The organism is Chitinophaga sp. G7 BAM 1005, from assembly GCF_057126945.1.
On sequence record NZ_CP181478.1, the window covers coordinates 3,401,810 to 3,517,152 of the forward strand.

Below are 115,343 nucleotides of genomic sequence, written 5' to 3' on the forward strand. Positions count from 1 at the left end.
ATCTCTCGTCCATTGTTGTTTGCCCGGGCGCCATTATTATGCCGTCGTCATAAGCTTCCTGTCCTCTTGCATTGATGGCTTTAATATCACTGTATCGTGGCGGGATGATCTCTTTGCCTTCGGCATTTACCACGCCGTATTTATTGCCTATGCTTACTTTCATGACATTGCCTGTCCTGGTGGCTGTGCTGTATTGAAACGGGAGCAGTGTTTTACCATGCGAATCCACGAAACCTGTTTTATCATTTTTTGTAACGGCAAACAGTTCCTGGGTTGGTCCCACGGCGCATTTATCATAGACAGCTGGAAGAACGATCCTGCCGCTTTTATCCATCACGCCGGCTTTACCATTGGCCGTAAAGCCCATATAAAGATTACTGCCACCGAGATAATCAAACGATTCATATTCCGCCGGAACAATGATGGCGCCGTCTTCCGCTACCAGTCCAACTTTACCCGCCTTTTTTATTTGTATGGTGTTATCCCTTACGTAGCTCTTATCTGCGTCTTCGTATATGGGTTCCTGTAATACCTTACCGGTTTTAATCTCTATCCATCCCCAGCGGCCATCTTTCTTCATTTTCAGTACATGGGGCGTGAGCGTGCTTACCTCACTGTATACCGGCGGGCAGATAACGTTGCCGAGTGTATCTGCGGCGCCGTATTTTCCATTGAGCCGGGTAATGACAAAGCAATAATTTTTTGAAGAATCGTGATCATCATGTTCATCAGCCAGGATTACTTCATCGTATTTGAATGGGGCAATGATCTTACCGGCATTGCTAATAGCGCCATAAGCATTATGTTTCACGGCTACGATGGTATTATAGTAGCCTATATTTTCCGTTTTATCTACCAATACTGCACCGGAAATATGCAGCCATTGTTTTTGCTGGTTAATCAATACCGGGGCAAACTGTCCATCGAACCTTCCGAGGTAGCCCGCAACCACGGGCTCTTGTGCATGCAGGGATATGCTGTTTAAAAGGAGTCCTGCCAGTAAATATCTTTTTCGCATCTGTTTTACTACATTCATGAAATGGTATTCCGCTTATGAAAAGATATGCAAATATGCGGATCTTTCAGAAAACGGGAATAATTTATATCTCGTTAAAAAGATATCAAATACTTTTCCTATGAAGCCAGCCATCCCTGTTACCAGGTGCGTTATGTTCCCGTATTGCCGTTACTGGTTTTCCCGGTGATTACTCATTTCCGCTCAACGAAAAGGTGCCGGGTTTTATTATTTTTTTATTACGTTTGCCGATTCCCATTTTGGGGCGTGAACCTAAGAAATGAAAAAAATCTGCATTATGAACGGAATGACTAAATCTGTTGCCACTGCATTCCTGGGCGCGTTCACAGCGCTACAGGGGCTCACCGCAGTAGCCCAATCGAATGAAAAGCCTAAGTTGATTGTAGGCATTGTGGTAGACCAGATGCGCTGGGATTATTTATACCGTTACTACGACCGCTACGAAGCGGGCGGCTTCAAACGTATGCTGGGGGATGGTTTTTCCTGTGAGAACACTTTTATCAGCCACCTTCCCTCCTTTACCGCCGTGGGGCACAGCACCATTTATACGGGCAGTGTTCCCGCTATTCATGGTATTACCGGCAACGACTGGCCCGATCAGCTTACCGGCAGAAAATGGTATTGCACAGAAGATACTACTGTACAAGCCGTTGGCAGCAGCAGTTCCGCAGGCAAAATGTCGCCGCGCAACCTGCTGGCATCCACTATTACAGATGAATTAAAACTGGCCACCAACTTCCGCTCTAAAGTAGTAGGCGTATCACTAAAAGACCGCGCCTCTATTCTTCCCGCGGGACATACGCCCAATGGCGCTTTCTGGCTGGACGACAGCAACGGCAGCTTTATTACCAGCACCTGGTATATGAAAGAACTGCCTGAGTGGGTAAAACGTTTCAACGACCGCAAAGAGCCGCAGCAGCTGATGTCTAAACCCTGGGAAACCCTATATCCCATCACTACTTATGTACAAAGCAGTGAAGACAACGTAAACTGGGAAGGTACTTTCCCAGGTGAAAAAGCGCCTGTTTTCCCTCATGCACTGAAAGATGCTTATAAAAAAGATCCGGGTAACCTGAGGTCTACTCCCGGTGGAAACACACTCACACTGGACTTTGCCAAAGCTGCCATTGAAGGATATGACCTCGGTAATAATACCGCGACCGACTTCCTCACCATCAACTGCGCTTCCACCGATTATGTGGGCCATAAATATGGTCCTAATTCCATAGAAGTGGAAGATACTTACCTGCGTCTGGATAAAGACCTGTCGGCTTTATTCACGTACCTGGACCAGCGCGTGGGAAAAGGTAACTACCTCGTATTCCTCACGGCCGATCACGGCGCGGCTCATGCCATTAAATTTATGGAAGAACATAAGCTGCCATCCGGCATAACAGAAAGCAGGAAACTGGTAGCAGGCCTGGACAGCACCCTGAATGTGCGTTTTGGCGTAAGCAAACTCGTATCTTCATTTATGAACTACCACGTGAGCTTCGACAAAGCAAGAATTGCTGCGTCAAAACTGGATTACGATGCCGTGAAGAAAGAAACCGTGAAATACTTTGAGGCACAACCGGGGATCCAGTTTGCCGCCGACCTGGACAATATCGGCGTGAATCCTTTGCCGGAGCCATTGAACACAATGGCGATCAATGGCTACAACCGTAAACGTACCGGTTCTGTAATTGTGATTCCTGAGCCAGGATGGTTTGAAGGTTCGCTGAAAGGCACCACCCACGGCAACTGGAATCCTTTCGACATCCATATTCCGCTGGTATTTATGGGATGGCATGTAAAACATGGCGCTTCCAATGAAACCGTGTATATGACAGATATTGCCGCTACCCTGGCTGCCATGCTGCATATACAAATGCCGAATGGCTGTGTAGGCAAACCGGTAAAAGAAATACTGCAATAATATACTCCGGGAGGATTTCCATTTAATGAAAATCCTCCCGGATTTTTAGATTTATACGCGGCCCATAAATGGATCTGTTATCCCTTCTGCTCCTGTTTCCACTCTTCCTGCATACCGCTGACTAAACGTATCAAAGCCTGCAGCCTGTACGCTGAAATCGTACCAGCCGTGGCTTTTCTGCAGCGGCAATACCAACTCCAACGTGGCCCCGGCGGCAATGCTCCGCTGGATTGCTTTTCCACCATACGCATTATCTGTAATACTGAAATCACGCGCACTACTACCGGTATTGGCTACACGTAAAACCAGGTTACCGGTTGCTTTCTTTTTCAGCTTGCCGTTTGTTTCATAGCCCAGTTCCAGGTCCAGCTGCGGATGTTTTGCGGAGCCTTCAAACGCGCGGTAAAATCCATTGGGGCCATGCAGGTGCAGCTGATAACGGTTATCCGCAAAGGCATTGGCCGGCCACTCATACGTGATGGTATCGCCTGCGGCTACCGCAAACGACCATGTTCTTCCTGTTTCTGTTTCACCGGTTTGTTCGTTTTTATAAGGAAGATTGGTGTATACCGTAAACGGAGCGCCATGTGCGCGATCACCGAACAATTGTTTATCCGCCTTCATTTTCAGAGTCAGCAATTGCCCGCCGGCTTCCCACCGGCCATCCGCCAGCAGTTCATAAGGCAATGCGCAGGAAGGGCGCGTACCTTTTTCCTGTTGTAAAATCGTAGTGCCGCTGCCGTTAGCAAAGGCTTTTACATCTTCGCTGGTGATCTTTTTAAATCCTGCGGGTACTGACTTAAAGCGGGCGTTATTAATATTTTCCACTACGTGGCGCTGATCCAGGAAAATCTGCCGGGCCGGTGTGGTGGTATTAAACGGACTGAAGGCAGCAGTGAGATCGCCGCTGATGGTGCGTCTCCACTGACTGATATTATCCAGGTGCACCTGTTTGTTTAACTTCTTACTAAAAAATGTTTCCAGGAATTGTAAGGTAGAAGTATGTTCAAATACCTGTGAGCATACTTTTCCTCCCCTGCTCCAGGGCGATGCAATCATCATAGGCACCCTGAATCCCAGTCCTACCGGGGCTTCCCGGGCCTGTTTTTCACTTATGCCCTGTTTCAGTTCATGTGCCAGCCGTACCTGTTCTATTTCCGTATCTATTCCTGCTGAGCATTTTCCTGTACCGGGTTTGCTATTATCGCAGATGGAGAAAGGTACCACATGGTCGAAGTAACCATCATTTTCATCATAGGTAACAATGAAAATAGTTTTCTTCCACACCTCCGATTTTTGCGTGAGGATATCCAGTATTTCAGATACGTACCAGGCGCCGTACCAGGGAGCGCTGGGGTGATCGGAGAAGTTCTGCGGGCCTGCCAGCCAGGATACCTGTGGCAATGCGCCTTCGTTCACATCCTTACGGAACTGGTGGAGTACGTCTCCGGCGGGTACCGTGATGGTGCGTTCCTTTGATCCGTCTTTATAGCTTACTTCCGTTACGCTCCGGAATGCAGGATCGTTTTTATTGACTACGAAAGCCCGCTGGTACAGCGATTTCTGCTGGTCCGTTAATTTCGTATAGCTTTCTTTATTCCATTTCAGCAGTTCCTGGGTGGCGTTGTCCAGCACTGCCTGTTTTTTGGAGATGTCGGTGCGGATCTTTGCAGCGGCAGCATCCGAAGAAGGGCTGGCCTCCTGGAGTTTATTGATTTCGTCCGGCAGGGTTTCCACCTGTTTCAGTAATCCGTTTACATAGCGTTCGGAGAACTTCACGTTATAGGCAGTGAAAAATTCCAGGAGGTTACAACCAAAGTTTGCGAGCCATGCCCTTTCTTCCCCTTTCCATCCGCCGCCACAGCTGATTTCATTCTGGTAAAATTTCCAGGCAATATTATTTTCTTCCAGTAATTCCGGGAATGTTTTCCAGGGCAGTTTACCATAGCTGAAGTCATCATTGCGGATATATGCTTTTGGCAATCCATCTTCCTCGTGTACAATTTTACCCGTCCAGAAAAAGGAGCGGTTGGGCGTGGTGCTGGTCATGGCTGAGCAGAAATTCTGATCGCATACCGTGAAAGCGTCTGCCATTGCGTAGTTAAAGGGAAGATCCTCGCGGGTATAATATCCCATTGTTAAAGGCATGGCGGCGTATTCTTTGTTGCCGGGTGTTTTTGCGATGAGCCATTTATCGTAGCGGCCTTTGTTGTAGGCATCAACCTGGCTGGGTCTGGAGTGCGGCAATGCGCCCATCCAGGTGGCTTTGGTATCTTTGATATTAAGCCGGAAAGGTGCGTAAGTATCGCCTGCTGCGTTGGATTGAAACCACACCGGCTTTGCGTCTGGCAGCCATACGGCGCGCGGGTCGTTGAATCCGCGGACACCCTGTAAAGATCCAAAGCAATGATCAAAGGAACGATTCTCCTGCATGAGGATCACAATATGTTCCGCATCGAGGAAGGTGCTGCCGGGAGCGGGATCTATTGCCAGTGCCCGCTGAATGGATGCGGGCATCATGGTAGATAAGCCAGCTGCACCAGATAATAATAAAGATTTTTTTAGAAATTCTCTGCGTGAGTCCATTTATATTCCGATTGAGTGGGTTTTACATTGTTCATCTAACAAAATAAAAAACATTCTCAAAGAATGCAACGGCGTCTCACATTATGTATTTGTTATCCGGTATATACGGCTATGGATGAGGACAACCGGTAAGTGTATGCCATTCGTGTTCGGTGCGGGTCATGAGGAGGGCATTGTCGAAAGATAAAAGGCACACCAAAACAGTCATTGGCAGGGCTCAAAAAATATTGAACAAATGTTTTGAAAAGCTGTTCAATTTTCTATCTTTGTAAAAATATTAAACCCAGCACCCGATATGGCGGTAAGCGAAAAGAAAGGAAATATGGATGCTTCCACGGAAGAGCGGATCAAAGCCGCAGCCAGAACTGTGTTTACAAAGAAAGGATACCAGGCTGCCAAAGTGAGGGATATTGCAGCAGAAGCAGATATTAACCTCTCGCTGGTTAATTATTATTTCCGCAGTAAGGAAAAGCTGTTCCAGTTTGTGATGGCGGAGGTAGTGGAGAAATTAATTACCGCGGTAACGCTGATCCTCAATAACGAGCAGCTAACCGTGCAGCAGAAGGTGGAGCAGGTGGCCAATCACTATATCAACTTATTGCTGAAAAACCCGGACTTCCCGTTGTTTATGGTGAATGAGATCTTTGCCGGCACCGATGAGTTGTTGAAGGATAACCGTAAAGATGCCATCTTCCAGTCGCATTTCTTTAAACAGCTGGCCGCCCTGCAGAAAGAAGGAAAGCTGAGTATCCACCCGATACAGTTAATGATGAACCTGATAGGCTTTGTGGTAATGCCTTTCCTGGCCCGGCCGTTGCTGGAAAGGAATAAGGTGGTAAAATCAGGGGAATTCACTGCCCTGATGGAAGAACGGCGAAAGCTGATACCCATCTGGATCAAAGGCATGCTGAAATAGCTGCTTTTTTTTGCCTGGAAATTGAACAACTTTTCAAAACAATAATTCAAACTGAATGTTGCACTATGAACTTATTTAAAGCTTTGTGCTGTTTCATACTACTGGGGCCTCCGGTGGACAGGGCATGGGACCAGCCGCCTGCTCTCACCATTGAAGAGTGCTATACCCTGGCCCGGCAGAATTATCCGCTGATCAAACAATACGACCTGATCAGCCGCAGCAGCAGGTATTCGGTGGAAAATGCGGGCAAGCTGTATCTGCCGCAACTCACCGTAAGCGGACAGGCAACGTACCAATCGGAGACCATCAACTTTGGCGAGGTGATCCCTCCAACGCCCGGTGTAACTTTTCCTTCGCTTAGCAAAGACCAATACAAAATACAGGCGGAGATCTCCCAGCAAATCTATGATGGCGGCGTAAGCAAGCTACAAAAAGAAAGCAGCCGCGCCAATGAAGCCATACAGCAACAACAGCTGGAGGTAAACCTCTACGCCATCCGCGACCGGGTTACGCAACTCTACTTCGGCATATTGCTGATGGACGCGCAACTGGAACAAAACAGGTTAAGGAAAGCAGATCTGCAAAGCGCCACAGATAAAGTACAGGCAGCCCTCAACAATGGAGTAGCCTACCGTAGTAATGTGGATGAACTCAAAGCGGAAATCATGAACACCGACATGGCGGCCACTGAATTCAGCGCTAACAGGAAAGCCTATATGAAAATGCTGGAAGCTTTCATACACCAGCCGCTGAGCGATAGCACCCACCTGGCATGGCCTGCACCCGTGGCGCCACAACAAGGTATACATCGACCGGAAATTACTTATTATGATATCCGGAAAAAAGCCTTCGACGTACAGGAAAAACAACTGCAATCAGGTTACCTTCCTAAACTGAGCGCTTTTTTCCAGGGCGCCTATGGCCGGCCTACACTGAATATCGTTGATAATAAATTCGGTACCTGGTGGATGGGCGGCGTAAGATTTAGCTGGTCGCTAGGCAGTCTCTATTCCCTGAAAAACAACCGGCAGCTGCTGGACATCAACCGGCAAAACCTTGATGTGAGCAGGGAAACTTTCGTGTTCAATACCGGCATGAGCCTGCAGCAACAAAACCAGGATATCGATAAGTTTGCCACCCTGATAGAACAGGATGACAATGCCATCACGCTCCGCTCATCTGTTCGGAAGTCGGCACAGGCGCAGCTGGATAACGGTGTTATCACCGTGCATGAATACATCTCCCAGCTGAATGCAGAGAACCTGGCGAAACAATCGCGGATCCTCCACAGCATACAATTGTTACAGGCTCAATACAATTATAAAAACACCTCCGGGAACTGATTAATTATTGCATATGAAATACAACATAATACCTAGTATAGCCCTTGTGATGATGATCCACGCCTGCGGAAGCGGCAAAAATGACTATGACGCATCGGGTAATTTTGAAGCAGATGAAGTAATCGTATCTGCAGAACAAACCGGTGAAATACAGTCCTTCACCATTAAAGAAGGCGACAAGCTCACTGCCGGGCAGTCCGTTGGCCAAATTGATGTAACCATCCCTACCCTGCAAAGAGAACAGGTACAGGCATCTATCAATGCGCTAAAAGAAAAAACCCACGATCCCGTACCGCAAACGGAACTGGTACGCAGGCAACTGCTGGTGCAGGAAGCACAACTGCAGCAACAATACCGGGAAAGAACACGGACCGAAAACCTAGTAAAAAGCGACGCCGCCACGCAGAAACAACTCGATGATATCAATGCCCTCATTGTACAGCTGGAGCGGCAACTCAGCGTAACCCGGCAACAACTGCAACTCAACAATTCCAATACTTCTACCCAAAACCGCACCATACTCAGTGAAAAAGCCCCGCTGGAAAAATCGCTGGCACAGTATGCAGAACAGATCCGCAAAGGACAAATCATTAACCCGGTGAGCGGTGTAGTGCTGCTGAAATATGCGCTGCAGGGAGAAATGGCCACCATTGGCAAACCGTTATACAAGATTGCCAATATCGATACCCTTTACCTGAAAGCTTATGTAACCGGCGTTACCCTTCCGCAAATCAAGCTGGGGCAACAGGTACAGGCGCGCATTGACCAGGGCGAAAAGAATTATAAATCATACCCCGGTGAAATTACCTGGATCTCTGATAAATCTGAGTTTACGCCTAAAACCATTCAAACAAAAAATGAACGGGCCAACCTCGTGTACGCCATCAAGGTAAGGGTAAAGAATGATGGCTATCTGAAAATAGGCATGTATGGTGAAATGCTGATTAATAAAGCATCCAAATGAGCGCGGTAATACTGGATCATATCACCAAAACTTACGACAAAGGTAAGGTGTTGGCAGTAGATGATGTTTCTCTGCAGGTGGAGGAAGGCGAGCTGTTTGGCCTGATAGGCCCGGATGGCGCCGGCAAAACGTCGATCTTCCGCATCCTCACCACCTTGTTGCTGCCTGATAAAGGCTGCGCCAGTGTACGTGGTTATGATTGTATAAAGGACTATAAAGAGATCCGTAACAGGATCGGTTATATGCCGGGGAAATTTTCCCTGTACCAGGATCTGACAGTAAAAGAAAACCTCGACTTCTTTGCTACCCTCTTTGGAAGCACCATTGAAGAAAACTACGAACTCATTAAGGATATCTACGAACAGATAAAGCCTTTCAGCGACCGCCGCGCGGGTAAGCTCAGCGGGGGGATGAAACAAAAGCTGGCACTGTGTTGCGCGCTGATCCACAAACCGGAAGTATTATTCCTCGACGAACCTACTACCGGTGTGGATGTGGTATCGCGTAAAGAATTCTGGGATATGCTGAAGCAACTGAAGCAACAGGGCATTACCATCGTGGTGTCTACTCCCTATATGGATGAAGCTGTGCTTTGTGAAAGGATTGCACTGATACAGAATGGTAAAATTATGTCGGTAGACACGCCGGATAATATCATGGCAGAATTCCCGGTGAAACTCTATGCCATCAAGGCGGACAATATCTATCACCTGCTGACGGAACTGCGTAGTATGCCGGAAATAGACAGCAGCTTTGCTTTCGGAGAATACATCCATGTTACACTGAAAGATGCCGGCGCGGATATCGATACGCTACAGCGTAACATAATACAACGGGGACATACACACGTAGATATAAAATTAATTCATCCCGGCATTGAGGATAGCTTCATCCGGTTAATGAACCAGGCATAAAACAGGATATCATGGAAGAAAAAGTGATTGTATGTAAGGATCTCACGAAACGGTTTGGCGACTTTTACGCCGTCAATAAAATTTCCTTTGAGGTAAACAAAGGAGAGATCTTTGGGTTCCTGGGCGCCAACGGAGCAGGTAAAACCACTGCCATGAGAATTCTCTGCGGGCTCTCCCACCCTACTTCCGGCGAGGCCTCTGTAGCGGGTTTTGATGTATATAAAGAACCAGAATCCATCAAGAAGAATATTGGTTATATGAGTCAGAAATTTTCCCTGTATGAAAACCTGACAGTAGTAGAAAACATTGAATTCTTTGGCGGCGTGTATGGGGTTTCTTCTTCCGAGATCCGCAAGAGAAGCGATAACCTGATCCAAAAATTAGGGCTCACAGCAGAAGCAAAGAAACTCGTAGGTGCGCTGCCGTTAGGCTGGAAACAAAAGCTGGCTTTTTCAGTAGCTATCTTTCATCAGCCGCGGATTGTGTTCCTTGATGAACCTACCGGTGGCGTGGATCCGGTTACCAGGCGGCAGTTCTGGGATATGATCTATGAAGCGGCAGCAGGCGGCATCACCATTTTTGTAACCACCCACTATATGGATGAAGCGGAGTATTGCAACCGCGTTACCATCATGGTAGATGGAAAAATAGAAGCATTGGATGCTCCTGCTAACCTGAAAACGCAGTTTGAGGCAGATAATATGGACGAAGTATTTTACCGGTTGGCCCGCAGGGCCAAAAGGTCGGGCGACTAAAACATTTCTATGAAACAGCTTCTTGTTTTTATCCGGAAAGAATTTTTTCATGTATTCCGCGACAGGCGGACCTTACTGATTATGTTTGGTTTACCGGTAGCGCAGATTGTGCTGTTTGGCTTTGCACTCACCAGCGAGGTAAAGAATATTACGCTTACGGTGATTGATAACTCGCGGGATGTAAATACGCAGCAGCTGATCCGTAAAATAAAATCATCTTCCTATTTTATCGTAAATGAAACTTCTATCGATTATAGCGATATAGAAGACTCCTTTAAAAAAGGAAAAGCAAAATGCGCATTGATCTTCCCTGCAGGCTTTGGCAACGATCTGCAGCATGGCGGAAAGGCGCAGCTACAGATCATTGCCGATGGCTCCGATCCCAACACCGCCAAAACCGTGGTAAACTATATCACTGCTATCACAACGGCTTACCAGCAGGAAATCAGTCCGTCGCAGCAGTTACCTTATACCATTGTTCCTGAATCAAGGATGCTGTACAATGAAGAAGGCAACGGCTCCCTGAATTTTATTCCCGGTGTAATGGCCCTGGTGCTGATGATTGTATGTACCGCACTCACCTCGGTATCTGTGGTACGCGAAAAAGAACTGGGTACAATGGAAATATTACTGGTATCTCCTTTTAAACCGCTGATGGTGCTTATTGCTAAAACGATTCCTTACCTGATCCTGTCGCTGGTAAATTTTGTCCTGATCCTGGTGCTGGCGGTATTTGTGCTGGATGTAGGCATTAAGGGCAGTATCCTGTTGTTGTTTATGGAAAGTATGCTGTTTATCATTACCTGTTTGTCATTCGGGCTGATGATCTCCAATACCACCAACTCTCAGCAAACGGCGTTGCTGCTGTCGATGATGGGGCTGATGCTCCCTACCATGATCTTTACAGGTTTTATGTTCCCAATTGAAAATATGCCGAAGGTGTTCCAGATCATCTCCTATATTATTCCTTCCCGGTGGTATTTCCTGATCATCAAATCGGTGATGCTTAAAGGACTCGGATTTGAATATGTCTGGAAAGAAACGCTGGTGCTGCTGGGCATGACCATTATACTGCTCACTGTTGCCCTCAAAAACTTTAAAACGCGGTTATCATGAAAGTGCTGGGTTATCTATTGAAAAAGGAGTTCAGGCAGATCTTCCGGGATAAAACGATCCTGGCCATGATGTTTGCCATGCCTATCATACAGCTGGTCATTCTCCCTCTTGCCATGAACTTTGACGTGAAGAGCGTCAATCTTGCCGTAGTGGACAAGGACCACAGTTCCTATTCCCGTCAGCTGATTGCGAAAATAGGCGCCTCCGGTTATTTCAAAATAGTAGCAGCCGAGCCTTCCTTTCAGCGTGCCATTACCTATATTGAAAGGGAAAAAGCCGATGTGGTGCTGGAGATCCCATCCAATTTTGAAAGCAACCTGGTAAGGGAAGGGAAACAACGTGTAGGGGTATCCGTAGATGCCATTAACGGCACCAAAGCTGCCATCGGCGGCAATTACCTCATGAGGGTGATCGCTGACTTCAATAAGGATATCCCCATTAATACCGGCAGGAACATGACGCAGCCGGCGGGTATGATTGATATAGCTTATTCCAACTGGTTTAATCCTTTGGCGGAATACCGGTTTTATATAGTGCCGGCAATACTGGTGTTGCTGCTTACACTGATCGGCGGCTTTATGTCGGCCCTCAATATTGTACGGGAGAAGGAAGTAGGCACCATAGAACAGATCAATGTAACCCCCATTCGGAAGTGGGAATTTATTCTCGGTAAACTCATTCCCTTCTGGGTAGTGGGCATGATTGTATTTACACTTGGTTTGCTGGTGGCCTGGGGGATATATGGCATCTGGCCGGTGGGGAGTTTTGTAACACTTTATGTACTTGCCGCGATATACCTGGTAGCATTGCTGGGCTTTGGTTTATTGATATCTACCTATACCAATAACCAGTTGCAGGCCATGTTTGTAGCATTCTTTTTTATGATGATCTTTATGCTGATGAGCGGGTTGTTCACCGCCGTGGACAGTATGCCGCCCTGGGCAAAGATGATCGCCAACTTAACTCCTGTCACGCATTTTATAAAAGTAATCCGGATGATTGTGCTGAAAGGGAGCGGCTTTGCAGATGTACAGATGGAGCTGTTGTATCTTGTATTGTTTGCCCTGTTGCTAAATGGATGGGCCATCTTTAATTACCGGAAAACGAGTTGAATATTTTTTGTTATTTTTTGTGACAAAGCGGTGATCTTCCTCAAAAAAGGTCTCCGCTTTTTTATGATCTTCCGTGCGTCGGCCCTAAACACATTACGTTTTTACACAGTATATATCTCCTTAACGTATTACTAACCGCGTGTGATTATCCAAAATAAGGTGGTTTCCAAGCTTCCTTTCAAAAAATTACAAATCACTGACTATCAGCAAAATACACTGTAAACCAGGCTCAAACGCCCGTTCCTTCTGCTATTTCAGGGCCTTTTAACGCGTATCGTTAGAAAAAATATTGAAATAAAATAGATTTTATGAATAAATTTGAACAATCAAGTAGCTACTTTTAAAATTTTAAAAAATGAGCAATAAACCCGCTACCTTATTTGACAAAGTATGGGATTCACATGTTGTGAGGAAAATTGAAGATGGTCCGGATGTATTTTTTATCGACCGCCACTTTATTCATGAAGTAACCAGCCCTGTGGCTTTTCTTGGAATGGAAAACAGGGGTTTAAAGGTAATGTTTCCTGGAAAGACGTTTGCCACAGCTGATCACAATACGCCAACTATTAACCAGCATTTACCGGTACAGGACCCGCTTTCCGCCAACCAGCTGAAAGCCCTGGAAACCAATTCCAACAAGTATGGTATTTCTCATTGGGGATTAGGCAATCCGAAGAATGGTATTGTGCATGTGGTAGGTCCGGAAAATGGTATCACCCTGCCGGGTATGACCATTGTATGTGGTGATTCCCACACCTCCACCCACGGCGCTTTTGGCGCTATTGCATTTGGTATCGGTACTTCTGAAGTAGAGATGGTACTTACTTCCCAGTGTATTATGCAGCCGAAGCCAAAGAAAATGCGGATCAACGTAACGGGCAAACTTGGAAAAGGTATTACGCCGAAAGATGTAACCCTTTATATTATTTCCAGGCTCACCGCAGCCGGCGCTACCGGGTACTTTGTGGAATATGCGGGCGATGTTTTTGAAAACATGAGCATGGAAGGTCGTATGACCGTTTGTAATATGAGTATTGAGATGGGTGCGCGCGGTGGCATTATTGCGCCGGACGAAACCACCTACAACTATATCAAAGGACGTGAGAAAGCGCCAAAAGGAGCAGCATGGGATACCGCGCTGGCTTACTGGAAAACGCTGCGTACAGATGAAGGCGCCACGTTTGATAAAGAGTACACTTTTGATGCGGCCGATATTGAGCCAATGATCACTTACGGTACCAATCCGGGTATGGGTATGGGCATCACCAAACATATCCCTTCTGCGCTGGCAGGCGACAGCAAATCCAGCTACGAAAAATCATTACAGTACATGGGCTTCCACGAAGAAGAAGCCATGCTGGGCAAAAAAGTAGATTATGTATTTATAGGCAGCTGCACCAACGGTCGTATTGAAGACTTCCGTGCATTTGCTTCTATTGTAAAAGGAAGAAAGAAAGCAGATCATGTAACTGCCTGGATCGTTCCCGGATCACACATCGTAGAGCAGCAGATAAAAGAAGAAGGTATCCTGGATATCCTGACAGAAGCCGGTTTCCAGCTGCGTCAGCCCGGATGTTCTGCCTGCCTGGCGATGAACGATGATAAAGTGCCCGCCGGCAAATACGCCGTGAGCACCAGTAACAGGAACTTTGAAGGCAGACAGGGACCTGGTTCCAGGACCATGCTGGCCAGTCCGCTGGTAGCCGCTGCTGCTGCAGTAACCGGCGTGGTAACTGACCCGCGAGAACTGATTGCTTAATCATCCCCTTCTTACAAATTTCATAAACGATCAACAAAAAATGGCTTACGATAAATTCACGATATTAAGGAGTACAGCAGTACCCATGCCCATTGAAAATGTGGACACCGATCAGATCATTCCTGCACGATTCCTGAAAGCTACTGAGCGCACCGGCTTTGGCGATAACCTGTTCCGCGACTGGCGCTATGAAACAGACGGCACGCCAAAAAAAGATTTCGTTTTAAACAACCCGATCTATTCCGGCAAAATACTGGTAGCAGGTAAAAACTTTGGCAGCGGCAGCAGCCGTGAGCACGCTGCATGGGCGATCTACGACTATGGGTTCCGTTGCGTAGTATCCAGCTTCTTTGCCGATATCTTCAAAAACAACTCTTTAAATATCGGTATCTTACCAGTACAGGTAAGCCCCGAATTCCTCGATAAAATATTCACAGCGATAGAGTCCGATCCCAAAGCGGAAGTGGAAATCAACCTGGAAGCGCAAACCATTACCATCCCGGCTACCGGGGAAAGCGAGTCCTTTGCCATCAACAGCTATAAAAAGCACAACATGATGAATGGCTATGATGATATTGATTACCTGCAGGCCATGAAGGACGAAATAACAACATTCGCCGGCAAGAGCCTGTACTAAAACATTCCATAAGTATTATGCCAGTGACCCAGCGCCACGTTGAAATAATGGACACCACACTCCGTGACGGTGAACAAACCAGCGGAGTATCTTTTTCGCCATCAGAGAAACTAACCATTGCACAGCTTTTACTGACAGAGGTAAAGGTTGACAGGATTGAAATTGCCTCCGCCCGGGTTTCAGAGGGTGAATTTACTGCGGTAAAGGCAATTACCAAATGGGCCAAAGCCAACGGCTTTCTGAACAAAGTGGAAGTACTCACCTTTGTGGATGGCGACGTTTCCGTAGAATGGATGCTGAAAGCCGGCGCCAAAGTAATGAACCTGCTCACCAAAGGCTCGCTCAATCATTTAACCCACCAGTTAAAGAAAAAGCCCGCGGAACATTTTGCAGAAATAGCCGCCGTGATTGCACTGGCCAATAAAAAAGGACTGGAATGCAATGTGTACCTGGAAGACTGGAGCAATGGTATGCGACACTCCAGGGAATATGTATTCCAGTACCTCGACTTCCTCCAGAAGGTACCTGTAAAAAGGATCATGCTGCCGGATACATTAGGCGTACTCACGCCCGATGAAGTAAAGGAATTTGTTTCCGACATCGTGCAACGCTATCCGAAAAGTCATTTTGATTTTCATGCGCACAACGACTACGACCTCGGCACCGCCAACGTACTGGAAGGCGTAAAAGCAGGCGCACACGGCATTCACCTGACCATTAACGGGATGGGTGAAAGAGCCGGTAACGCTTCGCTGGCCAGCGCCATCGCTGTATTAAATGACTTTTTGCCGGATGTAAAAACCTCCGTGGCAGAAACTTCATTGTATACCGTGAGCAAGCTGGTGGAAACCTTTTCAGGATTCCGCATCCCGGTGAATAAACCGATTGTGGGAGAAAATGTGTTTACCCAAACAGCCGGTATTCATGCGGATGGCGACAAAAAAAACAAACTGTACTTCAGTGACCTGATGCCAGAGCGTTTTGGCCGTACCCGCAAATATGCACTGGGTAAAACCAGCGGCAAAGCCAATATTGAAAACAACCTGCAACAGCTGGGCATTAAGCTGTCGGACCCCGATCTGAAAAAGGTAACGCAGCGGATCATTGAGCTGGGCGACCGGAAAGAAGTGCTTACGCAGGCCGATCTGCCTTATATCATTTCCGATGTACTGGACAGCAACCGGATCGAGGAAAAGGTGACCGTAGAAAACTATGTGCTCACCCACTCCAAAAACCTGAACCCTTCTGTTACCGTGAAGATCTCCATTAACGGGGAAGTATTCGAGGAACATTCACAGGGCGATGGCCAGTACGATGCATTCATGAATGCGTTGAAGAAAGTATACAAAAAGCTAAAGCTGGAACTGCCCACCCTGGCGGATTACGCGGTGCGCATTCCTCCCGGTGGTAAAAGTGATGCGTTGTGCGAAACCATCATTACCTGGAACCTGAACAACAAAGAGTTCAAAACCCGGGGACTGGACAGCGACCAGACCGTATCTGCCATTAAGGCCACACAAAAAATGCTGAACCTAATCTAAACTATCAATAACAACTGAATGGCTACCAAACATATTTTAATAGTTCCGGGTGATGGAATCGGACAGGAAGTAACTGCAGTAGGAAAAAAAGTATTGGATAAAATTGCTGCGAAATTCGGGCACACCTTTACTTATGATGAAGCGCTGATAGGCCACGTAGCCATTGAAGCTACCGGCAACCCATTGCCGGACGAATCGCTGGAAAAGATGCGTAAGTCAGATGCCGTGCTGTTTGGCGCGGTAGGTCATCCTAAATACGATAACGACCCTTCTGCCAAAGTAAGACCCGAACAGGGCCTGCTGAAAATGCGCAAAGAGCTGGGGTTGTATGCCAACCTCCGTCCGATTAAATTATTTGATGAATTACTGGGCGCATCCAGCATCAAACCCGAAATATTAAAGGGCGCCGATATCCTGTTCTTCCGGGAGCTGACCGGCGACATTTACTTTGGTGAGAAAGGCAGAAAAAATAACGGCGACACCGCCTATGACATAGCGGAATACAGTCGCTATGAAGTAGAACGCATTGCCCGTAAAGCTTTTGACGCGGCAAGAACCAGGCGGAAAAAACTGTGTTCCGTAGATAAAGCCAACGTAATTGAAACTTCGCGTCTCTGGCGTGAAGTAGTACAAAAGGTAGCGTTGGAATATCCTGACGTGGAAGTGGAACACCAGTTTGTGGATGCCACCGCAATGCTGCTGATCAAGGACCCGCGCCGCTTTGATGTGGTGGTTACAGCTAACCTGTTTGGCGACATCCTGACCGATGAAGCATCGCAGATAGCCGGATCAATGGGCATGCTGGCCTCCGCCTCTATTGGCGATGGCACCGGTGTTTATGAGCCTATTCATGGCTCCGCGCACGACATTACCGGTAAAGGCGTAGCCAACCCGCTGGCTTCCATCTTATCTGCTGCCCTGTTACTCGATATCTCCTTTGGCATGAAGGCAGAATCAGAAGCCGTGATCAGCGCTGTTGATGGTGTATTGAAAGCCGGCTTCCGGACCGGGGATATCGCCGACAAGCAAACGCCGGCCGATAAAATACTGGGTACCAACGCGATGGGAGAAGAAGTGCTAAAATTACTTTAGGCAATACTGACAATCTATAAAACAAATGCCTCCCTTTGGGGAGGCTTTGTTGTTTTATGCCTTAAGTACGCTTCATCTACGCTTTAAGTACGCTTCATCTACGCTTTTGAGGCGGACTTGATCAGCAATATCCCTGACGGAATCCCGCCCATAAATGTCAGAATTGCACCACATAGGTATTCAATTTCCGGGGTATGTTTGTGCTGTACTTAAAAACATATCATTATGAGAAGAATAGTTTCCTTCATGCATGTTTCCCTGGATGGTTTTGTAGCCGGACCTGCCGGAGAAATGGACTGGATCAGTGTGGGCGATGAAATATTTGATTTCGCCGCACAACGTGCCAACGAAGCGGATACCGCCTTATATGGCAGGGTTACCTACGAAATGATGGACGCCTACTGGCCTAATGCCGCCGACCAACCCAATGCCAGTAAACACGATATTGAGCATTCCACCTGGTATAATAAGGTAGATAAAATCGTGTTGTCTAACACGATGAATGGAGTACAGAAAGATAAAACCACGGTGATCAGTGATGACATCTCCGGAAAAATCAATGCCCTGAAACAGCTGCCCGGCAAAGAAATTATCATGTTTGGCAGTCCCGGCGCCACCCGGTCGCTCATGCAACACCACCTGGTAGATGAATTCTGGCTGTTTGTAAATCCCATACTATTAGGCGAAGGCATTCCCCTGTTTAAAGATATTAAGGAACGGGTAGCCCTGAAATTAGTGACAAGTACGGCCTTTCCTGATTCGGGCGTGGTGTGTTTGCACTATGAGAAAAAATAAATCTCCCCCAAAATGGAACGGCTGATAGCATCTATCAGCCGTTTGTATATTTGCCGCTCATCATCTTCTAAAACATCCGGTAAGTACATACCTATATTTCCTGTAATAACCTTCCCGTCATAGCGTACAAATCCCGTAAATAATCTACATTAGCAAGAAATAAACCCCTACAGATGAAAAAGAAAACGGTCTTATTTATTGCCTTTATAATTTCCGTCACCACTTACATAAATACCTGCCTTTCGCAAGTAAAAGCTCCGGTTTTTAACATCAGCGGCCAGCTCCGTGCCGATGATTCGGCTTTGCTGAAAGACGTGGTGATACAATTGCTGAACGCCACGGATAAGAAGATGGTAAAAATTGAATACGCCGACAGCACCGGCAGGTTTACCTTTGAGCAAATCCCTGCGGGCAGTTATGTGATTGCCACGCAGAGTATGATTTTCGGGAGATATGAATCTGCCCCGTTCCTGCATGAAAAAAATACAGCGGCCGGTACTATCGCGTTGCAGATGAAGTCAACCGCATTAAAAGAAACATCGGTTACAGCGGTGAAACCCTTTATCCAGCAGCAATACGACAAAACAGTACTGAACGTGGAAGGTTCCATTTCCGCCGCCGGCAGCACGGCGCTGGAAGTACTGGAAAAGGCGCCTGGTATTACCATTGACCAGAACGATAATATTGCCATGCGGGGGAGACAGGGCGTACTTATTATGATAGATGGCAAACAGGTGCCCATGTCGGGGCAGGACCTGGCCAATATGCTGCGGAATATGTCGGCCAGCCAGATTGAAACCATCGACCTGATCACCAACCCTTCTGCTAAATATGATGCCGCCGGCAACGCCGGTATTATCGATATCCGGCTGAAGAAAGGGAAGAAATCCGGCGCCAACGGGAATGCGTCTCTCAGCCTGAGCCAGGGCAGGTATCCCAAAGTAAATCCATCTTTCAACTTCAACAGCAAACAGCAACGCCTCAATATTTTCGGCTCTTATAATTATAATTACCGGGAAGAGGTAAATGATCTTACCATTTACAGGCAGTTTTATGATGAAAATAATGCCTATACCGGCGGCAACAACTACCAGAACTTTTTCAAATTCCGGAACAACAATCACAATGTGCGTTTGGGAGCTGATTACAACATCAGTAAAAATGCAGTAGTGGGCTTTGCTGCCAATGGCATGTTCAATGCCAGCAACATTACCACCCATAGTGTAGCCCAATCTGTTGATGCGCACCAGGCAAATACGGGTTCCTTTATTACACTGGGTGATAACTATCCCGGCAGGAACAACCGGAGCATCAACCTGAATTACAAACACACGCTGGATACCAGCGGGCGGGAACTCACCGCCGACCTGGACTACGCCCGTTTCTCCTCTTCCGAAAAACAAAATTATATTACCCGCTACTACGATAGCCGGCAGGTGGAAAGCAAAACGCCTTATGCGCTTTTTGGCGACTTAAACGGCGAGCTGAGTATCCGTTCTGTGAAAGTGGATTACACGCAACCCCTGAAAATGATTGGCGCCAAACTGGACGCGGGCGTTAAAAGCAGCTGGGTGAAATCAGATAACGATGTGCAGTTTTTTGACAGGAGCAATGGCGGCAATGTTTTAGACCAGGGAAAAAGCAACCGTTTTATTTATAAAGAAAATATCAATGCCGCTTATGTAAATGCCTCCGGAAAATGGAAGCGTTTAAGCATCCAGCTGGGCCTGCGGGTAGAAAATACACAGGCCGACGGATTCCAGGTAACCAACGCCGAGACATTTAACCGGAACTACACCCAGCTGTTTCCCAGCGGATATGCAGGCTATGAATTCAATGCCACGCACGACCTGGGGCTTTCGGTGAGCCGCAGAATTAACCGGCCCTCCTACCGCCAGCTGAATCCTTTTAAAGTATTCCTTGACCCGCTGACTTCCTCTGCCGGAAATCCTTTCCTGTTGCCGGAAATCACCAACTCGTTTGAAGTAACGCATACCTTCCGGCAGCAGTACACCACTAAATTAGGGTATAGCCGTACCCGTGATAATATCCTTACCGTATTATCGCCGGATGAAGCACCGGGTGCGGTGATCCAAACCGGCAGGAACCTGGCGAAGTACGATTATTATAATCTCAGCCTGGGCTTCCCTGTAAATATCCGCAAGTGGCTGAGCAGCACTAATACCGCCTTGGTGTATTACGGCCGCTACAGCGGTAACCTGGTAAATACGGATCTTAACGTGAGCAGGGTATCCTTCAATTTCAATTCGGTGAACACGATCACTTTAAATCCGGTGACGACTATTGAAGTGACGGGCAGTTATGAAAGCCGGTCGTACTACGGTTTCCTGGATATAGGCAGTTTCTGGTTTGTTAGTGCCGGTGCGCAGCGGCAGCTATGGAACCGGAAGGCATCCGTAAAACTGAATGTGGCCGATATTTTCTTTACCAATCAAACCAATGCGGTAACCCGGCTTACCGGCTATGGCGAAACATTTAAGCAGAAAAGGGATACGCGGGTAGCCACGCTCACCTTCAATTATAAATTTGGCGGGAATGGCGCCGGTAACATTAAAAAGAAGACCGGCGGCGCCGAAGAGGAAAAACGCAGGGCAGGATAAAAATTTATACTTTTATTGTATGAACTTAGTTACCGAACTGGAAGAACTGGCCCTGGCCACCCGTTTGAAACGGCTGGCGGAACGCTTGTCGCAGGATGTGAGCCAGATATACAAAGAATCGGATCTGGACTTTGAAGCAAAATGGTACCTGATCCTGGAATTGCTGAGCCGTGAAAAAGTGATGGCTATTACGGAGATCTCTTCTTCGTTGCAACTGAGTCATGCTGCGGTGGTACAGTTTGCGGAGCAGATGCAGGCGCATGGTCTTATTAAAACAGCGCCCGATACCAAAGATGCGCGGAGACGACTTATATCCCTGACGCTTGCCGGTAAGCAAATGCATAAAAAGATCGGTCCTGTTTTGCAGGTGATCAAAGAAGAAAACAGGAAATGGCTGGCCGAAGCCAGCGCAGACCTTTTGCAGCTTTTATCTGAACTGGAGAAATCGCTCGATGAAAGAAGTATGTATAAGCGTATTAAGGTGAGCCTGGTAGAGCAATCTGCCAGGTGAACCGGTTATCTCATTAAAACTATACATTTGCAAACAAGCAAATGTTATGGAGAATTACAGCATCGTCATTTTTATACTGGCCATTATGATTGTGCTGTCTGCGGTGGCAGACAAGATAAAGTTACCATACCCGGTGCTGCTGATTTCTGCGGGAATAGGCATTGGATTTATTCCTGCCCTGCCAAATATTACGCTGAACCCCGATATTGTGTTTCTGATATTTCTCCCGCCATTGCTCTATGACGCTGCATTTAACATCTCCCCACAGGAATTTAAGACCAACTTCAACACTATTGGCACGCTGGCAATTGGTTTGGTATTTTTAACAGCTGGGGCAGTAGCGGTGATTGCGCATTATCTTATTCCCGGTATGAGCTGGCCGCTGGCTTTTGTGCTGGGCGCTATCCTGTCGGCCACAGATGCCGTGGCTGCGATGAGCATTACCAAAGGACTGGGGCTTTCACATAAAACGATCACCATCCTTGAAGGGGAAAGCCTGATCAACGATGCTTCCGCGCTGGTAACCTATCGCTTTGCGATTGCGGCAGCCACTGGAACCGCCTTTGTATTCTGGAAGGCTACGCTGGAATTTATTATACTTATGGCCGGCGGCGCGCTGGCAGGCATAGTGGTGGGCAGGATACTGGCCGTGATCCTGAAAAAGGTGCATAAAAACGACCTGGTTACCATCAGCTTTATGCTGCTCATGCCTTTTGTTACCTACCTGATGGCAGAAGAACTGCATGTATCCGGCGTGATTGCCGTAGTGGTGCTGGGCCTGGTAATTGCAAGGATCAGCGGGAAGGTTTTCCCGGAGAAATTGAAGCAGCAGTCCAGGTCCATCTGGGATATTATCATCTTCCTGCTGAACGGGCTTATCTTTATTATCATCGGGCTGCAATTTCCCTATATCATTAAAAGCATACCCAGTGACCAGATCCTGCCATATATCGGCTATGGGTTTATTATTACAGTAGCCGCCCTGCTGTTACGCATGGGCAGGGTATTCCTCCAACAGATCAATTTAGACCAGGCGTTCAAAAAGGGCAAGGGCAGGATCACTGAAAACGCCCTGCTTGATTTCAAGAACAGCCTGATCATCAGCTGGTCCGGTATGCGGGGCATTGTATCGCTGGCTATTGCCATCGGCCTGCCGTTGACGCTGAAAGACGATGCGCCGTTCCCGGAGCGGAATGCGATCATATTTATTTCCGTGGTAGTGGTGTTGTTTACCCTTATCGGGCAGGGTATTTCTTTACCGTGGCTTGTAAAAGCCGTAAAACTCTCCCCGGCAGATAATAAGAAAAAGCAGCACTGATTGATTACTTCCCGGATGCTTCGGCAATGCCCCGGACATGGGTATGTTTATGTTATGGACTATCCATGCACTATCCATACTGTCCCACATTTCCCATATAGTGTATTGATTCCCGGTTTGGACCGGGCGTTGGGTCGTTGTTTGCGGCCATTGGTAGCAAATTTTATTTTATTGTGCAGGCGGTGTATGGGAAGTAGCTCCATTCCCTTACTTCTTCACCCGGTAGAAACTGATGTTCCTTCTTTGTTCAAAGCCCATATGTTCATATAAACGGACCGCCCGTTCATTAGTTCGGGTTACATGTAAAAAGGAGGTAATGCCCGCGCTGTCGTGCTGATAACATAACTGTGTAATCAGCTTTTGCGCATATCCGCGTCCCGTATGCTCCGGGTGTGTGCAAATAGCGCTTAATTCTGTAAACCCGGTTAGCTGCATCCGTTCGCCAGCCATAGCGATGAGCCGCCCGTTGTGCCGGATGCCATAGTAATTGCCCATCAGGCGGGTACCGTGATTAAAAAAGCCGGGCTGGATGCTATTGATCAGTTCATACATATCGCCGGCATCTTCCGGTCCCAGCAGGGAAATCATTGCCGCGTCTTCTTCTGATAAAGGTACGGGCATAGCTCTCCGTACCATCTGGGCGCAGGGCAATTCATTTTCTACTGTCCATCTGCCTGGTAATACGGGCAATTCGCCGATGATATAAAATGTTTCCCCCGCATCAATCAAAGCGTCAAGTGCAGCGATGCTGGCGTCATTCGTTTGCCGGGCGGCAACAAAGGGCGCAACTTCCCGCTGGTACCTTTTAGCCTGGTCTGTTCCTTGTGCAAAGCGTGCATGCTCACTGGTTAACGCACCCCAGGCGGGGTTGTCTAAAATGGTTTCCTTCATGGGACTAAATTATGTATTTACAAGAAGAAATAACCGGAGCAGCATACTTTTTTATACCTGTTAATGTTCCAGGTTCAATATTTCTATTCTTCTGAAATCAACGGGTTGTCCTTCGCTTTGCAAGGCAATAAAGCCTTTGGAGAGTAGTTTGCCATCTACTTTAATGGTAGTGTCGTAGTTCTTTACCACGCCGCCGCCAATCTGCGGTTTGGAATACTGTAATACGGTGTCGCCGTTGATGATGTGTGTGATCAGGGAATCGCCCAGTACAATGAGTTCCCCCCTTACCCATTGCTCGCCATCATATGTTTTGGAGGTAGATTCAATACAATGCGTTTCGTCCAGTTTTCCCTTGTATACCACATTGGTGCCCGGGGAGCACATGTTACCGGTGGGCCGTGGCTTTCCATCTCCCAAACCGGCCAGCAGCTGCATTTCCACTGAGATGGGCCAATCCTGCTCTTTAGGCATGGTACGCGGGTCCTGGGAGTGAAACATTACGCCGCTGTTCAGCAGGGTATATTCCGGCGCAGACGGATACCATTTTCCCACAAACCGGTATTCAAATTTGAGATGATAATGCGAGAAGGGTTGTTTGTAATAGAGATGCCCGAACTGATCGTTAAAATCACCGTACTGGTCGTAGCGTATTTTGATGATACTGTCTTCCACCCGGAAAGTATTTCCGAAGTTTTCTCCTGTTTCATGGTGATGGATTTTCACGATCCAGTCGTTGATATCTTTTCCATTAAACAGGGACACCCACTCGGGTTTCTTATCCTGCTTTTTTGCTTCATTACAGGAAATACTGCCAGCCAGCAGTGCTATCATCAGCAGTTTACGTGACATACGGGTTTTGTTCATATAAATAATTAGAAGTTTTATTTTCATTTCTCTTTTTTCCGGCTGCCCGGTTTTGGAAATACCTGGTATGTTTGCGCCCATTTGACGTGCCCGGTTGTTTTTCTATTTTTGAAAGATGGCAACAGGCTGATACCTCCCTCATATGATTCTGCTTTCCAGTATTGATCCTGGTTTTACATTCATGGGTTCACACAGTTTTATTACTACGTCTGCGGCTATACCGGATTCCCGTTAAAATAAAATAAAACGGACAGAAAAGTAAATAAACCGGATGATTGGGGGAATATTTTTGAGGGAAAGGGGGAAAAAGCCTGGCTGGGCCAGGCTATAAGGTATTATAACTGGAATGTTACCATTACGTCGGGAAGCATATATATTTTTGAGCCGGTGTCATAAACATAAGGGACAATTGAAATGCCGTTAATAACACCATTTACGGCGCTGGCAGCATTATCTTCATTAATGAAAACAGAGGCAGAATTCGCCGGCATCCCGTAATCTGTGTAATATTCCTGGTAGCCATCCACACCACTTACCGCATCCCGTATTATGGCAACATACAGATTTCTGGTACCATCTTCACTGTTGGCAGGTAATACGATTTTCTCCGACATTGTGCCCAGGGCAATATTTCTTATGGTAGTAACGGAATCGGCAGGATTTGCCGTATAGTCTTTACTGTTATTGCGATAGATAGTAACATTTATTTTCCCTGAGCCAAAGCCGGTATATTTATTTATAAGGATGAAAGCGATACTATCACTGGAGGGCCGTTCAAAATCACCTGGCTTTACAAACCGGTTAAATCCCAATGAAGGTTCATATGCATAGCCGAGTGATATCTTTTCAGAACTAACCGTCACCGTAGTATCTTTTAGTACATCAGTACTACCGGTTTTCCGGATACTGATATTTAACTGGTTCTTTTGTTTCAGCACCACGTTAAAGAAGCTTCTGCTTGTTGTTTGGGTTTGTGCGAGTTTCCCATCTACCAATAAATCCAATGTATCACCGGTATTAAACACAAAAGGGATATATACTTCCACAAATTTCTCCCCTTCCAGCAATGTTCCCTTTTTACAAGACAGCAACTGCATACCGAATAATATGCCCAACAAAAATATTACAGTAGAATACCTCATTTTATAAAACGTTGATTAAAAAGTGGCTGATCTGCAAAACAGACCAGCCACGCCATAAAGAATAATTAATAAGCAAAAACAGTCCATCCGCTGGCCCAATTGTTGGCAGTAGTACCATCAAATGCGCCTCTGTAGGTAGTACCGGTTAAACCAGCTGGTAAACCTGTAGTTAAACCACCGGTTAAAGCAGGTGAAGCAATAGCAGGAGTACCTGTTCTTGGCAGGTAGAAACCAGCAGTGCTTCTGTTGAACGGAGCAACCAGTTTGAGGGAAGCATTTGGATCAGCAGCAACATATGATGTGTTGTTGTCAACGCCATCAGGATAAGGTTTGGTGCCGGCATATGCAGGGCTGCTGGTAAATGCCAGGTTGAAAGCATGTACCATGTTGTTTTTAATGATTGAAGTACCATCGCTATATCTCTGCTGAGTAGTCTGGTCTGCTGCAGTACCACCGGTTGGAACGGTGTTGTCCAGCAAAATACCATTGTTAAAGCCGAGGAATACGGAGTTGTACACTTCAAAACGGCTGCTTCTTCTCCACTGTGCTGCTACACCATATTTACCGGTAGAAGAAGGCAGGAAAGTAGTTTTGGTAGCCAGGGCCTGGTTAGGCAGACCAATGATAGTCAGGTTGGCGATCAGTGGTTTAGTAATCGGCAAACGTGGCTGACCGATGTTGTTGTTGTCTGATTCGATACCATTAGAACCGCTCTTATCTGCGCGGGTAGAATCTTCTACTACCAGTGCATACTGAATGCGGCCACGGTAACCGTTGTCAAAATCCAGACCATCGTCCAGCGGGTTAACAACTACTACGTGTGTTACATTTACAGTACCACCAAAGAATTCGATACCATCATCAGCTGCTTTGTACACTTCTACGTAGTCGATTTCAGTTCCGCTACCAACGCCGGCCAGGGTAAGACCATTGATTTCATTGTCTGTTGCCAGTTCAAAACCTGCGTACTCGATACGAACATATTTCAGTTTACCTGAATTGTCTGTATCAACAGAACCTCCGTAGTAAGGAGTCAATGGAGGAATACCGCCAATACCTTCCACTTTGGCTGTATCGCCATTGTTGGTAGAAGCTCTTCCAAGGATGATGATACCGGAAGTTTGACCGGCAGCTGGAGATGCGCTATTGGTAGTAAACACAACCGGAGAAGTAGAAGTACCGTTGGCTTCAATTTTTCCACCGCGGGAAACTACCAGACCACCGCCTGGGGCAACACCAGGAGTACCTGGAATTCCTTTAATAACAGAACCGGCATCGATCTGGATAACATCGAGGGTATCGATGTATACCAGTCCGCTCAGCAGGTAAGTACCACCTGTGAGGTGAATGGTATCACGGATAGTTTTTCCGGTACCTAAGATACCACTGAGAGTGGCACCGTTTGCGGGCACAATCTGGGTTGCACTTACAGGACGGTTGTCCTGTTGTACATCTTTTTTGCAAGATGCTGTGAACACGCTGGCAGCCAGGATAGTTGCAGCTGCGGCGTAGAGGTTAAACCTGGTCATCAAATAAAGGATTTAAATTAGAAAATAACAATGTTCGAAACTGTATATACCGGTATGAATACATTCAGATTAAGTAAAATGCCTGCCTATTGTTAAAAGCTATATCCCAGCGTAAAGCTGTAAGTCCTGCCTGGCTTTGCCTGATAAAATAATAAGTCCTTGTTTTCCTGATACAACATGTCCTTTACAGGATGTTTCTTCCCTTCTCCCATATCTCCATCTCCCGCATTTTGATATATGATAGAATAGCTGTTGAGCAGGTTACCGACATTGGCGCGAAATAACATTTTATCCTTCAGCAGGTGAAAGGCAATTTGTCCATCAAACGCTTCTACCGGGCGTTCATACAGCGATAAATAAGAATTCTGATTAGGCATGAACAGGCGGTTACTCACATAATTATACAGGATGCTAACGGATATGAATTTCACATCGTAGTACACACCCCCATTGATCATATAGTTGCTGGCCCCCTGTTGTGGTCTTTCTTCCCAATCCCCGATATCCTGTTTCAGCACCATCTTCTTTGATCCCGCTGGTTCTTCCACATAAGTAGGGTTAGTGGCTTTCCGCACCCGTGAAAACAGCCTGGTTCCATTGCCGTACAAGGTGAGGTTGCGGATCACCGGCACATCAATAAAAGACAACGATTTCCTGACTTCCATCTCCACCCCCCGGTTCTCCGCCTGGTGATTATTACGCAGGGAGAACTCGTTAACAGCGTTAGCCTGGTAGATCTCCATCGGGTTAGCTATTTTCTTATAGAAAATAGACAGGGATAAGATTTCACCGGGACCGGGGTAATATTCATACCGGAAATCCAGGTGTTTTAATTTGCTGGATACGATAGGTGTTGAGCTGTTATATTCTCCACCCAGTTCAAAATCATATTCGCTGAAAAAGGACAGTTCACGCAGATCCGGCCGGATAATGCTCTGGGCGTATGTTGCGCGGAAGTTCATTTTAGGCGTAAGGCTGTAAGTGAGACTGGCAGAAGGAAACAGGTTCCAGTTCTTTTCCCTGTTATACAATGCGCTCAGGTCGTAAGCGTCATGGTCTGTAATTTCACCGATACTTTTTTCCAGCACCTCATTAATCCGGTTGATGTCATAATATTCTGCCCGCACCCCCCATACCAGCCGGAGCTTACCAGCCAGTTTGTGATCAAACATGCCATAAGCGGCGTGCAGAGTAGCATTGCGTTGGAAATTATCAGAGAAGTCATCAAATGCAAACATATAACCTTCATGAGCAGGATTAAAGAAATAATCTATCGGCTGGGGAGTTTTAGAATTGTATCCACCTGTGCCGGCACGGGCTACGAAAAAGGAGCGGTCCTTATACCAGCCGGCATACCCTGCTTTAAAAGTATTGGTAACGGTGGCATTCCCGATATTAAAACGGAAGGGCACTACGGTGTTCAGATCCCAGTTCAGATCCGATTCATAAGCACGTGTCCACCAGCGCATGGCGCCATCAATACCGCGGGATTGTGGAGGGCCTACCATCATGATAGGAGAAGTAGTAAGGCTGTCGGCCGGAGCAGGTGAACGCAGGTAGTGATTATCCGGCCGTTGCCGGTCGAGGTGCACATAAGTACCAGACCACTGTACTTTAATGCCTTTACCACCAACTACATGCTCTCCTTTCAATTGTGTTTGCCATAATTTTGTCCATTGCACGTTGTCATAAAAACCAATCATCGGCGGTGCATCTGCAATACCGCTGCCATCTGTTCCCTTTCCCATGAGAAGCTGCTGATCCAGTGTGTTCAGGTAAAGACTTTGCAGGCTTATTTTATGTTTGCCAGCACTATATCCCATTCCCACAAGGAATCCGGTATTGGTGGAGAAACCGTATTGTTTACCTTTGAACAAAACGGAGTCACTCCCATTTACCAGGCTGGGTGCATACATATATCCGTCTTTCCCTCCCATCCGCACGTCTTGCGTTTGTAAGGTGTTGCGATAGCTGGCACTTGCTATCAAACCCAGCTGCCGGTCTTTACCAAGATTGAGCACATGTCCCCATGACAACTGGTAGTTTTGCGAAGGACGTGCATTCCTCTGGTATACTTTCCAGTTGTTGGAGATAGAAGCCGGATCTTTTAGTACATGCCCACCACCTGTTGTACTGCTTGGATTGGTATTGGCCAGGATGTCATCCAGGTTTTTCCAGTTCAGTTTTCCAAAGAGATTACGGTGAGAAGACGGTTTGCCGAGATACTCGCTGCCTCCAATTTCCAGGCTGTTGAATGCTTTGCCGGTAGTATTATCATTAATGCTGCCACCAATGGAAATGGTAAAAAAGTTTTCAGTAGGAATGGCTTTTGTTTCCACGTTCACCAGTCCGCCGCCAAACTCCGCACTCATGTCTGGTGTGATGGTTTTATATACGGTGATGTTATCAATAATATTAGAGGGGATAATATCATAACTGAAGTTCTTCCTGTTCAGTTCTGTGCTGGGCATGATCTGGCCATTGAGCATAGCGGCATTGTAACGTTCGCTCATACCACGTACCACCACGTATTTGTTATCTACTGTTGTTACCCCGCTGATGCGTTTCAGCACCTCTCCCACATTTTTATCGGGTGTGCGGGCAATCTGTTCTGCACTGATGCCATCGGATAAGCCTGCGGCATTTTTCTGTTTATTATAAAGCGCGGAAATCGTTTCCCGTTTTGCCGCGGCGCTTACCGTTACTCCTTTGAGATTGGATGATGAGGTAGCCAGCATTACATCTTTCAATGTTACCTTACCCGCTTTTACCACCACATTGTTAAAGGTGGACTGAGAGAAGGCCAGGTGGCTGAAACGTATGTTGTACGTACCTTCCGGCAGCTGAAGACTATAAGTACCATCTACCCGGGAAGTAGTAACATGATTATTATCCCCGGCAAAAATGGTAACGCCGGGTATAGATTCATTCTGGTCATTAAAGATCTTTCCCTGCAAAGTGCCTGTCAGCGCCTTACTGGCCGCAGCAGCTTTACGGTCTTCATTACGGATAGCGATGATATTGTCTTTCAGTTCCACGTCGAGCGGAAGTTGCTGATCCAGTAATTGTAATAATCTGGATAAGGAAAGGGGGCCTTTGGGAATATTGATGCTTAAAGATTCCACCTGGGCGGGATCATACAGGTACCTGTAGTTTCCCTGCTGCTGCAATGATTTCAGGATGTCTTTCACCGGTTGTTTTCCGGCAGGGAGTTTTACCGTTTCCGATAATCCCTGGTATTGCCGGGCGTGCAAAAGTGAACTGTTGAGGAGAGAAACAAAACACATCATTAAGCATAATCTGCGTACAAATGGCATCATTGATCGTATAGCTTTTATATTGTTTTTAAAAACGCCCCATATGGGCAATGGTATAGCTGCACAGTAGTTTCGACTGCTGACAGGTTAAAAAATATGAACAGGTATGTAATTAGTTTTTAGTGATTGTGCATCCTTCCGGTGTATATTTCACCTGTAGTTTGTGTACGAAGGTGATGGCTGATATAATTGTTTTGAAATCGTCTGACGTATTAAACATCCCTGAGATACGCTGCTGACCTGCATCCCCTTTTGCAATCACCTTTTCACCATACTGCCAGGATAATCTTCTGCATACTTCTTTCAACGTGGCATTATTAAAATAGATTTTATCTTTCATCCAGCCGGTAGCATTAAAAACCGCGCTGTCGGTGATGGCTTCCTGCATATTATTTCCTTCAAAGTTCACGGCCATTCCCGGTGTGAGTACCTGTGTATCGTTGCTGTCGGCCGATGCCACGGCTACTTTTCCTTCCAGTAAACTGATACAGATAGCCGTATCCTGCCGGGTGAATGCACTGATGTTAAAGGCAGTTCCCAGGGCGGTAGTGGTTACATGCGCCGTGTGCACGCGGAAAGGCAGACTGCTGTTTTGCGCTACTTCAAAATAAGCTTCTCCAATCAGTTCCACATCACGGGACGCTTCATTATAATTATCAGGATAACGGAGCACGGCATTTTTATTAAGCCATATGCGGGTGCCGTCTCCCATTACCACAGACCTGATATCGTTGCCGTGATTATTTAACTCCTTCCACTGCTGGCGGGCGATAGGGTTCAACGGCGTTTTCTTTCCGGAGGTTAAAAACAGGAAATATGCGGCAGCGGAGAGGATCAGCATACCAGTGAATACGGCCGCCCATTTCAGACCCATGTGCCGTACTTTTGTATGCGATGGCAATTCAATAGCAGGTGGCACTACCTGTATGGTGGGTCCTGCTGCTGCTTCTGCCCATTTGCCATGTAAAAATTCATCCAGCAGGGTGTGATCTGCTCCCTGCAGGTACGCTTCAACAGTTATCCGTTCTTCTGCAGAACATTGTTGTTTAAAATAACGATCCAGTAATTGCTTCGTGATCACCTTTTTTATTTTGAATGATGTAACTAAATACCAGGACTATACATACAGTACGTATGGGCATTAAAAAGTGAGTAGGTAAAAAAGCGGACTTCACATTTTGGTAACATTGGAAAGGGTTCACGGAGCCGTTCAGGGGCGGCTGATCAATACAGGATAGGCCATAGCAGGCGATGTGGCGGCATTTTGGGTGGTTTTTAACCCGCTATTGGAAATACGACCGCCGGCAACGCCTATCAGCTCCAGCGCCCTGGCGGTGAGGGGATCGGCGGTGTTGCCCAGTGGTTGCAGTGGTAACGAGGCCAATTCATCTATCTGATAGGCCGGCACAATACCGGTACTATAACCGCCCTCTCCTGCTGCGTTCTGTAACTTATAGGTAATGGGCATCAGTACCCAGGGGATGCGCTTAGGGTTGCGGCCATCTGCAATGGTGATCATACCCTCATCTTTACCCAGGGTGGTGCGGCCTATCTGTATGATATTCGTATAGGGTTTAAGGTTATTAACGATCATTTCTGCGGCGGAAGCAGTGTGTGTACCGGTTAATATATAGATCTTACTTAATTGCAGCTGTAAAGGCTTTACCTGGTCAAAGGCAACCGGCGTACCGCTTTCCGGGAGCGCCATTGTTTGCGCAAAGGTCATGATGCGGTTTCCCAGCCGGCTGTTACCGGTATATTTGGCAAAGATACTTTCTGCATTAATATTGTTCCCGACAAGCGCGGTGAGTATGGCTGCCATAGCAGTGCTGCCGCCCGGACTATAGCGCAGGTCCAGCACCAGCTGTTTTACGTTCTGCTGTTTATAGCTGGTGAATGTTTGCAATAACGCGGCGCTCTGTGTATCATCGAAATAGTTGAAGCAAAGGTAGGCTGTTTTAGGAGTAGTGTTATCCAGGATTACTGACTGCTGTATGGCAGGTTCCTGTGTGATTCCACCGGCAGTTACTTTCAGGATCGTGGTTTCAGTGATGGCGCCGTCTGTACTTTGAGTGGCCATTGTGAGGTCGCCTTTTTTATCGGTGACCAGTTTGGCGAGCAGGGAGGCGGCATTGCCGGTATTGAGCAGTGTGCCGTTGATGCGTGTAAAGAGTTGTCCGCGTTTCAGTTCTTTTGAGGCAGCGGGCGATCCGGGTTGTACCAGCTGTACAACGCCCAGTGCTCCGCCCGGCGCTTTGGCGTAGCTGATCACGGTAGCTTCCATTCCATATATGCTGCGCAGGCCGGCCGGGTAAGTAGCAGGTACTAAAGGATCGTAAATAATGGAAAAGCGGTCGTCCGCATTTTTCAGCTGACCGAACCAGGCAGCTGCCTCCATCGACGGATCGGGGTTTGCCGGCAGGCCATCTTTCCAGTAATAGAAGTAGGTCATGCTGTCCAGGATCCAGCGGTTTATTTCCGCGGTGGTAACGGGGCCTGTGGGAGTAGCCGGATCCTTATCCTTACCGCATGCCCACAGTGTGCAGGCGATGGCAATGATAACAGTGGTATTCCCTATATTTTTACGAATGAGGAGTGTGGCGGTCCTTAAATGGGTACGTACCGTGGTGATGGAGATGTTCAGCATATCAGCAATTTCTTTATGGGAGTAACCGGAATCGCGGTATTGGTATACCTTGCGGGGTTTATCCGGCAAGGACTGCAGCACATTGCTAAGCCGGTGCCTGAGCTGTTTATAGTGCATCCTGCTTTCGGTTTCATCTACGGTTCCGGGGCTGGTATGGTAGATATCTTTATGGGCTAACGCCGACGTGGTGGCCTTCCTGCTTTCATCGATCACTACCCGTTTGGCGATCACAAACAGCAGGGGAAATATGTCTTCTGTATCACTGCTGATCGTATCTATTTTTTCCCATAGGCGGAGGAAACATTGCTGGGTAATGTCTTTAGCACGGTGGCGGTCACCGCAAAGCTTATAAGAAAAGTCATAGACTTTCTGGTAGTTAACATTATACAACCTGATAAAAAATATCTCTGCAGACATGCATCTTAGAATATGGAAACCAAAATAAGCCCCCACTATTAACCCAATGTTAAAACCGGAATTTATTTTTGAAGATGCCGCCTGTAAAGGGATTATAGTTATACGAAATTAGCTATCTGTATAGTATTGATAATTTGGAAGATACATTCCCCATAACAGGCAGTTTCCTCCAGCGCAGCGGCCAGTTCACCGGTTTCGGAAGTAATGCTATTTCCTTACCCGGTTGCTTTCTTCGGCAGTCCCGCTCCGCTGCCTGCGCTGTAGCTGGTTTCCGAACGTCTTCGCCCATGTCAGCTTTATGATTTGCGCTTTACCTGATTCTGCCTGGAAGGTCACTTTACTTTTCAGGTTAAACGCCTCTTCTGCCAGCGTACCGAAATAACTGCTGATACGCACCGTGCGTAGTATATCCGTTACCGTTAGTTGCAAACTTCCCCCGTTATTGTTTAATTCTTTTTTAAGTCCTGCATTCAGCGCACCGAATGGATCTGCTTTTTTGGAACCATCGTACGTCGCGCTGTTATACCAGCCGGAGATTTCGAGATTGAAACGGGCAGGTAATGTAAAGGTGGCGGAGAAATTGGTATTAAAGCCGAAATATGCTTTCTGTACCGGTGTGGCGGTAAAGTCCAGTTTAAACTGCCGCCAGCCACCGGTAAATCCGAAGTTCATGTTCCACCAGTCGTTCACCTTCCACGGCGCCAGTGCCTGGAGGGACAGGTTATGCTGGAACAGCAGGTTTTGCGGAGACACCCATATTACTTCGCCGGCGGGATTGGGTGTGAGCTGATAGCGGGCCACCGGCGCATCATCCTTGCTGTAGAGCAGGGAAAACGAGTAGCCATGATAGTTATATCCCAGCTTCACATTATTGGTGATGGTTGGCTTCAGCATGGGGTTGCCGGTTTCCACCGAGGTAGGCCCGGAGTAAATAACAAAGGAGGCCAGGTCATTATACGCAGGTCGGCTGATCCTTTTTGTATAAGACAGCTGCCATTCCGCTTCCTTTTTCTTCCATGTCAGGAAAATGCCCGGGAAAAATTTACCGAGTGTCCGGCCGGTGATCCGTTGTTTCTTTTGCGGATCATCCATTTGTGTTTGCGAGTATTCATATCTCAAACCAGCTACCAGCCGGAGTGCCGGATGCAGCTGCGTTTCCAGCGAACCATAGGCAGCTCCTATCGCTTCTTTCATGATGATATTATTGGTAGCGGCGGTACTGCTTACCCAGGCGCCATCGAGGAAACTTTCTATCCTGGAGTTGCTGTTGTTTTTTGTATAGGTTCCTTTTATACCTGCTTCAATTTTTATTTTGGAAGATAGTTGCCTGCTGTAATCCATTTTAAACACGCCGATGCGCATCGACGACACAGAGAAGGTTTGTTGTACCGGGGCAAAAAGCGTGTCGTTGGTACCAGGCGTATGGCCGGCGCTATCTACAAAGGAGCTGGTAGCGGAAGAGGGGCGGTTGTTTTTATAATATAGATAATCCAGGTCGATATTCAGCTGTTCCCCTTCGCGTATTTTCTTTTCTGCGTACACCGATGCGCCCAGGTTATCCCAGTTATTATTAACCCTGATATCTGCATCCATGTTATAGGCAGTAGTATTGTTCACGAGGTATTCCCCGTGATTTATCGTATGATCTGCCACCCGGCTGATGTTACCGTTGATACTGCCGCCGATGGTAAGCCGCGGGGTGAGGTTCACATCTGCTCCCAGTATAATATTATGCGTGTTTCCTACCGGCTTTATCACGCTGAGAAAATCGGAGGAGCTGGGGCCTCCCAGCAACTGCATATCATCAGTGGCGCGGGCAAACCAGTCGTAATAGGCCTGGTCGTGCGAAAAAGAATAGCTTCCATACACGCCGGCGTTTCGGATGGTGCGGCCAAAATTGAGACTGGCAGCGGCTTTCTCCCCATAGCCATAGCCACCCGTAAGGGAGAAATTCCCCTGGTTCCGGTTTTTCTTTATTACAATATTGATCATCCCGGCATTGCCGGAGGCGTCATACTTTGCAGGAGGAGTATTGAGCAGTTCTATTTTTTCTACATCGGCGGCCGTCAGGCCCTGCAGGTAGATCATGAGCTGGTCGGCAGACATGCGCAACAGTTTACCGTTCAGCATCACCATCACCCCGCTTTTGCCGTTGAGGGCGATCCCGTTGGTTCTCCGGTCGATATTTACACCCGGAGCGCGTTCCAGTACTTCGAGAACGGAACTTCCTTTTGTAAGTACGCTGCTTTGTACATTAACAACCGTTCCATACGCCTGTTGCTGAAGCAGTGGTTTATTTGCCCGCACCATCACTTCTTTCAGCTGCTTTAAAAGGGGCAGGCTATCCGGTGCGGCAGACTGGCCGGCAGCCGAAACAAATGGCAGGAAGAATAAGGTAAGGAGTAAGTAGTTCATAAAAGATAACTTCTGCTGCAAATAAATGCGTATTCTCCCCGATGGAAAAACCCGGATGACCACGGGCAGCAGGAAATTGACCACCTGCAAAAAACGGGCTGTTTCCCGGTAAAACCCCTTAAACACCGGGAATGCAGCCGTTCAGCAGCTGCGTTGCGCAGATGGTCATTTATTTGCTGCCGTTGATATAGTACGGGAGAAGAATCCCCAAAATGTGGCTATCTTTAGTAACAGGTAATTTTTTATATGCTGAATACCACCACAAGCCGGAACTGGCTGCTGAAATATAAACTTTACCACATCCCCTTCTGGTGTCTTTACCATTATCTCTGGTGGGTAGTGGCAATAGGGAATCCTGTGAAAGCTGCGAACTCTATTATTCTATTCCCTTTCTATATCAAGTTTGCGTTTTATGTGATATTCCAGGCAGCCGCGGTATATTTCAACCTGTATTACCTGATTCCGAAATACCTGGAGAAGGGCCGGTATACTGCCTACATTACACTGCTGGTAATGACCATAGCCGCAACCGCCTGCGCTATTGTTGGCGGGTATTATCTTTGCTCAGCGGTATCGGAGAAAACATTTGCGGAGCTTTTCGGGCCGGGAGATTATTGCTTCCTGCATTTCTTTGGCAATGCCCTGCCCTCCACCCTCGCCAGCATGACACTGGCCATGAGCATAAAGCTGACCCGGAGCTGGCTGCAAACAAAAAGACGACAGCAACTGCTGGAAAAAGAAAAGCTGGAAACAGAACTTAACTTCCTGAAGAACCAGTTTAATCCGCATTTTCTTTTTAATACTATTAACTCCATCTTCTTCCTGATCCATAAAAATCCCGATGTGGCTTCCGCTTCACTGGCGAAGTTTTCGGAATTGCTGCGGTACCAGCTGTATGAGTGCAACGATAAACAAATTTCCCTCGGCAAAGAGATCGGCTACCTGGAAAATTCCATTGAGCTGGAAAAGCTGCGGCTCAATAACAACGTGGAAGTTACTTTTGAATATTACCGGCAGCCGGTGTCACACCTGAGCATCGCTCCTTTTATCCTGATGACCTTTGTGGAAAATGCTTTCAAGCATGTATCCAAACATGCCGATGGCCCTAACTGGATCAGGATACAACTGCATCTCGAAGGACCGCTGCTGGCATTCACTGTTTCCAACAGCAGCGCAGCAGACGAATACAGCGCACCCATTATTGATTATGGCGGTATCGGTTTAAAAAATGTGCAGCGGCGCCTGGACCTGGTATACCCCGGTCAATATGAACTGAAGATCCTCCGGGAAACCGGCAGCTTTGAAATAAAGCTGCGGCTCCAGCTGGCCGAACTGAGGGTGCCACAATTGTTATCTACTTAAATGCCTTTATTATGATCAACTGCGTGATTACAGACGACGAACCATTGGCCAGGGAAGGCATCGCCAATTATGTAAAGGAAGTAGATTTCCTCACACTGACAGGCATCTGTGAAAACCCCGTAGAGTTGGTAAACCTGTTAAAGCGGCAACCGGCAGACCTGATCTTCCTGGACATACAAATGCCAAAACTCAGCGGACTGGATTTCCTGAAAATGGTACAAAATCCGCCTATGATAATTATCACCACGGCGTTCCCTGAATATGCGCTGGAAGGCTTCCAGCTAAATGTACTGGACTACTTATTAAAACCCATTACATTCGACCGGTTCTTTAAATCAGCCACCAAAGCAAGAGACTACTACCAACTGGTAAACCCCGGCATTAAAAACGATGCTGTGCCCTTAGAAACCAGCGCGGATCACTTCTTTATCAAATGTGGCAGCCGGTATGAAAAGATCCAGGTGGAAGATATCCTTTTTGTGGAAGGCATGCAGAACTACGTAAGCATCTACACCCGTAAGGGTAAATATATGACCCTGCTATACCTCAAAAACCTGGAACAGCAATTACCCGCACAGGCATTTATCCGGGTGCATAAGTCTTACATTGTGGCGGTGAATAAAATAGACAGTATCCAGGGAAATGAAATTTGTATTCAGTCGCACCAGATCCCCATTAGCCGGAATTACCGGGAGGCAGTGATCCAGCAGGTGGTCATGAATAGATTGTGGGATAAAGTTTCACGGCCGCCATTGCCGTAGAGTTGAAATTTGTATTTTTAGCGCCCGATATGCCAAAGAAAGTCCGTTACCTTCGCTTTTCCTGATATAACAGAAAAAAGCCCTTGAATCCTTACGATCCAAAGGCTATCAACTCAAAGTAAATCTGATTATGTAATTGTAGTCCTGCCAGGCGGTAGATACCAACCGGCATCATTTCCTTTTCAGTTAGGTTCCTTTAACAGGTACCTCGCAAAAACGGGTAGCCCTGACAAAAAAGAATGGCGGCTTTTAAGAAACAAAACTGCTGGCATTCCTTTTCCCATATGATCAGAAATTAAAAATTGTAAGAAGCAAGCCCGGATAGAACGGTGCCGGAAGAAGTTCCTTCTGCCTTCACTTCCCCATCTACCAATACCTGTACTTTCAGTGTTGCAGATGCATTTGGTCCTATACCATTGATCACTGCTTTCACGTTCCTTGCAGAAGCCGGTGCTGTAATTTCATTGCTGGTCCAGGTATTACCACTCAGGTTGGAGAGTGTAGTTGCCTGATCATCATATCCAAACACAGCAATATCCAATTCTACACCAGTGGAGCCGATGGCTTTAAAAACTACTTTGTGGGAGGTAGCGGCTGGTTTGTCGTCGTCTTTGCTACAGGAAGTAAACAATGCGGCTACCATTAAAGCCGGGAACAAAATCTTTTTAAGTATTTTCATAAATGACAATTGTAAAATGCCTACTCTTTTTAATGCACAGTTTTCGGCAGCCCTGTTATAAATTCCTCAGAATACAGATGGTTAAAAACTTTATCATCGTCCCCGCAAATGTACCCTGGGCGGGCTGTTTGCACAATACCGGCATACAATGATTTATTTATACCTGTTTTCAGGTATTTTTGCCGGCAACGATCATGTATAAGCAATTGTTTTATATTTTGGCTTTATGAGAAGACGATCTTTCCTGATATTCCTGCTTGCAGTAAGTTCCTGGTGTAGTGGGCAGATGCCTCCGCTGAATGAAAAGGCGCATACAGACAGCCTTGAAAGTGTATTGCAACAGACTACATCAGACAGCATCCGCGCCCGGGCGCACTATTCCCTGTCGGAATACTGGGCCGCAAAAGACACTGTGAAGTCATCACAATACCTGGAAAAGGGTAAACAATACGGTGGAAAGAATCCCTTCCTGCAGGCGCTTTATTATTATTACGAAGCAAATACGCAGAATAAGTCGAACCTTGATAAAGCCCAGGCCAACTTCCTGAAAGCAGATACATTACTCAGCAGGTTTAAAACAGCGGAGGCTTATTCTTTCCGGGCGAAGGCATGGTACGACTATGGCGTTATTGCCCAGCGGAAAGACGACTACAAAGCATTTGCAGACATCTTACTGAATAAGGCGATTCCATTGGCGCAGCAGGCCGGCGATCAGACAGTGGTGGGAAAAAACTACCTGGCAGTGGGCATCGTATTTAAAAATGCAGGGCAGTTTGATAAAGCAGAGACATACTGCCTGAAGGCCATAGAAATATTCCGGGATGCACACTCTCCCACCCATGAGCTGGTAACCGCCTATCATACTATCGCGGAAAACTATTCCCTGTCAGCTCAGAATGCCAAAGCCAGGCCGGCACTGGACAGCGCCTGGAAGTTGCTGGCGCCTTTCCCGGAATCCGAATACCTGCTGGATCATTACGCCGCGGAAGGTATGTATTATACCCTTGAAGGGAAGTTCAAAGATGCATTGGCCAGTCTTGATAAAGGAATACAACTGGCCAGGAAAAAAGGCTTACGGTATGAAGAACAACGGTTACAAATGCAACAGTTTTATGCCTACTTCAATGATAATAATTTTGTAAAAGCAAAGGAAATGGCCACCCTGCTCATGCAGCAGGAAGAAATGATGAAGCTCGCTGCTAACCGGCTCCAGTTGTTTTACGGCATGGCGCTTACCTGTGAAAACCTTCACGAGATGGCGCCCGCCTACACATGGATGAAGCGTTACAGTGAGCTAAGTGATAGTCTCTCCAAAGCCCGGCTGACAAACGATGTTCATGCCCTGGAAATTAAATACCGGAACGCAGAGAAGCAGAAAGAAATTGATGCGCTGAAAGCCAAAAGTATCGAGGATGCGTTGTACACCAAAAATGCCCGGCTGGTAAACTGGCTGCTGGGCGCTGCCAGCGTAATTTTACTGGTAATACTGCTGTTTGCGATCTTCGTTTACCGCAGCAAACAAAAGCTGGCGGCGCAAAAAGAGCTGACCTACCGGCAACACCTGCACGAAATTGAACAACAGCAACAGCTACAGTTCAGCCAGGCCGTGTTACAGGGTGAAGAACAGGAACGCCGCCGCCTTGCCAGGGATCTGCATGATGGCCTGGGAGGTATGCTTGCAGGCGCCAAAATAAACCTCTCCGCACAAATTGAAGATACCTACTCACAGGGCCAACGCGCAGAGCTGGAAAAAATTACCCTCCAGCTGGATCATTCCGTTACGGAACTACGGCGCATCGCTCATAATATGATGCCCGTTAACCTGCTGAAGTTTGGCTTGAAAACAGCGCTCAAAGACCTCTGCGAATCGCTCATGAGCGAGGCTACCCACATCGACTTCCAGGACCTGGGATTTGAAGATACCCTCCGGGAAGAAGTGCAGATCCACATTTACCGCATTGTACAGGAACTGCTGTCCAATGCGATCCGCCATGCACAGGCTTCCAACATCATATTGCAATGCAGCCAGAATGATCATATCTTTTTTATTACCCAGGAAGATAATGGCAAGGGTTTTGACATGCAGGCCGCAGGTACTGAGAAAGGGATCGGGTTAAGCAACATCCGCAACAGGGTGGGATTCCTGAAAGGAAAAATTGATATCGACTCCATCGTGAACGAAGGCACCACTATAAATATTGAATTACATGTTGATTAATCCCGCCACACTGGCTATTGTAGACGATCATCCGATTGTGCTTGAGGGACTGCAAAAGTTACTCACTAATGTGAAGAGCATACAAATTACCGGGTGCTTTACTTCCGGACTGGCTTTTATGTCTTTCCTGAAAGAAAATAAAGTAGATGTACTGCTGCTGGATATTACGCTGCCGGATGCCAACGGGATAGAGCTATGCCGGGAAATTAAGGCACTGTCGCCCGATACACATGTACTGGCGCTGAGTAATCATTCGGAACGCAGTATGATCCTCCAGATGATCCAGAACGGCGCTACCGGTTACCTCTTAAAAAATATTTCTTCCGAAGAACTGGTGGCCTGTATCCAGGAAGCCCTCAGCGGCATGATCACTTTCAGCAAAGGCGCCAAAGAAATTATGGCGCGCCCGTCTATCAGTGAACTGAAAGGAATTCCGCAGCTGACCAAACGGGAAAAGGAAATACTGCACCTCATAGCAGATGGTAAAACCACCCCTGACATTGCGCAGCAGCTTAACCTGAGTCCTTTAACCGTAGAAACGCACCGGAAAAACCTGATCCAGAAATTCCAGGTAAGAAATGTGGCGGCGCTGATTAAAATTGCTGCCCAGCAGGGGTTGTTATAAGCATTGTTTTTACTTATGCAAACCCTTTCTGCGCAGGTAAGCCAATAACTTCTCCGGGTAATCCGTCTGGATCACATTGGCAAAGGCGGCCTCTTTACGCAGCTGATCAAAACCGGCATCGTCCTTTTCCGATTCCAGTTTATCATACTTTCCCAAAGCGTTCATCCATACCCGTGTGCCGGCGGTGGTGATGCTTTTCATCAGGGAATCGGAGTAAAAAGAAGGATCTCCGTGAATCACAGGGAACTTGCCCTGCTTTGCAGCCATCTGCTGTATTGCTGCTATTTCCGCGACGCTGTGCGCGCGGGGCATTATAGGGATCTTCGGGTTCCAGCTGTGCAGCACAGGCGCCGTATGATGATCATAAATAAAGAACAACACCTGGTTTTCCATGCCGTGCGCCGCAATCTGTGAATAGGCTTGCTTCGCGGCGGATTCACTATCTTCTTTAAAATCCACATCTACGATGATCCTTCCTTTGGCGAGCTTTAGTACCTGTTCAAAGGAAGGGATGGTTTCGGTGGTAGGTTGTCCTTTAAAAAGCAAAGGAAACTGTTGCAGTTCCTGGTAGGTATAGTCTTTTATTTTTCCGGGTTTACCGGTGGTACGGGTAATGGTTTCATCGTGCATGACCACGAGGATATGATCCTTTGTTTCATGCAGATCTATTTCCACGATATCGATTCCCTGTTCAATAGTTTCCTTTACAGCAGCGAGTGAGTTTTCCGGGTATTTATTATGGGAAGCGCGATGTGCCGCCACCATGATGTGTTCCGGGCGATGCTGAAATTCATTGAGGATAGCGGCTACAGGCATTTTTTGCTGTGCAGATACCGGCAGGCTGATTGCAAATAAGGCTGCTAATAATAAACGGTTCATCAGGTATTTTTTTTAAGAGACGGACAGGATGATCCTGTGAAAGTATATCAATTCACAGAAGATTTCTACCGGCTTAATAAAAAGTTAATCTACAATTGCTGCCGTTTTAGTTCCTTCACGGCGTAATCCGCGGCCCTTGCAGTGAGCGCCATGTATGTCAGTGATGGATTCTGACAGGCGGAAGATGTCATGCAGGCCACGTCTGTTACAAAAATATTTTTGGCAGCATGTACCTGGTTCCATTCATTCAGTACGGAAGTGCGTGGATCTTTGCCCATGCGTGCCGTGCCCATTTCGTGAATGGCCATTCCCGGGTAGGAGTCCCGGTTAAAAGGCGTTACATTTTTTAACCCGGCGGCTTCCAGCATGGCGGCGGCGTCCTGGTCCATGTCTTTGCGCATCTGCCGTTCATTGTCTTTGAATTCGCAGTTGAATTGCAGCACCGGCTGGCCCCAGGCGTCTTTAATGCTATGATCCAGGCTTACTTTATTTTCTTCATAGGGCAGGCATTCGCCAAAGCCCATCAATCCCATTTGCCACGGCCCCGGTTCAGTGAGATAGTTTTTAATAGCCATGAATATTACCACGCAGCGGTTAACTACGCATCACCTCGCCGAATTTGTAGAATTGCTCCAGGTATATGAAGCAGTATTTGACACGCAGCATTTCCATATGCCCGATAAGAGCTATCTCAAAAACCTGTTGAACGGAGACGATCTGATTATGTATACCGCCATGCATGAAAATGCCGTTATAGGCGGGCTTACTGCCTATGTACTGCCCTCCTGTTACGCACGCGCTGCAGAGATATATGTGTATGACTTTGCGGTGCATACCGACTTTCAGAGAAAGGGTGTTGGCAAACATTTACTTTCCGCCTTCGCGGACTACTGCAGGAAGAATAACTACGCCACTTTTTTTGTACAGGCAGTAGCCACCGATGTACATGCTGTAGAGTTTTACCGTGCTACCGGCGGTACGCCGGAAAATGTAGTGCAGTTCACTTACACGGATATCAGATAATAAACGATCTTCCTTCTTTGTTCATTTCTTTCCGGATGCCGTTTACCACATCATCCAGGGAAACCAGTGCTGACTTACGTTCCAGCGCTTTCAGGCAGGCATATTGTACTACATTGATAATATTTCCGCCGGTGATTTCATACTTTTTCACTTTACCCGGAATATCTTCTTCATCCAGGAACTTTACGTTTGGCGGGAAGGTTTTCTGCCAGATAGCTGCCCTCTCCCGTTCTCCGGGCACCTGGAATTGTATGATGGCATTGAAGCGACGGATAAAGGCGTCGTCAATATTATTTTTCATGTTGGTAGCCAGTATTACCAGGCCATTAAAATCTTCTATCCGCTGCAGCAGGTAAGATACTTCCTGGTTGGCGTATTTATCGTGTGCATCCCTTACGCTGGTGCGTTTACCAAACAACGCGTCTGCTTCATCAAAGAAAATGATCCAGCCTTTGTCGGCAGCTTTTGCAAAAAGTGTTTCGAGGTTCTTTTCTGTTTCCCCGATGTATTTGGATACCACCATCGACAGGTCAATTTTATATACATCCCTGCCGGTATATTTACCCAGTAAGCTGGCCGTGAAAGTTTTGCCTGTACCGGGAGGGCCATAGAACAATGCACGGTAGCCTTTCTTCAGCTTATGCTTCATGCCCCATTCGTTCATCAGCTGATCGTTGTGATGCAGCCATGTTTCCAGTTCCCGGATCTGTACCATAATGGATTCATCCAGCACCAGGTCGTTCCAGGTAAGTGCTGTAGCAATGAGCCGCGCGGGAAAGCTCATACTGAAATGCGGCCTCCCGGGTTTTCCTTTTATAAAGAGATTTACATAGTCGATGTCCATCATGATGCGGGCGCTCATCAGGGGCTCCGCTGCCTGCACATCTTCCAGCCATAATATTCTTTTGAGCGCAAATTCATGATCCGGTTCAAACAGTTCCTGTACTTCCAGGCGTTTTTTCCAGTTGGTACCGGCCAGCAGGAAGAGGGCTGTTTCCCCGGTGGGCAGGAAGCCGCGGAATTGTTTTCCGCGCACACCACCCAGTTGCGGAAATTCACCGGCCTGTGGCAGGAATTGCTGGATAGCGGTATCATAAAACTCCGGCAGGATATGCGGTACCAGTGCAATCAGTAATAAGGTAAGTTCTTCATCGCTCCACTTATTTTGCTGCATGGCTTCCGGCCGTACAATTTGCCAGGTGGTCCTGGCGGGTACGGCAGGCGGTTTGGAAGGTGTGCCTTCTTTTTTAAAGTAGGTACCCAGCTGATAATTGATCAATGCCTGCAAATAGGCAAGTTCCGGCGCCATCGCGGTAGTTTCTGCAATGGGCGCTGCCGTTATCTTTTGTTTCGCGGTTGTTTTCTTTGGAGATACCGTGTTGTTGATCTTACTCATATGTTTGTCCCTCCCGGTTGTGTGACTGGTTTTTCTTTGGCAGCGCCCTGTTGTACCACATGCGTTAATTCATGTGCCAGCAGGTGCTTCCCGTTACTGGTATCAGGATTATATTTTCCTGCATTGAAATAAACATCATTTTTGTGGGTAAATGCCTGCGCGCCCAGTTCCTTACTCATTTGTATGGCGGAGGCGCCGGTATGGATGTTAACATGGCTGAAGTCTACCCCGAATTTGTGCTGCATTTCATGCGCCGTTTGCCGGCTCATGGGATTGCCTTTGCCAGCGGAGTTTTCAATTTGTGCGGAGAGCTGTGGCGTAGCGGAAGTACTGCCTCCTCCTGCCGCTGCTTCGGACTTTTGTACATTGCCTTCTTCCTCGTGTTCGCAGGCGGCGCATTTCCGTTGCAGTTCGGGCTTGGTTTGAATATCCTTATCACGGCGCATGCGGGCGTCGTTGGTGCTTAGTTTTTCTTCTGCTTCTGAAGTAGCCAGCCGCTGTACGGATCTGATGTCTTTTTTCTGTACTACCGGGCCTGTGCCGCCACCGCCGCTTACCACCTTATCGGCTACGGAGTCGGCTTCGCGCTCAAATGCATCTCCGGGTGTGTTCACGGATAATTTTGCCTGGAAGAAAGTATTTTCTTTCTTTTGTTGCACGCCGCTGAAGAAGGGTTCTTTCGCGGAAGCGGCGGCGGGTAAAGATTGTTTACTATCAAACATAACCAACTATTTTATTCTGCTTAGAAAATCTTCTCCCAGTCTGCGGTAATCTTTTGCGCCATGCGAAACCGGATCAAAGCTGAAAATATCCATACCCGCTTCCTGTGCTTTGGCCAGCTGAATATTGGAGCGGATATAAGTATCCATCACTTTGCCGATGTATTCCGTTTCCAGTTGTTTTAACACCTGCCGGTTCATTGATTTACGGTCGTCGTACTTGGTTAAAACAATACCGAGCACTTCAAGGTTGGTGTTCAGCTTCTTTTTTATATTCTCAAAATGATACATAAAACTGCGAACACCTTTCAGCGGGAGAAATTCTGCCTGTAGTGGTAGCAATACGTAATCGCTGGCCACCAGTGCATTTACAGTGAGCATCCCGATAGCCGGCGGGCAGTCGATCAATATAAAATCAAACTGCGGCAATAAAGGTTTCAGCATCCAGCTAAACACCTGCTCGCGTCCGTACATGCCTACCAGCTCCAGCTCTGCACCTGCCAGGTCCAGCGACGACGGAATGAGCATCAGTCCGCACGGTGAGGTAAGGATCACCTGCGACAACAACGCCTCTTCTCCCGCGATCTCTTTTTTCAATGCGGTGTACAGGTGTTGCGCCGGATCTTCGGCATATCCCAGCGCCTGCGTGAGGTTCGCCTGGGGATCGGCATCTACGAGCAACACCTTCTTGCCTGCCAGCTGCAAGGCGGCAGCCAGGTTAATAGCGGTAGTGGTTTTGCCGGAACCTCCTTTCTGAATAGCCAACGATATTACCGTCATAAAAAATCAGTTAATCATAATGTTCCGTTGAAAAAATACATTGCTTTTTCCCATACGATCTTTCCTACTTTCTGACCGAGGTATTGCCCTTCCTGGTTGCCGCGCGCAAAATGAATTCCGCTGTATAACCGCGACATGCCTGCCTGTGCGGCCGCTTCCGAAAAAGTGTTCCAGCTTAATGAGATGTCCCGTGAAGGGGTATGGCCCGGTTCTATCAGTGAACTACCTTTGCTGCATAGTACGGTGGCGCCCAGTTTATCGCCGCCGGTAAACTGCGCCAGGATGTATGCGGCCGCGCTGCTGAAGGTACTGTGACCGGAAACATATTCTGCAAAGGGAGGCGTGATAGCAGCTGCTGGCTGAAATGGCATCCACTCCTCTCCTTTTATTTCTTTAGTGCCCTGCCCGGGGCCGCCCCAGGCCTTTATGGTGCGCCCTTTGTACACATAGCGCACGGCTGAAACAGGACGCACCGCATCATAGTGCCGTTTGCTTTCCCAGCAGGCGATACTGGCATCCAGTAGTGCGTTGCTGAGGGCGAAAAAAAGTTTCAGATCCTGGTGGTTGCAATGCTGATCACGGTTAGATACATACTGTGCAATCTGGCACCAGTGACCGGGTGGCGTTACGGTTCCCGGGCCATCCCACCAGTATTCTGCCATTACTTTTTGCAGGTCCGTAAGTCCTGCACTGAGTCCGATCACCTGGTCCACCTGCTGCTGAAACTCTGTACTACCGGGCAGATAAGGCGCCGGCGGACGAAACTGTTCCGGGCGATGTAATGCAAAAGGCTGTACCAGCGACCAATGCGGCGTGAGGAACTGTTGCGGTTTAACGTGCCCGTTGCTATCCGGGATGAGCAGCGGTTGCCAGCGGCCCGGTTCTTTCAGCTGCTCCGGTGTATTCACCGGTTTATAGCCTGTATAATCCGACCAGGCAGGCATTTGCAGGGTGCCGTATGCGTTGGCGCCATCGCCGGCAAAAGCTTCCAGAACGCAGCGGGCGGCGAGGTTGCCGATACCTGCTGCTTTTGAAATATCCAATGTGGTGATGGCCGGATCATAGTCGAGATGCAGCATCATATCGTGGAACATATTTTTATTTTCCGGTGGCAATATTAACCGGAAGAGTTCCGTGAGCACGCGAAAAGCGGCGTAGCTATAGGCTTTGCGTTTATATGCTGCTTTATGTTCTTCTTTGGGGCGTTTGATATAGGCGCCGGTATTGGTACTGATGGCACAGGGGTTATAGGCCGTCCACGCATCGTACATGGCGGTATGCACCATAGCCAGTGCGCGGGCGGCCAGTGGCGGCGAAACTGCCGAGCAGCGGATTGCTTCCACTGCCAGCTGGTTCCATTGCACTACGAGTGTTGTCGGGGTTGACATATCATCTTTTCATTTATAATAATGTAGTAATTCTGACAACTGCACCATGCATAAAAAAGGCCAGCAGCCGTTCGTTGTCTGCCGCTACGGAGAAGATAGCGCCGGGGGCATCTATCTGCTGCTGTTCAAGCGGAGCAGCGGTGCTGATAAGAAACGTTTTACCTTCAAAGTCAACAGCTACTATATACTTTCCATCCGGTGTGATGGTGGCGTCATTCCAGTTCCCTTTCCAGCGGTTCATTTCCTTTCCTGTGACAGTATCCCATAAGCCGATGTGATCATGCTGTAACAGCAGCAGTTGTTTTTCATCTGCCGTCATTTCAATTCTCACGGCGGGCAATTGTTCCGGGATGATGGTGGCTGTAAAAGTTTCTTTGTCGAACACCCGGAACTGCGGTGTGCCTGCCAGTATCCATTTATCGCTGATATACAAGGCTGCCACCGGCAGGTTGCTTTCTTCCCAAAGGGTTTGCAGCAGGCGGCCTTCTTTGTCCAGCAGCAGCACCTTTGCGGGCGGCGGGCCGGGCTTACCGATCCATTGCACTGATACCGCCACCGCGCTGCCGTCCGGCGCCCATGCAAAAACATTGGGCGTGTATTCATTTCCGTGAGACACCTGGTATTGTCCTCCTGCTGTTCTGATAGCCTCCTGCATACCGGGGATCTCATGCCGCACATTGGCGGCCAGGTCGAGAATGCCGGCGCCCCAATACAGCTGATCGCCAATGAGCGTTGGAAAGCCCGGCTGCTGCGCATCCGTATGATGTTGCAGCAGTGGCTTATCTTCTTTCCATACAGCTACCTGGTGCAACGAAGCAGCTATGATATAGTTGTTTTTGAGCACCAGTTTGTTGCCGCCGTTACCTGTTAATGTTTTCCAGTTCTTCATCTTTCTTTTTATCATTTTGTTTCCGGGAGATGTGCAACTGCTGCACTACTTCCTATAACAACATTTGTCCGCGGGGTGTTTGTATAAAGTTACCTGCTTATGGCGGGGTAATTTGCGTTTTATCTACATATCCCAGTTTGCCATTAAAATCAAATGCAGCCCAGGCATTGGTAAAGCCCGCTACCTGTAACAGATCGCCTGGTTTTACCCAGCCAATGCCTTTGTGTTTTGGACCAGGTCCTCTGTACACAGGAAGTTTTTTCAGTGATGTTACTGTTGCGATATATGCTTTCTGATCAATCAGTAAGTTATTAAATCCCCGTCCAGGGATGCGTGCATTGGCCAGTGGCCGGTCATCTCCTGGTTTATCAGATCTTGGCGCCAGGCGGCCCAGTGGTCTGAGGATCTCATCCGGCTGATGGCCTGCCAGTTCCGCTGTAACGAGCGGCGACAGCACCGGACCGGTGGCAGTATTTGAAATCTCATCTTTGAAAAATGCTTTTACCAATGCGTTTCCTGGTGCATTTTGAAGCCACGCCAGTGCGAGCCTGATCCTTCCGGGCGTATGCGGAGCCGCGGGAGCAAACAGCGTAGCATCCGACGCACCGATAATCGCTACATCAAGATGGACCTCCATATGCCGTACAAAGTCTGACGGCACGCCTTCAAGGAAAGTCACGAATGCGCCTGCTCTTGCAGGATCAAAGTTGAGCCATCCCTGTTCCATCAAAAATCTGCCGATACGTTTATCTGTATCTGCCGGCGCCATCATCGATGGTGTTTTGAGCATTTCATCATAGATCTCCGCTGCAAATGCGAGACGGTTGATCCAGCCTTTAAAGTGTGCAGCGGATATTCCGTACTTTGTTCCGAAGCCTGCAAGGAACGGGAATTGCGCTACCTGTGCCAATTCCAGCAATTTAGCCAGGCTAACCGGGTTAGGACCCAATCCTTTCAATGCGACTTTCACAAAAGCTACTACGCATTCATCCCACCATGATGTGGTAGCGATTCCCTTTCTTCCATTCAGCAACACCGTAGCTGTAGCAGGATTTGCAGCCGCTACTTCCACCGCCGCCCTCATAATGCCCTCGGGCTCACGACCAACCGCCAGATAAGCCGCGGCTGTACCGAAAGCCTGCGGATCAAAAGGATAGTTGATATGAAGATCATTGCTGACAGGGTCCCTCAAAGTAGTTGCGGAAAGCCCTACTGATGCACGGGCACCTTCTACCTGTACCGGCTTTCCAAGCGCCGCCGCCCTTTGCCGGGTAAACTCCACCACATTGGGATTAGCCGCTAAATACGGCGCTACATTGGCCGCAGCGGTGCCTGTAGGTACCGGGTGCGCTCCAACAAGACAGCCGGCAAATACGATCCGGGCGGTAGCAGGATCAAGGTTTTTGATCAGCACATCCAGCAGGGCCTGTGTTTTTAACTTCTCCGCAGGTTTGCTGATATCAAGACTTTCAGAGGTGTAATCAACGCGGCCCTTTACAACAGCAGGCGCACTTGTTCCCGCCAGTTCAAGACTATGCGGGGAACCATGCCCGGCAATGATTACCTGTGCAATCTGAGAGCCCTTGCCATACTTAGCTGCAATCTTTGGTACTTCTTTAACAATATCAGCGATTGAATCCTGTCCTTCCAGCATCAATACCAGGTTCGGTGAATTGATGATCACATCTTCAAATTTCGGCGCAGCATCCTGGAATGCACTGGCATCGATACCGGTATGAATGATCAGATGCAGCGGAAGTAATTTCAGCGTATTACCATAATTAAACAACAACTTATTGAGCGCCGCAATGGAGAAACGGTGCAGGTTGCGTACTTTGCCTTTCAACCCGATATAAACAGCCGGTGCAAGACCGGTGAACATATTGATCATCTTTTGAAATTCGGCGCCTCTTGCGCCTGCGCCAGGGGAATATACCCTTTGCAGGTGCGGCCTAAAGTCTTTCCAGTAATCTTTCAGGTTCGTCAGCAAAACAGGTCTTGCTTCTACATCTATCAATTGCAGTTCAGACACTGTTGCGCGTATCACTTTGCCACTGATCAGCTTTTCCAGTTCCAGCATCGTTTTGCCTAATGCCATTCGCCGTGCTATCGGCGGAGTGGTGTTTAATATTATTACGGTGTCGCCCCGGTTACAGCCGTTACCAAAAGCCGCCAGCTTCGTCCATTCATCCGGTGTTAGCGGAATCAGGTCTTTTAGTTTCAGATCGCCGCCGCCAGCCAGTATATGTGATCCCTCGTCTATTTTGGCGATCATCTTCCACAAAGCTTTCCGGTCGGCCTCTTTTAGTGAGGCTGCGGCAAACCAATCGGCCCGGCGGCGTATGTAGCTGTTGAATTCGCCGAGCGACATACCCGTGTTGGCAGCCGTACCATCGCCAAGAAGCGCTACTTTATTTTCCAGTTTAAATTTGGAATACACATACGGCAATGGCACGCGGGAAATCATCTGCGCCGGACTTTGCTGCACCACATGGGTCAGCTCATGCGCCAGCAGGTGCTTGCCTTCAGCGCTGTCGTTGTGCTGATTTGCCCCGAAATAAATATCCTTTCCGTGCGTAAATGCTTTTGCCTGCAGTTGCCTGCTCATGTTTGCGGCGCCTGCATCTTCATGGATACGCACGCCGCTGAGATCTGTACCAAAGGCGCGGCTCATTTCTTCATTACGCCGCGCCGGCAGCGGCGCTCCGCCACCTTTACTTTGCGACAGCTGTTGTTCAACTGCAGGTGTTACATCCGGTGTGTTGTTGGTGGTGGCTTCCCGTTGCAGGGTACCGTCTTCTTCTCCATGCTGCTGCTTCCTGTGAAAGAAAGGATCTTTCACAGGGGCCGGGCCAAAAAACGGTCCTTCCCGCTGCTGCGGTGCAGAAGATTTTAGTCCGGGGGGCTGTATCTGTGTATTTACTGCTGCCACTTTTTAAAAGCTTTTATTCAATCGTTTCATTGGGTTTACATACATTCCTCTCACCGGAATTCTGTTCCGATCTTCTTACATACCTGCACGTAGGCCCGCCATAAATGGCTTCCAGGTTCAGTCCTGGCGCCATTCCCGGCTGCCAGTCACCTATAATTGAAGCGGGCGCCAAACCGCTTACCGATTTCTTTTTAATATCCACATCCTCCGAAGCGATCACACTCCAGAAAGCATGATTCAATGGAATGAAGGCGCCCATTTCTCTAACGCCAAGTATTACCGCAAAATCCATCATCCAGAAATAATGTGTGAGGTGAAAAGGGCCCGTTTTAGAGTTGGGATAATGCAGCGGGAACACGGCTCCCGGCCGGTCGCTAATCGATACTTTCCCCGTGGTGGTACCCGGACCGGTATTGAACATGCTCCGGCCATCAAGTGCAAAATGACTGGTAGCATTCTCCAGGTCTTTGCAGGGCAACAGGTTGCAGTTGCCATAATCCAGCAACATCGTACGGCCGGCATTGTCGCTGTATTGCGCCATGAGCGTATCCCGTGTGAGTACCTGCGAAAAACCGACGCCGGTACCGCCCAGCGAAGTAAGCGTGATATCTGCCGATGCCTTCATGGAAAAATGGTTGCGGGCAAAAAGATTCTCTCTTTCATCAAAGAGAGGATTGGGTGTGGGTTTACCCTGCTGGCTAATAAGCAGATTTTCTACCTGCACATCTACCCAGGGTGGTAGTTTATTAACCACGGGTGTGGAGCGGAACAGGAACAGTTCCACTCTCCTGTTGCGGGCCTGGTTTTCCGGCGATGTTTCCGGCGCGAGGCTCCTGGGACTGGAAGTAGTATCTATAATTATCCGGCTGTCGGGAATTTTTTTAGCGATGAGGAAATCCCTGATGATGCCTGCCCGCTCTGCGGCAAGAGCCTTGTTACTGTCTGCATTCCCGGAAGTGCTGGCAGCGCCCTGTAGTTTTACTTTCAGGGCGCTGTCTTTTTTCAATATCTCCACCCAGCGGTCGGCCACTTCGTTTAGCCGTTCGCGGTGGGCGGTACGCATGGCTGCTTCTCCCACACAATAGTTCCAGAAAATAAGTTCATTGCTTTGTGTTTTTCCGGCGGATCCATCTTCCACACCAAATACCTGTCCAGGGTTATCGTTGGCCCATTTGGATTCCGGCGTGCTGCCGGCCTTGCACGCATCAGCCACGGCTGCAGCAGGTACGGCATCTTTGGCTTTTGTATCCGCCGGTTGCAGTTGCAGCGTATTGTCTCCGGGTTTGCTGAAAAAAGACTCCCCGTTTTCAGCTTTACTGAAAAAAGGTTTATCATTTTCTGCAGTTTTGTTTTTAACTGTTTTCGGAGATTTTTTCATGCAATACTATTTAAGTCGTCTTCATTACGGCGTTGTACAGGGGTATGCGTAAGGCGCGCCGTTCAGTGATGAACGTTGTCTTACGGGTTCCCATACGTAATCGAATGAAGGGGTTGTAAATGGTACGTTACAGGTAGCCGGGCAATTGGGTTTGTTACCACCGGATGGCACGCCTGATGGTCCGCCATTATAAGTAGCGCTGGCCCAGGCAATGGGGTCCATTGGATTTTCGCGGTCGTATAGCTTATAGGCGGTGATCAGCGCCACCATAGAAGCGTAAGAGAATGCGCCGCTCAACATGCCAAATGGCGGCGGCAAAAATCCGATCGGGGAAATAAAACCGTTGCACAGCCGCATCATGATACCATAGGTACCATAATTCACGGTACCTGATTTCCAGCAACCACTTCCTGTTTGCACGGTATTGGAACATACGTCGTCTGCTTCATGCAATGGATCCCGTGGCCAGCAAGGATCGCCGGTTGATCCGGGTACGCCGCATGGCGGATGATAAGGGCCTTGTTGTGTCCAGCCGGCGGTATTCAGGAATAAACCGAATGTATCAAATGCATCTTTATTCAGTTCTGGTCCGCCACTGCCCACAATCACAGGTTGAATGAGATAACGGCAGGCATTCAATTTATCCGTGAATCCCCAGCTATTGAAATTACTTTGCACCTGTGCCCATACCCGTGCTATTTCCGTGGTAACATTTGGGCCGCATTTTCTTTCAGGAACAACGGGGGGCGTTGGACCAGGCGGCGGTGGCGGCGGTACAGGCACTACCGAACTGATAACGGCTACCCTGTTGGCCACCGGATCGGTGCGGGAAAAGTGATTGGTTTCCCCATGTGCAAAAATGGAAATAAACCCTGCGCCAATTCCGGGGCTGCCATCAGCTGGAGTGATCATCTCATCTCTTACCGCCTGTGCGCGTTGGCACGACAGCCCCCAGTTGAACGCATCGGAACCATCCACACTGGCAAAACCATCTATCCTCACCGTAGCACTGGCGCCGAGACGATGCCAGTTAGCAGCAAATCCACTGATCAGCCGCTGGTTGGCAGGTGATAAGCCGGAAGAAGATACGGTGAAGGGATAGCTGTCTTCCACCCTCGGAGTACTGGTATCCACGGGACAGGCCAGTCCTGCAGGCACCTGCGACAAGTCACCATGTTCTTTCACCGGAGCTACCTCCCGTGCTATGCCTGTTGTTCCTTGTCCCTGTTGTAAAGTATGTGTCAGCTCATGCGCCAGCAGGTGTTTACCGGAGCTGCTGCCGGGAGCATATTTTCCTTCATTAAAATAAATATCATTGCCGGTGGTAAACGCCTGTGCATTCAGCTGGCGGTTAAGTCCTGCTGCATTGTTACCGGTATGAATCTTCACTTTACTGAAATCTGCGCCAAAAGCGCCGTTCATTTCATGCAGGGTATCTCCTTTCAATCCTTCTCCCTGTCCTTTGGTGCTGTTGATATTACTTTCTACTGCTGTTGGGGAGATGGCAGCCGGGGAGGCTTCCTTCCGCTGCACGTTGTTTTTCTTTTCCTCTTCTTCGCAATGAGCACATTTACGTTGGATGGTGGGCTGGAAAAAAGGTTGCGCAGCGGGCTTCCCCCAGAAAGGGGTTGCTGCCGGCTGTTTAAGGCCGGAGGCGGGCGATGCGGCCTCTCTTTGCATATTTGCGGGCTGTGCGGATTTTGTATTTCTCACTGATTACGCTGATTATACTGATTAGCTTGATTTTATTTTTTGCGGATTATGCTGATTTAAGGAACTTATCTCCATTGCACATGCAGCAGTACTTTCATCCACTTTAACTTGATGATACTGATGTTCCAGGGCAAACGGTCCAGCAGGATATCAATGGTATCCGACTCCATTTGCAGCTGATGCTTATCAGTGCCGGTGATCAATCTTCCGGGCCTTTGCAGGAACCCTTCCCGTAACCCATCTGCAGAAATATTTTTTAATGCCTTCCAGTGGCTGATGGCATTTTCTATCAGTCCGTCAGCTTCTTCCATCGCTTCTTCTGTTGGCGCCAGCTTCGTATCCAGCGGCCTTTTCAGCGGCCAGCCGCACAATAGTTTTGGCAATACTACTTCAAACTCGTCCGCTTCCGTTTCGCCTGTTGCCATGTAATGCAGCAACATAATGGCCTGCTGCTTACACGCAGCATTGAGTAACCGTTTACCATCGGTCCATTCCAGCTGACGGAACATGGGCAGCAACCAATGATGCAACAAAATGATCCCGGCATTTACCACGTAATAAGTAGGGGCGCCGGTAGCGGCTTCTGATATTTCTTCTTCAGATATATCTGTTTCCATATCAGCGGAAGGCTCATTGGCTAATGGTGTATCCGCCTGTTTGTTTTGCAGCGCTGCGGTATGTTGCAGGTTAAAAGAAGTAGCGGCAGCTAATAATTTATCCCAGCTGTTATTGCGGCATACCGTTATCAGTTCCCGGATCTGCGTAACAAATACCGGCTGCCGGATCAACAGCCCACTCATTTGTGCGGATTCGCTTACTGTTGGGTTCTTTGCTGCCTGTACTAACAATTCGTGCCAGCATGCCTGTTCAAAAGCGCGGCGGCTCATGCCGCCTTTGTGCGTGAGCTGCAGCAGGCGATAGGCGTCATAGAGCTGATGGATTATGGGTATCCAGCTGTCCTGCTTTTTGGCGGTGATGATGGCCAGCAGCTGCGTAATAAATTCCGTCGAGTGCTGCATCAGGATGCGCCGGAGATAATCCGGGCTATTCAACAGCTGTTTGCGCAGCGTGGTAATAGCCTCGTAACTGGTAGCCAATAGCTGTAATACCTGCTGGTACCACACATCACCGGGCCGTGCGGCATTCCAGGGAAGTGTGCCATGTTCCATGTAGTAGCGCCACTGATCAAAGGTGTGCTCCGGCAGGGATTTACGCGGCGTTTCTTTTACGTGGAGCGTGGCTAATGCGGCGGTCATTTTTTCCAGCAGCAGGGCCACGTAATGATCATTATTAAGATCGGCCGCCTTAATTTTTCCCAGGTCAATTTCGAGGCGGTCTATATAAATAACCGTGTCGTCGCTGCTGTGATTGTCGAACAGCTTCTCCAGTGCAGGGATGATCTTATTCCAATACAGCGCTGTTACCTGGTGTTGCCAGGTAAAAACAGTGTCTTTGTTATGCACTGTCAGCAGGAGTGTTTGTTTACGGATCTTATGCAACATGATTATTTATTTCATCCATCGCAGGCATTGTGCTACGAGGTCTTCATTTTCGTCAGATATCAGGTCTTCCGGTTTCCAGTCTTTTGCCAGTGCCGTCAGGTTGATTCCTTTGTCTTTCATTCTGCGCAGTATTTGCTGCAGCTGTTTCTTTTCGTGCGCGGCAATGCTTACCGGCGCCCGCAGCAGAAGCTGATCCAGGCAAAGCCAGGTGGCATTGCGCAGCAGGAGCGCCTGTTCACTTGTAGCTGCTTTTTTCCCGGCCGGTATATTTTTTAGTAAGAAGTCGGCCAGCGTATTGTATTTATGCATATTCAGCGGACCGGCTTCCATAAATTTACCGGTGCGGTCATATGCTTCCGTGTCTACAATATTATCGGCATCTACCGGCAGGATCTGTTGTTTGTATTTTGAAATACGTTGACGGCCTTTCCGGTCGCGCAGCAACACATCTTCCGGCGAATTGCTTCTGTGTGTGGTAACAGCTGCCGCCAGTTGTGGTGGTGCTACTGCCGGTGCGATGTTCCGTTTATCAGCCAGGATTATTCCGGGAGGCGGCGTGCTTTCATTAGAGAGACAATCTATCTCCTGCATGTCGCAGCTTTTGCGGAACAGGCGATTGATCCAATCACCGAAATCAGATTCGGGTAATCTATTCTGCCTGTTATCGTCAAAGCAGGATGGCGTGATTTGTTCGCAATCGGGATCCGTAGCAGTATCAGGTACTGCATCCATGATATCGGTTTGTCCGAAGAGGTAACAGATCAGGCAGCATTGAATATGTGCATCATCGCCGCAAACAGGTTTACATGCGAGGTGCTGTAACCAGCGGCGGTAAAGGGTTTCAAACTCGCAGAAGCTGCGTGGCCGGAGCCACAATATGTTCAGCAGCACATGCGCAGGCGCTTCTTTCCGGAGCAGGTTTTCCATCATGGCGCGGGTGCTGGTATTGCGGAAACGCACGGGCCAGCCCGGCAACACAATGGTGGCCACAAAGGAATAAGGATCCGTAAACGGAACCACGGTTGTTTCAAACACCGCATCTTCCGGATCTACATCATAGCCTACCACTTCTTCTTCCCAGGGCAGCCTGCAAAGCGGTTCAGGTTTCACCGGCAGTAAACACTGGCAATCGTCCGCTACACGTGGCCGGAGCAGGATGTGTTCCACTACATGCATGCCTTCATCATTAACGGCTGCGGACGTGCGCTCAATAGCATCTTCCATTGCAGGCAAGGTGGGATAACACTGCGGATTGGCGGCGAGCACGTAAGTGCCGTCTACCAGTTCAATGCCAAACGGGCCACAACCTTCGCCAAGAGTGGATTTGTAATTATCCGGAACCGACAATGCCACGCAGAACCGGTAAAAGCCCTTGATGGCGGCATTCAGGCATTCATACTGTTCTGCACTTTCCCAGATGATGGCGCCGGGTTTACGTACCGGTGGCGGCGCATCACAGGCGCATCCCCCGTTTTCATCCGGTAAGGGTTCTTCCGGAATGAAATCATCGTGATACAAACGGAAAGAGTAACTGTAGCCAAAGGCTGTTTTTACACGACGCACCGGGTAATAAAGCGCGCCTTGTTGCAATTTTGTTTTCCATTCTTTCATGTCATCCACTGATAGTACAGCATCGCCTGATGGATTGAAATAGCCGCTCACTACGTTACCATTCTGCAGTTCAAACCGGTTGGTCGTGGTGTTCAGGGAGTAGTTGCCATCTTTCCACAACAACGATAGCACTTCAAACAGCCAGTCGTCCTGCGCCCTTCCTGCATTGGTACCCGACGTGTATTGCTGCCCGGATACCAATATCACTTCACCGCTGACTATTAACTGCAGCTGGAAATAGTTACCCGCGTAATAAGGTTTTATTTCAAGGGATACCTGGCAGCTTTTGCCGAGCTTCAGCCCGATCATTTGTAGTTGTTGCAGGTATTTGGCCCTGATATCTTCCGTGTTGTATTCATAGGGATGTACTGCCAGCCGGTAGCCTTTCTTCACCGCTTTAAAACTGTAACAGCCATCGTCTTTTACATATCCGTAATAAGCGCTGTTGCCCCGGCGGGTAGCGTCCAGCAATAGTTCCAGCCCGGTGTACACGTAATCACCCTTGGCATTTTTCGTGGCGGTACCCCATGCATCTTCCGGGGAATTATAATGTTGGGTACCTTCCAATAGTACTTCATTCATTACTACCTGGTAGCGGCAACTCGTTTCATTGAGCCGTACGCCGCTGTTACCGGCATACCGGGCCAATGCCAGGAATAGTTTCAGCGCTTCGCTGGCAGCGGCCATATCCACAAAGCCGTTGCAGAGTTTCCAGATCTTTTCTCTTTTGGTAATATCGTACAGGCTTACCCGTAGTCGCTGTACATTACTCAGCCAATGATAAGGGAAACTCCGCATGATATGCGGCACAATATCCAGCAGCTGGGCTTTTCCGCCAAACTGGGTAATAGTATCTGCGGGTACAACGGCTAACGGAATGATATCTGTTAACGGATCGCCTTCCAGGATAATACTGCTGCCCCAGGCAGCGGGATTGCCCGCCAGGTGTACCAGTTGCAGGTATTGTTGCCGGAATGCGGCCAGTGCTTCTGCAGAAGATCTGTAAGATTTATAACTGCGGAAATATTCGGTTTCTGTTTTTGGATAGACGGGTGAATGATAGCTCTTTTCAATGCCGCGGATCACATAATAGTAGCTAACGGCCTGTGTTTGCGGATCTTTCACGCAGGTAACCACTTCTTCTCCTCCCATACATATTTCCAGGTAATCGATCCCCTGCTGGTTGCGGCTCCGCAAGGCTGCCAGTCGATCGGTGGCCGGCGCTTTGTCTGCAAAGGTTTTGGGGAACCGGGCAAAGCAACCGGTTTTATTGATCACGCGGTATACAAAGGCCCCTTCTGCGTTAACAGTGGTGCTATGAATATAGGAACCGATGTCCGCCGGAGCTGCGCCGCTTCTCAACTGTGCGAGTGATAAAGCACTCTGTAGTTTACCGGCTGCCGCTGCCGCAGGCATGATGATCTTTTTATTTAAGCCGGCATGCAGCAAAACGGGTTTGACTCCCTTTTCTGCCTTCAGTTCCAGCTGATCCAGCGATGCTATAAAAGTATCCATTTCTGCTTTTGCCAGCTCTTCTGTGGAATATTCTTCTTCGCTGTTAAACAGGTAAGGCTTTCCTTCCATGCCCTGCAGCTGTACTTTATATTTCCATGCTGCCGGCTGTTTTGAATAAGACACCTGGTATAGTTGTGCCTGTACAATCTGTTGTATATGCAGTACGGTGTTATCGGCCTGCAGCTCTTCATCGAATAAAGCAGGGTGCATCGCTTTTACATTACTGCGTTCTACCAGTACCACTTCATACCTGCCATCGGTGGTTTGCCGTACCAGGTAACCCGCCGGAGTAGCGGCCAGTTGCAGGAGCAGGTGAAATTCTTCCGTAGCCTGCTGCTCATTTTTCACGGGCGATGCAGAAGTGAACATAATGAACGCATCTTCTTCGATGCTGATCTGCACCTGTAATTTTCCACCTTTCTGCTGGATATTATCTGCCTGGAAGGCAGCAAGATTAATAAAAGTGGTGTGTGTGGCGTTTACGGGCAGCAACTGCAATACCGGTAAGTCCACTGTTGGCGGAATGTTCCAGTCAGTGTCCTTCACTTCCACCAGCAAAGCATCTGTGGCAGCTATAGCCTTTTGCTGATCGGGAAATGCCTCATTTGAATGCAGCAACGGTTTCCCGGTGGGATCGGCCACTTCAATAAAATGATCATACCGGCTGATTTCTGCTGTGCCATTCAGCGGCTGCTGCGTAAAATGTTCCTGTAACTGCAGCAACCGGCTCTCACGTTCTTCCGGTGAAGCTGCGGGAGATGCAAGGAATGCCTTACCTGCTGACAATGGAACCTGTAAACCGAACTTCCCCTGCACAGGATCATCTGTGCGGATCAGCTGTTCCGGGTGTTTTAATTGTTGCGCAAGATGGATCAGTGCGGCAGAGGCATCTTCCTTTGTAACATAGTTACTTGTTCTGAACAGCACCTGGTTATCCGCATCTTTTATTTCTGCATAAAAAAAAGTTTCATAAGGGCCAACAATAAACGGACACAAATAATGACGGTCACTTCTTTCTATACCTGCCAACGCATTCACCCGTTGTTCGTAGCCGGAAGTATTGGCCGTATTCCATTTGTTAACGCGGTAGTCGTAGGCTTTACCGCGGTTCCTGCTTAATTTATCATAGGAAGAAAGAAAGTTTGCTTTGACGCGCAAACCCTTTTCCGCAGCCTGTTGCCGGTCGCTGATACCATATAACACCAACGCATAATCAGTGAATGTTTCTGCAAAACGACTGAGCAGGTGATTGAGCATGGTTTCGCGGCGTTGCTGATACAGGGTTTTATCTTCCACGATCTTTTGCAGGTAGCCCTGGTAATCGGCCAGGCTGAATACCACATCAAACGCATACTGGTCTTTATTGGCAGCATTCTTAAATCCGAATGAACGGAGGTTTTCCGGGTATGCTGCGAGGAATATGGCGGATTGCGCTGCCTCTTTTGCTTTTTGCTGAGAGGGATAATAGCGGCATCCGAGCAATACATATTCCCTTCCGGGAGTGGCTATGACAAAGCACCAGCAGCCGTCGCCATAGAGATAGGTGGTGATGTTGGCGGCATTACCCTGGTGGCTCATATCCAGTAAAAGCTGTTCCACTGCGGTATTCCGTGCAGAGAGATAATCGAAGGGGTAGTATTTATTACGCCAGCGCTGAATCACATCCTTCTTAACGGTAACGCCTGTATGTAGTTCGTTGAGCAGTTCTTTTCCAACCGGCAGCATGAGGGTATCATTTTGTTTCCAGCCAAGATCGGCATAGAATCCGCCCTGCTGGAAACGCAATAGTTTATCGAGATCCGGAACATCGGTAACGGCGCCGCTGAAATACGTTTGTGCGGGCGCATCCGGCGACATAGAGAACAGGTCGCGCAGGTGCTGCAATTGCGCCAGGTAGTTGGACAGGAGCTGGTCAAAGAACAACAGGAAGCCTTTCAGCTGCCACGCCTGTACTTTACGCTGAGGCGAAGCATCGTTGCCCAGTTCTCCGTTGCCGATGCCATATACCCGTGGAAAATCGCGTTGCAGGGAATAGTAATTGCCGAGGTCTTCCCTGTAAAAACCGGAAGGCACTCCATGATCAAGATATGCGGACGATTGATCATACCATACTTTGGTACCATTCAGCAGCGAAGCATTTAAATATTGCTGCAGGTTGGTACCATCAAAAGTAAACGTGGCACTGCCGCGTTTAAACACAAACCGGCTGTAAACCAGCGACAGCAGCGGCAGGTGGCCATCCAGCAAAGGCAGAATCCAGGCAGTGCCGTGCGTGCTGGCTACGGGTGTATTGTCGCCTGTAACGTAGCCGGCTATACTAAGACCGGAAATAGTGGATACACCCGGCACGTCAAACATTACATGATATACATCTGATACGCGGATTTCCCGGAGAGGTTTGATTGCTTCCAGTTCGGCAGTGTCAATGAAACCATGACTCCCGGCAGCATAGGCCCTGCCGGCAAAAATATCTTCCATCGTCACCCTTTTTTCTTCCAGCATCTGTTGCAGGGTATAAAAGGTAACGCGGGGAGAAAAGAGATGATATAACTGAAGTACCAGTTCGTTGAGAACGGTGGTTACATCGGCATCTTCCTCCAGCTGAATTTCGGTGCATACGCCAATCTCTTCATGACACAGGATGGTGATCTTATAAAAATCCTCACACAAATTACGGTGTGCCATCAATGCCTTGCGGATGCGTTCTTTCAGGTCGGCCAGGGCCTTTGCCCTCTCCTGGCTGTCGTCCGGCAGTGTTTCGGGTTCAATAAAAATGTTATAGAGCCCGTTCAGTTCCAGCAGGGAGATATCTTCCCCGCTGGCGGCCAGCTGCGGATTTCGGCTGCGGCATTCCAATCCTTCATTTCCAAACCAATGTACTTCCGGCGGGATATTGGTAGCAATTTCCAGCCAGGCGTTCCTTACGCCATCGATATCGGTGAGCAGTTTGCGGTAGTCAGTAATGGTAAGCGGGTTAACGGTGAGGATCTTTGCCGGTGTGAAGAAATTATCTTCCTTCCCGTTTCCTGCGGGGTTCATGGTGAGCAGGTCTTCCAGCGGCAAACTGGTACGGTAGCCCATATCCAACAGGGAATAACACAACACTTCCAGGATGGTGATACCCGGATCATGCGCGTTATGATCGGTCCATATTTTGCCGGAAAGTTTTCCCAGGTAGTCGATGCCTTCGCTCCGCAACTTTTCGAAATCCAGTTCCGGTGGAAAAGCAGGATCATTTTTAATGATCACATTCTTGGTATTTGTGTCCTCAGCCATAACGATGTAGTTAATTGATGATAGGGCCCTGCGGCTCCTCAGGTGATTCCGGCCGTGTATTATTACATGGCGGTATCAGGGGTTCCGGGATATTACAGTCTGTTTCCCGTTCAGGGATGCGGGTTACCACATCCGGGCAAACCACTGCGTTCTTCTGCGTGCTTACGGTGATGCTGCCGCTTACCAGGATTGAGCGGGGCGTATGCGGTTCCATATGCTGCGATGGCGCTGTTTCCAGCTCATGCTGCATGGTGAGGCACTCTACGTAGTCTACATAATCCAGTTGTTCCACAAACCTGACTACGTCCGCCTGGTGCACGATTTGTCCGAACGACAGTTTATCCAGTTTTCCTATCGCCCAGGGGGCGAAAAATTCCTGCAGGTCTGTTTTCAGTTTTTCGGTATAATATTTTTCATCTTTCCCTTTATATAATTGAATGGAGATATCGACCATTACTCTTTCATATCTTGGATTGGTGACCTTCAACCGCACAAAGGGAGATGAACGTTGTTTGAGGAAGGTGTGTATTTTTTCCAGCAGGCTTAACGGCGCTTTGGGTTCCACCAGGTTGCCCGCTGAAAGCTGGCGCAGATCGGGGATTACCGCCACCACCACATAGCCGCCGGCAGCTACCAGGTCTTGCTGGTATACTTTGGCGCCGAGGCCCAGCGTATGGTTTACGCATTTCACTTTATACAGCTGCGGGAATTCTTCGAGTACCAGTCTTTCATAATCAAACGACTGGATAGCGCGGCCTTTATGGCGCAGCTGTTCGCTAACGCGTACGTAGAAATGTCCCGCTGCTTCCGGCAGCCGCCCATTGAAGCCATCATACAACTGTGTAACGGTTTTGATATGCGCATCTGCTTCTGCCAGTTTGGTGATACTGCCAGCCTTTAATACTTCCCCCAGGCGCATCGGATCATTTTCCGGCAACACGGTGAAAGTGGCCAGTGCGGCCTGCGTATGCACACCGATGGTTTCACATACGGCGGCCACGTTTTGGGGGATAACGGCTTTCAGCCACCAGGTACCGGCGGGCATAACGGTGTTGACTATATTAATATCGCCGGGCACGGCTATTTTGATGATGCCGGAACGGGTTAACCCGTCGGTATCATCATTGAGTACCTCGAATCCTTTGCGAAGCGGCTTCCAGACATTGCTGCACAGGTAAAACCATTCCACTTCCGCTTTTTTCGATTCAGAATCAGCAGTAGCTTCTGCCAGCTGGAATAAGAGATTCAGATTGCCGTATGGCTGCAAACGATCCAGCCCTACGAACAAAGTGCCTTCGTCGCAGAATACCGGTAACAGCGAGGGTTCGACATCCAGTACTTCTTCCTTAAACGTATTTTCAAAAGGATACAGGTGCAGGAGCTGCACATCTTCCCGGATAGCGGTAGCGCTGTAGTCGATGGAGATCTGGCTGATCACCGGTGTCCAGGGTTCGTTGGGGATGATGGCAGACAGCGTGTTGGTGTCTACCACGGAAACCTGGATGTCCTCCAGCTTTTCCTTGATATCTTTTGCCAGTTCGGTGAGCCCTTCAAAGCCCTGGAAGAAGCCGCCACGTAAGGGGAAGTCCGGGGGATTGGGGCCCCTGGAAATGTAGCGGATCGTTAACGCTTCCGCCGGTGTAGGCGTCCAGGCCCAGGGGGGCGACATGCTATCAGAAGGAATCCTGCCATCAAGACCACTGGGGCCCTGAATATATTTATTGAGATTTAAAGCATCTGCATAAGTATCCTGTACCAGTTGTTTCAGTTCTTTCAAATTGAACACTACCGGGGAGCCCACTGAATTGTAGTAAGCGGCAGTATCGATCCTGTTCTTCGGATCTTTCGGATCATCCAGCAGGCGGTTAAAGGCGGTCATCTGGCGGGCCAGTACAAATGCATAATCTTTGTGCATAAAGTCCTGCCGGGTGAGCGTTATTTTAGCGAAGTAGTTACGGGTATCCGCGTTGTACCGGGTTACCTTGTCGCTGGTAAGACTGAACTGATCTTTGAAACCCAATGCAGTCGGCTGATCGAAAGCGATGGAGTAATCGTATACCTTCTGCGGATCACAGGGTACATCCTCATTTTTGGTAAATAATTCTTCTGCCGATGCATTCTCTTTAAACCATTTTCCATCCTGCAACACATATTTATTAATCTTGAAGTCGGCTTCTGCTAATCCGCCCTGGACATAGCCGGCATAATACGCTTCAAAACTGGCCGGTTTATCTTTCCAGTTCATGTTCACATATACCTTGTCCCATTTCTTCCCGAAAATTTCTGTAGAGCCAATGTAGAAGCTGGGGCCTTTAGCAGTGGTAGAAAATTCCTTTTTACCTTTCAGTATTTCAAAATCAATCAGCGCAGGCCGGGTACCAAAGGGATAAACAGGCGAGTTAACATCCTGCACCGTTTCATCATTTTGCACGATCACATTTTTAACCCCGCAAACATCCACTTTGATGGATACATTTTTTATGCGGAAGTCGCGCAGGAAGTGATACAGCGCAATAGCGGTTACGGTGTTCTTTGGCTGGCGTTCCAGTTTACACTGACCGCAATCGCCACCTACTTTTTCAACCAGGATATCATCAAGACTTAATTTCACCTGCTGATCCACTTCCACGCGTAACACGGGCAGCGTAGTATTGTAGTTGCCACTGAGCGCTTTCTTATCATAAAAAGTAACCGCGGGCACTTCCGGCGGGAGCTCCACTTTCAGTGTCAATTTATAACCACCGGGTTGTGTAACAATGGAGATGTCTGCCAGCTTTGGCGGAGCAATCCAGTCTTCCGCACCGCTGAAAAACAGCTGCAATACGCTGCGGGGTTTAAACAATTCTTTTACTGCCGCCGGCAATGCGTTGATGTTCGTTAAAGGCGAATCAGGGGTTACGCCGTTGTCCGTTAACACCGCGTGTGTACCATCTGAAGCATATCTTACATCAGTAAGCGCATCCCGCAATATGGTGATGGTGGCGGCGTCCACACCCATTTCTTCCGCTTTTGCAATCAGGTCGTCCGACAGGCAGGTGTATTTATTTTTGAGGATAATTTGCAGTGCATCGAAGTAATCGCTGTCCTGCAGCAAAACATTGTCATCGCAGTTTTCAGAAAGGATGCATTCAATATCCACCGTGATTTTACGGGCGCCTTCCTGCAGAAGTAATACCGGCGAAGCCAGCATGAATCCGAGGCGGGCATATGGATGCTGCGCCGGTTGTATTTTGCCCGGCGCAATAAATTTACTGTAGCGGGAACCGGCGGTAAACCAGTTCTTCGGCATATTTTCCTGGAAGGGTTTATCCACCCCATCCGCCATATTGGCTTTGGTGGTGATGTACAGTCCTTCGATAAAATTCCTTTTATAACAAAGCGGGGGCCCGTCTGTCAGCGTTCTTTTGAATGCTGTTACCGGGTTTACATACAGGGTAAGTAAGCTGGAGATGGCGGCATTGTCTACTACTATTTCATCATCAAGCCGGAAGAGCACATCTGTTTTCAGTTTATCTTTTCCATCGCGGAGGGCGGTTCCTTTCGGGAGCAGGTATTGGGGAAAGGGTTGCTGTACTTCAAACACCACGTGCGTCTTATCCGGCGTGAGGGGTTTGGGTACCAGTTTTAATACCTGTTGAAAGAAGAAATCGAGATGTTTTTGCGTGAACCCGTTCAATTGTTGCTGTACATGTGTGAAGAGGTACAGGAATGCAAAGAGCAGACCCAGGTGTGGTGTATGATTCTTTTTATAGGCTTCATTCAATGGTTGCAGGCTTTCTGCGATGCTGTCCGGCGCCAGTGCGGCGATAGCGGCAATGGCATCCAGGAACGGTTGAAAGATGGACTGGTAAGCCTGCAACAGCAGTAATGCTTTTTCGCGGGAGGTGGCGGCGTAATGAAAACTTTCGTTCCACTCCAGGTAGGCAAACAGCGGATCGATGCCCCAGATCTCTTCATTTTTAATCTGTGAAAGATCGAGGGGACGAACACAAAACCATTTCACAGCGCCGTTGGTGAACTGGATAAACCGGGACAGCGGCGTACGGAGCTTTTGCTGTATAATGGCTTCTATACTACGTTCCATTGGCAGTCCTGTACCATGAAAAGCCAGTTGCCACTGTGCAATGGGAACAATTACATCATCATATAAAAAATTGATCAGGAGTTGAAGCGTATCTTTTGTGGGGCGTTCATATACCTGGTTTACATATCCTTCAAAATTATCTTTCAGCTGGCTGGTATTTGTTTTAGCCAGTTGTGCCAGCAGAAAAGGGAGGCTGTTCCGGAAGAAAGGCTGCCAGTCGTTGATCAGGTAGGCATCTTTGTATTGGTAATAATTGATCTGCGGCGCCATTTGTACGAAATAATGGAGCAGGTCCGCGAGCTTTCTCCCGTCTATCGGTGCGGAGGCAGCATCCAGGGCCGGTAGTAGCCGGTTGCGCTGACTGATGCCTGGTTCATATTGAAAAGGATGTACGATCATGATTTAACTGATTAATTGATGACCCTGTAGCGGAGGCGCCGGTCAGGGTTTTTGCGCTGCTTCCAGCAAATAGAAATCATACACATAATTGTACCTTGAATTAGTACTGGCAATCGTATAGTCGATAGAGATAGTAAACCTTCCTTCTATCAGGTCGGGGCTATCCATCGCTACCACGCCTACTTCTTCCACTTTGATGCGTGGTTCATAGAAGAGGATGGCATTTTCCACCAGGTCGCGCAGGAAGCCGATCATGGCTGCATTGAGCGGTTCAAAAATATAGTCCTGCAGATCGCATCCGTAGCGGGGTTGCATCACTCTTTCTCCCAAACTGGTAGACAGCAGGATGTCCAGGCTTTCTTTGATATCGGCTTCATTACTCACCAGTTCCACTGCTCCGCTTTGCAGATCAAATGTTGGCGGGAATTTCCAGCCGGTACCGAGGAATGAACGGGGATCATTTTGTAACATGTGTCTGATATTTTTTATCCGCCAATAATTACTGTGGGGGCTCCCATCACAATTACGCCGCCGTGTGCGGTGAGGTCGCCCATTCTTGCGGCGGGCCGCCCTCCTATCATCACGGTGGCAGATCCTTTCACGATAGCATCGGGCGGACCTACGCAGGTGCAGATATCACCGGTTACGGCTGCCGGGATACCGGCAATCATCACCGTGGGTACGCCCGGCCCTACCACCGGGCCCCCTACATGAGGTACCGGCCCTGAAAACAGGGGGCAGGTGTGAAAGTCGCTGATGCGTGCTGCAGGAGGCATGAGATTAACAATTTAAGTGACCGGCAATCGTTGTTCATTTTGGGGTTTGCCGGCTAGTTTATTTTTACTAAAGAACCTGTTATTTCAGTGATACCCTGTGAAGATAATTTTGCGATCGCTCCTTTCAGCTCTACTGCGCCATCTGCTGCTGCGGATATACTGGCGCCTCCTATGGACAAGGCCGCGCCGGCCGACAGCACCAGGTTTACGCCTGCTTTCAACTCCACGTTCATAGGGCTTTCCAGCTTGATACCGGAAGTATCCATCGTTACCGTGTTGCTGTTCTGGTCTTTCAGTTTAATGCTGGTGGACGCTTCATCGATCGTAATACTGTTTCCTGCGGGGGTATCTATCGTGATTGTTTTCGTATTGTCGTTGAAGTGAATACGCATGCCGCTCCTGGTCACAAATCCTTTTTCGTCATTGGCGTCCTGCGCATTGATGGGGGCCGGCTTTGCGCTGCTATTGAGCATTCCCAGCACAATGGCATCGCGGGGGTCATCGTTGATAAAACCCACGATCACTTCGTCGTCTATTTCCGGGCGGAAAAAAGCGCCGCGGTTATTCCCTGCATCCAAACTGGCTACTCTCACCCAGATGCCGCGCGCCGCGTTATCTATCACCGGGATCTTTACCAGGATGCGGTGTTCGCCGTCGGGATCATTCTGCAACTGCACCACCTTACCGATCTGCAGGCCGTGGATAGCGGGCAGCAATCCTGCTGCGGGAATATCTGAAATATCCTTATAGGCTTCTGCGAGCCAGTCGGGTTCCATCCCGAACTGGATATGCGTATCCCAGCTGCCGTGCGCTACTTCATGCCGCACACCGGTTACAAAAGCATTGCCGTTATACCGGTTGCCGATGCCCTGGAGCGTAACCATATCGCCGGGCGATACGCCGGAGAAGCCGAGGAACTTTGCCCTGCCGCGGATCTTTGCCAGCCTGCTTTTGAGCATGGCGGCATTGGTGAGCTGCTGCAGCTCTTCTGCTGCGCGGCGGCCGCTGTGTGCCAGTTCATAGTGTTGTAAACCGATTACACCCGCTAATGTGCTGCCGGAAACATTGCCCTGCTCCGTATAATCGGCTGAAGAGGTTTCTGCCTCGTATAACTGCTGACCCGTGTAATCCCAGGCGCTGGCGTGTACAGAACTCCACTGATAACGGGCGTCCATTTCAGCTTCCAGTTCCATCAGGGAAGCGCCGTAAGTGAGCTGTAATACCGCCGATGCCGTGGTATCCGGTTTCTTTACCTTTACCTTTCCCTGGTCGGCGATCACCAGTTTACCGTTGGCTTCTGCACGAAGCAGGAGGAAGTCCCAGTCGGTGCTGTGATGTTGTACCAGTTCTTTGTGCTGTACCGTGGTGGCTTCCACCTCTGCACTTAAACTGCTGTAGCCCCTGATGAGCTGTTCAATTACCTCGCTGTCCTTTACTTTTTCATAATACCGGCTATGCCTGCCGATGGCCATTTTCACGGTTTCATCGCGGCATTCCACCGTGAGCACCGGGTTGCCATCCTGGCGGAATTTGATGCCCTGGTGTACGATTACGCCTTTGAATAATACTTTGTTGGAGCCATCACGACCGATCTTGATGGTGAGTTTTGTACCGGGCAGGAGATCGCTGGTATTGCTGATAGCGAAATCCTGGTCGGCGGCGGCGCCGTCGCGTAACACGATCTTTGCCACCGGGATTTTATTCACCACCTGTGTAAGTGTAAGCGACAGCACCTCGTACACAGGATTCAACGGCTCTGTACCGTTCAACAGGATGTTGTAACTCGCTACATCATGTGCTGAAGTATTGGGTATTCCTGTTTCGTTCATGATACTTCGCTTTTATCGAATGGAGGGAAATAGATCTCTTTGCCAACCGGTACTCTTTTGAAAGAGGTGAGGTTATTTTGCCGGGCTACCTGTAACATGTATTTGGGTTCCTGGTAGATCTTGAAACTGAAAAGATCCAGCCGGTCGCCCTGTTTAAAAACGCGGTGGTGTGTAAGATCAGGCGATGCTTTGCTTTGCTCCCTTTCATTGGCTTCCCTTGCGCGGTAGTTGAGAAAGGTAGCGCTGACCTTTACCCGGAGCGGGCTTCCGTCTGCATTAAACAGCACATAGTTCAGGTCCAGGTTCGACATTACGCAGGGGAATGCGATCTGCTTTCCCCAGAACACTTTCAGAAAACGTGGCCGGTGTGTTTCCCCATCCATGTAGTACACGGTATCCAACAGCAGCTTTACCTGCGCCTGTACGTCCATACCGGGATAACCGTATCCTTCTATGGTGTTGGTACCGTCGAGTACAAAGTCGAGCTTCAGTTCTTCCGGGATGGTAGAAATAAAACGCGCTTCTGTTTTCTGGCTGCCTGGCTCACGGCGGATGTCATAGTCAACTTTCAGCGACCGGGTATAAGTTTCCGCATTTACCGGGATGGTAAATTTGTGGTTCTTATCCAGTTGCTGCTGCAACCTGTCAGAATACGTGAGGATGTAGATCTTTTCCACTTTTGCGTCTGTCATCGTTCATTTTTTTCTTTCAATGCCTGTAATACTTTTTCCACGCACAATGCGATCATTGCTTCTGTTGCATGGCTGCCATCGCCGGCGGCTGTTGTATTGCTGCCGGCAGATCCGCCGGAGGCGTTATCCGGCGCTACTTCAGCTTTGATGATCAGTTCACGGATTTCTATGGGCATGACTCAGCTGTTTTTAAATTCAAACCGGTTATAGTTCAGTTCCAGTGTTTCTATCAGCACTTCACTGCGTTCTGCGTGCAACTCCGCCAGCTTCCAGCTGCGGGGCCATACCCAGGCGAGGTTCCAGTACATGAGGATGTTATGGTCCTCATCCAGCAGCGCCACCTTTACCAGCTGCAAAGGCTTGATCTGCTGGTCTTCCAGCGCCTTTCGGCACCAGGACGACAAAGAAGAATCAGCCGGCCGGAGCAATCCCCTTTTAAGTATCAGCGGCGAGTAAGTACGCCGTACGGGGATGTTGTGCTCAAACCTGTTCTCCCCGCCTTCCTTTACCTGCTCGGTACCGATGCTGGCTTCCAGACCGGTAACGCTCTGAAAGCGGATATCGAGATCCGAGCCGGAATCTTTGCCACCGCTGTTTTTGGGTAATCCAAAAAAGGTGACAGAGAAATGGAAGCCTACCGTTTGCCAGAAGTTATCGGGCTTTATCACTGCTTGTGCCATGTTAATCGACGTTCATGATCTCCAGCCCTTCGTGTACCAGTTCCATTGTTTCAATGGCTACTTCATTGGCATCTGCTTTCAGATCAGTGGAGGTTATTTTGGAAGGCCATGCGTTCAGTACTTTCCAGGTGATCACCGGCTCATGGCTTTCATTGAGCAGCTTGATGGTTACATCGCGGCGGTATTTGCTGCCGGCTTTGTTACCTTCCTGGAAGTAGTATGTTTCGCGCCAGGCTTTATAGAAGTCGTAGTCGCCTTCAAATATGCCGCGTTTCAGAGTGATGTTGGCATATTTGGTAAGCCCTGGCTGTTTACTTTTATTGTATTTCTTGCTGTTACCTTCCCGGTATTCGATCACTTCTGTTTCAAAGTCGAGGCCGGAAACTTCTGTAAATCCCAGTCGTACATCTTTCCCCCATTCTACCAGGAAATGAAATTTGGGTAACGGGTATGTTCCTTTTGCGGGCATATCTTTAAATTTAAAAGATGATAAAAATTTGAACAATGCTTAATGGTCAGGCGCCACTATTTACAGGCTTTGGCGTCCTGGGCCTGTTTGATAGCTTTGGTAAGACTATCAGTACATGCCTGCAGGCGGTTTGCTTCCTGGCTTACTTTATCGTATTCCGGTTTAATGGCCGCCAGCCGGGTATCGGCATTGGTGAGGTGCTTTTCGGTAAGCGTATAGTAATGATCATTTTTGAGCGGGAATACAGGGCATACCAGTTTATCGGTGCAGCATATTTCCATGTCATCTTCCCCGGATTTGATACCGCCATTGGCAGTATTACCGTTGCCGGTGGGATTAAAGATGCAGCCGATACCGGCAATGGCCGATTTAATGCCATAGTCCTTTTCGCAGATGGTTTCATCCAGGATGGTAGCAGCTTTCAGGGCAATCACGATATTATTGAAAATATCATTGCCGATGGTGATCACGTCCTGGAGTTTTTTGCCATAGTCCACCCAGGCATCGGTGATACCGCCTTTCTTCAGCACCTGGTCGTTGGAGCAGTCGATGGCTTTGGAAATATTATTGTAGCAGGCGGCCACTTCATCCACTTTTGTATATAACTCTTTGGTCATGCAGAAGAGAATTTCAATAGCTGTTACAGAGAAACCGGTGCTTTTACAGAGTTTTTCCAGGATGTCCAGCACTACTTTTACTTTGCTGGTGATGGCGTCTGCTTTCTCGGCGCTTTTCTGTACGTTATCGAAGTAGAGTTTTACTTTATTGCGCCAGTCGAGCGCGCGGGCCAGCTCTTCTTTTTTCTTGGCTGCTTCGGCTGCTTTCTGCTGATACAGGCTGCCTTTTGCTTTCAGTTCTTTTTTCCAGTCGTCCACGCAGCCGCACTCCGTTTCGTTGCCGCCGGGAATGGTGGCGCAGCAGGAGTCTTCACTTTCTATAAAGGGGTCATACACTTTATCGCAATTCATGGTGAGTATTTTTTGTGATCAGGAATATTTATTTTCTGCCGGACGGGAATCAGTCATCACAGAGTCCGCCGTTGCCGTTGTTGCAGTAATTACCCTGTGCCTGTTCGCAGATGGATTTGATAGTGGGCAAATCGCCGCAGGGCAGTGTGCAAAGGAATTCGCGGATATCGTCAATTCCCTGTGTCTGTGTTCTGGCAGACCAGAGTGTTTCGCGGATCGTTACCTTCTGGATCTTTGCATCGCCCAGTTCGCCGTAGGTTTTCTTCTGATCGTCCTCTCCTGTTTTGATATTCTGCAATACATCATCGCGGAAGATTTTAATGGCGTCTGCGAGATCTTTATGCAGGGCGATCACGTTTTCCAGGCTGGTAAACGACTGTATGCCGGAAACGTCGCCGATGGCGCAGTGCAGCTTGTTGATACTAACGGTTTCGCCATCGCCGCAACCGCCTTCAGAGGCGTACATTTCCTGTGAGCCGTCCACGATGTTATCGAAGCAGGTTTTGAAATCTTTGCTGCCGGCTTTTAGTTTACCCAGTGCGGCGCGCTGTGCTTTATTGCAGTTGTCTTCTGCTTTGTTGTTCAGCTTATGGGCTGCTTCACTCAGCAGGGCAAACTTCTGTTTGGCGTCCTGGATGTTTTTGGCAACGATAGCGAGAGCGGCGGCCACGGCTTTGTTCACGTCGTTTGCCTTGCTCAGTTTGTCTTTTATCAGGTCCGCATCTTTCTGGGCGGGTAATGTAGCGCACAGGTCGATGGAGCGGTAGAAGCGCCAGGTTTCTTCTGCTTTGATGAAGAAACACTGTTTGTATTTGTACACCGGTTTATAACCTTTGTACTCGCCTTCCCGCATACGCAATACATTCAGCGAATCTGAGAAGGCGCTGCAGATTCCGCGTTTGTTGTTATCGATGTATTGCTGCGTTTTATTGGTGGAGTCACCGCAGCCATTGCTGGCCGATGATTGGGTGGGGTTCATTGCGTTCATACAGTATTCAGTTTATTTGGTCTGAATGTAAAAGGATTAAGATTCCTGCAGCATTTTGTGGCTGAAGCGCAGGATGATGAATTCTGCAGGGCGTACCACTGCCATTCCAATCTCCACGATCATACGTCCTTCCCATACATCCAGCTCCGTCATGGTTTCGCCAAGTCCAACTTTTACAAAATAGGCTTCCCTGGTGGTAGTGCCCATTAGTGCGCCGGCCTTCCATTGCTGCGTGAGGTAGTTTTCTATCATAGATTTCACGCGTACCCAGGTATTCAGGTCGTTTGGCTCAAACACAAACTGCTGGGTGGCATTCTTCACGGATTCTTCTACCATGTTGAAGAAACGGCGAACAGAGATGTAACGCCATTCGTTGTCGTTACCTGCCAGTGTGCGGGCGCCCCAGATGATAGCCGGACCTCGGCCGGGGAAGAACCGGATCACGTTGACGGATTTACCATCGCGTACATCCACGTTGAGATCGTCCTGTTCGCGTTTGGTAACAATCACTTCAGGGCTTACAGCGTAATCAATGCCGATGTTGGCGGGCGCTTTCCATACGCCGCGGCTGTTATCTGTTTCAGCATATTTGCCCACTACCGCGGCGGAAGAAGGCAGCAGCATTCTTATCTGTGTAATAGCATTTAATGCCTGGTAATAAAACGCGTTGTTGATACCTTTCAATGCAGAGAGGGTACCGTTAAGAGAGCCATCGCCACCGGTTTGCACCACTTGTACAGTCGCTTCATCGTATGCATAGGCGAGCTGGGTATTTACCCGCGGAAAATAAACGGCGCCATATTTTTTGGTTTCTATCTCCCCAAAACCGGCATCTCTGAACAGGGTAACGTTATGATCAATGATGCTTTCAGCGGGGCCTATGGCGGGGTCCATCCATATATCAAAAACGGTAAAGCGGTCTTTCAGCAGGCTGCACTGATCCAGTGCTGATTTGTGCAGCGTGTAATAAGAAGCTGCATCCGTGAGGTTGATGGCATCCGGGAAAAGGAGGAGCGTTACCTCATCGATCTTTTCTACGGCGTTCAGTCCGTCGGTGAGCGTAGAAAGCGAGATCACGCCACCGGTGCTATAATCACCTGTAGAAACGATGTAGCATGGGCCGCCGCCATTGTTGAAAAACATCTGCAGCTGGTATGCCATCAGGTATTTGGTTGCTTTTAACGGATCTATCACTGCTTTGATCACTGCCTGTGGCTGGGAGCTGTCGATGTTCACCGTAATGCTTTCTTCTTCCTGCTGCGGGCCGCCGAAGATGCGGTTATAGTCGAGCATAGAAGTGATACGTGTGGGAACCATCACCAGATCGCCTGGCACTTTGTTCTGAGCAGATTCCGTATAGCCGATGAACGCCGGAATAGCTGTTTCAACAGAGGCTATGGAGGGGGGAAATTTTACGATCTCCTCGATGTAGACGCCGGGAGTTTTATATTCTGCCATATGTTTGGGGTTTTAACTGTTTTTAATTGTTGTTTGAATAGATCATACGCTGAACTTAAGGCCCTTGCGGAAATATTTTTGAGAGCAGCACTACCACATCTGCGTACAGCCGCTGATCGGCATCACTGGTAATGGAGAGTCCACGTGGATTTGGTAACAGTTGTTCGTAATTAGTGATATTGTTTTCTGTAACGGGGAACAACCGGTTATTAAAAGAAAACGGCCAGGGCTCTTTGGTGGTGCGAGCCCCGTTGCCGTCTGCTACGGAGAGCAGTGTGTTGGCATGGTTACTGAACACCAGTGTTTGCCCGTGTTGGGGTGAATAGCGCCAATAGGAATTCCTGCTTCTGAAACGCAATTCATAAATCGTGTGCGGGATTTTTGTACCGTTCTGTTGCAGTTTTGTTTTGAGGGCGCCGTCGGCATCCAGCATGGCAAAGTCGCCACCGGCTGTATTTACGCGGAGGTCCACCACACCGATATTGCCCGCCCTGTACATTTCGTTGCGGCTTACATACACCAGGTGTTGCGCGCTGAAGTTGTTATCGCCGGTTACTTTGAGGTTATACCAGCCGTCACCGGGCAGGGTTTTATCCGGCAGCGGCCCGGAGAAGTCCAGTTTTACCTGTGATAAAATACTGGTAGCAGTAAAGGACTGTTGTAAAGTCGTACTGCCTGCAATACTTTCCAGCACAGCGGTTCCGGCGGTCACTGGTGTGGTGGGCGGAAAGAAATACTGGAAAGAGAACGGCAGTAACGACCGGTCGCCTTCATGTACAAAACCGTTGCCTTTGATCTTACGCCACTGCGAAGGATCGTTGGCGGGCGTACCGGGTTTGTTGAGATATTCCGATACATCGGCGCCTACTTTAGCCAGTTCTCCCTGTTCATATTGCCGGGTATTATCATTTACGGGCACCGGAACAGAAAGCGATGGAAATGTTTTTGTGTTACCGGTGTTGTCGTTGGAGAAATAATACTGCGCTGGTAATGCGCGGCGCATCCGCATGCTGGTAAAGGCCAGTGCGCCTGCATTCCGTGGTACAATCGCAAACCGGAAGGCGGTATCCGGCGGGATCTGCACAAAAGGAGTGTACGCGAGGGTGGCGCCCTGCATTACCTTCTTTACTTCTATGGCTCCTTTGAAACCTGTAGCAGTAGGCAGTAACCGGAGGTGATAGTTTTTCATCAGCACAGCGGTGGCCGGCAATGGTTGAATGTCCCAGTCGCGGAGGAGCCGGTACTGGTCCTGCCGCAGCTTTTCCATCAGGAAATCTGCACGTTGCTGATCGGTTGTCTGCTCAAAAAAGGAAATCCCTTTACTGTTTTGCAGATAATATTCGTGCAGCAACTGCACTTCAAACAATATCTTGTAAATAACAGACATAAAAACTTTAAGAAGTAGGGTGTTGTGTGTCTTCGATTTCCTCTATCAGCGGTACTACTCTGAGTACAGCGTTTTCCGTGATAGCAACGAGTCGTACCTTATACATCACAAAGGGGACCTGGCGTCCGCCGAGTGATGCCCACAGGTGGTTAATCTGTTCAAATGTAAGTGTGTACAATTCCAGGGTGAGATCCAGCGAGCCGTCGGCATTCCTGAAAGTTTTCTGTGCCTGGAAAAAACTGATCACAGCCGATAGCCGGTGCAGTGCTTCTTCATAGTAGTCGTGTGTGGCGTCTCCAAAAAGCACGGCAGTGAATAGTACGTACAGGTTGAGGTATACCGGCGGATGCTGGTACCGGGCGCGGTTATCCGGCCAGGTGGTATACGCTTTGCTGTTTTTAAGCGTACTCTCCTCTTCCACATTTACAAGGGAGATAATAACATTACCATTGAAGTTATTGGCATGCGTTGTTTCCAGCAAACCAATGTTTTCAACGATCACACTATTGGCAGGGAATCCTCTGAGCGCAAAGAATGCCTGCAAATGATCACGTATCAATGTAAGCGCGTTACTTATCACGAATGACGAGGGGATTTGGGGTTCAGTAAATTTGGGGTTCAATTACCTGTCTCTTCTATGTCTTTCAAAACGTTCTTGTTAACTAAGTTAAAGAACATTTTTTAATTCGGAAATAAATATTTTTTTAAGATGTAATTTTCGTACAACTGTATTTTACATCAGTACATCACAGAACACAATACCAGCAAGCATCTTCAGTACATCTTCTGAAATTATCCTTTTTTAAAAATCATCCTGCGGAAAATACGCTATCAACATACCGGTAAACTACATTTACCATTCTTCATAAACAATCCACCATTAAGCATTACAGGTATTCAATCTATTCATTGAAATTTCAGGTAAGTTATGATTCCTATCTACCACATTCTACGTATAAGTACGTAATTTTCATATAACATAAATTCTTGCCTTAAAAATTTCCGGTATTGGTATTGATCAGGCTGCCTTTGTTCACCGCCGGCTTCTTCCATTTACGGAAAGCCAGCGATACTTTTCCCGAACTGATTCCTTCCAGGTATCCCTGCTTAAACAGCATGCGGTGAATTTTAAATAAATTTACTTCAATCAAACCAAAATACCTCTCCGGGTGTTACTGGTTATATCCTTTTTATACTCCTTCGCATAAATACGCAATCCTCATCACCAGTCATTTTTATTTTTTAATGTAAAAAAATATAAAGATATGAGATTGCTATATTCTATCCTGTTATCAACGCTATTGATCATGAGCGCCTGTGTACAACAAGCCGGAAAAAATAACGGTGGCGGCAACCAGCTCACGGAAGACTCTGCCAGGGCCATTGCACATGATGCCTGGATTTATGCATTTCCGATGTCTACCAATTACCGGACAATGTATCTCTATGCAATGGATAAAAGTTACCCGGACTATATCGGCGGATTTAATATGTTCAGGAACTATGCGAAAAGTTTTACCTACAGCGATACAGCCGTAGTTACGCCGAATAACGACACGCCTTACTCCTGGGCCATTCTTGATCTGAGCGATGAACCTATGATCATAGAAGTACCGGCTGTTACAGACAAAAGGTATTACGCATTACAACTGGTAGACCTGTATACGTTCAACTTCGGTTATATTGGCAGCAGAACCACTGGCGACGGGGCCGGCAGATATTTAATAACAGGCCCGGGGCAGCAACCAGATAAGCCGGAAGGCATCAGCGGCGTTATTTCTTCTGAAACAAGTCTTGTTACCTTACTCGGAAGAACAGAACTCAAAATGGCGCCTAATGATATTGCCAACGTAAAAAAAATACAGGATGGATTTAAGATTATCCCGCTGCATGAATACACCAAACAACCGGCGCCACCTGCGAAGAAATATGGGCTACCGATGCCCGTGTACAATTCGGTTGCAATGGGTTCTTATGCATTTATCGGATTGCTGAATAACCTGCTCCAGTATACCGCGCCTGTTCCGGAAGAAAAAGAAGTGCTGGAAAGATTTGCCAGGATTGGCGTACAGGCAGGTAAGCCATTCGACAGCGTTGCCTTCTCTCCTGCTATACTGGCGGCTATAAATGAAGGGGTAAAAAGTGCAGCGAAAGAGGTCGAAGAAGGTTCCAATAAAATCACCGATGCCTCCGATCTGTTCGGCACCAGGAATATGTTAAAGGGGGATTATTTCAAACGGGCATTGGGCGCCGCGGGAGGTTTATTTGGCAATACTAAAGAGGAAGCTGTTTATATCGGCAACAGGTCAGACAAAGCCGGTAACTTCCTCGAAGGAAAAAATAATTATACCTTACGCTTTCCGAAAGGCGAAACACCTCCCAGTAAATATTTCTGGAGTGTTACGCTGTATGAATTACCCAGCCGTTTCCTTGTAAAAAACCCGATCAACAGGTACTCCATCGGCGACCGTACCGCGGGCCTCAAATATGAACCCAACGGGGATCTCACGTTGTACCTGCAACATGAAGCGCCTTCAAAAGATAAAGTATCCAACTGGCTGCCAACACCCACCGGCTCATTTTATTACATCATCAGAATTTATGGTCCAGAGCATGCGCTGCTGAATGGCGAATGGAAAGCACCGCAACCCGAATTAACTAAATAAAATAATGCGACCGGCAGATGGAATAACTGCCGGCCGCATTTTTTATTGGTTTGTTATCAGACAACTACACTTTCCAATCCTTTCTGCAAAGCTGTTGCGCCGAACTCCGGCGAACTTAGGCCTTCCACACGGAAGGTGGTAACGTCGTGCAGACCAATAAATCCAAATATCCATTTCAGATAAGGTGCTGCATAATCCATTGCTTTCAACGGACCTTCAGAAAAAACGCCGCCGGATGCAATGGCCAGGTATACTTTTTTATTTTTTAATAACCCTTCGGGATGACCGCCACCATAGCTGAATGTTCTGCCGGCGCGTACAACATGATCAATCCAGGCTTTCAGCGCAGAGGGGATGCTAAAATTATAGATAGGTACACCAATCACAATAATGTCGGCAGCTTCCAGTTCCGCGATGGCTTCATCAGAGTGCTGTACAGCCGCTTTATATGCTTCGCTTTCGTTTCCCGGAGGAGCGAAAAACGCAGTGAGATGTGATTCTTCCAGGTGCGGATATTTTTTCTTTACGAGGTCCCGTTGGGTTACTGTGCTGCCGGGGTATTGCGTCTTTAATTTTTCAATGATGGCGCTGCTCAGCTGTGTGCTGTTGGATGCATCGCCCCGGGCGCTCGAAACAATTTCTAATATCTTTTTCATGATTTATTTTTTTTGCTACTGATGATATTGCAAAACTATCCATCTTTGTATTCGATTTACCCGGAGTATGCTAAAGGTTACCACTTACCTTTGGGTTAGCGCAGCCGCCAACAGCAAGAATTTCCGGGGAAGATAGATGCTAACGGCGCCCGTATTTATCACCGGCATAGATCCGTCGCAACCCATGATCAGGATGGCCGCGCAGCGTAACCAGGCATTTATCTCATCCGGCAAGACGGCCTCCTTACCACGGAACTAAAAATACCTGCTTCCGGGTATATAAACATAACCAGGTGCTGGGTACTTTTGCAAGTGGAACCATCATCTTAATTATGAAACGTATACTTACTTTTAGCTTCCTGATTTCCATTGTTTTGTTTTCCTGCAGTAAGGACGAAAAAGCAAAAGGCCCCAGCAATGAAGAAATCCTGACAAAGAAAATTGCGGACATCATTCCGCAAAAATATCTTGACACTTTAAAACTATTGGGACTGGATATTCACCAGGGCGTGAATCCACCCAATGTAGAAGGCCGCTATGAGATCGCACCACATAAACTGGATACCAGTAATATTGTGGGCGACCGCCCCGGAACATATTTCAGAGATGGGTTAGTATCTCTTTCGGAACAGAGTACAACAGATTACAGCATCAACCTTATCGGTAAAAATTTCATCAGCTACGCCGATACCAGCATTGCCACTGCTATTTCCGGCTCCGGTAACAACTTTACGGTATATGGCAAAGTGAAAGCGACAATTGGTACTTACTCCGCTGTATTCGCCCTGGTTTTTACCGGCGCCAAAGAAGGACAAGACCTGAAAAACGTGCGGGTAGCCATTATCAATGTCGATAACAGTCTTGGCGGAACCGGCATTTTTATCAAGGAGGGTACTGGTCGTATAAGCTTTGATGAAGATGGCACTTCACCGAAGGTAGCTGAAAAGGCCGACCCTGAAAGCGGCGGGCGCAGCGCACTTCTGAATACACTGGGGCATTTCCTGCAACAATAAAATAAACACAACTAAAAAATGAAAGGTGGCTTTACCGGCCACCTTTTTTGTGCCCTTACCCTTCGCCGGAAAAAAAATATTTGCTAAACCGAATGGTTATATATACTTTTACTAAACCATTTGGTTTAGTATTATGAAAGCAAGAAGAGATGTGTTCCAGGCCATCGCGGACCCTACGAGGCGCGCTATTATAGGCTTGCTGGCTCAGCAAACGCTTACCCTCAACACGGTAGCGGACAACTTCAACATGAGCCAGCCGGCCATATCAAAACATATGCGCATCCTCACGGAATGCGGACTGGTGATCATCGTAAAACAAGGAAGAGAAAGGCATTGCACCGCCAGTTTTAAAGCATTGAAAGAAGTGGAACAGTGGGCCGCACAATACCGCCGGTTCTGGACCAGCCGGCTGGATAAACTGGAACAACTATTGGACGAACCCGAATCATAGCTGTTTACTCCTTCTAAAATATTACACAATGGCAAGCTTCCAAAAGGTGTAGCTGCACACTAAAATAATTTTCACCCTTCTAAACTAAAGGACATGGAAAAAACAGGACAGATCATCTCTCCCGGCGCCATTCGCTTTGAGCGCAATTTGCCCGGTCCCATTGAAAAAGTATGGGCCTATCTCACCGAATCCGAAAAACGCGGCAAATGGCTTGCCAGCGGGGAAATGGACTTATTTGAAGGAGGCAGTGTTCATCTGCATTTTCTTCACCAGGAGCTTAGCCCGCTTCCGGATAATATTCCTGAAAAATACCGCGACATGAAAGATGGTCATCATTTTACAGGCACGGTATTAAAGGTGGAACCACTACGACTGCTGGTATTCACCTGGGAAGGCGGATCAGAAGTTACGATGGAGTTATCTGAAAAAGATGACCGCGTGCTATTAACGCTTACGCACCGCAACCTGGCCGACGACGTAAAAACCCGCAGCAGCGTGGGCGGTGGATGGCATACACACCTGGATATTTTAATCGCCAACCTCGAAGGCGTAACACCTCCCCCGTTTTGGAACACCCATACCAGGCTGGCCACAATATATGCTGATATGGTGTAGATGGATAGATGAAATCCGTCTGATGCGAATTACATTTACTCCAGTACCAGCCGGATTTCGTTATTCCTTTTCATATCAGTGCTAAGGTTCAGCGTTTTTGATTCTTTCCCAAACCGTATACGCAACTCCGCCGTGTTAGGAGGAATGGAACCCAGGTTATCTGCGGTAAACAATAGTATGTTCTCACCCGGCTGCAGCCGGATAGTAATTTGCTGTATAGCTTTTTTTACAGGGAAGCCGGTAACCACCCACTGGCCGTTCAACCGCAGCGAAATGCTGTCGCCGTCCTGCATCCGGGTATCTTTCAGTTCTAAAATAATATCAGCAGTGCGAACCGGTATAGTGGCTACAGGCACCGCTGTTCTTTTGATCACGTTACTGGTAAGGGTGTCTGTATTATTATCAGCAGAAGAGCGATAAATATTTGCTACCAGGAAGGTGGCCCAGGCATTGGAGCGGTCGCTGAAATCAAATCCATACGGTCTACCGTTAATGGTAGTACGAATACGGCCGGTATTGGGCGGAAGCCCGCCGTAGTTATCTGCAAAAAGAATAAAGTAGTTCCGGCCGGTGTCCAGCCGCGCTTTCAGGTGGCGGTTATGATCATTGATCTGTTCCCTGGCGAAGATCGTGTTGCCGTTGTGGAGAAGCGTAATAGTATCTTCATCATATTTCTCCTGATCTTCTATCTCCAGGGGGATCTCACTGTCTTTCGCCACGATGCTGTCGTAAATACCAAAATAGATCTGGCTCGTTTCCGGGTGCATGATCCGCTGCACGCTGGAATCGGGCAATGGCTTATTCCCGGCCTTTGTCAGTTTAAAATCTCCGCGGTACAGGAAGTCGCGCAGGGCCACTTTGGACTGTTCATAAATTTCGTCGTCGTCATCCAATCCGCGCATCCAGAAGCTGGCTTTGTTAATCCACATGCGGTTCAGCGAAATACTGTTATCCTTGTAATCCATTGTACCATTGAGGTACCACATCCAGATGCCGAGCTTATACGGTGTTTCCTGCAACGGATATTTGTTGCGGCCTATTCCTAACTGTCCGTCGTTTTTCTTTGCCAGCAGCAGTTCATAGATGCCCGTAAACTTTCCGTATTGCAAGGTGATCACCGCCGGGTACAGCACACCCTGCTGTGCCTCGCCAATATGCAGTTGCATGGTGATAGGTGTCTGGTTTCCCCAGGGGTGAAGGGCTGCTTTCCAGATGCCGGTCCATTTATCGGTTTGCGCGCCGGCAGTGTTGAGGATGGCGGTTAACAATACAATGAGTAAAAAGGATTTCAATTTCAATATGGTCATCATTATTTATGATTCACAATTTAATACTATTTTGGGCGGGTAACAGCGCGTTGAATGCGCCGTTGTAAAATAACTAAATTTAAACAGATAATGGAATACACAAAGGAATACGTTGCAAAAGAAGAGCATATCGATGTACAGGATATTATGGATGGGCTGTATTATCCGTTCTACATGGAGTATTGCCGCCACGACTATATCCGGGAAATACTCGGTTTTGATTTTGAGGAACAGGCGAGGAATGGTGTTTATATGGTTTTATCAGGCTATAAGATCCAGTTTTTAAGATCACTGAAGAAGGGAGATCAGTTCACAGTTACCTGTACGTTGTTTGCTGATCCATCCGGCGGGCCGCGACTGCATTTCAGGCAATCTATCCTCCTCAATGGAAAGGTGATGACCAAAGCGGTTTTTACAGGCACCTGTATCCCGGCATCCGGAGGCCGCCCTTATTTACCGGCATCGGTTATGGAGAAAATAGCGGGCGCCCCCGTGATCGACAGTTCAGAAGTGTAAACTTATCATCTGCAGATATAAAAAGCAAAGCGCCCTCATAATAAAGGCGCTTTGCTTTTTTCGTTTAAAGTATTAAATTGTTTGTGCTATAGTATCCTCGTTTTAAACAGAACAGATGAACAAACTCTTTGCGGCACTGTCGCTTTCCCTGCTGGCGTTGACGAGCGCCGGTCAATCTTCCCAACATGACCTGCAATTTAATCAACTGGCTGCCCGTTGGGATGAAGCCATACCACTTGGCAATGGTTTACTGGGTGCGCTGATCTGGCAAAAAGGCGATCACCTGAGACTTTCACTGGACAGGGCCGACCTCTGGGATATGCGCCCCATGAAAGGACTGCATCGCAAAGAATTCAGCTACCAATGGGTGATAGACCAGGTTAATAAAAAAGACTACAAGCCCGTACAACAATACCTGGATGCACCTTACGACCAGGAAGCCGCGCCTTCAAAAATCCCCGGAGGTGCGCTGGAATTTGACACCAGGAACTGGGGCGCCGTACAATCTGTTCATCTTACCCTTTCCAACGCATTATGTGAAGTTACATGGGCCGGTGGCGCACGCATGAAAACTTTTGTAGATGCTGTAAAGCCGCTGGGCTGGTTTCGTTTTGAAAATGTAAACGCTGATTTTGCGCCGCAGCTGCTGGCGCCTCAATACCAGGGCATCGTGAAAAATATAGCGGACCCGGTGGGCGGCGACGACCTGTCCCGGCTTGGTTACAAACAGGGCAGCATCCGGCAAACCGGCAACAGCATTACCTATCAACAGGAAGGCTGGGGCGGATTTAAATATGAAATCAATGTGCGCTGGAAGAAAATAAACGCTACCACCATAGAAGGCGTATGGAGTATTTCTTCACAATATCCAGGTAAACCGGTGAATGAACTGGCCGCAAAGGTAACGGCCAAAGCTGCTGCCAATGATTTCAACAAAGAACTGGCCACGCATAGCAGCTGGTGGCAACGCTTCTGGCATCAATCCGCTATTCATGTACCGGATACCTTACTCGAAAAACAATGGTACCTCGAACAATATAAGTTTGGCGCCGCCGCCAGAAAAAATGCGCCGCCCATTTCCCTCCAGGCTGTGTGGACCGCCGACAACGGCCGCATTGCGCCCTGGAAAGGCGACTACCACCACGATCTCAACACCCAGCTCAGTTACTGGCCCTCCTACAGCGCCAATCACCTCGATGAAGCAATGGGGTATATTAATCACCTCGAAGCCAACAAAGCAAATTACCTGCGCTATACCAAAATGTATTTTGGCGCTGACGGTCTTGCTGTACCAGGCGTTACTACGCTGGATGGCACTGAAATGGGCGGATGGATCCAGTACTCGCTCTCTCCCACCGTTTCGTCCTGGCTGGCCCAACACTACTACCTGCAATGGCGTTACAGCATGGATAAGCAATTCCTGAAAACAAAGGCCTACCCCTGGATAAAAGGCGCCGGGGCCTTCCTGGAAAATATTACCGTTAAAGACAACAACGGGCGCCGAAAACTGAAAATAAGTTCAAGCCCCGAAATAAACGACAATAGCCTGGATGCCTGGTTCCTCCAAAACACCAACTACGACCTGGCGCTGATGAAATTTACTTTCAGCAAAGCCGCAGAACTGGCCACCGTACTTGGATTGAGCAACGAGGCCGCACACTGGAATAAAATACTTTCGGAGTTTGGCGACTTCGCCCTCTCTCCCGGCAATGAACTGATGTTTGCCCCCGGCATGTCGTATAATCAATCGCACCGCCACTTCTCCCACATGATGGCCATTCACCCGCTGGGGCTGATCAAATGGGAAGACGGCGCCAAAGCACAAACGATTATCAAAAACACGATACACCTGGCCGACAGTATCGGGCCAGACTACTGGTGCGGCTACTCCTATGCGTGGATGGGCAATCTCAAAGCACGCGCGAAAGATGGCGCCGGAGCTGCGAAAGACCTTCAAACCTTTGCCCGCGCCTTCTGCTCTGTGAACAGCTTTCACCTGAACGGCGATCAAACCAGATCAGGGCTTTCAAAATTCCAGTACCGTCCTTTTACGCTGGAAGGTAACTTCGCCTTTGCCGCAGGACTACAGGAAATGCTGCTGCAAAGCTATGCCGGCTTTATAGAGATCATGCCCGCCATACCTGCCGCGTGGAACAATGTATCATTTGAGCAATTGCGCGCAGAAGGCGCTTTCCTGGTAAGTGCAAGGAAAGAGGGCAATCAGGTGGATGAAGTAAAGATTGTTGCGGAAAAAGGCGGACAAACCCGCTTAAAGCTGCCGTTTAAAACTTTCTTTGCTGCCAGCAATAAAGGATTTGTAGTAAATAGTTCGGAAGATGGATTCCTTTCTCTCACAGCGGTTCCCGGAGCGGTGCTGGTGCTGAAGAATGGATATGAATAAGATAGTTACAGGGCTACGGCTAACAATGTTAGCTGTAGCCCATTATTGAAAGAGTATATTATTCCTGCGGCTTTTGTTAACCGGATGTTCTATTTCCCATTTTTCGGAAAAATATTTACCACACTCTTTGAGATATTTATAATACAGGTATTCTGTTTCAAAACTCAGCAGCAGTTCATAGCTGGGTCTGTATTCCACCATAAAAACCTCCAGCGCCGGCGATTGCAGCCCCGTGATCTTCTTTACCAGCGCTTTATTAAAACGGTGATCAATGTACTTTTCCCGTTCTTCCCGCTCCAGGAAACGCCTGAAGTTCTCCATCCGCTTAATTTTTTTCATGCTGAAAAGCGCATCCAGGCTAATACCCACGCCCATTCCGCTGCCGCCACTGGTAAGGTACTCCGGCGAATAGTCGAACACTTTGCGGTATTCATTGCGGAACTCCGCGGAATCCTGCCCGTAGCTGCGCGGACGCGCAGCGGATACTTCTACCTCACGTAAAGAATGAATATCTACATGCAGGCTCATGTCGAACGTGCGGTTAACCGGGATCTCTTTTACGGCAAATTTCATAGTGGCTTTCCCCTGGTAGGAGAAACTGATAGAATCACTGGCAGGCAATATAATACTGTAATGACCCGCCGAATCGGTAACAGTGCCGGCCCCGGAGTTACTCTTCACACTTACGCCCGCCATCCCGAAACGGGCCGTACGGTCGTATACAGTGCCGCGGACCCGCACCTGCCCGGCGGATGCCAGGTGAAGCGAGACGAATACTATCAATATAAATATCCTTTGTAAAAATTTGCTCATTTCCATCTCAATCTAAGACAGGATAGAAACATAAGCAAGCATAGCCTCAATTATTAACAATTTTCTATGTTTTAATGATGCGGCTGCCGGATTACCTTCCTGCCGGATATTACCCCCCGCAATGTTTTGCTATTAGCAATCCTATCGTATATTTGGCAGGAAAATTGAGCCAAAGGACCCAAAAAAAGTAAACCAGGCTTATGTACGAAGTAAACCCACTGACAGATGCACTGAAGAGAGGCAACCTGTCAGCAGCAAAAGAACGGATCGATCAAGGTGAAAAATTACCCAAAGACCTGTCATCTTACGACAAAAAACAAATCTATGATACCCTCATCAGGGCAAAAGCCTTTGAACTCATCGATACCCTGGTAAAAGACCGGATCATAGAAACGGATATTTATGAGTATGAAAAATTTGAGGAGACCATCTTCCCCGGCCTGTTCAGATACCTGGGCAATGAGCCGGCAGACCTGGACTTTCTTACTTCCTTCGTTGGAAAACTGGATAATATCAACGATGCCCTCCAGGATAAAACACTGTTAAGTGTTGCCTTTGACAACTCCGCTCCCATTGAACATATTAAAATACTGGTAGCAGCAGGCTGTAATGTCCATTACAAAGATAATTACGATCAAAACTACCTGTATAAGATCGTCCGCGAATATGCGATCAAAGAAGATAAAGGCGTGGCTTACCTGGAATACCTTATCGGCGAAGGATTAGACCCCAATGCAGGAAATATCGTAAAGGAAACACCGCTGCATCTGGCCATCAGTAAATGGCAGGAAAAATATATCGACTTATTCCTGCAAAACGGCGCAGACCTGAATCAACCGGGAAAAGACGGCGAAACAGCTTTCTATGCGGCCATCGTACACCAGGTGTGTAATGCGGAACGGTATGAGAAGCTGGCCGCCTATGCTCCGGTGGATTTCGATATTGCCAACAAAAACGGGGAAACTGTTTTTTGTGGCGCTATGCGTATGCGCAGGCAGGGCTCTCCATCAGAAGTACAGCTTTTGAAAGCATTGATCCGCGATGGCGCCGATATTTACCAGACCTCTCCTTACTATGCAAAAGATAAAGCGGCGCTTGACTGGATCGCGGAACACTCCGCAGATGTTTTACAGGCAGTGCTGGAAACAGGTGCGATAGAAGTAGACCGCCGGGATGACGAAGGCAATACCCTTCTTCATAAAGTGTGTGCCTACAACGTAAACTATGAGCAGGAAGCGGCCAGGCAACTTTACCGCAAGGCAAAACTGCTGATAGAACACGGAGCAGATGTAAATGCCACCAACGATCTTGATCAGCGGCCAATAGACCTTGCCGGTCAGGACAACCTGAAATCAAAAACAGTAGAGTTACTCTTAAAAAATAAAGCGTAGTACCATGTCCATGTCTTTTATTATTGCCTGTGAAAGCGGCAAACGTAAAATAGCAGAAATTTTACTTGCCAACAACGAGGTAGATGTTACCTACACCGATGAGAAAGGAAGGACCGCCCTGCATTACGCTGCACATCACGGTTACCTGGATATTGCAAAGCTGTTGCTGGACGCCGGCGCAGATCTCGACTACGAAGATCATAACGGGGAAACACCTTTTTACTTTTCCTGCCTGCAAAAACAAAAACAAACCGCGCTGTTCCTGCTGGAAAAAGGCGCACGTATTGATATCAACGACCTCCAGGGAAACAGCCTGTTACACCTTACCGCTAAAACCGGTCAGAAGGAACTGATAGAAAAACTCCTGGAAAAAGGCGTTACTGTTGACCCGGAAAACAACCAGGCCGAAACGCCCCTGCTCATTGCCTCCGCCTGGCGCAATAAAGAAGTGGTGCAAACGCTCATTGATCATGGCGCCGATGTGAATACCACCAATAAAACCGGCGACAGCCCGCTTATAGTGGCGGTACGGTCCAAAAACCTGGCAATGGCCGATGCACTGGTTCAAAATAATGCCAATGTAAATCATACCAATCACGCGGGGGAATCCGCACTGCTGATCGCCTGCTATGATACCAACCGGGCGCTGACCAACCTGCTTGTGCAGCACGGCGCTGATGTACTGATCACCTCTAAAAACGGTCTTTCCCCGATCTGGTACGCCTGCGCCAATAATCAAAAAGAGATCGTCACCCTTTTCCTTGATAAGGGCATTGATGTTAATTTCAGTCAGCCGCTCTCCGCAGATACCGCCAGTATGAACAGCTACCTGGATTGGGTGGAAAGCGCTTCCAGTCTTTCTATGGACAGCGCCTTTACCCTCAATCACACCTATAGCTACGGTGGCGAAAGCCTGTTACATGTAGCCGCTAAAAATGGCCATCTCAGCATGGTAAAGCTGTTGCTGGAGCGCGGCGCCAACGTAAATATCCAGGATGAATCAGGGAATACTGCCCTGCATTACGCCGCTTCCAATGGTAAAAAGGATATCGTAAAATACCTGCTGGAACAACACGCAGATGTATCTGTTGTTAATACCAAAGAACAAAAGGCCATTGATTACGCCTCCATAAAAGGCTACAATGAAATTGCCGCCCTGTTGCTCAGTTATAATTCCCCCGAAGCAAAAGTGGTAAAAAACGGGGCGCCTCCGGCCGGAGCGCCTGCCGGGAAAAGCATGGCAGATAAGAAACAGGCTTTACTTGACCTGAAAGAACTGCTCGATGCAGGCATTCTTTCCGCCGCTGAATTTGACGAGGAGAAGGCGAAGATCTTGAAAGGATAATTCCATTCCGGCTACAATAAATACCAAACCGGCTACAGCGTTCAGGCAGCATCTGCACACCTTTGTATTGTTATTACATCATTAAGAATTCATCTTTTTAAAATAACAATACAATATGAAAACAATTTTCATCACGGGTGCTTCAGCCGGATTGGGTAAAGCCACTGCAAAATTATTCCTGTCGAAAGGCTGGCGGGTAATTGCCACCATGCGCTCACCGGAAAAAGAAACGGAACTGAGTCAATCCGAAAATGTAATCCTGTTGCCACTGGATGTTACCAATGCCGGGCAGGTAGAGGCCACCGTGAAAGCAGCCTCGGAGCTGGCCGATATAGATGTGGTATTCAACAACGCCGGATACGGATTGGTGGGCGCACTGGAAGCCAGTACAGAACAACAGATCACCGCACAGATTGACACCAACCTTACCGGTGTGATAAGGGTTACCAAAGCTTTTATTCCTCATTTTAAGAAGAAGGGAAGCGGTTTGTTTATTACCACTACTTCCGTTTTTGGTATCATCTCCAACCCGCTTTCCAGTGTATACAATGCTACCAAATGGGCGCTGGAAGGCTGGAGCGAAAGTATTTCCTATGAACTGGCCCAATTCAATATAGGCATCAAAACAGTGGCGCCGGGTGGTATTAAAAGCAATTATATGAACGTGATGCAGATAGCCGGTCATCAGGATTATGACGCATTGATGAACCGTATGTCTGCCGTATTTTCAGAGGGGATGCTGACTTTCACCGAACCGGGAATAATTGCCGCCACGGTGTATGAAGCCGCCACAGATGGTAAAAACCAGCTAACCTACCTGGCCGGGGAAGATGCGAAAATACTGGTGGATAAAAGGAACCGGGAAGGAGCAGATGGCTACAGGATCAGCATGACCAAACTGATGCAACCCTGACCATTTAATGTTTAACTTTGCAGGACCCCCTGTTCTCCGGGGGCTCCTGTCATAATCCGGGTGTATGAAAAAAGAAGAAAGAAATCCTCCTCATATATTTAATTCCATTTCAGCGTTGCACCAGGCGCTGGGACTTCCTAAACCATTGCATCCTTTGCTGAGCCTTGTAGACTACAGTGATATCAAAGCCGATATCACAGAAATCGGGAAAGGAATGATCCTGAATTTCTATAAGATATCCTACAAAAAAGATTTCAAAGGCAGGATAAAATACGGGCAGGGACATTATGATTTTGATGAGGGTGGACTATCGTTTGTACTGCCCGGACAGGTGATTGCTGCCAGCGCGGAAGAAGCTAACTACGGCGGATATACACTGTTATTCCACCCTGATTTTATCAGGAACTACCCGCTGGGTAAAAGCATTAAAAACTATGGCTTTTTCTCCTACGCTGCATCGGAAGCATTGTATCTCTCCGAAAAAGAGAAAGAAATCATTACTGGTATCTTTAAAAATATTGGTCATGAATTATCCTTATCGATCGATCATTTCAGCCAGGATATCATCCTGTCACAGATAGAGCAACTGCTCAATTACAGCAACCGTTTTTACAGCCGGCAGTTCATTACCAGGAAAGCCCTGCACAACGATCTGCTGGCGGAACTGGAAGCCCTGCTCACTGATTACTTTAACAATGATGAGGCATTGATGAATGGAATACCTTCCGTTCAATACCTGTCGGACAAACTACAGGTGTCCCAACGCTATTTAAGCGATATGCTTCGTCAGCTTACCGGGCAAAACACGCAGCAATACATCCACCACCACCTCATTGAAAAAGCAAAAGAGATATTAAGCTCCGGAAATCTTACTATTGCCGAAATAGCCTACAGGCTGGGCTTTGAACATCCGCAGTCTTTCAACAAACTCTTTAAGAAAAAAACGAATGTGTCGCCACTTGCATTCCGGCAGTCCTTTCATTAGGAGCGCTTATTTGCTTTCCGACCATAGCGCAATTTAAGCGGGCTCATAAAAAATAACTACCTTTAGCGCGTAACCATAGGCTATGCGCAATGCTATCGTAAAAAGAACAGCTATAAAGACATTGAAAATTATTTCAATATCAATCGCTGCTATCTTTCTTTTATTATTTTTGCTTCCCGTTCTTTTTCCAACGGCCATCTCCAATAAAATAAAAACATGGACCAATAATAGTATTACCGGGGATCTGAACTTCTCCCGTGCACGGCTGTCGTTTTTCAACCATTTTCCCTCGCTGACGCTTACCCTCTACGATTTTAGCTTAAAGGGCGCCGCTCCTTTTAAACAGGATACCCTGATAGCGGCCAACGAGGTAGCACTTGGTGTGAACCTGTCCAGCATTTTTTCCAGCGCCATCAACATCGATGAAATTTACCTGACCCGGGGAGATATTCACGTATTGGTAGATGCCGCAGGACATCCGAATTATAATGTATACAAATCCGCGCCAGCCACCGCCGCCAGCAAAGCCGACAGCGGCAGCGCCTCCCTGAAAATAGAACGCATACAGCTGGAAAACTGCAACATCATTTATGATGACCAGTCCCTGCCCATGTACATCCAGGCCAAAGATGTGAACTATACCGGTAAAGGCGATCTGAGCAAAGCGCAGTTCGACCTGCACTCACGGGTTAGCATCGGCGCCTTTGACCTAACCTATGCGGGTACCTCCTATATCCTGTCGAAAAAATTAAACGGAGAACTGATCACCAAGATCAACACCAACTCCCTTGACCTGATTTTTGAAAAGAATGACCTGAAACTGAATGAGCTACCGGTACGATTGAACGGCTCCTTCGGATTCCTGAAAAACGGCTACCGGATGGATTTCCGCCTTAGTTCGATGGAATCAGGCCTGCATGCCATTTTCAGCGCACTCCCCGCGGAATACGTGACCTGGATGAATAAAACAGATATACAGGGAACCGCCGATGTGAATGCCAGCCTGATCGGGCAATACATCGCGGAAACCAACACCATGCCCGATGTAACCTTCAACATGAAAGTAAGGGAAGGCATAATTACCAATGACAAAGCCCCTGCTCCAATAAAGCATCTCTTCCTCAATTTCCAGTCGAGGCTGCCACAGCTTAACCCCGACAGCCTTTATATCAATGTGGATTCTATCTTCTTTAATATTGATAAAGATTATTTCAGCTCTGTGATCCGTGTACAGGGACTTGCCACACCCGACATTCACGTAAAGCTGAATACCGACATCGACCTGGAAAAATGGAACAAGGCGATAGGCGGACAATCCTTTGATATGAAAGGGAGGCTGCAGGCACACCTGCAGGCCGATGGCAGGTATGCCAAAGGTGTTGTATACCGCGGCCTCCGCAAGCAGGCGGATACGGTGATCACCAGCGTTCCCGCATTCAGCCTGAAGTCCACCCTGCGGAATGGCTACTTCAAATTCACGTCCATGCCACAGGCGCTCAATAATATCAGCTTCAATGTGGACGCCGGCTGCCCGGATAACGACTACGCACATACGTATCTCAACATTGCCGACATCAACGCGGATATGCTGAGTAACTACATCAAAGGTTTCTTCCGGCTTCACAACGCGCAGGAACCAGTGATTGATGCGCAGCTCGCATCGGTATTACATCTCGGCGATATCAAACAGTTTTATAAAATGGACAGCCTGGATGTAACCGGCGATCTGAATATCAACATCGTCACAAAAGGCAGCTATGTACCCGCAAAAAGACTGTTTCCCGTTACCACAGCCAAACTGGCCATGAATAACGGTACCGTACAAACGAAATACTACCCCCAGCCTATTCAGAAAATAAATGTAGACGCCACCATTACCAATACCACCGGCACCATGCGCTCCCTGCAGGTAGATCTCAAACCGGTGGCCTTTGAGTTTGAAGGACAACCCTTCATGCTAAAGGCCGATCTCAATAACTTTGATGATCTCCGGTATAACATTACTTCCAACGGTATCATCGACCTCGGCAAAATATATAAGGTGTTTGCATTGCAGGGCTACGATGTACAGGGCTTTATAAAAACCGACCTCTCACTGCGCGGCACGCAAAGCGATGCCACCGCCGGCAGGTACAATAAATTAAACAATAAAGGTTCGCTGGTGGTGAGGAATATTGTTTTAACCGCCGAACTATTCCCGCTGCCATTCAATATTAAAAACGGCGTTTTCCGTTTCGACCAGGACAAAATGTGGTTCGATCAGTTCAATGCCAGCTATGGCAAATCGTTTATTACGCTGAATGGCTTTCTCAGCAATGTAATCGGTTATGCTACACAGAAAAATCAAACGCTGCATGGCACATTCGATCTGAAAAGCAATTACATCCTGGTGGATGAACTGATGGTGAACGGCGACACGAAAACTGCCGGCAAGCCCGCCACTACGCCCTCCGGCGTTGTAATGGTACCCGCTAACCTGTCGCTGGTACTGAATGCAGCCGTGAATAAAATAAACTTCCAGGGCATCGCCATCGACAGCTTCCGCGGACAGCTCAATGTAGACAGCAACAAAGTACGCCTGAGTAAAACGGGCTTCTCTGTTATTGGCGCACCGGTAGAAATGGAAGCCACGTATGTAAGTATTCAGCCTAAGAAAGCAACATTCGACTATCACATCAGCGCAAAAGAATTTGATATAAAACGGGCCTACAACGAAATAAAGATCTTTCATGATATCGCCTCCTCCGCATCCAGCGCCAGCGGCATAGTGGGACTTGATTACCAGCTTAGCGGTAAACTGGATGAAAACATGCACCCGGTGTACCCTTCCCTGAAAGGAGAAGGCGTACTGTCTGTGAAGAAAATAAAGATGAAAGGCTTTAAACTGTTCAACGCCATGAGCAGCTCTACCGGCAAAGACGAAGTGAAAGATCCCGACCTCTCTAAAATAGATATTAAGTCGACCATCAAAAATAATATCATCACCATTGCCAGGACAAAAATGCGGGTAGCCGGCTTCCGCCCACGCTTTGAGGGACAGGTGAGTCTTGATGGGAAACTGAACCTGAAGGGCCGCCTGGGACTGCCGCCCCTTGGCATCTTCGGTATACCCTTCAACGTTACCGGCACACAGAGCAATCCCAAAGTGCAGCTACGCAAGGGTTCCGGAAAAGATAACCTCGACGAAACGGCAGATCCTGATGAGACGCAAAATTGAGGATGCGCCAGCTATGTTATAAACTGCCTTGTTAGTTCTCTTTGAAGATCCGTGCAAGTTCCTCCTGGAGGTGATCTTCCCGGAGATTTTGTGCAATGATCTTACCGGTGGGATCAATCAGGAAATTAGCGGGAATGGAACGGATGCCATATTGTTGCGCCACCACGTTATCCCAGCCTTTGAGATCCGACACCTGTGGCCATGTCAGCTGATCACTTTCTATTGCTTTCAGCCAGGCGTCTTTCTGGCCGGGCATATCCAGCGATACGCCCAATACGGTAAATCCTTTCTCTTTGTATTTATTGTAGGCTTTCAGCACGTTGGGGTTTTCCTTGCGGCAGGGGCCACACCAGCTGGCCCAGAAATCAAGTAATACATAGTTGCCCCTGAATGAGGAGAGCTTTACTGCTTTGCCATCGGGGGCGTATTGTGTAAAGTCGGGCGCCAGCTTGCCCATTTCTGTGTTTGTTCTGGAGGCGAGTAAAACCGGGATTCTTTTTCCCAGGGGAGAATTTTTCAGATGGGGGGCCAGGCGTTCATATGCCTTCCCTGCTGCTGCAGCCATTCCAGGATGGGCGGCTGCCTGGGTAAGACTCACCACGCTGAGATAAGATGCCGGGTGTTTTTGGGCAAACTCCAGGTAAACCTGGTACGACTCCGTAAGTAGCTGGTTTTCGCGCGCTACGAAAGCATCATATACTTTTTTGTCTTTCTGCCGGGCTTCCGGCAGCGCTTCAAATTCTTTTGTCAGCGCAGTAAACTGCTCATCATTTTTTTTCAGCATAGACCGTAGCACCGCCTGCTGATCGTTTACAGGCGAGCCTTTGATCACAATGTTTTTCAGTGAATCACGGGATTCCACGGTAAAGGCGGCGGGTTCCAGGTATAGCCTCACGTAGTCCATTTGTTGGCCCGCTGTCAATCGCTGCACATAGGGATTCTGGTTAAGAAATAACCCTGTGTAAACCGGGTATTCCAGTTTTCCCCTGAAAACAAAACGGCCATCTGTCACCATTGTGGAATCTGTGATCCGTTGATCTTCCACCTGGTAAACAAGATAAATTTTGTCGCCATTATGCAAACCATCTACCTTTCCGCTCAGCTCAAAGTGATCCTGGGCGTGGAGGGAAAAAGGGTATACACTGATAAGCAACAATAATAATTTGCGCATAGGATGTTATTTTAACGTTTATGGGTAACCGGTAGTTGAATATTCTGTTGAACCATTCTGTTCTTTCCAATACTATCTGTTTACTTAACTTAAAAATAATGATAATAAGTGATTCCTATAAAAAAATAAACAGCTATCAAACATTGCTATATCACGTTAGGAATGCCAATAATATTTTTTAATGATGAATATTCTTATTAATTTCATCGCCGTGAAAATAACCATATATGAAACCCGGAAAACCCAGATCCTTTTTCATTGATCACTTATTGTTATAGTTGTTGCACCGTTGTTGGCTCCTAAACTTATATCCTGCAGGATTATCAGGTAATTATTTATTTATTCTTCACCCTCAAATTTTAATCAAATGGGGCTTATCGTTTTTTATGAAGGCAACAATGCCACCCAGAACATTGTACAAACAGTAGAAGACGTTCCCGGCCAGGATTTCGAGCCGGTACATAATGATGGAATCCGTTCCTTAAGACTATATGGTGTAAGGCCAGGTTGCAGCATCAGGGCATCTGATTTACCAGACGGATCTGTGAACGATGACTTCTGCATTATTAATGTAAAAAAGGATTCACCTGAGTATTTGGTGAATATTTTTGAACGAAGCTATGAAGATGAATTTGTGGTGGTAACACTCATACCGAGCAAAGGCATTAATGGCAAAGTAGCCCGTGTAAAAATAAACTGATAAATGAAAACAGCCGGCTCTCCATATCAGGGCCGGCTGTTCTGTTAGTACATTTCCTCTGCATACTCTACGGCTTCTTCCGCCGGTGGATGAAATTCCTTTTCACTTTTTGCAATAACTATGGTAGCCACGCCATTCCCTATAATGTTAGTGATGGCACGCGCTTCGCTCATAAATTTGTCTACGCCCAACAGGAAAGCAAGCCCTTCTACCGGAATTTTATGAATAGCCGTAAGTGTGGAAGCCAATACTATAAAGCCGCTGCCGGTTACGCCTGCGGCGCCTTTCGAGGTAACCATCAGTATTCCTATAATAGTGAGGATTTCCCCGATAGCGAGATGTACATCATATAGCTGGGCAATAAAAATAACAGACATCGACAGGTAAATAGAGGTACCATCCAGGTTAAAGGAATAGCCGGTTGGCACTACCAGTCCTACTACCGATTTACTGCAACCCATTTTTTCCAGCTTCAGCATGATAGAAGGCAAGGCCGATTCTGAAGAGGAAGTACCCAGTACCAGTAAAAGTTCTTCCCTGATATATTTAAGAAAACGCCAGATGCTCATTTTATAGTACTTCAAAATACCACCGAGTACCAGGAAAATGAAAACGGCCATCGTCAGGTATACAGTGCCCATTAATTTGGCCAGTGGTACCAATGTATGCAAACCGAACTTGCCAACGGTATAGGCCATTCCTCCGAAAGCCCCCAGCGGAGCCAGGTACATCACATACTTCAGTGCCTTGAAAACCAGTTTGGAGAGTTTACCCAGGCCCCTGATCACCACCAGCCGGTATTTCGAGTAATTGAGCAATACCCCGATGATGATAGCGGCTACCAATACCTGCAGCGTCATATTACTCAGAAAGAAGGAAAGCCAGTCGAAACTCTTTGCTGCACCGGAAGTATATTTGGAAGCATTTTCAATTTGCAGGCTCGACTTATCAATTTTTCCCGGCTTGATCAATAATGCCATCAACACACCGGCGGCCAGTGAAATAGTGGAAACTACCTCAAAATAAAGAAGCGACTTAACACCAATACGACCCACTTTTTTCAGATCATCCATTCCGCTGATGCCCAAAACAATGGTCAGGAAAATAATCGGCGCAATAAACAGCTTGATAATATCGATAAAGGTTTTTCCTATGATTTCCATCTTTACACCGGTGGCAGGCGCCAGGCTGCCTAATAATACTCCGGCAATAATAGCAATGAGCACCCAAAAGGTGAGATTGGTAAAGATCCTGGTGTACAAACTCCGTTTTACGGCTGCTTCCGGCTGATACGATGCTATATCTTCGTGCATGGATGCTATCAATTTAAAATTCCCGTCAAGTAACGAAATTTTAGCCGCTTATTTTAGCACCGGTCGTATATTTATTTTACTGGATTTGATTGCCCCCCATTTTATAACCCGCCGGTTTCAATAATGGAAATGATTTGTTGCCGTGCCTGTTTGGATTCAGGTAAGTTAACGAGCATCCAGTCGTGCACCATACCCGGATACTCCACATAAATAAACTGTACCTCTTCCGGATCGATCATTTTCTTCAGTTTGCGCGCGTCTGCCACCAGGATTTCCCGGGTCCCCACAAAAACAGAAATATGCTCCAATCCCTTAAACGAACCATAGATGGGGCTAAGCAGGTAATGGTCCAGCGGCGCATTGCCGGCATAGATCCTGCCGGCCTGTAAAAGCCCTTCCAGTCCTATAAAGGGATCCTGCGTAATGATTTCATGTATTTCAGGATTACTGAGACTGATATCCAGCCAGGGCGAAAGCAGGATCAGCTGCCCTGGCTGCGGCAGCTGTTCCTTTACCAATAACTGGCATAAAGCCAATGCCAGGCCGCCTCCTGAAGAGTCGCCCATAACAATCAGATCTTCCTTTGCTACTTTTTCAAGTAGTTCTTTGTAAAGCGCCAGGACCATATTAAACGTATCCTCAAAGGTAAAGTCCGGGGCTAACGGATAATCCGGCGCAGAAACGGTGCAATGTGTGGCCGCGATCAATCTGGTCATGAATGACCAGTGGTGAGAGGTAAAGCGTTGTACATAAGCGCCCCCATGCAAATACAGAATATGCTTCCGCCCTCTCCCGGCGCGGGATTGCAGGGTAAAAACAGGATGGTCGTTTATCAGACGTTTATCCACTACACAAAATTTGTATACCTTAGCTGTTGGTTCCGGACTACTATAAAAATTTTGCCTGCCTGCGGCCAGCAGTGTTTTTAAAAAATGCTTCTTCCCGATTAACCGGAGAAAAAAAGCGAATAATTTACTTTGTATACTGGCCAAATTGATCTGTTTTAAATATGACAGCGGTGTTGCTGGCATAATATTTACAATCGGTAAGGTATGCCTAATATTCAAACAAACGACTTCTGGCTCCGCCTGGATAATGCAGCAAAAATTTATCCGGCAATCAAGGATAAAGAGTTGACCTCTGTTTTCCGCGTGGCTGTTGTATTAAAAGACCGGGTCAAGGCAAAGGCCATGCTGGAAGCCGTTAATGAAATTGAGAACCGTTTCCCCTATTATAAAGTAACACTTAAAGCAGGCTTTTTCTGGTATTACCTCGAACAGCAACACGGCCCCATCCCGGTAGAGGCAGATTTGGGGACACCCTGCCGCGCCTTCAAAAAACGGGAACTGATGTTCCGCATACTGGTAAAGGAAAATAAGATCAGCGTTGAATTTTCGCACATCCTGACAGATGGCACCGGGGCGTTTGAATTTCTGAAGACATTACTACTGGTGTATTTTGAAAAATGCTCTATTCCGCTTGCTGATAAACCGGAATTTTATGATCCCGGGAAAAAGCCGGCGCCGGAAGAATATGAAGATGCCTATAGCAGGTATTTTAAAAAGATTGATGCGCCGCATATAAAAACGCCCGGCGCGTTTCATGTTCCCTTCTCTTTAAAAGGAAAACCCAGGTTCAGTGTGCTTACGGCCATCATGCCTATAGCCCAGCTTTCAAAAAAGGCAAAGGCGCTGGGAGTGAGCCTCACCGTATATCTCACCGCTGTTTATCTCCACGCACTCCAGCAAATTCACGAACAGCAACCCCGGTTAAAAAAGAATATCAACAGGAAAATATTACGTATTGAAGTGCCCCTTAACCTGCGCAAGTTGTATCCCACACAGTCTATGAGAAACTTCTCGCTGTATATACTTCCACAGATTGATCTCCGGCTGGGACATTATACGTTTGAGGAGATCGTTAAAACAGTATATCACCAGATGCAACTGGAAACCGATCAGAAGCTGATCAATAAAATGATTTCGCGCAATGTGGGCGGTGAACGCAATACGCTTGTCAGGAATATCCCGCTTTTCCTGAAATCACTGTTCCTTTCCAGGCTGTATATTATTGGCACGAAGCAATATAGTGGTGTGGTAACCAACCTGGGAAAGATAGACCTCGGCGCGGATGCCAATCACCTGATTAAGCAGTTTATATTTATAGCGCCGCCGCCCAACAAGGTATTGAGAGTAAATTGCGGCGTTGCCGGATTTGGCGACAACCTCGTATTAAGCTTTGGTAATATCACTACATCCAAAGAACTGGAAAGATATTTTCTGACATTTTTAACGCATCAGGGCATCGCTGTTAAAATAATAAATTCGTGACCATATGAAGTATTGTAATAACTGTGGCGTAATACTGGAAGATGATATGCAGGTATGTCCGCTGTGTGGTTACGAAGCCGGTACAAGCAGCGCAAGCCCTGGACCCCTTGACAATAGCAGGAATACAGCAATGCAACCGGCTGCAACGCTCACCAGGCAGCAAAAGAAACTGGTGTGGGAAATTGTATCCCTGGTGCTGATTTCCTCCATTGTGGCAGCGCTGCTCATCAATCTTATTATAAATAAAACCATTTCCTGGTCGGAATATCCCGTGGCTGTTTGTCTTACTATTTTCTCGTATGTTTCTTTCTTTGCCTTCTGGTCTGGTAGCAGTACGGCCCGTATGCTGGGAGGATTTATCACTTCAGCGGTTCTTTTACTGCTGCTGGATGCGTTTACCGGCGGGCTCAGCTGGGCTGCCACCATCGCGATTCCTGTACTACTGGTAGCCAGTCTTATTACCGCCATTTTGCTTGACGTCATCCGGCGTACGCTTTCGAAAGGTGTGAATCTTATTGCCTATGCGTTTATTGGCAGCGCGGTATTGTGCGTAGCCATAGAAGGCATACTGTCTTTTTACCACACCGGGAAGATTCGCCTGGAATGGAGCCTCATTGTTTGTTTATGCGTGCTATTGGTGGCTATTGCTTTATTATTCCTGCACTTCCGGTTAAAGAAAGGCAGGAGCCTGGAAAAAACTTTTCACCGTTAATTACAGTTTATATACTTCGCTGCCTGCCAGCAGGAATTTTGCGGTCTGGTATGGGGATTGTTGTAAGTTTGATCCGGAAGTTCACCGTATAAATTCTTCACCATATGAAACAAAGCGCCGGCATTTTGCTCCTCCGTTCTGCTGACAACGGGCCTGAGTTTTTCCTGGTACATCCGGGTGGTCCTTTTTTTGCAAAGAAAGACGCCGGCTGGTGGACCGTTCCCAAAGGAGAAATTATGCCGGGCGAAGATCCGCTAAACACTGCTGTCAGGGAGTTTGAAGAAGAAACCGGTTATAAGCCGGCTCCTCCTTTCACCCGGCTTACCTCCATTACGCAAAAAGGTGGCAAGCAGGTACATTGCTGGGCTGCATTCGGCAACCCCGATCCTGCGAAAATAGTAAGCAATACATTTGAAATAGAGTGGCCTCCTAAAAGCGGGAAGCACAAAACCTATCCTGAAATAGACAAAGCCGGTTGGTTTACCTCGCAGGAGGCCGTAAAGCTGATCAATGAAAAACAGGTGCCGTTTTTGGAAGAAGTATTGCAGCTGGGATTTACGGCTTTATAAAAACCCGGCAAGATGGGGCCGGGCTTCCCTATTTATACGATCGTATTGAGCACACCACCATTCTCTTTAAAATTTTAATGTCTGAAATACTTCCACAGGTAAGCAGAAATATTCTTAATCAGCACCTGCGCTTCGTTATCATCTGTCCAGCGCTGATCTTTATTATTTTTGGTGCCCACATAAAAAACATATTCCCCACGCGGTTCATTTACCAGTATCACTTCGGACCTGGACGCATCCAGTGAACCGGTTTTATGCGCGGCCTGCACATAAGGCGGAATAGCCGACAGGCCGGTTTCATCATAATATCCGTGGGTCATTAACCGGTACATCCGTTCGGAAGCTGCTTTGCTGATCACCTCTCCATTACGGATCTTCACCAGCAGGGTAGCCATTTCGCGGGGGGTAGTCATGCCCCAGCCATATACCTTCCAGATTTCCGCGCGCCCGGGAGTGCGGGAATTTACCCGGGTAACCGCAAGTCCATATTGCTCCATCAGCTCATTGATGCGTTGCCCCCCTCCTGCCAGCAACTGGTTCCAGATGGAAGCAGTATTATCGCTGTAAGACATCATCAGCGCCAGCAGCACACTCAACTCCGTAGCGGTGCTGTCTTTAAAGAACTGCATCAGTCCCGATCCGCCATATTTAATGGAATCCCGGTAAATCAGCGGCTGATGATACTTCAGCTCGCCCTTCTCAATTTTATCAAACATGCCCACGAGGATAGGAATTTTCACAATGCTGGCCGTAGGAAAAATAGTATCGGCATTGATCGCTGCATACCTGCCGGTTCTCAGGTTCTTCACATACACCCCTACATCACCGTGAAACCCGGTGATGATATCCTTCAACCCCTTTTCAAGTTTACGGTCTTCCTGCGAAAAAGCCAGTGCAGGAATTAATATCAGTAACAGCAACCATTTATGCATATGTAAGGAAATGTTTGCTTTAAAGTAGCGAATTTACTTTAAACAGGCATCTGGAATATTCGTAAGCTTTATGCCCTTTGTACTATAAGAATGGCAGAAATACCCCCTGAAGATTTCACAAATTGCCACCCTGATTAATAAGTTTATGGACTATTTTTGAGACGCTGATGAGCATTCCGAAAGAATGTTCCATTTTTATAAATCCGGCGCATCAAAAAGAAAAGCTATTAAACATAAAACCGTTAGTTATGAAAGCAAAAAAAATCTGGGCCAATTTCAGTGTCCAGAATTTAGAACGAACCACTAAATTCTATCAACAACTTGGGTTTAAATCAAACGGAGCGTCGGAGCAACTGACCAGCTTCTTCTTTGGTGAAGAAAACTTTATCATCCATTTCTTTTTGAAGGATGTACTTGAACCCGCCATAATGGGACCAATAATTGATACCAAAGCAGGAAATGAAATTATATTCACCCTTTCTGCTGATACAAAGGAAGAAGTTGATAATTGGGAGAAAGAGGTGCAGCAGGCGGGGGGAACAATCGTTTCCAGGCCGGAAGAGTTTGGAAAGGGTTATTATGGCTTCGTGTTTGCTGATCCTGATGGTCATAAGTTTAATGTATTTCACATGTAGTATCAATATTGTCCGGCTGAACCAGCCAGGTAAAAAAGTAAGGGGTGCTGTTGGGAGCACCCTTTTTGTTATTTTGTCGTTGCTATCCTGCTTTTTTGCAGCAGGTACAAAACCACTTGCTATGAAACCGCTTCAAACATCGCCGGGGAATGCAGCAGTAGAAGAAATCCTTAACCGGTATGACGAAAATATTTCGGCATTGGCATTTCAGCTCCGGGTGTTTTTACTGGAGCATCTTGAAAACATTACTGAGCAGGCCGACCAGCCGGCGAACATCGTGGGCTATGGCTACGGCCCCGGGTATAAAGATATGATCTGTACTATTATGCTGTCCAAAAAAGGCGTGAAACTGGGCTTTTATAAAGGCTCGGAGCTGCCCGACCCGGCTCATCTGCTCACAGGAACAGGTAAAGTGCATAAATTTGTGGAGATCCGTTCAGTAAAAGACATCCGGGAACCCGCGTTGAAAAATTTATTGAACGAGGCGATTAAAGCTCATCAGGATCGCCAACGCCATCAGATTTGAAAACTTTTTCTTACCTTAATGAAGTCTCCCTCAAAAGTAAACCATATGCTATGAAACAAGCGAATAGCAAATCCTCTTCGAATCAACCCCAGGGGCGTTCTGTTGCCGGAAACCTGGCTGGGTCAGGAGGCATATCCCTGCCGGCAGTACCATCCCAGTTTTCAGCACAACAAGTAGTTCAGCGTGCGTACGACGGTTCCCGGAGTATGCAGGATAAAAAAGTGCAGGACCTGCTCAAAGATCTGGGTGAAATATTTGAGGGATTACATAATGAACGTTCTAAAGAATATCAGAAATTTAAGAGGATGATCGAATCAGGAAGGGATTATGACCAAATGGAGATCACTAACATACTATTGGGAGAGCCTGAAGAAGACCAGGAGGAAGGAAATGAAGAAGACCTGGAAGAAGAAGGTGAAGAAAACGAGGAAGGTGAAGAAAACGAGGAATGGGAAGAAAACGAGGAATGGGAAGAAGAGCAGGACTTTTATGATTACCAGGAACCAGTAAAAGAAAGTAAACCAGCAGCGAAAGGAGTCGAAAAAGAGAAAGAAAGCAGTAAAGCGGAAATGAAGGATGAAGGGGAAAAATTTGTCATTGTAAAACCGATCACCATTGATTTTAAAGCGGTGGTACTTTGGGCAGGTACTCAGTTAACAGAGTTTCAGATAACAGCCATCAAAAACGCCGCAATAGGCCATTCCGACCCTGATGTGGATCAGGGAGGTGCAGAGGGGTGGTCAAAGACCGTCTTTAGTAAGGTACGGTTTCACCCGGATGAGGATATGGACAACCTTCACAAAGGAAACGTCAAAGATAGCGGGGTGCAACAGGCCGTGGAACAGGAAAGCATACATGCCAAACAGGTAAACGACATCGTTAAAATATTAGGCTCCCTGGGAGCGCATGTACAAGTATTCCGCCCCGCTGATAACCTTTTGATACGACGGGAAAATCCCTATATTCAAAATAGCTGGATACCATATGCAGGTGATTTTTCCAATGTTCAGCCATTTATTGACAAATCCGCTAAAACCGTCCTGGTTACTGTCGGGCACGGATTTCCTACGGGCAGAACCAACTTCCCGGCACAAGGCATGCTTCTACAATCCGAGATCCAGCAAAAATTAAAGCTCCAGTCAGATGGCAATGCAGTCATGTATATTCCCTTACAGTGCTATCCCGGCATGGCTGTTAAGGAAGGGTCAAAGATAGGCTGGCATTCCAGGAGTATTCCCTCCGACCAGGTATCCAGTGATGGCGAAATGCGGCAATGGGTAGAGTGGCAATTATTAAAAGAAGTATACGAATGGTTGAATGCGTAGAGACTCCCCTTTCTTGACCGGAATTCTAAATTTCTCATTTTTATGCCACCCTGCAAAAGTGATCATTTTCAATAATTGTGCACATGAGATATACCCGTTACTTCGCAGATGCCTCTGCAATACTTCGGATATGGGTATCTCATGGACTATCCATGCACTATCTATACACTCCTCATGCACTCCTCATGCACTCCTCATGCACTGTTAATGCACTATCCATGCACTATCCCCCCTTCATATGGGTGAGATCGCTTACTCATACTCCTGCTTCGTTAACCTGTATTGATAAACGCTTTTATAAATATCGTCTACTTTATACTGGTCCACCAGCTCCCCTTCTTTTACCAGGCCGTTATTGATTAAAGTCCTTTCCGATGCACCGTTATCTGTAAAAACTGTAGCAAAAATTTCATGAAGATGCAGGGTCCCTTTTCTGATAGAAAAATGAAGGCCCGAAGGATTCCTGGCCCCCCTTCACCCGTTTTAAATAAAATCATGTCTCTAATAGATACCAAATGCTACGTTATGAAGCTAATTCCACCCAAATGGAGTCCTTTCCTGCAAGGACTGCTGCTCTTCTTTTGGCTTAATCAGCCGGTTGTTTTTGCGCAGGGGCAAAAACAGGTAACCCTGAAAAGCGGGAATGCCGCCATCAGCCTGGCAGACATCTTCAAAGCCATCCGGCAGCAAACCGGTTACACCGTTTTTTATAACAACCTTATTCTGAACGATAAGGAAAAAATGAAAGTGGACTTCAACGGAAGCGATTTACCGGCAGTACTTAATACGGTATTGAAAGATAAAAATATCGAGTGGACATTTAACGATACCTATATTATCCTGAAGAAGAAAGATAATGCTGCTTCACCTTCCCCTAAACAGGAAAAGCTGCAGGGCAGGGTTACGGACGATACCGGCCAGCCCTTAGCCAGGGCGTCGGTGCGGATTAAAAATACAACGGCGGCGGCGGTTACAGATGCTAACGGAAATTTCTCCATCGCCCTGCCGGAACCCACCGGCACTTTACAGATCGGCTTTATTGGGTATGAGCCGCTGGAAGTACCGGTTAACGACCTGCACTTCCAGGATATCAAATTAAAGCCCGCTAACAGCGGCCTCAATGAAGTAATTGTGATCGGCTATGGCACTACCACGCGTAGAGACCTCACCGGATCTGTAGGCAAGGCCAATGTGGAAGACATGCAGAAAGCCCCCGTAGCCTCTTTCGACCAGGCACTGGCCGGGCGCATTGCCGGCGTGGAAGTAAGCTCCAACGACGGACAGCCGGGCGCCGCCTCCAAAATTGTGGTAAGGGGAAGCTCCGTGAGCCAGGATGGTTCTCCCCTGTTTGTAATAGACGGCTTCCCCATTGAAAATATGGATATCAACTCCATCAACCCAAATGATATCGCCTCCCTGGAAGTACTCAAAGATGCTTCTTCTATCGCCATTTACGGTGCAAGAGGCGCCAACGGCGTTATCATCATCAATACAAAAAGAGGGAAACCAGGCCCCCCAAGAGTTACTTACAGCTATGCACTGGGCATGCAGCAAATCACAAAGAAAATGGAGATGCTCAGCCCTTACGAATTTGTAAAACTACAACTCGAACTGGATAGTATCAGGAGTACACCCGGCACACCAGTCAATACCAATGCACTCATTTACCTCGATCCTGCGCACGGCATTACACTGGACTCCTATAAAAACAATCCGGGATACGATTGGCAGGACCTGCTGGTGCAAACCGGTCTTACCCAAAACCATTCCCTGAATATCAGCGCCGGCACCGCAGACACCCGGTATTCCATCAGTGGCAACTATTACGACCAGAAAGGAATTATCATCAATACCGGCCTGAAAAGATATGACGGCAAATTCACGCTTGATCAACGGCTGAATAAAAACATACGGATGGGCATCACCGCCGGATATTCCAATTCCACGTCTTATGGCACCATACCTGCCGCAGCTGCCAGCGGCGGCGTAGTTCAGGGCATGTGGCAATACCGGCCAGTTTCCGGCGTGGGCAACCAGGACCTGCTTAATGAAGTAATCGACAGCCTTGCACTGGAAGATTTCAACAACGGCACCTCCAATGCCACCCTGGGGAATAACCTTGTAAATCCGTTACTCCAGGCGCAGAATGAATACCGGAAAAGCATCAACAACACGGGCACTATTAATGCCTTCCTGGAATATACCTTCCTGAAAAAATTCAGGTTGAAAATTTCCGGCGGTTATAACGCCACCAACCTGAAATCCGAAACCTTTTATAACTCACAAACACAACAGGGCAATTTATTCAGAAACAAAGCAGGCGCTGTACCAAATGTGAACGGTATTAACGGTACTATCAACAATCAGCTGAACAGTAATTATCTCAGTGAAAATATCCTGAACTATAGAACTACGATCGGGAAAAAACATATGATTGATGCGCTGGCAGGTTTCACCTATCAATATGCTACTAACAACTATACCGGTTTCAGATCCATCAATGTGCCACAGTCGACCGAATACCTGGGCATTAAAAGCATTGGTGGCGGCACCGCCGCTTCGCCCAATTCAGGCGGTTCGCGCTGGCAGATCTTCTCTTTTTTAGGGCGGCTGAATTATGCCTTTGAAGATAAATACCTGTTCACCGCCACCGCGCGCTCCGATGGCTCTTCAAAATTCGCAGCAGGCAAGCAATGGGGATACTTCCCTTCCGGCGCCTTTGCCTGGAGATTTACGGAAGAATCTTTCGCAGCGGGCTTACGGTCGGTACTGAACGATGGTAAGTTCAGGGCCAGTTACGGCAGCGTGGGCAACAACAAGGTGGGCGACTTCAGCTACCTGGCTACCCTGGCCGGCGGCACACAGTTCGGTTATCCCTTCAACAACTCCTATACGAGAGGTACCGTACCTTTTGGAAACGGTAACGCCAACCTCACCTGGGAAACCACTACAGAACTGGATCTCGGGCTGAACCTCAGCTTCTTCAACGACCGGATCTCCGTGGATGCAGATTATTACAACCGGAAAACAAAAAACTTCCTGCTGCTGGTGCAAATTCCATATTTAGCCGGTTACAGTATCACTTCTTTCAATACCCAATACCAAAACACCGGGGAAATCAGCAATAAAGGTTTTGAACTCACCATCAACACCGTTAATATCAAAGGAAAAAACTTCAACTGGAGCAGTAGCTTCAATATTAGTTTTAATAAAGGAAAGATTGTTAAATTTTATGACGGCTTTGAAGTAATGCAAACACGCTACGATCTTCCTGGTGGTAACAGCACCACCGGCTGGATTGCCAAAGTAGATGCACCCATCTCGCAGTTTTATGGCTATAAATGGGCCGGCGTATATCAATACGATGATTTTGTTAAACAAGGCAATGGCAAATATATCCTGAAAAACGGCTTACCCGGCTATGCTACCGGTATTCAGCCCGGCGATCCGAAATACCAGGATATTAACGGCGATGGCGTAGTGGATGTAAACGACCAAACTACGCTGGGTAGCCCGCTTCCTATTCATACCGGCGGGTTCTCCAATAATTTTAACTATAAAAATTTCTACCTGAATATTTTCCTGCAATGGAGTTATGGCAATGAAATACTAAACGCCAACAGGATGGCCTTTGCTTCCACCGGTGGCTATTTCCCGAATGGCAACCAGTTTGCAGAGTACGCCAACCGGTGGACCCCAACCAATCCTACCAACGATGTGCCCAGGGCATTATACAACAACAGGGGCGATGCCGGCAGCTCTACGCCGAAAGTAACCTCCCGCTACATAGAAGATGGCTCCTTCCTGCGGCTCAAGACTATTTCGCTGGGATATGACCTTCCACCCGAACTTATCCGCCGCGCAGGCTTCAAAGGATTGAGAGCATATGTAGCAGCGCAGAATATTCTCACTATCACTAAATACTCCGGCATTGATCCGGAGGTGTCGTCTTTCAGGGTACAAAACCCTGCCAATGCACCGGGAAACACCCCCGGCGTTACCGCCACCAGCGGTACCGGTTATACGTTCCTGCAACCAAGCAGCAGTTACTCCGCCTTATCCGGCGGACTCGATTATACGGCTTATCCACGCGCATTTACACTCAGTTTTGGTATTACCGCTACTTTCTGATTCCATGTTTAAAATGTTGTTATGAAAAACTTGCAGCAATTACTACTTCCACTCATATGCATACTCGCAGTTTCCTGTAAGATGGATGTAACGCTCGATCCTCCCACCTTCCGCCCTATCACGTTTACCACCGAAGCGCAGCTGGATGAACAGGTGGCCGGCATGTACAATATCCTCCAGCAGGACCCGGTGTATGGCTTTGGGTTATGGGGCTACATTAACGCCGGCGCCGATGAGAGCTTCCGCAGCAACGCCAGTTATACCGTTACGCTCACGGAGTTTTACCATATCAGTAATACCGAACAGAATGTACTGCTGCTATGGCGGAATTTATACAAGGGTATTGAAGATGCCAACGTGATCCTCGATGTGGCCGACAAACCACAGATGGATGAAACCAAACGTTCGCAGATTAAAGGACAGGCCCGCTTCCTGAGGGCTTACTACTTCTACCTGCTGGTGACCCATTTCGGGGATGTGCCGCTCAAAACAATGCTGGCCACAGAGCTGGGTACCAATTATAATCTCCCCCGTACCCCATCAAAAGATATTTATTCTTTTATTGTGAAAGAAATGATAGCAGCCGATAGCCTCGTACCCAAAATGGCACAGGTAAACACGCCTACCATTGTTACACAATCTGCCGTGGAAGCCATTCTCGCAAGGGTGTACCTCAAAATGGCCGGTAACCCCATGAATGACGCAGCGCGTTATAAAGATGCCCTGTTCTGGGCACAAAAGCTGATCAATTCAAATGCACACAGTTTAATCAGTTCACCACATCCGCTTTATCCCAATACCCCGGCATATGCCCGCCTCTTCATCAACAAGATGCAGAATAATATGAATGATAACGGCGCCACGGAAAGCATCTGGGATGCCGCATTCTTATCCAAATCAAATGTTACCGGCACCTATGCAGGCACCGGCTACCTCGTTACGCAACAGCTGGGTGCTGTAATGGGCGTATATTGCCCCGATGCAGGCATTACAGGTGTGAATGGCTATTCGCCCGGCACTTACCGGGTACATCCGGGTTTATACAACCTGTATGGCCCCGGCGATCAGCGGAGAGACTGGGCCATTGCACCCTATGTATATAAAAGCGCCGCCACCACCCGGTATTACACCCTCACTGTAAACATCAGCGGCGATGGTACCGGCGCTACCGCCACGGCTTATACCAATGCACAGGGCGCCATTACATCTGTGGTAATCGATAACCCCGGCAGCGGCTACACCTCCGCTCCGGCCATCAGCTTTACTTCTTACGGTACCAATTCATCTACCAACCCATCTGTTACAGCGCCCAATGAAGCCGTAGCTACAGCCACCGTAAGCGGCGGGAAACTCACGGCTATCAACGTGGTATCCGGCGGAGTGGGTTATCCAACAACATACGACCGCTGTGTAGGTAAATGGAGAAGGGAATATGAAATTAACCTGCCGCCAAGCCGCCTGCAGAATAATACTTCCTGCAACTTCCCCATCATGCGTTATGCAGATGTGCTATTGATGGCGGCGGAAGCGGAGCTGAAAGCCAATGGCAGCACGGGCGCTACAGCACTGGAATATTATAACCAGGTGAGAAGACGCGCCTACGGCTACCCGCCCAACACACCTGTGCCGGGCTTTGATGCCACCACGCTCACCATGCAGGATATCATGGATGAACGCTCCCGCGAACTCTGTTTTGAAGGCATCCGCCGGCAGGACCTGATACGCTGGGGCAAAATGACGCAGGCCATGCAGCAGGTGCTTACCAACAACGACAACTATGCGCCCACCAACTACGTTACGCCCGCAGGAGTGGCTGCTACCAATTTCCTGGTTGATCCTCAAAAGTATTCCCTGTTGCCGATTCCCGGCAGTGAAATAGTACTGGACCAGGTGTTAACACAAAACCCCGGATGGCAATAAAAAAACTGATTAAACAAAATAGTATGAGATCCATTATGTATTACTTCCTCGTTGCTGTTATGTTTACCGGCTGTCGCAGAAACGAAGCAACCATGCCGGAGTTCAACGTGAACACCGATCAGCTGGCCTACCAGGCAGGCGACTCCGTTACATTTTATATCTCCGGCAATGCCGGCGCTATTGTTTTCTTCTCCGGCGAAACCGGCAAAGCATACGAAAACCGTAACCGGAAGTTGATGCCCGGTGTGGAACGCCTCGTATTCCAAACATCCATGCAGCAAGGCCCCGTGCCGCCAAAGTCCTGCCCGGATTCCCTGCAGCTGCTGATCTCCACCAACCTGGAAGGCTATGATGCGGAACATATCAGCAAAGCCACCTGGACAAATATCACCAGCCGTAACAGCAAATGGCCCAAGTCGCTGTCCACCGGCTTTACAACCTCCGATTCTATCGATATATCAGATTTCAATAAGGCAGATAACGTAAACATCGCCTTCCGTGTGCTGAATAAAAAAACCGGTACGATGCCACAAAGAAAATGGGTGATACAAAACCTTTCCCTCTATAATAGCCTGCCCGACAGTACCAACACCCCGCTATTTACAAGTTTTGCCAACACCGGCTGGGTACAGGCCAGCCTGCTTAACAACAGCCAACCGGGAACAACCGAAAATAACTATAAAGGCTTCAACGCCTGGAACGTAGGTACCTGGAACGTTTCTACGGCCGATAGCATCCGTAACAGCAACGGCATTCCCATCAGGAACGCCTACCCTGTTACGTTCGATCCGGGTACCAATATTGACAATGAGGATAACGACGACTGGCTCATTACTTCGTCCATCGACTTAAAAACCACCAAACCCGATGTTGGTGTAGTAGTACAGAATGAAGTAGCGCTGAAATCGGCCACCTACAAATATGCTTTCAAAAAAGCAGGTACCTACCAGGTTACCTTTGTAGCTACTAATAACAGCCTGGAAGACAGTAAGAGCCAGGTGAAACAGCTGACATTAAAAATTCTACCCTGACATAAAATATGAACCGATCTTTTCTTCCGGCCATCATGGCGCTGCTACTCTTTTCGCAAACACTTTTTGCACAGGTAACGCCTGCCGGTAGCTGGCTGCTTCAGGACGCATCAAAAGTGCCACAGCCCGGCGCCGCAATAGCACAACCCGGTTTCGCTACCAATAGCTGGTATCCTGCCGTTGTACCCGGAACAGTACTCACCACGCTGGTACACAACAACGTATACCCGGAACCGTTATATGGCGAAAACAACCGCCCCGGCAGGATTCCCGAAACTCTCTGCCGCACCAACTGGTGGTACCGCACGGAAATGAAAATACCGGCATCTTACAAAAATAAAAATACCTGGCTGCACTTTAATGGTATTAACTACACCGCACAGGTATGGGTAAATGGAAAGCATATCGGGGAGATACGTGGCGCCTTTGCCCGGGGCATCTTTGATATTACAAGTGCCGTAAAGCCCGGAGAAACGGCGGCCATAGCAGTATTAATATCGCCGCAACCCAACCCCGGCGTGCCACACGAACATACCATTGCGCAGGGCATGGGTAAAAATGGCGGCATCAGCGCAATGGATGGCCCTACGTTCCTATGTGCTATGGGCTGGGACTGGATCCCTGCCATCCGCGACCGGAACACCGGCATCTGGCAATCCGTATATCTCAACGCCACCGGCCCCGTACTTGTAAAAGATCCGCTGGTAACTACCCATCTTCCACTGCCCGCACTGAATACAGCGGATGTAAAAATTGCCGCCACCGTACAAAATATAACTGACCAGCCGCAACAGGGTATCCTGAATGGCGCCTTCGGCAACGTTACTTTCAGCGAACCCGTGGAGTTGCCTCCTCACAGCAGCAAGCGGATCACCTTTAACCCCGCCACACTGCCACAGCTAAAAGTAAAACAACCTAAACTCTGGTGGCCCAATGGCTACGGCCCGCAAAATTTATATACCCTGCAACTACAATTTAATATGCAGGGCAAAGTATCAGATGAACAACAACTTGATTTTGGTATCCGTGAAATCAGCTACACCACACCGGCCTCAGAAGATCTTACCATTTCAGTGAATGGCGTAAAAGTTTTCTGCAAAGGCGGCAACTGGGGCATGGATGAAGCCATGAAACGTATTCCAGCAGAACGACTGGAAACACAGATCCGCATGCATCAGCAGGCCCATTACAATATCATCCGCAACTGGGTAGGCCAGAGTACCAGCGAAGACCTGTATGCGCTCTGCGATAAATATGGCCTCATGATATGGGATGAGTTCTTCCAGCCCAATCCCTCCGATGGCCCCGACCCCGCAGATATCAATTTGTACCTCGCCAACGTACGGGAAAAAATGCTGCGCTTCCGTAATCATCCGTCTATTATACTTTGGTGCGCACGTAATGAAGGCAACCCGCCTAAAGTAATAGACGATTCATTACGCAGCCTCATAGCCGAACTGGAACCGCTGCGGCTGTACCAGCCCAGTTCTACTTCCGGCCGCGGCGTACACTCCGGCGGTCCGTATTATACCCGTAAACCCGCTGAGTATTATGTTTTCACGGAATCTTTCAAAACAGAGATCGGCAGCTTCTCTATTCCAACAATGGAATCGGTGCAGGGCATGATGCCGCAGCAAGACTGGGAAGTAATCAACGACGATTGGGCCGAACACGACCTGGCTACGAAATATTACCGCAACATGATCGCCAAACGCTTTGGCGAAGTAGCCAACCTGGCCGACTTTGTAAGAAAATCACAACTCGCCAATTATGAGTCGTACCGCGCTATGTATGAAGGCCGCAATGCAAAAATGTTTAATCCATCCACCGGGGTCATTACCTGGATGAGCAATCCCGCACAGCCAAGTTTTGTATGGCAGCTGTATCACCACGACCTGGAGCCTAATGCTGCCCTGTTTGCCGTTCAAAAAGCCTGCGAACCAATACATATCCAGCTGAACGAAAAAGAAGGAAATATCCAGGTGATCAACAACGGGCCGGCCACCTTAAAAAACGCGCGCGCACATCTTACTATATTCAACGCAGATGGCACACCAGTGTTGCAACAGGATTATAACGTAACGGCCTTACCAGCCGTGGCAACAGATCTTGGGCTGGTGCAATGGCCCGCTGATATATCGCCGGTGCATTTTGTAAAACTAACCTTACACGATGCCACGGGCACGCTGCTCTCCGATAACTTCTACTGGAACACACTTCCATTAGGATCAGACCAGCTTACGGGCCTCGAAAAGATACCAGTGGTGACCCTCACGGCAACGGTTAAACGCCGCCGTGTGCAAAACAAATGTTTGCTGGAGGTGAGCCTGCATAACCCATCTACGCACATCGCGGTAATGGCGCACCTGCAGCTGCACCGGCAAGGCGGCGGCAGGGTGCTGCCCGTTTTCTATTCAGATAATTATGTTTCGCTGTGTCCCAATGAAACAAAAACAATTAAGATAGAAGCCAGCGAAGCAGCCCTGCAAGGCAACAAGCCACTGGTGTTGGTGGACGGCTTCAATGTAAATATAAAAGCACACAACGATCCGGATGCAGCCATTGCGCTGAATGAAAACGCACAGGTAAGCCATTGGCCCATCACTCATTTGCCCAGGCCCGACAGCACCACACAAAAAAAATAACTCATGTTTACATCAAGGCGCAACTTCCTGAAAATTACCACCCTTAGTAGTGCAGGCTTGCTGTTACCACCCATCACCGCATGGGCGGGCGTGTATAAAGACGAACTGACAACCTTGAGTGAACAGCTGCTGGAACAATGGGGCGAAAGCCTGCTGGCATTGCAGGTAAACCAGCCGCAGGTACGCGGATTGCACGGTGGTATTTTGTGCCCCGCCTGCGCCACCATACATGGCCGCTGCGGTGATGCTATCTTCCCGTTATTATATCTTGCCAACAAAAGAAAAGCACAACAGTATGTAGATGCGGCCATCCGTTTGTACAACTGGATGGAAAACATGGTAAGCACGCCCGACGGCGCCTGGGTAAACGAAGTAAGCGTAAGCGACTGGAAAGGTATCACGGTGTTTGGCGCTACCAGCCTGGCGGAAGCGCTGATCCACTTTGAACATCTGCTGGATAAACCCACCCAACAGCAATGGAAAAACCGGTTACAAAAAGCAGGTGATTATCTCTATAAAAATTTTACTGTTAACACCGGGAATATCAATTACCCTATCGCCGGCAGTTATGCTTTATGCCTG

General features: G+C 47.9%; 88 protein-coding genes (2 of these 88 running past the window's edge). 44 read left to right on the forward strand and 44 right to left on the reverse strand.

The annotated features are described in order from the left end of the window. Positions 1-1,018, reverse strand: partial view of a WG repeat-containing protein gene (locus ACMXI2_RS13555; RefSeq protein ID WP_483782099.1) — the start only. It extends 1,298 nt beyond the left edge of the window; the window shows 1,018 of its 2,316 coding nt (coding positions 1-1,018); it begins with the start codon at positions 1,016-1,018; its stop codon lies off the left edge, out of view. Positions 1,019-1,313: 295 nt separating this feature from the next. Here ACMXI2_RS13555 and pafA point away from each other — a divergent pair, with 295 nt between their 5' ends. Continuing rightward, positions 1,314-2,954 (forward strand): alkaline phosphatase PafA, encoded by a 1,641-nt coding sequence (pafA, locus tag ACMXI2_RS13560; protein ID WP_483782100.1) that lies wholly within the window; start codon positions 1,314-1,316, stop codon positions 2,952-2,954. Positions 2,955-3,005: 51 nt separating this feature from the next. Here pafA and ACMXI2_RS13565 read toward each other — a convergent pair whose 3' ends face one another. Further along, entirely contained in the window at positions 3,006-5,540 is a 2,535-nt protein-coding gene (locus tag ACMXI2_RS13565) for a phosphocholine-specific phospholipase C (RefSeq protein ID WP_483782101.1), read from the reverse strand. 295 nt (positions 5,541-5,835) lie between these two features. On the opposite strand from ACMXI2_RS13565, the gene ACMXI2_RS13570 reads away from it, so the two are divergent. The 15 genes from ACMXI2_RS13570 to ACMXI2_RS13640 all read left to right on the forward strand — a co-directional run bounded on the left by ACMXI2_RS13570 (position 5,836) and on the right by ACMXI2_RS13640 (position 22,934). Beyond that, complete coding sequence (locus ACMXI2_RS13570; RefSeq protein WP_483782102.1) at positions 5,836-6,456, forward strand: TetR/AcrR family transcriptional regulator; 621 nt, start codon at positions 5,836-5,838, stop codon at positions 6,454-6,456. A gap of 65 nt (positions 6,457-6,521) precedes the next feature. Next, the gene (locus ACMXI2_RS13575; RefSeq protein ID WP_483782103.1) at positions 6,522-7,799 is read left to right on the forward strand and encodes a TolC family protein; all 1,278 of its coding nucleotides are present in this window, start codon (positions 6,522-6,524) and stop codon (positions 7,797-7,799) included. Between the two features lie 13 nt (positions 7,800-7,812). Continuing rightward, positions 7,813-8,763, forward strand: a complete 951-nt coding sequence (locus ACMXI2_RS13580; RefSeq protein ID WP_483782104.1) for an HlyD family secretion protein — start codon at positions 7,813-7,815, stop codon at positions 8,761-8,763. Further along, positions 8,760-9,677 carry an ABC transporter ATP-binding protein gene (locus ACMXI2_RS13585; RefSeq protein ID WP_483782105.1) on the forward strand — a complete coding sequence of 306 codons (918 nt, stop codon included), beginning with the start codon at positions 8,760-8,762 and terminating at the stop codon, positions 9,675-9,677. Before ACMXI2_RS13580 ends, ACMXI2_RS13585 begins: the two co-directional genes overlap by 4 nt. Positions 9,678-9,688: 11 nt before the next feature. Further along, positions 9,689-10,432, forward strand: a complete 744-nt coding sequence (locus ACMXI2_RS13590; RefSeq protein WP_483782106.1) for an ABC transporter ATP-binding protein — start codon at positions 9,689-9,691, stop codon at positions 10,430-10,432. A 9-nt stretch (positions 10,433-10,441) separates the two neighbouring features. Next, a complete protein-coding gene (locus ACMXI2_RS13595) occupies positions 10,442-11,548 on the forward strand; it encodes an ABC transporter permease (RefSeq protein ID WP_483782107.1) in 1,107 nt (368 codons plus the stop codon). After that, entirely contained in the window at positions 11,545-12,660 is a 1,116-nt protein-coding gene (locus ACMXI2_RS13600) for an ABC transporter permease (RefSeq protein WP_483782108.1), read from the forward strand. The genes ACMXI2_RS13595 and ACMXI2_RS13600 overlap by 4 nt, the downstream gene beginning before the upstream one ends. A 355-nt stretch (positions 12,661-13,015) precedes the next feature. Further along, positions 13,016-14,419, forward strand: a complete 1,404-nt coding sequence (gene leuC, locus ACMXI2_RS13605) for a 3-isopropylmalate dehydratase large subunit (protein WP_483782109.1) — start codon at positions 13,016-13,018, stop codon at positions 14,417-14,419. Positions 14,420-14,459: 40 nt separating this feature from the next. After that, a complete protein-coding gene (gene leuD, locus ACMXI2_RS13610; protein ID WP_079472130.1) occupies positions 14,460-15,056 on the forward strand; it encodes a 3-isopropylmalate dehydratase small subunit in 597 nt (198 codons plus the stop codon). A gap of 17 nt (positions 15,057-15,073) precedes the next feature. Then, the gene (locus ACMXI2_RS13615) at positions 15,074-16,597 is read left to right on the forward strand and encodes an alpha-isopropylmalate synthase regulatory domain-containing protein (RefSeq protein WP_483782110.1); all 1,524 of its coding nucleotides are present in this window, start codon (positions 15,074-15,076) and stop codon (positions 16,595-16,597) included. A gap of 18 nt (positions 16,598-16,615) precedes the next feature. Beyond that, positions 16,616-17,689, forward strand: coding sequence for a 3-isopropylmalate dehydrogenase (gene leuB / locus ACMXI2_RS13620; protein ID WP_079472131.1), 1,074 nt, complete (start codon positions 16,616-16,618; stop codon positions 17,687-17,689). 225 nt (positions 17,690-17,914) lie between these two features. Further along, positions 17,915-18,484: a dihydrofolate reductase family protein gene (locus ACMXI2_RS13625; RefSeq protein ID WP_483782111.1), complete on the forward strand. Its 570-nt coding sequence runs from the start codon at positions 17,915-17,917 to the stop codon at positions 18,482-18,484. Between the two features lie 173 nt (positions 18,485-18,657). Beyond that, positions 18,658-21,105, forward strand: a complete 2,448-nt coding sequence (locus tag ACMXI2_RS13630) for an outer membrane beta-barrel protein (protein ID WP_483782112.1) — start codon at positions 18,658-18,660, stop codon at positions 21,103-21,105. A gap of 19 nt (positions 21,106-21,124) precedes the next feature. Further along, positions 21,125-21,616, forward strand: a complete 492-nt coding sequence (locus ACMXI2_RS13635) for a MarR family winged helix-turn-helix transcriptional regulator (protein ID WP_483782113.1) — start codon at positions 21,125-21,127, stop codon at positions 21,614-21,616. Between the two features lie 46 nt (positions 21,617-21,662). Continuing rightward, a complete protein-coding gene (locus ACMXI2_RS13640) occupies positions 21,663-22,934 on the forward strand; it encodes a Na+/H+ antiporter (RefSeq protein WP_483782114.1) in 1,272 nt (423 codons plus the stop codon). A gap of 207 nt (positions 22,935-23,141) precedes the next feature. On the opposite strand, the gene ACMXI2_RS13645 is transcribed toward ACMXI2_RS13640, so the two are convergent. The 8 genes from ACMXI2_RS13645 to ACMXI2_RS13680 all read right to left on the reverse strand — a co-directional run bounded on the left by ACMXI2_RS13645 (position 23,142) and on the right by ACMXI2_RS13680 (position 36,156). Further along, positions 23,142-23,825, reverse strand: a complete 684-nt coding sequence (locus tag ACMXI2_RS13645) for a GNAT family N-acetyltransferase (RefSeq protein ID WP_483782115.1) — start codon at positions 23,823-23,825, stop codon at positions 23,142-23,144. A gap of 60 nt (positions 23,826-23,885) precedes the next feature. Further along, positions 23,886-24,689, reverse strand: coding sequence for a 3-keto-disaccharide hydrolase (locus ACMXI2_RS13650; protein ID WP_483782116.1), 804 nt, complete (start codon positions 24,687-24,689; stop codon positions 23,886-23,888). 335 nt (positions 24,690-25,024) lie between these two features. Further along, the gene (locus ACMXI2_RS13655) at positions 25,025-25,786 is read right to left on the reverse strand and encodes a hypothetical protein (protein ID WP_483782117.1); all 762 of its coding nucleotides are present in this window, start codon (positions 25,784-25,786) and stop codon (positions 25,025-25,027) included. 110 nt (positions 25,787-25,896) lie between these two features. Beyond that, positions 25,897-27,360, reverse strand: a complete 1,464-nt coding sequence (locus tag ACMXI2_RS13660; protein WP_483782118.1) for a hypothetical protein — start codon at positions 27,358-27,360, stop codon at positions 25,897-25,899. Between the two features lie 92 nt (positions 27,361-27,452). Continuing rightward, positions 27,453-30,680, reverse strand: a complete 3,228-nt coding sequence (locus ACMXI2_RS13665) for a TonB-dependent receptor domain-containing protein (protein WP_483782119.1) — start codon at positions 30,678-30,680, stop codon at positions 27,453-27,455. A gap of 109 nt (positions 30,681-30,789) precedes the next feature. After that, positions 30,790-31,758, reverse strand: a complete 969-nt coding sequence (locus tag ACMXI2_RS13670) for a FecR family protein (RefSeq protein ID WP_483782120.1) — start codon at positions 31,756-31,758, stop codon at positions 30,790-30,792. Positions 31,759-31,887: 129 nt separating this feature from the next. After that, positions 31,888-33,741 carry a sigma-70 family RNA polymerase sigma factor gene (locus ACMXI2_RS13675; protein WP_483782121.1) on the reverse strand — a complete coding sequence of 618 codons (1,854 nt, stop codon included), beginning with the start codon at positions 33,739-33,741 and terminating at the stop codon, positions 31,888-31,890. Between the two features lie 207 nt (positions 33,742-33,948). After that, positions 33,949-36,156: a TonB-dependent receptor domain-containing protein gene (locus ACMXI2_RS13680; RefSeq protein WP_483782122.1), complete on the reverse strand. Its 2,208-nt coding sequence runs from the start codon at positions 36,154-36,156 to the stop codon at positions 33,949-33,951. Positions 36,157-36,402: 246 nt separating this feature from the next. Between ACMXI2_RS13680 and ACMXI2_RS13685 the strand changes: the two genes are divergently transcribed. Both ACMXI2_RS13685 and ACMXI2_RS13690 read left to right on the forward strand, forming a co-directional pair. After that, a complete protein-coding gene (locus tag ACMXI2_RS13685) occupies positions 36,403-37,518 on the forward strand; it encodes a sensor histidine kinase (RefSeq protein WP_483782123.1) in 1,116 nt (371 codons plus the stop codon). Positions 37,519-37,529: 11 nt separating this feature from the next. Continuing rightward, on the forward strand, positions 37,530-38,279 hold the full coding sequence (locus ACMXI2_RS13690) for a LytR/AlgR family response regulator transcription factor (protein WP_483782124.1): 750 nt from the start codon (positions 37,530-37,532) through the stop codon (positions 38,277-38,279). 295 nt (positions 38,280-38,574) lie between these two features. On the opposite strand, the gene ACMXI2_RS13695 is transcribed toward ACMXI2_RS13690, so the two are convergent. After that, complete coding sequence (locus tag ACMXI2_RS13695) at positions 38,575-38,958, reverse strand: hypothetical protein (protein WP_483782125.1); 384 nt, start codon at positions 38,956-38,958, stop codon at positions 38,575-38,577. A 226-nt stretch (positions 38,959-39,184) separates the two neighbouring features. On the opposite strand from ACMXI2_RS13695, the gene ACMXI2_RS13700 reads away from it, so the two are divergent. Both ACMXI2_RS13700 and ACMXI2_RS13705 read left to right on the forward strand, forming a co-directional pair. Further along, positions 39,185-41,176, forward strand: a complete 1,992-nt coding sequence (locus ACMXI2_RS13700; protein ID WP_483782126.1) for a tetratricopeptide repeat-containing sensor histidine kinase — start codon at positions 39,185-39,187, stop codon at positions 41,174-41,176. Then, positions 41,166-41,801, forward strand: coding sequence for a response regulator transcription factor (locus ACMXI2_RS13705; protein ID WP_483782127.1), 636 nt, complete (start codon positions 41,166-41,168; stop codon positions 41,799-41,801). Before ACMXI2_RS13700 ends, ACMXI2_RS13705 begins: the two co-directional genes overlap by 11 nt. 9 nt (positions 41,802-41,810) lie before the next feature. Here ACMXI2_RS13705 and ACMXI2_RS13710 read toward each other — a convergent pair whose 3' ends face one another. Both ACMXI2_RS13710 and ACMXI2_RS13715 read right to left on the reverse strand, forming a co-directional pair. Next, entirely contained in the window at positions 41,811-42,680 is an 870-nt protein-coding gene (locus ACMXI2_RS13710; protein WP_483782128.1) for a glycerophosphodiester phosphodiesterase family protein, read from the reverse strand. 89 nt (positions 42,681-42,769) lie between these two features. Further along, positions 42,770-43,255 carry a GMC family oxidoreductase gene (locus tag ACMXI2_RS13715; RefSeq protein WP_483782129.1) on the reverse strand — a complete coding sequence of 162 codons (486 nt, stop codon included), beginning with the start codon at positions 43,253-43,255 and terminating at the stop codon, positions 42,770-42,772. Here ACMXI2_RS13715 and ACMXI2_RS13720 point away from each other — a divergent pair. Beyond that, positions 43,254-43,703, forward strand: coding sequence for a GNAT family N-acetyltransferase (locus tag ACMXI2_RS13720; RefSeq protein WP_483782130.1), 450 nt, complete (start codon positions 43,254-43,256; stop codon positions 43,701-43,703). The two genes, ACMXI2_RS13715 and ACMXI2_RS13720, sit on opposite strands and share 2 nt — an antisense overlap. On the opposite strand, the gene ACMXI2_RS13725 is transcribed toward ACMXI2_RS13720, so the two are convergent. From ACMXI2_RS13725 to ACMXI2_RS13840, 24 genes are all read right to left on the reverse strand, one after another. Next, positions 43,696-45,099 (reverse strand): ATP-binding protein, encoded by a 1,404-nt coding sequence (locus ACMXI2_RS13725; RefSeq protein ID WP_483782131.1) that lies wholly within the window; start codon positions 45,097-45,099, stop codon positions 43,696-43,698. The two genes, ACMXI2_RS13720 and ACMXI2_RS13725, sit on opposite strands and share 8 nt — an antisense overlap. Further along, positions 45,096-45,821 (reverse strand): eCIS core domain-containing protein, encoded by a 726-nt coding sequence (locus ACMXI2_RS13730; protein WP_483782132.1) that lies wholly within the window; start codon positions 45,819-45,821, stop codon positions 45,096-45,098. The genes ACMXI2_RS13725 and ACMXI2_RS13730 overlap by 4 nt, the downstream gene beginning before the upstream one ends. Before the next feature lie 6 nt (positions 45,822-45,827). Next, the gene (locus ACMXI2_RS13735) at positions 45,828-46,598 is read right to left on the reverse strand and encodes a ParA family protein (protein WP_483782133.1); all 771 of its coding nucleotides are present in this window, start codon (positions 46,596-46,598) and stop codon (positions 45,828-45,830) included. A 14-nt stretch (positions 46,599-46,612) separates the two neighbouring features. After that, positions 46,613-47,986, reverse strand: coding sequence for a vanadium-dependent haloperoxidase (locus tag ACMXI2_RS13740; protein WP_483782134.1), 1,374 nt, complete (start codon positions 47,984-47,986; stop codon positions 46,613-46,615). Between the two features lie 13 nt (positions 47,987-47,999). Beyond that, positions 48,000-48,875: a WD40 repeat domain-containing protein gene (locus tag ACMXI2_RS13745; RefSeq protein WP_483782135.1), complete on the reverse strand. Its 876-nt coding sequence runs from the start codon at positions 48,873-48,875 to the stop codon at positions 48,000-48,002. A gap of 97 nt (positions 48,876-48,972) precedes the next feature. Beyond that, positions 48,973-51,807 (reverse strand): eCIS core domain-containing protein, encoded by a 2,835-nt coding sequence (locus ACMXI2_RS13750; RefSeq protein WP_483782136.1) that lies wholly within the window; start codon positions 51,805-51,807, stop codon positions 48,973-48,975. A gap of 13 nt (positions 51,808-51,820) precedes the next feature. Further along, positions 51,821-53,185 (reverse strand): OmpA family protein, encoded by a 1,365-nt coding sequence (locus ACMXI2_RS13755; RefSeq protein WP_483782137.1) that lies wholly within the window; start codon positions 53,183-53,185, stop codon positions 51,821-51,823. A 24-nt stretch (positions 53,186-53,209) separates the two neighbouring features. Beyond that, positions 53,210-54,898, reverse strand: coding sequence for an eCIS core domain-containing protein (locus ACMXI2_RS13760; protein ID WP_483782138.1), 1,689 nt, complete (start codon positions 54,896-54,898; stop codon positions 53,210-53,212). A 65-nt stretch (positions 54,899-54,963) separates the two neighbouring features. Continuing rightward, on the reverse strand, positions 54,964-56,400 hold the full coding sequence (locus ACMXI2_RS13765; RefSeq protein WP_483782139.1) for a contractile injection system tape measure protein: 1,437 nt from the start codon (positions 56,398-56,400) through the stop codon (positions 54,964-54,966). Between the two features lie 6 nt (positions 56,401-56,406). Beyond that, on the reverse strand, positions 56,407-62,802 hold the full coding sequence (locus ACMXI2_RS13770; RefSeq protein WP_483782140.1) for a hypothetical protein: 6,396 nt from the start codon (positions 62,800-62,802) through the stop codon (positions 56,407-56,409). A gap of 10 nt (positions 62,803-62,812) precedes the next feature. Next, positions 62,813-67,285, reverse strand: coding sequence for a hypothetical protein (locus tag ACMXI2_RS13775; protein WP_483782141.1), 4,473 nt, complete (start codon positions 67,283-67,285; stop codon positions 62,813-62,815). A gap of 42 nt (positions 67,286-67,327) precedes the next feature. After that, entirely contained in the window at positions 67,328-67,756 is a 429-nt protein-coding gene (locus ACMXI2_RS13780) for a GPW/gp25 family protein (protein WP_079472165.1), read from the reverse strand. A gap of 14 nt (positions 67,757-67,770) precedes the next feature. Further along, positions 67,771-68,061, reverse strand: coding sequence for a PAAR domain-containing protein (locus ACMXI2_RS13785; protein WP_079472166.1), 291 nt, complete (start codon positions 68,059-68,061; stop codon positions 67,771-67,773). Between the two features lie 53 nt (positions 68,062-68,114). Continuing rightward, positions 68,115-69,890, reverse strand: coding sequence for a type VI secretion system tip protein VgrG (gene vgrG / locus ACMXI2_RS13790; protein ID WP_483782142.1), 1,776 nt, complete (start codon positions 69,888-69,890; stop codon positions 68,115-68,117). Next, complete coding sequence (locus ACMXI2_RS13795; protein ID WP_079472168.1) at positions 69,887-70,582, reverse strand: CIS tube protein; 696 nt, start codon at positions 70,580-70,582, stop codon at positions 69,887-69,889. The genes vgrG and ACMXI2_RS13795 overlap by 4 nt, the downstream gene beginning before the upstream one ends. Further along, positions 70,579-70,758, reverse strand: coding sequence for a DUF5908 family protein (locus tag ACMXI2_RS13800; RefSeq protein ID WP_429048341.1), 180 nt, complete (start codon positions 70,756-70,758; stop codon positions 70,579-70,581). Before ACMXI2_RS13800 ends, ACMXI2_RS13795 begins: the two co-directional genes overlap by 4 nt. 3 nt (positions 70,759-70,761) lie before the next feature. After that, on the reverse strand, positions 70,762-71,262 hold the full coding sequence (locus ACMXI2_RS13805; protein ID WP_483782143.1) for a phage tail protein: 501 nt from the start codon (positions 71,260-71,262) through the stop codon (positions 70,762-70,764). A gap of 1 nt (position 71,263) precedes the next feature. Further along, positions 71,264-71,731 (reverse strand): phage tail protein, encoded by a 468-nt coding sequence (locus tag ACMXI2_RS13810; protein ID WP_079472171.1) that lies wholly within the window; start codon positions 71,729-71,731, stop codon positions 71,264-71,266. 56 nt (positions 71,732-71,787) lie between these two features. Beyond that, on the reverse strand, positions 71,788-72,699 hold the full coding sequence (locus ACMXI2_RS13815; protein ID WP_483782144.1) for a hypothetical protein: 912 nt from the start codon (positions 72,697-72,699) through the stop codon (positions 71,788-71,790). Between the two features lie 49 nt (positions 72,700-72,748). Continuing rightward, the gene (locus tag ACMXI2_RS13820; protein ID WP_483782145.1) at positions 72,749-73,687 is read right to left on the reverse strand and encodes a hypothetical protein; all 939 of its coding nucleotides are present in this window, start codon (positions 73,685-73,687) and stop codon (positions 72,749-72,751) included. A gap of 36 nt (positions 73,688-73,723) precedes the next feature. After that, a complete protein-coding gene (locus ACMXI2_RS13825; RefSeq protein WP_483782146.1) occupies positions 73,724-75,145 on the reverse strand; it encodes a phage tail sheath family protein in 1,422 nt (473 codons plus the stop codon). 55 nt (positions 75,146-75,200) lie between these two features. Beyond that, complete coding sequence (locus ACMXI2_RS13830; RefSeq protein WP_483782147.1) at positions 75,201-76,532, reverse strand: hypothetical protein; 1,332 nt, start codon at positions 76,530-76,532, stop codon at positions 75,201-75,203. 7 nt (positions 76,533-76,539) lie between these two features. After that, positions 76,540-77,112 carry a Pvc16 family protein gene (locus ACMXI2_RS13835; protein WP_483782148.1) on the reverse strand — a complete coding sequence of 191 codons (573 nt, stop codon included), beginning with the start codon at positions 77,110-77,112 and terminating at the stop codon, positions 76,540-76,542. Positions 77,113-77,524: 412 nt separating this feature from the next. Next, positions 77,525-77,650, reverse strand: a complete 126-nt coding sequence (locus tag ACMXI2_RS13840; protein WP_483782149.1) for a hypothetical protein — start codon at positions 77,648-77,650, stop codon at positions 77,525-77,527. A 147-nt stretch (positions 77,651-77,797) separates the two neighbouring features. Here ACMXI2_RS13840 and ACMXI2_RS13845 point away from each other — a divergent pair, with 147 nt between their 5' ends. After that, positions 77,798-79,198, forward strand: a complete 1,401-nt coding sequence (locus ACMXI2_RS13845; protein ID WP_483782150.1) for a DUF1254 domain-containing protein — start codon at positions 77,798-77,800, stop codon at positions 79,196-79,198. A gap of 56 nt (positions 79,199-79,254) precedes the next feature. Here the strand turns inward: ACMXI2_RS13845 and ACMXI2_RS13850 are convergent, their stop codons facing one another. After that, the gene (locus ACMXI2_RS13850; protein ID WP_483782151.1) at positions 79,255-79,854 is read right to left on the reverse strand and encodes an FMN-dependent NADH-azoreductase; all 600 of its coding nucleotides are present in this window, start codon (positions 79,852-79,854) and stop codon (positions 79,255-79,257) included. A 332-nt stretch (positions 79,855-80,186) separates the two neighbouring features. Here ACMXI2_RS13850 and ACMXI2_RS13855 point away from each other — a divergent pair, with 332 nt between their 5' ends. The 3 genes from ACMXI2_RS13855 (at position 80,187) to ACMXI2_RS13865 (ending at position 81,933) form a co-directional block, all read left to right on the forward strand. After that, positions 80,187-80,867: a hypothetical protein gene (locus ACMXI2_RS13855; protein WP_483782152.1), complete on the forward strand. Its 681-nt coding sequence runs from the start codon at positions 80,187-80,189 to the stop codon at positions 80,865-80,867. Between the two features lie 133 nt (positions 80,868-81,000). Then, on the forward strand, positions 81,001-81,318 hold the full coding sequence (locus ACMXI2_RS13860) for an ArsR/SmtB family transcription factor (RefSeq protein ID WP_483782153.1): 318 nt from the start codon (positions 81,001-81,003) through the stop codon (positions 81,316-81,318). 93 nt (positions 81,319-81,411) lie between these two features. Next, positions 81,412-81,933 carry an SRPBCC family protein gene (locus ACMXI2_RS13865; RefSeq protein ID WP_483782154.1) on the forward strand — a complete coding sequence of 174 codons (522 nt, stop codon included), beginning with the start codon at positions 81,412-81,414 and terminating at the stop codon, positions 81,931-81,933. 35 nt (positions 81,934-81,968) lie between these two features. Here ACMXI2_RS13865 and ACMXI2_RS13870 read toward each other — a convergent pair whose 3' ends face one another. Beyond that, positions 81,969-83,243 (reverse strand): hypothetical protein, encoded by a 1,275-nt coding sequence (locus tag ACMXI2_RS13870; RefSeq protein ID WP_483782155.1) that lies wholly within the window; start codon positions 83,241-83,243, stop codon positions 81,969-81,971. An 87-nt stretch (positions 83,244-83,330) separates the two neighbouring features. Here ACMXI2_RS13870 and ACMXI2_RS13875 point away from each other — a divergent pair, with 87 nt between their 5' ends. Beyond that, on the forward strand, positions 83,331-83,756 hold the full coding sequence (locus ACMXI2_RS13875; protein WP_483782156.1) for an acyl-CoA thioesterase: 426 nt from the start codon (positions 83,331-83,333) through the stop codon (positions 83,754-83,756). A gap of 115 nt (positions 83,757-83,871) precedes the next feature. Beyond that, a complete protein-coding gene (locus ACMXI2_RS13880) occupies positions 83,872-86,157 on the forward strand; it encodes a glycosyl hydrolase family 95 catalytic domain-containing protein (protein WP_483782157.1) in 2,286 nt (761 codons plus the stop codon). A gap of 42 nt (positions 86,158-86,199) precedes the next feature. Here the strand turns inward: ACMXI2_RS13880 and ACMXI2_RS13885 are convergent, their stop codons facing one another. Then, positions 86,200-86,940, reverse strand: a complete 741-nt coding sequence (locus ACMXI2_RS13885; protein ID WP_483782158.1) for a peptidase associated/transthyretin-like domain-containing protein — start codon at positions 86,938-86,940, stop codon at positions 86,200-86,202. Positions 86,941-87,170: 230 nt separating this feature from the next. On the opposite strand from ACMXI2_RS13885, the gene ACMXI2_RS13890 reads away from it, so the two are divergent. From ACMXI2_RS13890 to ACMXI2_RS13910, 5 genes are all read left to right on the forward strand, one after another. Next, entirely contained in the window at positions 87,171-88,361 is a 1,191-nt protein-coding gene (locus ACMXI2_RS13890; RefSeq protein ID WP_483782159.1) for an ankyrin repeat domain-containing protein, read from the forward strand. A gap of 4 nt (positions 88,362-88,365) precedes the next feature. Continuing rightward, positions 88,366-89,706: an ankyrin repeat domain-containing protein gene (locus tag ACMXI2_RS13895; RefSeq protein ID WP_483782160.1), complete on the forward strand. Its 1,341-nt coding sequence runs from the start codon at positions 88,366-88,368 to the stop codon at positions 89,704-89,706. A gap of 115 nt (positions 89,707-89,821) precedes the next feature. Continuing rightward, positions 89,822-90,619, forward strand: coding sequence for an SDR family oxidoreductase (locus ACMXI2_RS13900; RefSeq protein WP_483782161.1), 798 nt, complete (start codon positions 89,822-89,824; stop codon positions 90,617-90,619). Positions 90,620-90,683: 64 nt separating this feature from the next. Then, entirely contained in the window at positions 90,684-91,604 is a 921-nt protein-coding gene (locus ACMXI2_RS13905; protein ID WP_483782162.1) for a helix-turn-helix domain-containing protein, read from the forward strand. A gap of 82 nt (positions 91,605-91,686) precedes the next feature. Then, entirely contained in the window at positions 91,687-94,821 is a 3,135-nt protein-coding gene (locus ACMXI2_RS13910) for an AsmA family protein (RefSeq protein ID WP_483782163.1), read from the forward strand. A gap of 31 nt (positions 94,822-94,852) precedes the next feature. Here ACMXI2_RS13910 and ACMXI2_RS13915 read toward each other — a convergent pair whose 3' ends face one another. Next, positions 94,853-95,992 carry a redoxin domain-containing protein gene (locus ACMXI2_RS13915; RefSeq protein WP_483782164.1) on the reverse strand — a complete coding sequence of 380 codons (1,140 nt, stop codon included), beginning with the start codon at positions 95,990-95,992 and terminating at the stop codon, positions 94,853-94,855. Positions 95,993-96,359: 367 nt separating this feature from the next. Here ACMXI2_RS13915 and ACMXI2_RS13920 point away from each other — a divergent pair, with 367 nt between their 5' ends. Beyond that, on the forward strand, positions 96,360-96,692 hold the full coding sequence (locus tag ACMXI2_RS13920; RefSeq protein WP_483782165.1) for a hypothetical protein: 333 nt from the start codon (positions 96,360-96,362) through the stop codon (positions 96,690-96,692). 44 nt (positions 96,693-96,736) lie between these two features. On the opposite strand, the gene ACMXI2_RS13925 is transcribed toward ACMXI2_RS13920, so the two are convergent. Both ACMXI2_RS13925 and ACMXI2_RS13930 read right to left on the reverse strand, forming a co-directional pair. Continuing rightward, positions 96,737-98,005 (reverse strand): cation:dicarboxylate symporter family transporter, encoded by a 1,269-nt coding sequence (locus ACMXI2_RS13925; protein ID WP_483782166.1) that lies wholly within the window; start codon positions 98,003-98,005, stop codon positions 96,737-96,739. Positions 98,006-98,106: 101 nt separating this feature from the next. Further along, complete coding sequence (locus ACMXI2_RS13930; RefSeq protein ID WP_483782167.1) at positions 98,107-98,997, reverse strand: alpha/beta hydrolase; 891 nt, start codon at positions 98,995-98,997, stop codon at positions 98,107-98,109. Between the two features lie 60 nt (positions 98,998-99,057). Here ACMXI2_RS13930 and ACMXI2_RS13935 point away from each other — a divergent pair, with 60 nt between their 5' ends. The 3 genes from ACMXI2_RS13935 (at position 99,058) to ACMXI2_RS13945 (ending at position 101,616) form a co-directional block, all read left to right on the forward strand. Beyond that, complete coding sequence (locus ACMXI2_RS13935) at positions 99,058-100,335, forward strand: hypothetical protein (RefSeq protein ID WP_483782168.1); 1,278 nt, start codon at positions 99,058-99,060, stop codon at positions 100,333-100,335. Positions 100,336-100,339: 4 nt separating this feature from the next. Further along, positions 100,340-101,047 (forward strand): DUF6320 domain-containing protein, encoded by a 708-nt coding sequence (locus ACMXI2_RS13940; protein ID WP_483782169.1) that lies wholly within the window; start codon positions 100,340-100,342, stop codon positions 101,045-101,047. A gap of 104 nt (positions 101,048-101,151) precedes the next feature. Next, positions 101,152-101,616 (forward strand): NUDIX hydrolase, encoded by a 465-nt coding sequence (locus ACMXI2_RS13945; protein WP_111578402.1) that lies wholly within the window; start codon positions 101,152-101,154, stop codon positions 101,614-101,616. 74 nt (positions 101,617-101,690) lie between these two features. Here ACMXI2_RS13945 and ACMXI2_RS13950 read toward each other — a convergent pair whose 3' ends face one another. Then, positions 101,691-102,548 carry a serine hydrolase gene (locus tag ACMXI2_RS13950; RefSeq protein WP_483782170.1) on the reverse strand — a complete coding sequence of 286 codons (858 nt, stop codon included), beginning with the start codon at positions 102,546-102,548 and terminating at the stop codon, positions 101,691-101,693. Positions 102,549-102,796: 248 nt separating this feature from the next. Between ACMXI2_RS13950 and ACMXI2_RS13955 the strand changes: the two genes are divergently transcribed. The 8 genes from ACMXI2_RS13955 to ACMXI2_RS13990 all read left to right on the forward strand — a co-directional run. After that, positions 102,797-103,183 (forward strand): VOC family protein, encoded by a 387-nt coding sequence (locus ACMXI2_RS13955; RefSeq protein ID WP_483782171.1) that lies wholly within the window; start codon positions 102,797-102,799, stop codon positions 103,181-103,183. 121 nt (positions 103,184-103,304) lie between these two features. Continuing rightward, the gene (locus ACMXI2_RS13960) at positions 103,305-103,709 is read left to right on the forward strand and encodes a DUF1801 domain-containing protein (RefSeq protein WP_483782172.1); all 405 of its coding nucleotides are present in this window, start codon (positions 103,305-103,307) and stop codon (positions 103,707-103,709) included. Between the two features lie 50 nt (positions 103,710-103,759). Continuing rightward, positions 103,760-105,034: a hypothetical protein gene (locus ACMXI2_RS13965; RefSeq protein ID WP_483782173.1), complete on the forward strand. Its 1,275-nt coding sequence runs from the start codon at positions 103,760-103,762 to the stop codon at positions 105,032-105,034. A gap of 525 nt (positions 105,035-105,559) precedes the next feature. Beyond that, positions 105,560-109,165, forward strand: a complete 3,606-nt coding sequence (locus tag ACMXI2_RS13970) for a SusC/RagA family TonB-linked outer membrane protein (protein WP_483782174.1) — start codon at positions 105,560-105,562, stop codon at positions 109,163-109,165. A 21-nt stretch (positions 109,166-109,186) separates the two neighbouring features. Then, the gene (locus tag ACMXI2_RS13975) at positions 109,187-111,085 is read left to right on the forward strand and encodes a RagB/SusD family nutrient uptake outer membrane protein (RefSeq protein ID WP_483782175.1); all 1,899 of its coding nucleotides are present in this window, start codon (positions 109,187-109,189) and stop codon (positions 111,083-111,085) included. Between the two features lie 23 nt (positions 111,086-111,108). Next, a complete protein-coding gene (locus tag ACMXI2_RS13980; protein ID WP_483782176.1) occupies positions 111,109-112,116 on the forward strand; it encodes a DUF5017 domain-containing protein in 1,008 nt (335 codons plus the stop codon). A gap of 8 nt (positions 112,117-112,124) precedes the next feature. Next, positions 112,125-114,761 carry a glycoside hydrolase family 2 protein gene (locus ACMXI2_RS13985; protein WP_483782177.1) on the forward strand — a complete coding sequence of 879 codons (2,637 nt, stop codon included), beginning with the start codon at positions 112,125-112,127 and terminating at the stop codon, positions 114,759-114,761. Positions 114,762-114,764: 3 nt separating this feature from the next. Beyond that, on the forward strand, positions 114,765-115,343 hold the beginning of the coding sequence (locus tag ACMXI2_RS13990) for an ulvan lysase-like protein (protein WP_483782178.1). The gene runs 1,296 nt beyond the window's last position; only the first 579 of its 1,875 coding nucleotides appear in the window; the start codon lies at positions 114,765-114,767; its stop codon lies off the right edge, out of view.

Excerpts from the sequence above, each read along its gene's own strand:
- ACMXI2_RS13940 (WP_483782169.1), top strand. The coding sequence starts at position 100,340 with ATGAAGTATTGTAATAACTGTGGCGTAATACTGGAAGATGATATGCAG.
- ACMXI2_RS13850 (WP_483782151.1), bottom strand. The coding sequence starts at position 79,854 with ATGAAAAAGATATTAGAAATTGTTTCGAGCGCCCGGGGCGATGCATCC.
- ACMXI2_RS13770 (WP_483782140.1), bottom strand. The coding sequence starts at position 62,802 with ATGGCTGAGGACACAAATACCAAGAATGTGATCATTAAAAATGATCCT.
- ACMXI2_RS13925 (WP_483782166.1), bottom strand. The coding sequence starts at position 98,005 with ATGCACGAAGATATAGCATCGTATCAGCCGGAAGCAGCCGTAAAACGG.
- pafA (WP_483782100.1), top strand. The coding sequence starts at position 1,314 with ATGAACGGAATGACTAAATCTGTTGCCACTGCATTCCTGGGCGCGTTC.
- ACMXI2_RS13725 (WP_483782131.1), bottom strand. The coding sequence starts at position 45,099 with ATGAGTAAGATCAACAACACGGTATCTCCAAAGAAAACAACCGCGAAA.
- ACMXI2_RS13660 (WP_483782118.1), bottom strand. The coding sequence starts at position 27,360 with ATGACCAGGTTTAACCTCTACGCCGCAGCTGCAACTATCCTGGCTGCC.
- ACMXI2_RS13905 (WP_483782162.1), top strand. The coding sequence starts at position 90,684 with ATGAAAAAAGAAGAAAGAAATCCTCCTCATATATTTAATTCCATTTCA.
- ACMXI2_RS13585 (WP_483782105.1), top strand. The coding sequence starts at position 8,760 with ATGAGCGCGGTAATACTGGATCATATCACCAAAACTTACGACAAAGGT.
- ACMXI2_RS13780 (WP_079472165.1), bottom strand. The coding sequence starts at position 67,756 with ATGTTACAAAATGATCCCCGTTCATTCCTCGGTACCGGCTGGAAATTC.
- ACMXI2_RS13900 (WP_483782161.1), top strand. The coding sequence starts at position 89,822 with ATGAAAACAATTTTCATCACGGGTGCTTCAGCCGGATTGGGTAAAGCC.
- ACMXI2_RS13720 (WP_483782130.1), top strand. The coding sequence starts at position 43,254 with ATGAATATTACCACGCAGCGGTTAACTACGCATCACCTCGCCGAATTT.
- ACMXI2_RS13970 (WP_483782174.1), top strand. The coding sequence starts at position 105,560 with ATGAAGCTAATTCCACCCAAATGGAGTCCTTTCCTGCAAGGACTGCTG.
- ACMXI2_RS13740 (WP_483782134.1), bottom strand. The coding sequence starts at position 47,986 with ATGTCAACCCCGACAACACTCGTAGTGCAATGGAACCAGCTGGCAGTG.
- ACMXI2_RS13745 (WP_483782135.1), bottom strand. The coding sequence starts at position 48,875 with ATGAAGAACTGGAAAACATTAACAGGTAACGGCGGCAACAAACTGGTG.
- ACMXI2_RS13870 (WP_483782155.1), bottom strand. The coding sequence starts at position 83,243 with ATGATGACCATATTGAAATTGAAATCCTTTTTACTCATTGTATTGTTA.
- ACMXI2_RS13935 (WP_483782168.1), top strand. The coding sequence starts at position 99,058 with ATGCCTAATATTCAAACAAACGACTTCTGGCTCCGCCTGGATAATGCA.
- ACMXI2_RS13575 (WP_483782103.1), top strand. The coding sequence starts at position 6,522 with ATGAACTTATTTAAAGCTTTGTGCTGTTTCATACTACTGGGGCCTCCG.
- leuB (WP_079472131.1), top strand. The coding sequence starts at position 16,616 with ATGGCTACCAAACATATTTTAATAGTTCCGGGTGATGGAATCGGACAG.
- ACMXI2_RS13895 (WP_483782160.1), top strand. The coding sequence starts at position 88,366 with ATGTCCATGTCTTTTATTATTGCCTGTGAAAGCGGCAAACGTAAAATA.
- ACMXI2_RS13650 (WP_483782116.1), bottom strand. The coding sequence starts at position 24,689 with ATGAACAAAACCCGTATGTCACGTAAACTGCTGATGATAGCACTGCTG.
- ACMXI2_RS13615 (WP_483782110.1), top strand. The coding sequence starts at position 15,074 with ATGCCAGTGACCCAGCGCCACGTTGAAATAATGGACACCACACTCCGT.
- ACMXI2_RS13955 (WP_483782171.1), top strand. The coding sequence starts at position 102,797 with ATGAAAGCAAAAAAAATCTGGGCCAATTTCAGTGTCCAGAATTTAGAA.
- ACMXI2_RS13840 (WP_483782149.1), bottom strand. The coding sequence starts at position 77,650 with ATGCTGTTTAAGCAGGGATACCTGGAAGGAATCAGTTCGGGAAAAGTA.
- ACMXI2_RS13880 (WP_483782157.1), top strand. The coding sequence starts at position 83,872 with ATGAACAAACTCTTTGCGGCACTGTCGCTTTCCCTGCTGGCGTTGACG.
- ACMXI2_RS13985 (WP_483782177.1), top strand. The coding sequence starts at position 112,125 with ATGAACCGATCTTTTCTTCCGGCCATCATGGCGCTGCTACTCTTTTCG.
- ACMXI2_RS13630 (WP_483782112.1), top strand. The coding sequence starts at position 18,658 with ATGAAAAAGAAAACGGTCTTATTTATTGCCTTTATAATTTCCGTCACC.
- ACMXI2_RS13815 (WP_483782144.1), bottom strand. The coding sequence starts at position 72,699 with ATGAATTGCGATAAAGTGTATGACCCCTTTATAGAAAGTGAAGACTCC.
- ACMXI2_RS13795 (WP_079472168.1), bottom strand. The coding sequence starts at position 70,582 with ATGACAGACGCAAAAGTGGAAAAGATCTACATCCTCACGTATTCTGAC.
- ACMXI2_RS13695 (WP_483782125.1), bottom strand. The coding sequence starts at position 38,958 with ATGAAAATACTTAAAAAGATTTTGTTCCCGGCTTTAATGGTAGCCGCA.
- ACMXI2_RS13860 (WP_483782153.1), top strand. The coding sequence starts at position 81,001 with ATGAAAGCAAGAAGAGATGTGTTCCAGGCCATCGCGGACCCTACGAGG.
- ACMXI2_RS13865 (WP_483782154.1), top strand. The coding sequence starts at position 81,412 with ATGGAAAAAACAGGACAGATCATCTCTCCCGGCGCCATTCGCTTTGAG.
- ACMXI2_RS13655 (WP_483782117.1), bottom strand. The coding sequence starts at position 25,786 with ATGCAGTTGCTGTCTTGTAAAAAGGGAACATTGCTGGAAGGGGAGAAA.
- ACMXI2_RS13580 (WP_483782104.1), top strand. The coding sequence starts at position 7,813 with ATGAAATACAACATAATACCTAGTATAGCCCTTGTGATGATGATCCAC.
- ACMXI2_RS13685 (WP_483782123.1), top strand. The coding sequence starts at position 36,403 with ATGCTGAATACCACCACAAGCCGGAACTGGCTGCTGAAATATAAACTT.
- ACMXI2_RS13675 (WP_483782121.1), bottom strand. The coding sequence starts at position 33,741 with ATGTCTGCAGAGATATTTTTTATCAGGTTGTATAATGTTAACTACCAG.
- ACMXI2_RS13715 (WP_483782129.1), bottom strand. The coding sequence starts at position 43,255 with ATGGCTATTAAAAACTATCTCACTGAACCGGGGCCGTGGCAAATGGGA.
- ACMXI2_RS13705 (WP_483782127.1), top strand. The coding sequence starts at position 41,166 with ATGTTGATTAATCCCGCCACACTGGCTATTGTAGACGATCATCCGATT.
- vgrG (WP_483782142.1), bottom strand. The coding sequence starts at position 69,890 with ATGAACGAAACAGGAATACCCAATACTTCAGCACATGATGTAGCGAGT.
- ACMXI2_RS13590 (WP_483782106.1), top strand. The coding sequence starts at position 9,689 with ATGGAAGAAAAAGTGATTGTATGTAAGGATCTCACGAAACGGTTTGGC.
- ACMXI2_RS13640 (WP_483782114.1), top strand. The coding sequence starts at position 21,663 with ATGGAGAATTACAGCATCGTCATTTTTATACTGGCCATTATGATTGTG.
- ACMXI2_RS13825 (WP_483782146.1), bottom strand. The coding sequence starts at position 75,145 with ATGGCAGAATATAAAACTCCCGGCGTCTACATCGAGGAGATCGTAAAA.
- ACMXI2_RS13945 (WP_111578402.1), top strand. The coding sequence starts at position 101,152 with ATGAAACAAAGCGCCGGCATTTTGCTCCTCCGTTCTGCTGACAACGGG.
- leuD (WP_079472130.1), top strand. The coding sequence starts at position 14,460 with ATGGCTTACGATAAATTCACGATATTAAGGAGTACAGCAGTACCCATG.
- ACMXI2_RS13855 (WP_483782152.1), top strand. The coding sequence starts at position 80,187 with ATGAAACGTATACTTACTTTTAGCTTCCTGATTTCCATTGTTTTGTTT.
- ACMXI2_RS13830 (WP_483782147.1), bottom strand. The coding sequence starts at position 76,532 with ATGTCTGTTATTTACAAGATATTGTTTGAAGTGCAGTTGCTGCACGAA.
- ACMXI2_RS13635 (WP_483782113.1), top strand. The coding sequence starts at position 21,125 with ATGAACTTAGTTACCGAACTGGAAGAACTGGCCCTGGCCACCCGTTTG.
- ACMXI2_RS13805 (WP_483782143.1), bottom strand. The coding sequence starts at position 71,262 with ATGGCACAAGCAGTGATAAAGCCCGATAACTTCTGGCAAACGGTAGGC.
- ACMXI2_RS13980 (WP_483782176.1), top strand. The coding sequence starts at position 111,109 with ATGAGATCCATTATGTATTACTTCCTCGTTGCTGTTATGTTTACCGGC.
- leuC (WP_483782109.1), top strand. The coding sequence starts at position 13,016 with ATGAGCAATAAACCCGCTACCTTATTTGACAAAGTATGGGATTCACAT.
- ACMXI2_RS13960 (WP_483782172.1), top strand. The coding sequence starts at position 103,305 with ATGAAACCGCTTCAAACATCGCCGGGGAATGCAGCAGTAGAAGAAATC.
- ACMXI2_RS13975 (WP_483782175.1), top strand. The coding sequence starts at position 109,187 with ATGAAAAACTTGCAGCAATTACTACTTCCACTCATATGCATACTCGCA.
- ACMXI2_RS13700 (WP_483782126.1), top strand. The coding sequence starts at position 39,185 with ATGAGAAGACGATCTTTCCTGATATTCCTGCTTGCAGTAAGTTCCTGG.
- ACMXI2_RS13820 (WP_483782145.1), bottom strand. The coding sequence starts at position 73,687 with ATGAACGCAATGAACCCCACCCAATCATCGGCCAGCAATGGCTGCGGT.
- ACMXI2_RS13625 (WP_483782111.1), top strand. The coding sequence starts at position 17,915 with ATGAGAAGAATAGTTTCCTTCATGCATGTTTCCCTGGATGGTTTTGTA.
- ACMXI2_RS13690 (WP_483782124.1), top strand. The coding sequence starts at position 37,530 with ATGATCAACTGCGTGATTACAGACGACGAACCATTGGCCAGGGAAGGC.
- ACMXI2_RS13920 (WP_483782165.1), top strand. The coding sequence starts at position 96,360 with ATGGGGCTTATCGTTTTTTATGAAGGCAACAATGCCACCCAGAACATT.
- ACMXI2_RS13965 (WP_483782173.1), top strand. The coding sequence starts at position 103,760 with ATGAAACAAGCGAATAGCAAATCCTCTTCGAATCAACCCCAGGGGCGT.
- ACMXI2_RS13730 (WP_483782132.1), bottom strand. The coding sequence starts at position 45,821 with ATGTTTGATAGTAAACAATCTTTACCCGCCGCCGCTTCCGCGAAAGAA.
- ACMXI2_RS13755 (WP_483782137.1), bottom strand. The coding sequence starts at position 53,185 with ATGAAAAAATCTCCGAAAACAGTTAAAAACAAAACTGCAGAAAATGAT.
- ACMXI2_RS13600 (WP_483782108.1), top strand. The coding sequence starts at position 11,545 with ATGAAAGTGCTGGGTTATCTATTGAAAAAGGAGTTCAGGCAGATCTTC.
- ACMXI2_RS13890 (WP_483782159.1), top strand. The coding sequence starts at position 87,171 with ATGTACGAAGTAAACCCACTGACAGATGCACTGAAGAGAGGCAACCTG.
- ACMXI2_RS13570 (WP_483782102.1), top strand. The coding sequence starts at position 5,836 with ATGGCGGTAAGCGAAAAGAAAGGAAATATGGATGCTTCCACGGAAGAG.
- ACMXI2_RS13915 (WP_483782164.1), bottom strand. The coding sequence starts at position 95,992 with ATGCGCAAATTATTATTGTTGCTTATCAGTGTATACCCTTTTTCCCTC.
- ACMXI2_RS13800 (WP_429048341.1), bottom strand. The coding sequence starts at position 70,758 with ATGCCCATAGAAATCCGTGAACTGATCATCAAAGCTGAAGTAGCGCCG.
- ACMXI2_RS13810 (WP_079472171.1), bottom strand. The coding sequence starts at position 71,731 with ATGCCCGCAAAAGGAACATACCCGTTACCCAAATTTCATTTCCTGGTA.
- ACMXI2_RS13765 (WP_483782139.1), bottom strand. The coding sequence starts at position 56,400 with ATGTTGCATAAGATCCGTAAACAAACACTCCTGCTGACAGTGCATAAC.
- ACMXI2_RS13565 (WP_483782101.1), bottom strand. The coding sequence starts at position 5,540 with ATGGACTCACGCAGAGAATTTCTAAAAAAATCTTTATTATTATCTGGT.
- ACMXI2_RS13710 (WP_483782128.1), bottom strand. The coding sequence starts at position 42,680 with ATGAACCGTTTATTATTAGCAGCCTTATTTGCAATCAGCCTGCCGGTA.
- ACMXI2_RS13910 (WP_483782163.1), top strand. The coding sequence starts at position 91,687 with ATGCGCAATGCTATCGTAAAAAGAACAGCTATAAAGACATTGAAAATT.
- ACMXI2_RS13950 (WP_483782170.1), bottom strand. The coding sequence starts at position 102,548 with ATGCATAAATGGTTGCTGTTACTGATATTAATTCCTGCACTGGCTTTT.
- ACMXI2_RS13845 (WP_483782150.1), top strand. The coding sequence starts at position 77,798 with ATGAGATTGCTATATTCTATCCTGTTATCAACGCTATTGATCATGAGC.
- ACMXI2_RS13875 (WP_483782156.1), top strand. The coding sequence starts at position 83,331 with ATGGAATACACAAAGGAATACGTTGCAAAAGAAGAGCATATCGATGTA.
- ACMXI2_RS13735 (WP_483782133.1), bottom strand. The coding sequence starts at position 46,598 with ATGACGGTAATATCGTTGGCTATTCAGAAAGGAGGTTCCGGCAAAACC.
- ACMXI2_RS13785 (WP_079472166.1), bottom strand. The coding sequence starts at position 68,061 with ATGCCTCCTGCAGCACGCATCAGCGACTTTCACACCTGCCCCCTGTTT.
- ACMXI2_RS13775 (WP_483782141.1), bottom strand. The coding sequence starts at position 67,285 with ATGATCGTACATCCTTTTCAATATGAACCAGGCATCAGTCAGCGCAAC.
- ACMXI2_RS13665 (WP_483782119.1), bottom strand. The coding sequence starts at position 30,680 with ATGATGCCATTTGTACGCAGATTATGCTTAATGATGTGTTTTGTTTCT.
- ACMXI2_RS13595 (WP_483782107.1), top strand. The coding sequence starts at position 10,442 with ATGAAACAGCTTCTTGTTTTTATCCGGAAAGAATTTTTTCATGTATTC.
- ACMXI2_RS13680 (WP_483782122.1), bottom strand. The coding sequence starts at position 36,156 with ATGAACTACTTACTCCTTACCTTATTCTTCCTGCCATTTGTTTCGGCT.
- ACMXI2_RS13645 (WP_483782115.1), bottom strand. The coding sequence starts at position 23,825 with ATGAAGGAAACCATTTTAGACAACCCCGCCTGGGGTGCGTTAACCAGT.